The sequence below is a fragment of the Clostridioides sp. ES-S-0048-02 genome, from assembly GCF_020658495.1.
Classification (GTDB): Bacteria; Bacillota; Clostridia; order Peptostreptococcales; family Peptostreptococcaceae; genus Clostridioides.
Genome location: NZ_JACVWH010000003.1, coordinates 115,343 through 230,685, shown reverse-complemented (window position 1 = coordinate 230,685; position 115,343 = coordinate 115,343). Strand labels below are relative to the sequence as shown.

95 protein-coding genes, 1 riboswitch and 1 other annotated feature (2 of these 97 running past the window's edge) are annotated in these 115,343 nt (G+C 27.9%); of the genes, 14 read left to right on the top strand and 81 right to left on the bottom strand.

Annotation, left to right across the window (positions count from 1 at the left end; genetic code table 11):
* The 39 genes from IC173_RS06195 to IC173_RS06005 all read right to left on the bottom strand — a co-directional run.
* Window positions 1–1,353: the 5' portion of an ABC-F family ATP-binding cassette domain-containing protein gene (locus IC173_RS06195; RefSeq protein WP_227434992.1), read on the bottom strand. It extends 273 nt beyond the left edge of the window; the window shows 1,353 of its 1,626 coding nt (coding positions 1–1,353); it begins with the start codon at window positions 1,351–1,353; its stop codon lies beyond the left edge, outside the window.
* 330 nt (window positions 1,354–1,683) lie between these two features.
* Window positions 1,684–2,703, bottom strand: coding sequence for a molybdopterin-binding protein (locus IC173_RS06190; RefSeq protein WP_227482584.1), 1,020 nt, complete (start codon window positions 2,701–2,703; stop codon window positions 1,684–1,686).
* The gene (gene mocA / locus IC173_RS06185; RefSeq protein WP_227482583.1) at window positions 2,700–3,269 is read right to left on the bottom strand and encodes a molybdenum cofactor cytidylyltransferase; all 570 of its coding nucleotides are present in this window, start codon (window positions 3,267–3,269) and stop codon (window positions 2,700–2,702) included. The genes IC173_RS06190 and mocA overlap by 4 nt, the downstream gene beginning before the upstream one ends.
* A 106-nt stretch (window positions 3,270–3,375) precedes the next feature.
* Window positions 3,376–4,104: a selenium cofactor biosynthesis protein YqeC gene (yqeC, locus tag IC173_RS06180; RefSeq protein WP_227482582.1), complete on the bottom strand. Its 729-nt coding sequence runs from the start codon at window positions 4,102–4,104 to the stop codon at window positions 3,376–3,378.
* Between the two features lie 201 nt (window positions 4,105–4,305).
* The gene (locus tag IC173_RS06175; RefSeq protein WP_227482581.1) at window positions 4,306–5,583 is read right to left on the bottom strand and encodes a transposase; all 1,278 of its coding nucleotides are present in this window, start codon (window positions 5,581–5,583) and stop codon (window positions 4,306–4,308) included.
* Window positions 5,584–5,723: 140 nt separating this feature from the next.
* Window positions 5,724–8,024: a molybdopterin cofactor-binding domain-containing protein gene (locus IC173_RS06170; protein ID WP_227855304.1), complete on the bottom strand. Its 2,301-nt coding sequence runs from the start codon at window positions 8,022–8,024 to the stop codon at window positions 5,724–5,726.
* Window positions 8,024–8,812, bottom strand: coding sequence for an FAD binding domain-containing protein (locus IC173_RS06165; protein ID WP_227855303.1), 789 nt, complete (start codon window positions 8,810–8,812; stop codon window positions 8,024–8,026). The genes IC173_RS06170 and IC173_RS06165 overlap by 1 nt, the downstream gene beginning before the upstream one ends.
* A 107-nt stretch (window positions 8,813–8,919) precedes the next feature.
* A complete protein-coding gene (locus IC173_RS06160; protein ID WP_227855302.1) occupies window positions 8,920–10,272 on the bottom strand; it encodes a solute carrier family 23 protein in 1,353 nt (450 codons plus the stop codon).
* 1,358 nt (window positions 10,273–11,630) lie between these two features.
* Window positions 11,631–12,479 carry a hypothetical protein gene (locus IC173_RS06155; protein ID WP_227823989.1) on the bottom strand — a complete coding sequence of 283 codons (849 nt, stop codon included), beginning with the start codon at window positions 12,477–12,479 and terminating at the stop codon, window positions 11,631–11,633.
* Window positions 12,480–12,728: 249 nt separating this feature from the next.
* Window positions 12,729–13,814, bottom strand: coding sequence for a dihydroorotate dehydrogenase (locus tag IC173_RS06150; protein WP_227823990.1), 1,086 nt, complete (start codon window positions 13,812–13,814; stop codon window positions 12,729–12,731).
* 35 nt (window positions 13,815–13,849) lie between these two features.
* On the bottom strand, window positions 13,850–15,163 hold the full coding sequence (locus IC173_RS06145; protein ID WP_227855301.1) for an amidohydrolase family protein: 1,314 nt from the start codon (window positions 15,161–15,163) through the stop codon (window positions 13,850–13,852).
* Entirely contained in the window at window positions 15,164–17,455 is a 2,292-nt protein-coding gene (locus tag IC173_RS06140; protein WP_227855300.1) for a molybdopterin cofactor-binding domain-containing protein, read from the bottom strand.
* Window positions 17,445–18,239 (bottom strand): FAD binding domain-containing protein, encoded by a 795-nt coding sequence (locus IC173_RS06135; protein WP_227434965.1) that lies wholly within the window; start codon window positions 18,237–18,239, stop codon window positions 17,445–17,447. Before IC173_RS06135 ends, IC173_RS06140 begins: the two co-directional genes overlap by 11 nt.
* Window positions 18,240–18,278: 39 nt before the next feature.
* Window positions 18,279–18,725: a (2Fe-2S)-binding protein gene (locus IC173_RS06130; RefSeq protein WP_227434963.1), complete on the bottom strand. Its 447-nt coding sequence runs from the start codon at window positions 18,723–18,725 to the stop codon at window positions 18,279–18,281.
* Window positions 18,726–18,803: 78 nt separating this feature from the next.
* On the bottom strand, window positions 18,804–20,210 hold the full coding sequence (locus tag IC173_RS06125) for an amidohydrolase family protein (RefSeq protein WP_227434961.1): 1,407 nt from the start codon (window positions 20,208–20,210) through the stop codon (window positions 18,804–18,806).
* Between the two features lie 17 nt (window positions 20,211–20,227).
* Complete coding sequence (gene hydA, locus IC173_RS06120) at window positions 20,228–21,598, bottom strand: dihydropyrimidinase (RefSeq protein WP_227855299.1); 1,371 nt, start codon at window positions 21,596–21,598, stop codon at window positions 20,228–20,230.
* 139 nt (window positions 21,599–21,737) lie between these two features.
* Window positions 21,738–22,925: a YgeY family selenium metabolism-linked hydrolase gene (locus IC173_RS06115; RefSeq protein WP_227482575.1), complete on the bottom strand. Its 1,188-nt coding sequence runs from the start codon at window positions 22,923–22,925 to the stop codon at window positions 21,738–21,740.
* A gap of 137 nt (window positions 22,926–23,062) precedes the next feature.
* Window positions 23,063–24,277 carry a diaminopropionate ammonia-lyase gene (dpaL, locus tag IC173_RS06110; RefSeq protein WP_227434734.1) on the bottom strand — a complete coding sequence of 405 codons (1,215 nt, stop codon included), beginning with the start codon at window positions 24,275–24,277 and terminating at the stop codon, window positions 23,063–23,065.
* Window positions 24,278–24,872: 595 nt separating this feature from the next.
* Window positions 24,873–25,544 carry a flavodoxin family protein gene (locus IC173_RS06105; protein WP_227434735.1) on the bottom strand — a complete coding sequence of 224 codons (672 nt, stop codon included), beginning with the start codon at window positions 25,542–25,544 and terminating at the stop codon, window positions 24,873–24,875.
* 81 nt (window positions 25,545–25,625) lie between these two features.
* On the bottom strand, window positions 25,626–27,842 hold the full coding sequence (locus IC173_RS06100) for a xanthine dehydrogenase family protein molybdopterin-binding subunit (RefSeq protein ID WP_227434736.1): 2,217 nt from the start codon (window positions 27,840–27,842) through the stop codon (window positions 25,626–25,628).
* Window positions 27,843–27,844: 2 nt separating this feature from the next.
* Window positions 27,845–28,315 carry a (2Fe-2S)-binding protein gene (locus tag IC173_RS06095; protein ID WP_227434737.1) on the bottom strand — a complete coding sequence of 157 codons (471 nt, stop codon included), beginning with the start codon at window positions 28,313–28,315 and terminating at the stop codon, window positions 27,845–27,847.
* Window positions 28,316–28,376: 61 nt separating this feature from the next.
* Window positions 28,377–29,771, bottom strand: a complete 1,395-nt coding sequence (locus IC173_RS06090; RefSeq protein ID WP_227434738.1) for an amidohydrolase family protein — start codon at window positions 29,769–29,771, stop codon at window positions 28,377–28,379.
* Window positions 29,772–29,843: 72 nt separating this feature from the next.
* On the bottom strand, window positions 29,844–31,205 hold the full coding sequence (locus IC173_RS06085) for a uracil-xanthine permease family protein (RefSeq protein ID WP_227434739.1): 1,362 nt from the start codon (window positions 31,203–31,205) through the stop codon (window positions 29,844–29,846).
* Between the two features lie 295 nt (window positions 31,206–31,500).
* On the bottom strand, window positions 31,501–32,823 hold the full coding sequence (locus IC173_RS06080; RefSeq protein ID WP_227434942.1) for a uracil-xanthine permease family protein: 1,323 nt from the start codon (window positions 32,821–32,823) through the stop codon (window positions 31,501–31,503).
* A gap of 346 nt (window positions 32,824–33,169) precedes the next feature.
* On the bottom strand, window positions 33,170–34,210 hold the full coding sequence (locus IC173_RS06075; protein ID WP_227434740.1) for a sigma-54 interaction domain-containing protein: 1,041 nt from the start codon (window positions 34,208–34,210) through the stop codon (window positions 33,170–33,172).
* A 336-nt stretch (window positions 34,211–34,546) separates the two neighbouring features.
* Complete coding sequence (locus tag IC173_RS06070; protein ID WP_227434741.1) at window positions 34,547–35,815, bottom strand: McrC family protein; 1,269 nt, start codon at window positions 35,813–35,815, stop codon at window positions 34,547–34,549.
* Window positions 35,808–37,742 carry an McrB family protein gene (locus IC173_RS06065; protein ID WP_227823994.1) on the bottom strand — a complete coding sequence of 645 codons (1,935 nt, stop codon included), beginning with the start codon at window positions 37,740–37,742 and terminating at the stop codon, window positions 35,808–35,810. Before IC173_RS06065 ends, IC173_RS06070 begins: the two co-directional genes overlap by 8 nt.
* Window positions 37,743–37,769: 27 nt before the next feature.
* Window positions 37,770–38,492, bottom strand: a complete 723-nt coding sequence (locus IC173_RS06060) for a cell division protein (RefSeq protein WP_227434743.1) — start codon at window positions 38,490–38,492, stop codon at window positions 37,770–37,772.
* A gap of 49 nt (window positions 38,493–38,541) precedes the next feature.
* Complete coding sequence (locus IC173_RS06055; protein ID WP_227482571.1) at window positions 38,542–39,519, bottom strand: helix-turn-helix transcriptional regulator; 978 nt, start codon at window positions 39,517–39,519, stop codon at window positions 38,542–38,544.
* Window positions 39,520–39,592: 73 nt separating this feature from the next.
* Entirely contained in the window at window positions 39,593–40,093 is a 501-nt protein-coding gene (locus IC173_RS06050; protein WP_227434745.1) for a QueT transporter family protein, read from the bottom strand.
* A 282-nt stretch (window positions 40,094–40,375) separates the two neighbouring features.
* Window positions 40,376–40,684: a hypothetical protein gene (locus IC173_RS06045; protein WP_227434746.1), complete on the bottom strand. Its 309-nt coding sequence runs from the start codon at window positions 40,682–40,684 to the stop codon at window positions 40,376–40,378.
* Window positions 40,685–40,826: 142 nt separating this feature from the next.
* Window positions 40,827–43,091 (bottom strand): xanthine dehydrogenase family protein molybdopterin-binding subunit, encoded by a 2,265-nt coding sequence (locus tag IC173_RS06040; protein WP_227434747.1) that lies wholly within the window; start codon window positions 43,089–43,091, stop codon window positions 40,827–40,829.
* 3 nt (window positions 43,092–43,094) lie between these two features.
* A complete protein-coding gene (locus IC173_RS06035) occupies window positions 43,095–43,544 on the bottom strand; it encodes a (2Fe-2S)-binding protein (protein ID WP_227434748.1) in 450 nt (149 codons plus the stop codon).
* Window positions 43,544–44,332 (bottom strand): FAD binding domain-containing protein, encoded by a 789-nt coding sequence (locus IC173_RS06030; protein WP_227434749.1) that lies wholly within the window; start codon window positions 44,330–44,332, stop codon window positions 43,544–43,546. Before IC173_RS06030 ends, IC173_RS06035 begins: the two co-directional genes overlap by 1 nt.
* A 193-nt stretch (window positions 44,333–44,525) precedes the next feature.
* Window positions 44,526–45,794 (bottom strand): cation:proton antiporter, encoded by a 1,269-nt coding sequence (locus tag IC173_RS06025; RefSeq protein WP_227434750.1) that lies wholly within the window; start codon window positions 45,792–45,794, stop codon window positions 44,526–44,528.
* Window positions 45,795–46,138: 344 nt separating this feature from the next.
* A complete protein-coding gene (locus IC173_RS06020; RefSeq protein WP_227434751.1) occupies window positions 46,139–46,300 on the bottom strand; it encodes a DNA polymerase III in 162 nt (53 codons plus the stop codon).
* 205 nt (window positions 46,301–46,505) lie between these two features.
* On the bottom strand, window positions 46,506–47,585 hold the full coding sequence (locus IC173_RS06015) for a lysylphosphatidylglycerol synthase transmembrane domain-containing protein (RefSeq protein WP_227855298.1): 1,080 nt from the start codon (window positions 47,583–47,585) through the stop codon (window positions 46,506–46,508).
* Between the two features lie 103 nt (window positions 47,586–47,688).
* Window positions 47,689–49,284 (bottom strand): putative ABC transporter permease subunit, encoded by a 1,596-nt coding sequence (locus IC173_RS06010; protein ID WP_227855297.1) that lies wholly within the window; start codon window positions 49,282–49,284, stop codon window positions 47,689–47,691.
* A gap of 48 nt (window positions 49,285–49,332) precedes the next feature.
* Entirely contained in the window at window positions 49,333–50,040 is a 708-nt protein-coding gene (locus tag IC173_RS06005; RefSeq protein ID WP_227823996.1) for an ABC transporter ATP-binding protein, read from the bottom strand.
* 277 nt (window positions 50,041–50,317) lie between these two features.
* Between IC173_RS06005 and IC173_RS06000 the strand changes: the two genes are divergently transcribed.
* A complete protein-coding gene (locus tag IC173_RS06000; RefSeq protein WP_227434755.1) occupies window positions 50,318–51,463 on the top strand; it encodes a DEAD/DEAH box helicase in 1,146 nt (381 codons plus the stop codon).
* Window positions 51,464–51,554: 91 nt separating this feature from the next.
* On the opposite strand, the gene IC173_RS05995 is transcribed toward IC173_RS06000, so the two are convergent.
* Window positions 51,555–52,931 (bottom strand): NCS2 family permease, encoded by a 1,377-nt coding sequence (locus tag IC173_RS05995; protein WP_227855296.1) that lies wholly within the window; start codon window positions 52,929–52,931, stop codon window positions 51,555–51,557.
* 93 nt (window positions 52,932–53,024) lie between these two features.
* Window positions 53,025–53,127, bottom strand: a riboswitch (purine riboswitch).
* Window positions 53,128–53,393: 266 nt separating this feature from the next.
* On the opposite strand from IC173_RS05995, the gene IC173_RS05990 reads away from it, so the two are divergent.
* Both IC173_RS05990 and IC173_RS05985 read left to right on the top strand, forming a co-directional pair.
* On the top strand, window positions 53,394–54,740 hold the full coding sequence (locus tag IC173_RS05990) for an MATE family efflux transporter (RefSeq protein WP_227434757.1): 1,347 nt from the start codon (window positions 53,394–53,396) through the stop codon (window positions 54,738–54,740).
* Between the two features lie 63 nt (window positions 54,741–54,803).
* A complete protein-coding gene (locus IC173_RS05985; RefSeq protein ID WP_227855295.1) occupies window positions 54,804–56,198 on the top strand; it encodes an SLC13 family permease in 1,395 nt (464 codons plus the stop codon).
* 129 nt (window positions 56,199–56,327) lie between these two features.
* Here IC173_RS05985 and fsa read toward each other — a convergent pair whose 3' ends face one another.
* Window positions 56,328–57,002, bottom strand: coding sequence for a fructose-6-phosphate aldolase (gene fsa, locus IC173_RS05980; RefSeq protein ID WP_227434759.1), 675 nt, complete (start codon window positions 57,000–57,002; stop codon window positions 56,328–56,330).
* A gap of 286 nt (window positions 57,003–57,288) precedes the next feature.
* Between fsa and IC173_RS05975 the strand changes: the two genes are divergently transcribed.
* On the top strand, window positions 57,289–58,053 hold the full coding sequence (locus tag IC173_RS05975) for a DeoR/GlpR family DNA-binding transcription regulator (protein ID WP_227855294.1): 765 nt from the start codon (window positions 57,289–57,291) through the stop codon (window positions 58,051–58,053).
* Between the two features lie 273 nt (window positions 58,054–58,326).
* Here IC173_RS05975 and IC173_RS05970 read toward each other — a convergent pair whose 3' ends face one another.
* The 9 genes from IC173_RS05970 to IC173_RS05930 form a co-directional block, all read right to left on the bottom strand.
* Window positions 58,327–58,548 (bottom strand): hypothetical protein, encoded by a 222-nt coding sequence (locus IC173_RS05970; RefSeq protein WP_227434761.1) that lies wholly within the window; start codon window positions 58,546–58,548, stop codon window positions 58,327–58,329.
* A gap of 516 nt (window positions 58,549–59,064) precedes the next feature.
* On the bottom strand, window positions 59,065–59,838 hold the full coding sequence (locus tag IC173_RS05965; RefSeq protein ID WP_227855293.1) for an ABC transporter permease: 774 nt from the start codon (window positions 59,836–59,838) through the stop codon (window positions 59,065–59,067).
* Between the two features lie 5 nt (window positions 59,839–59,843).
* Entirely contained in the window at window positions 59,844–60,653 is an 810-nt protein-coding gene (locus IC173_RS05960; RefSeq protein ID WP_227823999.1) for an ABC transporter permease, read from the bottom strand.
* On the bottom strand, window positions 60,646–61,569 hold the full coding sequence (locus IC173_RS05955) for an ABC transporter ATP-binding protein (RefSeq protein ID WP_227855292.1): 924 nt from the start codon (window positions 61,567–61,569) through the stop codon (window positions 60,646–60,648). Before IC173_RS05955 ends, IC173_RS05960 begins: the two co-directional genes overlap by 8 nt.
* Before the next feature lie 554 nt (window positions 61,570–62,123).
* Window positions 62,124–63,401 carry a sensor histidine kinase gene (locus IC173_RS05950; RefSeq protein WP_227434764.1) on the bottom strand — a complete coding sequence of 426 codons (1,278 nt, stop codon included), beginning with the start codon at window positions 63,399–63,401 and terminating at the stop codon, window positions 62,124–62,126.
* Window positions 63,385–64,053, bottom strand: a complete 669-nt coding sequence (locus tag IC173_RS05945; RefSeq protein ID WP_227434765.1) for a response regulator transcription factor — start codon at window positions 64,051–64,053, stop codon at window positions 63,385–63,387. Before IC173_RS05945 ends, IC173_RS05950 begins: the two co-directional genes overlap by 17 nt.
* 155 nt (window positions 64,054–64,208) lie before the next feature.
* Window positions 64,209–66,707 (bottom strand): heavy metal translocating P-type ATPase, encoded by a 2,499-nt coding sequence (locus IC173_RS05940; protein WP_227855291.1) that lies wholly within the window; start codon window positions 66,705–66,707, stop codon window positions 64,209–64,211.
* A gap of 310 nt (window positions 66,708–67,017) precedes the next feature.
* Window positions 67,018–67,209, bottom strand: coding sequence for a DUF1450 domain-containing protein (locus IC173_RS05935; RefSeq protein ID WP_227434767.1), 192 nt, complete (start codon window positions 67,207–67,209; stop codon window positions 67,018–67,020).
* Between the two features lie 117 nt (window positions 67,210–67,326).
* A complete protein-coding gene (locus IC173_RS05930) occupies window positions 67,327–67,569 on the bottom strand; it encodes a hypothetical protein (RefSeq protein ID WP_227482560.1) in 243 nt (80 codons plus the stop codon).
* 214 nt (window positions 67,570–67,783) lie between these two features.
* Here IC173_RS05930 and typA point away from each other — a divergent pair, with 214 nt between their 5' ends.
* Window positions 67,784–69,607: a translational GTPase TypA gene (typA, locus tag IC173_RS05925; RefSeq protein WP_227434769.1), complete on the top strand. Its 1,824-nt coding sequence runs from the start codon at window positions 67,784–67,786 to the stop codon at window positions 69,605–69,607.
* Window positions 69,608–69,699: 92 nt separating this feature from the next.
* Here typA and trxB read toward each other — a convergent pair whose 3' ends face one another.
* Window positions 69,700–70,608 (bottom strand): thioredoxin-disulfide reductase, encoded by a 909-nt coding sequence (gene trxB, locus IC173_RS05920; protein WP_227434770.1) that lies wholly within the window; start codon window positions 70,606–70,608, stop codon window positions 69,700–69,702.
* Window positions 70,609–71,485: 877 nt separating this feature from the next.
* Window positions 71,486–71,715 (top strand) — a binding site (T-box leader).
* Window positions 71,716–71,821: 106 nt separating this feature from the next.
* On the opposite strand from trxB, the gene thrC reads away from it, so the two are divergent.
* From thrC to IC173_RS05905, 3 genes are all read left to right on the top strand, one after another.
* A complete protein-coding gene (gene thrC / locus IC173_RS05915; RefSeq protein WP_227434771.1) occupies window positions 71,822–73,303 on the top strand; it encodes a threonine synthase in 1,482 nt (493 codons plus the stop codon).
* A gap of 9 nt (window positions 73,304–73,312) precedes the next feature.
* Entirely contained in the window at window positions 73,313–74,206 is an 894-nt protein-coding gene (thrB, locus tag IC173_RS05910; RefSeq protein WP_227434772.1) for a homoserine kinase, read from the top strand.
* Window positions 74,207–74,332: 126 nt separating this feature from the next.
* Window positions 74,333–75,391, top strand: coding sequence for an NAD(P)H-dependent flavin oxidoreductase (locus IC173_RS05905; protein ID WP_255606541.1), 1,059 nt, complete (start codon window positions 74,333–74,335; stop codon window positions 75,389–75,391).
* Between the two features lie 314 nt (window positions 75,392–75,705).
* Here the strand turns inward: IC173_RS05905 and IC173_RS05900 are convergent, their stop codons facing one another.
* Window positions 75,706–76,218: a flavin reductase family protein gene (locus IC173_RS05900; protein ID WP_227434773.1), complete on the bottom strand. Its 513-nt coding sequence runs from the start codon at window positions 76,216–76,218 to the stop codon at window positions 75,706–75,708.
* A 518-nt stretch (window positions 76,219–76,736) separates the two neighbouring features.
* Between IC173_RS05900 and IC173_RS05895 the strand changes: the two genes are divergently transcribed.
* On the top strand, window positions 76,737–77,672 hold the full coding sequence (locus IC173_RS05895; protein WP_227434774.1) for a magnesium transporter CorA family protein: 936 nt from the start codon (window positions 76,737–76,739) through the stop codon (window positions 77,670–77,672).
* 93 nt (window positions 77,673–77,765) lie between these two features.
* On the opposite strand, the gene IC173_RS05890 is transcribed toward IC173_RS05895, so the two are convergent.
* The gene (locus IC173_RS05890) at window positions 77,766–79,637 is read right to left on the bottom strand and encodes a tetratricopeptide repeat protein (protein WP_227434775.1); all 1,872 of its coding nucleotides are present in this window, start codon (window positions 79,635–79,637) and stop codon (window positions 77,766–77,768) included.
* Between the two features lie 190 nt (window positions 79,638–79,827).
* Here IC173_RS05890 and IC173_RS05885 point away from each other — a divergent pair, with 190 nt between their 5' ends.
* Together IC173_RS05885 and IC173_RS05880 are read left to right on the top strand one after the other, a co-directional pair.
* Entirely contained in the window at window positions 79,828–80,754 is a 927-nt protein-coding gene (locus IC173_RS05885) for an AEC family transporter (protein WP_227835461.1), read from the top strand.
* A gap of 138 nt (window positions 80,755–80,892) precedes the next feature.
* Window positions 80,893–81,039 (top strand): hypothetical protein, encoded by a 147-nt coding sequence (locus IC173_RS05880; RefSeq protein ID WP_227434777.1) that lies wholly within the window; start codon window positions 80,893–80,895, stop codon window positions 81,037–81,039.
* 115 nt (window positions 81,040–81,154) lie between these two features.
* Here the strand turns inward: IC173_RS05880 and IC173_RS05875 are convergent, their stop codons facing one another.
* Both IC173_RS05875 and IC173_RS05870 read right to left on the bottom strand, forming a co-directional pair.
* On the bottom strand, window positions 81,155–81,679 hold the full coding sequence (locus IC173_RS05875; protein WP_227850988.1) for a GNAT family N-acetyltransferase: 525 nt from the start codon (window positions 81,677–81,679) through the stop codon (window positions 81,155–81,157).
* Between the two features lie 52 nt (window positions 81,680–81,731).
* Window positions 81,732–81,956: a hypothetical protein gene (locus IC173_RS05870; RefSeq protein ID WP_227482555.1), complete on the bottom strand. Its 225-nt coding sequence runs from the start codon at window positions 81,954–81,956 to the stop codon at window positions 81,732–81,734.
* A gap of 195 nt (window positions 81,957–82,151) precedes the next feature.
* On the opposite strand from IC173_RS05870, the gene IC173_RS05865 reads away from it, so the two are divergent.
* Window positions 82,152–83,276 (top strand): DUF3810 domain-containing protein, encoded by a 1,125-nt coding sequence (locus IC173_RS05865; protein WP_227824008.1) that lies wholly within the window; start codon window positions 82,152–82,154, stop codon window positions 83,274–83,276.
* Window positions 83,277–83,759: 483 nt separating this feature from the next.
* On the opposite strand, the gene ispG is transcribed toward IC173_RS05865, so the two are convergent.
* From ispG to IC173_RS05845, 4 genes are all read right to left on the bottom strand, one after another.
* Window positions 83,760–84,815, bottom strand: coding sequence for a flavodoxin-dependent (E)-4-hydroxy-3-methylbut-2-enyl-diphosphate synthase (ispG, locus tag IC173_RS05860; protein ID WP_227855290.1), 1,056 nt, complete (start codon window positions 84,813–84,815; stop codon window positions 83,760–83,762).
* Between the two features lie 185 nt (window positions 84,816–85,000).
* The gene (gene rseP, locus IC173_RS05855) at window positions 85,001–86,005 is read right to left on the bottom strand and encodes an RIP metalloprotease RseP (RefSeq protein WP_227434782.1); all 1,005 of its coding nucleotides are present in this window, start codon (window positions 86,003–86,005) and stop codon (window positions 85,001–85,003) included.
* Between the two features lie 12 nt (window positions 86,006–86,017).
* The gene (locus IC173_RS05850; RefSeq protein ID WP_227855289.1) at window positions 86,018–87,172 is read right to left on the bottom strand and encodes a 1-deoxy-D-xylulose-5-phosphate reductoisomerase; all 1,155 of its coding nucleotides are present in this window, start codon (window positions 87,170–87,172) and stop codon (window positions 86,018–86,020) included.
* Between the two features lie 259 nt (window positions 87,173–87,431).
* Window positions 87,432–87,635, bottom strand: coding sequence for a helix-turn-helix domain-containing protein (locus tag IC173_RS05845; protein WP_227434784.1), 204 nt, complete (start codon window positions 87,633–87,635; stop codon window positions 87,432–87,434).
* 398 nt (window positions 87,636–88,033) lie between these two features.
* Between IC173_RS05845 and IC173_RS05840 the strand changes: the two genes are divergently transcribed.
* The gene (locus IC173_RS05840) at window positions 88,034–88,654 is read left to right on the top strand and encodes a hypothetical protein (RefSeq protein WP_227855288.1); all 621 of its coding nucleotides are present in this window, start codon (window positions 88,034–88,036) and stop codon (window positions 88,652–88,654) included.
* Between the two features lie 690 nt (window positions 88,655–89,344).
* Here the strand turns inward: IC173_RS05840 and IC173_RS05835 are convergent.
* The 11 genes from IC173_RS05835 to IC173_RS05785 form a co-directional block, all read right to left on the bottom strand.
* Window positions 89,345–92,389, bottom strand: coding sequence for a diguanylate cyclase domain-containing protein (locus IC173_RS05835; RefSeq protein WP_227482549.1), 3,045 nt, complete (start codon window positions 92,387–92,389; stop codon window positions 89,345–89,347).
* Between the two features lie 583 nt (window positions 92,390–92,972).
* The gene (locus tag IC173_RS05830) at window positions 92,973–93,752 is read right to left on the bottom strand and encodes a phosphatidate cytidylyltransferase (protein ID WP_227855287.1); all 780 of its coding nucleotides are present in this window, start codon (window positions 93,750–93,752) and stop codon (window positions 92,973–92,975) included.
* A 12-nt stretch (window positions 93,753–93,764) separates the two neighbouring features.
* Entirely contained in the window at window positions 93,765–94,499 is a 735-nt protein-coding gene (locus IC173_RS05825) for an isoprenyl transferase (RefSeq protein ID WP_227434789.1), read from the bottom strand.
* 28 nt (window positions 94,500–94,527) lie between these two features.
* A complete protein-coding gene (locus tag IC173_RS05820) occupies window positions 94,528–94,731 on the bottom strand; it encodes a hypothetical protein (protein WP_227434790.1) in 204 nt (67 codons plus the stop codon).
* 2 nt (window positions 94,732–94,733) lie between these two features.
* Window positions 94,734–95,291: a ribosome recycling factor gene (gene frr, locus IC173_RS05815; protein ID WP_227434791.1), complete on the bottom strand. Its 558-nt coding sequence runs from the start codon at window positions 95,289–95,291 to the stop codon at window positions 94,734–94,736.
* Window positions 95,292–95,316: 25 nt separating this feature from the next.
* Complete coding sequence (pyrH, locus tag IC173_RS05810; RefSeq protein WP_003430597.1) at window positions 95,317–96,021, bottom strand: UMP kinase; 705 nt, start codon at window positions 96,019–96,021, stop codon at window positions 95,317–95,319.
* 83 nt (window positions 96,022–96,104) lie between these two features.
* The gene (gene tsf / locus IC173_RS05805) at window positions 96,105–97,016 is read right to left on the bottom strand and encodes a translation elongation factor Ts (protein ID WP_021384993.1); all 912 of its coding nucleotides are present in this window, start codon (window positions 97,014–97,016) and stop codon (window positions 96,105–96,107) included.
* 78 nt (window positions 97,017–97,094) lie between these two features.
* Window positions 97,095–97,808: a 30S ribosomal protein S2 gene (gene rpsB, locus IC173_RS05800; RefSeq protein ID WP_003424537.1), complete on the bottom strand. Its 714-nt coding sequence runs from the start codon at window positions 97,806–97,808 to the stop codon at window positions 97,095–97,097.
* Between the two features lie 206 nt (window positions 97,809–98,014).
* Window positions 98,015–99,199, bottom strand: coding sequence for a D-alanyl-D-alanine carboxypeptidase family protein (locus IC173_RS05795; protein ID WP_227855286.1), 1,185 nt, complete (start codon window positions 99,197–99,199; stop codon window positions 98,015–98,017).
* A gap of 103 nt (window positions 99,200–99,302) precedes the next feature.
* Window positions 99,303–100,361, bottom strand: coding sequence for a potassium channel family protein (locus tag IC173_RS05790; RefSeq protein WP_227434793.1), 1,059 nt, complete (start codon window positions 100,359–100,361; stop codon window positions 99,303–99,305).
* Window positions 100,362–100,564: 203 nt separating this feature from the next.
* Window positions 100,565–101,212, bottom strand: a complete 648-nt coding sequence (locus IC173_RS05785) for a helix-turn-helix domain-containing protein (protein ID WP_227434794.1) — start codon at window positions 101,210–101,212, stop codon at window positions 100,565–100,567.
* A 183-nt stretch (window positions 101,213–101,395) separates the two neighbouring features.
* Between IC173_RS05785 and IC173_RS05780 the strand changes: the two genes are divergently transcribed.
* Window positions 101,396–102,019 carry a manganese efflux pump gene (locus IC173_RS05780; protein ID WP_227434795.1) on the top strand — a complete coding sequence of 208 codons (624 nt, stop codon included), beginning with the start codon at window positions 101,396–101,398 and terminating at the stop codon, window positions 102,017–102,019.
* A 138-nt stretch (window positions 102,020–102,157) separates the two neighbouring features.
* On the opposite strand, the gene IC173_RS05775 is transcribed toward IC173_RS05780, so the two are convergent.
* From IC173_RS05775 to IC173_RS05725, 11 genes are all read right to left on the bottom strand, one after another.
* Window positions 102,158–102,736, bottom strand: coding sequence for a LuxR C-terminal-related transcriptional regulator (locus tag IC173_RS05775; RefSeq protein WP_413927361.1), 579 nt, complete (start codon window positions 102,734–102,736; stop codon window positions 102,158–102,160).
* A 4-nt stretch (window positions 102,737–102,740) separates the two neighbouring features.
* Window positions 102,741–104,105: an ATP-binding protein gene (locus IC173_RS20935; RefSeq protein ID WP_227855285.1), complete on the bottom strand. Its 1,365-nt coding sequence runs from the start codon at window positions 104,103–104,105 to the stop codon at window positions 102,741–102,743.
* 334 nt (window positions 104,106–104,439) lie between these two features.
* A complete protein-coding gene (locus tag IC173_RS05765) occupies window positions 104,440–106,419 on the bottom strand; it encodes an ABC transporter permease (protein WP_227855284.1) in 1,980 nt (659 codons plus the stop codon).
* 25 nt (window positions 106,420–106,444) lie between these two features.
* Window positions 106,445–107,194 (bottom strand): ABC transporter ATP-binding protein, encoded by a 750-nt coding sequence (locus IC173_RS05760; RefSeq protein WP_227482544.1) that lies wholly within the window; start codon window positions 107,192–107,194, stop codon window positions 106,445–106,447.
* A 151-nt stretch (window positions 107,195–107,345) separates the two neighbouring features.
* Window positions 107,346–109,262: an endonuclease MutS2 gene (locus IC173_RS05755; protein ID WP_227482543.1), complete on the bottom strand. Its 1,917-nt coding sequence runs from the start codon at window positions 109,260–109,262 to the stop codon at window positions 107,346–107,348.
* Window positions 109,263–109,769: 507 nt separating this feature from the next.
* Window positions 109,770–110,837 (bottom strand): RNA ligase RtcB family protein, encoded by a 1,068-nt coding sequence (locus tag IC173_RS05750; protein ID WP_227434800.1) that lies wholly within the window; start codon window positions 110,835–110,837, stop codon window positions 109,770–109,772.
* A 250-nt stretch (window positions 110,838–111,087) separates the two neighbouring features.
* Window positions 111,088–112,065: a protein kinase domain-containing protein gene (locus IC173_RS05745; RefSeq protein ID WP_227855351.1), complete on the bottom strand. Its 978-nt coding sequence runs from the start codon at window positions 112,063–112,065 to the stop codon at window positions 111,088–111,090.
* A gap of 183 nt (window positions 112,066–112,248) precedes the next feature.
* Window positions 112,249–113,508, bottom strand: coding sequence for a VanW family protein (locus IC173_RS05740; protein ID WP_227855283.1), 1,260 nt, complete (start codon window positions 113,506–113,508; stop codon window positions 112,249–112,251).
* 251 nt (window positions 113,509–113,759) lie between these two features.
* Window positions 113,760–114,389, bottom strand: coding sequence for an endonuclease/exonuclease/phosphatase family protein (locus IC173_RS05735; RefSeq protein WP_227434803.1), 630 nt, complete (start codon window positions 114,387–114,389; stop codon window positions 113,760–113,762).
* A 189-nt stretch (window positions 114,390–114,578) separates the two neighbouring features.
* Window positions 114,579–114,740, bottom strand: a complete 162-nt coding sequence (locus tag IC173_RS05730; protein ID WP_227434804.1) for a hypothetical protein — start codon at window positions 114,738–114,740, stop codon at window positions 114,579–114,581.
* 342 nt (window positions 114,741–115,082) lie between these two features.
* Window positions 115,083–115,343 carry the 3' portion of a DUF819 family protein gene (locus IC173_RS05725; RefSeq protein ID WP_227855282.1) on the bottom strand. The gene runs 900 nt beyond the window's last position, so the window shows 261 of its 1,161 coding nt (coding positions 901–1,161); the start codon falls outside the window, past its right edge; its stop codon occupies window positions 115,083–115,085.

Genomic DNA, 115,343 nt, shown 5'->3' with positions numbered 1-115,343 from the left:
CTTACTAAGCATACATCTAACTTTTTCTCCTCCAGATATAACTTGAGCTTCTTTTAAAGCTTCTTCTCCAGAGAATAACATTCTACCTAAAAATCCTCTTATAAAACTCTCACTTTTTTCTTCAGAAAACTGTCTAAGCCAGTCAACTAGAGAATACTCTACTCCATCAAAAAACTTATTATGGTTTTTTGGAAGATAATCTTGAGAAGTAGTTACTCCCCATTTATATTCTCCACTATCTGGTTCAAGTTCTCCCATAACTATATTTAAAAGTGCAGTAGTAGCTATTTCATCACCCATAAATACTACTTTGTCATCTCTATCCAATCTAAATGAAACATTATCAAGTACTTTAACTCCATCTATAGTTTTAGTTAAATTGTGTACTTCTAAAACTTCATTACCAATTTCCCTAGCAGGTGTAAATCCTACATATGGATATCTTCTTCTTGATGGTTGTATATCTTCAATTTCTAATTTGTCTAATTGTTTCTTTCTAGATGTAGCTTGTTTAGCTTTTGAAGCATTAGAACTAAATCTAGCTATGAATTCCTTTAATTGAGCTATCTTTTCCTCAGTCTTTTTGTTTTGGTCTTTAGCAAGTTGTAATGCTAATTGACTTGATTCATACCAGAAGTCGTAGTTTCCAACATACATCTGTATTTTACCAAAGTCAACATCAACTATATTAGTACATATTTGATTTAAGAAATGTCTATCATGTGATACTATTATAACTATAGACTCTTCTAAATCCATTATAAAATTATTTAACCAATTTATTGATTTAAAATCCAAGTGGTTTGTAGGCTCATCCATTAATAGTATTTCAGGTTTTCCAAAAAGTGATTGTGCTAATAACACTTTAACCTTCTCTCCACCAACTAATTCTTTCATTTGTTTGTAATGCATATCTTTAGTTATACCAAGACCCATAAGTATTTTTTCAGCGTTAGTTTCTGCATCCCATCCATCAAGTTCTGCAAACTCACCTTCAAGTTCAGCAGCTTTTATTCCATCTTCTTCGCTAAAATCTTCTTTCATATATAAAGCATCTTTTTCATGCATTATACTCCAAAGTCTTTCATGACCTCTTATAACAACATTTAAAACAGTTTCTTCCTCATATTCGAAGTGGTCCTGTTTTAAAACTGACATTCTTTCTTTATCAGTTATAGACACATTCCCTGTATTTGGTTCTATTTCTCCTGATAATATTTTTAAAAAAGTAGATTTTCCCGCACCATTAGCTCCTATTATTCCATAGCAATTTCCTTTAGTGAATTTTAAGTTAACATCTTTAAATAGTTCCTTATCACCAAATCTAAGTCCAACACCTGTAACTTGTAACATTAATGTATTTTCCTTTCTTTTTGTTCATAATTTATTTTATCATAAAATTTTGATAACATTTTTATTCTCACGTAAACAGCATATTTTTTATACCAAATTCGTGAAATATTTATTAAAATTGTATTAAAGATTGTAAGTTTCATAAAAATTAACAATCTATTATATTATACTTATAAAAAAATCAAATTGCAACTTTATTAATTCTTTTACACACTCTAAATACTTTATTTGAATCTTTAAACTGTTTTAGCTATTAGTAAAAATATATTTTCTGTATAATTAATACTTAAAAAGAGTACCTAAGTTTGTAAGTACTCTATTTTTATGGTTTTATATTTTAGCAAAATTACATGCAGGGTAAGTACATACATCACAGTTCATACAAAGACCACCATGACCATATTTAGCTATATCATATTTGTCAAGTTTTTCATCTATTAAAATCCTAGATAGAACTATATCAAACACTGTAGTTTTATGATACATTGCACACCCTGGTATACCCATAATTGGGACTTCTCCATAGTAAGCAAGTAAAAACATTGCTCCTGGTAATATTGGTGACCCATATGTAACTAAATCAGCTCCAGTCTCTTTTATAGCTGTTGGTGTGACATCATCTGGGTCTACACTCATTCCACCAGTACAACAGATAAGTTCTGCTCCTTGACTTATAAATTCTTTTATTGCATTTTTTATGATATCCTTATCATCTGGACATATAGTTTGACCTATAACTTCACATCCAAACCCCTTTACTTTTTCTTCTATTACTGGTCCAAATTTATCAACAATTCTACTGTAAAACACTTCATTACCAGTGGTAACAATTCCTACTTTTTTAGGTTTAAAAGGTATCACATTGACTATCTTTCTGTTATCAACTACTTTTTTTGCCTCTTCTAGTTTTTTCTCATCTATAACTAAAGGTATGACTCTTGTTCCAGCTACTTTCAACCCTTTATTTACTACAAAATTATTATGAAGAGTTGCCATCATTATTTCGCCAACACAATTTAAATCAAAAAGTGCATCGACATCTATTTTTAAAAGCCCATCACATGCTGCTATAAAATCTATCTTTCCTTCTTTTATTTCACTGAAATCTAAATTTTCTCCAGCAGTTAATTCTTTTAAAAATAAAGCTCCTTCATTTTCATGAATCATTCCCTCTGATTTTTCCCATACATATAAGTTGTCTTTACCAAGAGATAATAAAACTGGAATGTCTTCTTCTTTTACTACATGTCCCTTTTTAAATTTTCTTCCTTTAAATTCTCCTGGTATTATTTGAGTAATGTCATGACATAAAACTTGTCCAACAGCATCTATAGTTTTTATTAATTTCATAATTTGCCCCCTATTCTTTCATAATCCACTTTTGTATCAATATCTAATAACATTTTTTCGGGAACTTCTACATATTTTATTTTTGATGAATTTTTTAAAATAGTTTTCCCTTTTTCATCTTCTTTAAGTGCCAATAATTCCTCTTTTTTACTAAATGGAAATACAACTGGATTTCCACATACATCTTTGCATCTTGGAATTACTATAAAATCTCTATCTAATTTAAAAGTATTTATAATTTTATCTATATATAAATCATCAATAAATGGTTGGTCTCCCACAAAAAACATGTATCCATCACATTCTGAGCTATTTAAAATTCCCAGTTTTATGGATTCACTCTGACCTATATTTGCATCTTTATTATCTACATATTTAAAGCCATATTTATTGCACAATGCTAAAACTTCTTTATATTGACTTACAACTACAACTTGATGAAAATTAATTTTACTAACTGCTTTAAGTACATGTTCTATTATGGAACATCCATCATATTCCAGTAAAAGTTTATTTTCTCCCATTCTTCTGGCAAATCCTGACGCCATTATTACTGCATTTATCATATATATCATTCCTTAACATTTATAATGTATTGATATTGTTATGATTTTATAGTATCTTTATTGATATTATCTATATATATAATATCACATAAATTATTTTAATACTTCAATATCTTATACAAAAATTTCGTTTTATACTTCCATAAAATATGTCTATTTCATTTTCATGCTCTTTAATAATTTTAATTAAATTTATAGCTAAACTTTCATACATTTCATTTTCGACTTTATTAATAAATAATATTTTTTTTCCATGATAATTTTTAAACAATCCTTTTGGATTTAATACTACATTTTTTAAATTATCAAGATTTACTGTAGAATTATCATTTATATTACGCATATTTAAATTAGTTATTTTTTTAAATTCATCTAACCTATGTATATTTTCTTCATTAATATCCATTCCAAATGAAGTTATATCTAATATACCTATAGTTTTTGTAGTTTTACAATATACTACTGGTTCTCCATCATTCCAACCTTTAAGTTTTTTTCTCTTTGAACCATCACCTTCTATCAATACCAAATCAAATTTGTCTATCATTTTTTCTAAATCAGATAACTTGATTCCTACTATTTTATTTTCATTATTTATACAGCTTCCACATACTGTTACTCCATGACAAATAGATGGAATAGAAGTTCCATCTATTGTCATAAATATATTGTCATAGTCTTTTTCATCAGGTAAATATATTTTAGTAGTTGTTGTAAGTAAAACTTTTAGCTTATCTCTATAAAAATTCGCAAAGTATTTTATAAATGAAGTTTTTCCTCCTGCTCCAACTACAGTTATTATTTCATTTGCTCCTATCATATCTGATAATTTCACACTTTCACCTCTCATAAATATTTCTTTTAAATATCCTAAATTTGATTTATTTGAAACTTATAATTTAACTGTTTTAGTAAAAGTGATTTTTGAAATTCTATAAACTAAAAAGTAAATAGATTCTGTTGTAAACAACAAGGCGGATCCAATTCGCCGCTAAGCTGTAAGCTTATACGCTATCAGTTTATCTTTTAATTATTATTAAGATATTCTTATTCTTTGTGGTTGCTTTAACATCTGAGGATTATTCTGCAAGTAAGATAAATCAACTATTTGTGATTTTTTTAATATATTAAGACTTGCATTTACATCCGCATTTATAATCATACCCACACTAGATTTATATTGACCACGTGTTATTCTTTCTCCCTTAAATTTGTGTTTCTGTACATCATCCAAATTAATATCAGGAAGGTAATCATTGGCAAAAAAATCTGATTTACTAGTATAACTTTCTTCTTGTCTAATGAAATTAATATTTTTTATTTTACATAGATACTCTAGTTTTCCTTTTATCTCTCCAAAAGGAATTCTTATAAAATTTCTATATATTTTCTTTTCCATATTATCACTTTTTTCTAACTTAGCATTATATCCTACAATCAAATTGCCAATATTATTTTTTACACAGTAGTCAATTATGTAAAAGCAAGTTTTATTTACATAGTCTTTAACCTGATTATTTCTTTTATTCCATACTTTAAATTGTTTTCTTGTAATTAAACTTATATTCTTTTTTAATTTTAAAGCCTCTATTTTATCATTTTGCTTATTTGCCCATTGGTTCACAGACTTAAGCCTTCTTCCATCTATAATAAAACTATCACCTAAGTTGGTAGTACAAGTACATAAGTTTTCTAAACCTAAATCTATTGCCAGTGCATTTTTTTTATTTGAAACTTCCTCTGATTTCGGTATTTCATAACAATACTGAATTTCAAAGAACCTAGCCTTATGTTTAGGTATTATTCTTATTTCCTTAACTTTTTTGTCTAATATATTATTTGGAACTTTTATACTCACCTTTCCATACATTTTTTTAAATACGGGAGACATAGGCACATTTAAAATTCCATCATCTTTAATTCTTATTTGTCCTATTATTATACTAAAAAATCCTTCTTTATCTAAATACTTAGGTGATTTTATTCCTCTAAAATCATACTTGCCTTCTTTAGCTAATTTAATTAAACCAAAAAATGACCTAAATGAACTATCAACTTCTTTTAGTATTTGTTGTGCTACATTACTATTGAGTAGTTTATAGTTTTCATTTTCTTTACATACGTGATAATTGGCTTCATAATTAAGATGCTCCCCTTGATTAAAGTAGTGTTGTCTGACATTATATGTACCAACATTATACAAGTTCTTTGCTAAAAAGCACATCTCTCGCAAAGCCTGATATTCTTTCTTAGTTAAATTTTTTAATTGTTGTCTCTGAGTCCCATAATGTATGTTTTTTGTTCTATTTGGCATAAACTCACCTCCTTTAACTCCTACTCTATTAGACATTATATATGGTATTTTTATAAAGCACCATATATAATGTCTATTAAATTACTTTATTTTGCAAAATAACTTAAATTTATACTTTTATAGTATATCATTTATTAAATTTATTTGTTGTTGTTTTTCATCCCCATGTACACTTTTTCAAAAGTTATAGGAAGCTCTCTTATACGAACTCCAGTAGCATTAAAAATTGCATTTGCAATTGCTGGTGCTGGCGTATGTATAACTATTTCTCCTAAAGATTTAGCTCCATAAGGCCCTCCTGGGTCAAAATTATCAGCAAAATCTACTAATATATTTCCTACTTCTTTTTTTGTAGGAACCTTATACTGCAAGAAACTGTCTGTCAATAACTTTCCATCTTTATCAAATTTAGGGTCTTCATACATTGCAAACCCTATCCCCATCATTACTCCACATTCTACTTGTATTCTCGCTAATGTTGGATTTATAACCGTACCACAGTCAGGTACACATGCAAAATTTATTACCTTATATTCTCCTGTATTTTTATCTAGTTCTATTTCAGCAAATCCTGCTATAAATGGTTTTATTCTTTTTAACATACCAAATGATTCTGTTGCTTCTAAAACAACTGGTACATCGTCACTTGAAAACCCTATACCTCCAACTGACTCTCTTCCTAATTCCTCTAATAACACAAATTTACTCTCATCATTCTTAACAAAAACTCTATCTTTACTTAACTCTAAATCCTCTTTTTTAGACTCTAGTTTTGATTCTGCTACTGAAAGTATTATTTCTTTTAATTTATTTGCTGTTTTTATTGTTGCATTTCCTGTAACTGTTGTAGTACAAGAAGCAAACGCACCTGTATCATATGGACATAGGTCTGAATCACCTGTATAAACAGATATTCTATCTACAGTCGTATTTAAAGTCTCTGCAGCAATTTGTGCTTGAATTGTATCAGCACCTTGACCTAAATCAGCAAGACCAGATAATAACTTATATGTCCCATCTTCGTCCATTCGTATAGTCACTGTTGCCATATCTACACGTGGTATACCAGAACCATGATTTGCCACTGCCATTCCTACTGCTCTTACCTTGTTATTACCTATATCTTTACATGGGTATTTATCATCCCAATTAATTAATTTTTTCCCTTTTTCTATACACTGTTTTAATTCACAGCTTAGTATTTCTTCTTCTGCTGCTTTTCCATTAGTGTACCTATCTATGATGTTTTTAACTCTAAATTCAAGAGGATCTATACCAATCTTATTAGCTAATTCATCAATAGCACTATCTATTGCAAATATGCCTTGTGTAGCTCCATAACCTCTAAGTGCACCTGCTGGTAATCTATTAGTATATACTGTTCTAGCATCAAATCTAACAGCATCAATATCATTATATATTGGCAATGTATTATGACCTGATTCTGAAGAAACAGAAACTCCATTACCACCATAGGCACCTGTATTATTTAGTGACTTTAATTCTATCGCCTTTAAATTTCCTTCTTTGTCTGCACCTACTCTAACATCAAAAAACATTTCATGCCTACTATTAGAACCTACAAAGGTTTCACTTCTTGTAAAGACAAATTTTGCTGGTCTTCCAGTTTTCATAGTCACAAATGCAGTAAATATATCTGTTGCTGCTATATTCTTTCCTCCAAATCCACCACCTATTCTAGGCTTTATCACCCTTATTTTAGAAGAAGGAATCCCCAATACTTTTCTAAGTATTCTCTTTACATTGTGTGGTGATTGTAATGATGACACAACAACAATCCTATCATTTATATCTTTATATGCATATGACCTATGAGTTTCCATCATACAATGTGATTGACTTTGAGTCTTATATGATGCTTCTACCACAAATTCACTTTCTTTAAGCTTAGCCTCAACATCACCAAACTCGAAAAACTCTTTTGATACTATATTATTTTTTGCATCTAATCCAAAAGGATACGGTTCTACTATATCTTGTTCTGGATGTATAATAACTTCATTTCCTTCTGCTTCTTTTGCATTAAATACAGGCTTTAAAATCTCATACTCTACTTTTATCATTTTTAAAGCTTTAAGTGCAGTTTTTTCATCTTCTGCTGCTACTAATGCTACCTCATCTCCAACAAATCTAACTGTATCCTCAAGTAAAACTCTATCATAAGGAGATGCTTCTGGTTCTGTTTGACCTGGAACACAATATCTAACTTGTGGTACATCTTTATAGGTATAAATTCCTACAACTCCTGGAATTTTTTCAGCTTTTGACGTGTCTATATGCTTTATTTTGGCATGTGCATGTGGACTTCTAAGAAGTTTAAGAGTCAAAACATCTTTATGCATAATAAGGTCTTCAGTATATAGTGGCTTTCCTGTCACAATTGCTGTACTATCTATCTTTCTTATCCCCTTATTAATCATTATTTATTACCTCCCTCAATAGCACTATACATCCTCTTAAGCAGTGCACTTGCCATATCTATTCTATATTCTTTACTTGCCCTCATATTACTTCCATAAATTAATTCTTTACCTACAATAATAGATGCTTTATCTATATCCTTTTCTTTGCTCAATATTTGACTTGCTTCAAGTGCTAATTTAGCTCTTTGGGGTCTTGCTCCAATTGCTATTTTATAAGTATCATTTTCTTTTAACATAGCTGAATTTAATATAGCAAAATCTCCTGTACACTTTCTTATTGAATCAAATACAGCTACTGCATCTTTCTTAGGAAGTATTACCTCAATTAATATATCTTTATTTAATTCACTATCCAAAAACTCATTTAACTCTAATATTCCACTATTGTATAACCTTACCTTAGCACCAACAACTAAAAGTGCTGTAATCAAGTCAGAAAAACCATACTTTGAAAATACACTAGCTCCAATTCTTGCACCTTGTCTAAATTGAACACCAACTATATTAGAAACAGCACTTGAGACTATTCCACTACAATAATTTTTAATAGTTTTGTTTATTTCTAAACTTCTCAAAGATGTATCTGCTCCTATTAGTATATTTTTTTCATCCTCTTTTATATAGTCTAGATTTATATCCTTTAAATCTATGGCTATTCCTATGTTTTTATTGCTTAATTTTATAAATCCGCAACCACCTAAAATAACATTACTTTTTTTAGAAATCAAAATTTTATATGCTTCTTCTAGGCTTTGTGGAACAGAATATTCTTTTATAGTAACCATCTTATCCCCCTTATATTATATTTATTAAAACTTGAAACCTACTAAGTACTTTGCTTTATTTTTATAAATATATAGTAAACTTAATTTAATTCTATTAGTTTTTTACTCTATATATTTTCCTTTTTATTTTTATTGTCCTTACCTTTTGAAAATTTTATCATATATAAACCTTGAACTATTATAGCAACCATAGCTCCTGAAACTACACTTGAATCTGCAAGTAGTGTTTCTATAAATTTTGGAGATTTTTCAAGAACCTGAGGAACTACCATAAATCCTATCCCAGTTGCCATAGAAAGACCTAATATCATACTATTTTCTTGATTAAAACCATCCATACTAACAAGTCTTAATCCAGATGTTGTAAGAGTTGAAAATATTACGAGTGTTGCTCCTCCAACCACACAAGGAGGTATTGTTCTGATTAAATTAGCTAATAAAGGTGATACTCCCGCCAGAAATAATCCAATGCCTCCAATAGCTAATACAAATTTACTTATAATTTTTGTATTAGAAACGATTGCAGAATTCTGACCAAACAGTCCCATTGGAGTAGCAGAAAATAATGCTCCTATTGTAGATAATACTCCATTTCCTAAAACAGCAGAAGAAAGTTCTTCATCTGTAACTTGTCTATTAAGTCCTCCTACTGTAGAAAGTGTACATGCTCCCATAATATCAGCTATTTCAACCAAATATATTATTGAAAACATTACTACAACCTCAAGCTTTATATCCAATCCAAAAGCAAGTGGTTTTGGAAGTGCAACCAAAGTAAACTCTTGAATTGAAGAAAAATTTACTATTCCCAAAATTAGTGATAAAATATATCCAAAAACTATGCTAACTAATATTGATGCATCTTTAAACAATCCTTTTCCATATTTATTTAATCCTAATATCATAAGTGATACAGCTATTCCAACTATAAAATTAATTGGTTGTCCAAATGTCTCATTACCCATACCTCCAGCTAAGTTTTTTATAGCTATTGGAAAAAGTCCAAGACCCATACATGCAACTATAGTACCAGATACGACTGGGGTAAATATAAACCTTATTTTTTTAAGACCAAAACCAATTATGATTATCACTATACCAGCGACTATTTGAGAGCCAAATAAGACAGGTAATCCATACTTGCCTGCAACAGAAACTCCAGCTCCTATAAACATTGCTGTAGCTCCCATTATAACTGGTATTCCTCCTCCCAATTTAAAACCTTTAAATAGTGGTATTGGATATAATTGTAACAAAGTTGATAATCCTGCAAAAATTAAAGCAGCTTGAATTAATAGTGTAGACATTTTATGATTAAGTCCAGCCGCATTTGCAACTAGTATCGCTGGTAAACAGCTACCTATTACCATTGCCATTAAGTGTTGTAACCCCAAAGGTATTGCTTCCTTTAGTGGTGGTATTCCGTCTAATTCAAATTTTGATGTACTTTTTGCTTTCATAATAAAAACTCCCGTTACATAAAACTTATTGAATTATATAAATACTTAAAAATTTAATATATTAAATTAAATGACTTTTATAAATCTTACTATACTCAGTAATACATTTAAGTTTTTATACTTAAAAATCACGTACAACAAATTTAATTATTAACAATTAAATTTATTCTATTATTTTGTATATGTTCTATAGTGCTTTACAAATATAAGAGTATTGTAGCTATGGACTTTAAAATTTTTTACAACAATTCTAATCCAATCTAAATCTTTCAATCTTAATCATTATAAGTTATAAGTTTTCATAAGTATTTATATCTTGTAAGTTTTAAACATTTACCTATAAACGCTACTTTATAGATGCCACTTTAATCTTAAGTGACCTCATACTTTCATATGAGCGTAGACTATTTCTTCATCTTCAGCATTACCTGTTAAGAGCAACCCGTTTCCACTATCAATAGCTTATAGTGTACTCTCTTTCGAGATAGTCGTTTGACCTTCCTATTTCTAGGCTTGGCGACCAAATGTCCATTGTAAAGTACTTAGGCTCTCACCATATACCATCCTTGCTATTATTTCTGGTTTTCACCACATTCATAAAAGTTTCTTTCTATCTTTTATTGTAGTTGCAAGGCTTTAGGATTTACTGGTTTTAAAGTTGTGTCCTACATAAATTTCTTTATGTACGGGGCTAAAAGTACAACTTATTTAATATACTTTTTTATTACCCCCTGTAAATAATATTATTTACTCTTTCACTGTTTTTGTTATTAAATTAATTACATAATAATTAATTTAAGCATAAAATAATTTTCAAATTGAAAATCAAAATATTTATGAATATTTTATAATATAATTATCATAAGACAGAAAAACTTAATAAGCTATGTATCTCAGTTGTACCCATGTACTCTCCTTTACTATATTTGTATCTGCAACATAAAACATACAAGTTTCTATCTAGCATATAGATATAAACCAATATCTATAATTAAAAATAGTAATACTATTGTATAATACAATCTTTATGTACATTACTATTTATTATTTCTATACAGCAATTTTAATGCCAATATTTGCATACATTTGCATAGAATAATTTTTTTATACTTTCCTTGATAAAAATTTACTTATTCCAACTGTTCTGTAATTTTTTATTAAGCAAATTTTAAATTTTATTTTTATGATATTTTTATAATTACATAAAAAAAAAGACCAAAAGTATTTTTCAAATGATCTTTTCTCAAATTTTTATTTTAATTTCTAAAATTTATAATAAATAGTAAGACTATTATAAGCATCTATTTTTATATGAAAGTTTATACTTTTATGGATGATAAGTTAATGTAATTAAAAGATTATCTAGCTGATTTTAATTTTACAATATCGCTCCAATTTTTGCTTGTAGCTAATTCTACTAAATTTAAATCTCTTCTTATTTCTGAAACATCTTCTTTTATGGAGTTTGTATCACCTTTTATATGTGCTATACTATGTTCCATATTATCATGAGTAGCTTTATTTATTTCAGAGTTATGTAATAAACTTCCTAAAATACTATTTTGTTCAATTTGTTGTTCTTTAATTGATTTTCCTTCAGATTCTAAGGCATCTACTTTAACATCTATTTCATATAGTTTTTCATTAACTACAATACTTTCTGCTTTAATTTCACTTATATCTTTACTTGCACTACTTATTTGATTTTGCATAGAGTTCATTTCTAATTTAACTTCATGTAAATTCTCTTTCACTACATTTATTTCTTTCTTCATCATACTTACTTCTTGTTTTACTTCATTCATTTCTTCTTTCATTACACTTATTTTTTGTTTTACTTCGCTCATTTCTTTCTTCATTATACTTACTTCTTGTTTTACTTCATTCATTTCTTCTTTCATTACACTTACTTCTTGTTTTACTTCATTCATTTCTTTTTTCATTACACTTACTTCTTGCTTTACTTCACTCATTTCCTTCTTCATTACACTTACTTCTTGTTTTACTTCATTCATTTCTTTTTTCATCACACTTACTTCTTGTCTTACTTCTGACATGTCATTTTTTATTATGCATATTTCTTGTTTCACTTCGCTTATTTCTTCTTTCATTACACTTATTTCTTGTTTTACTTCTGACATGTCATTTTTCATGCTAACCACATCTTTATTTATAATATGTAATAATTCTAAAATTTTATCTTCCACTTACATCACCATCCCTATTAATTATTATAACATCTTATACAAATGCTATACAATGTTAACATATATATCTAAAATAGTTGTTATAAATTTAATTATTAAAATTATTATGTATAATTACTACAAAAAATAATTAATATAGATATAAATCTAAAAATAATAATTACAAACAAAAGGATACCATTTTAATATGGTATCCTTTATCTGTATATAAATTTTTATCTTTTGAAGTTATATTTTTTATAAAACATCTTATGCATTTAATTCTGGACATGAAATCTTTCTTCCAAGTGCCTTTGGTTTACATACTGATATACAAAGACCACAATATCTACATTCATCTTCATTTAATTCCATCTTGTCATTTAATTTTCTAGCTTGATATGCACACACTCTCTCGCACATCTTACATTTAGTACACTTTTCTTCATCATAAGTAAATTCAAAACTAAGTCTTTCATTTACCTCTCCCATATGCTTATGTACTACCCCACAAGCATTTTCTATAGTTTTATATCCTAGTCTGTCAAGATTAGAATTTAGGTCATTGTGTATTTTAGCTATTACTTGAGCTCCTTTTAATATTACTACTGAACATATACCAACGAAGTCAGCACCTGCCATAATCATCTCTAAAGCATCATCTCCACTTACACATCCACCTAATCCAATTATAGGTATATTTACCTCTTTTTTTATTTCATATATTCTTTGTAGAGTTATTGGTTTAATAGTTTCTCCACTTAAATATCCAATTCCATTTCCACCTAATAAAGGTTGGCCAGTTTCTATATCTATTCTAAGTGCTGGTCCTACAGAATCACAAGCAGTTATTGCATCTGCTCCTGCTTCTTCTAATTTTTTAGCAAAAGCCCCTATTTCATCTATCATAGGAGGAAGTTTAACTATTACTGGTATATTCACTCTTTCTTTCGCATCCTTAAGCATTGGTATTAAATCTCTATAGTCATAAGATACCAGCTCTATAAAATCAGCTCCTGCATTTGCAATCTTTTCTACTAGTTCACTACTTTCTTCTATTGTATGACCTACTGAAGCTATACATACAGTTCCATCTTTTTTCATTTGTGGTATTTCAAAATCTATCCATTGCTCTGGTTCAAAATCTGTCCATTTCTCATTATTTAAAAGAGCATTAGCTGTATTTCTCACCATATGAGGTGCTGGATTTATAGCTCTTTCTTTTCTTATTGTCTTAGTAACAACTGCTCCTGCTCCTGCATCACTTAGTATCTTACATCCAGCTGCACTATATGTCAACGGACCTGAACCTATTATAAAAGGTGATTTTAATTCTTTCCCTAAAAAATTATACATTATTTACTTCCCCTTTTCATATTTATTTACATTTATTAAAACTTCCAGAATTCACAGGCAACATCTTTCATTTCTTTAACAATAGCTTTTTTATCTAAGTTAACCAATTGTTTTTCTTTTAAAATATGTTTACCATCTATGTATACATTTGATATAAATTCTTTTTTACCTTGCACTACTATCTGGTCAAATATATTATCAAGTGTTACAGGAGTTTTAAATTCATCTTCCATAACTATTATATCTGCTTTATTACCAACTGTTATTTTTCCTGATTTTTGAAGTCCCAATGCATAAGCACCATGTTCTGTTGCCATCTTAAATACTAAACTTGCGGGCATTACAGATGCATCTTCTTCGACTGATTTATGCATTAAAAATGCACCTCTCATAACTTCAAAAAAATCATTTATATATCCATCTGTGCCTAATGCTACTTTTATGCCTTTTTTAATCATTCGTGGAACTGGAGAAAAACCGCCACCTACTTCACAATTACTAAGAGGCATGTGAACTACCTTTACACCTTTCTCCTTTAATATGTCTATCTCTTCATCATCTACTTTTACACATTGAGACGCTAATACAGTCTCATCTAATATATCTAAATCATTGTAGTAATCAACTGCTTTTTTATTAAAGTGTTTTTTAGAGTAGTTTGGTTCATATATACTCTCACATAAATGAAATTGCATTGGTGCCTCTAATTTTCTTGCATCTTCTTTAGCTTTTTTGATAAATTTATCTGAACATGTGAAACTAGTATGTGTACACATTATTCCATTTATTAATTTACTGTTTTCTCTACTCCATTTTATTAAATTAGAATTTTCATCTAAACATCTTAACCCATTTTCATAACTTATTCTTTCACAACTTTCTAGAGATAAAACTGCTTTCATTCCTATTTCTTCTAGTATCTTCCCTTGCTCAATTAAAGTTCCTTTTTCTGTATTTGGAGCTTCTAATGTGTCACAAAATGCTACTACACCAGATTCTATAAGTTCTATTGCAGATGCTTTAGTTGTGGCTTTTACTTCCTTTAGCCCTATTCTATTTTCTATAAACGGCCACCAATAGTCATTTAAAAATCCTTCGAAATCAGTAAAATGTACATTTGCTGGTATTCCTCTAGAAAGCACTCCATATTGATGCATATGCCCATTGATAAAGCCTGGCATTACTATTGCATCTGATTTATTTATTATCTCTGAAATATCTTTATATTTTAATTCAACTTCTTCATTTGGCAATATATCTTTTATAATGTCATTTTCTATTACAACGGCATGATTTGTATATATTTCATCAGCAGAAGATATTAAGTATTTACTTTTTATAGCAACCATTTATTTACCTCCCTGATTTAGTTTTTTCATAGCCATATAAACCTTTTCAGAAGTTATAGGAAGTTCTCTTATATTCACACCTACTGCATTAAAAATTGCATTTGCTATTGCTGGTGCTGGCGTATGAATAACTATCTCTCCTAAAGATTTTGCTCCATATGGTCCTGTTGGGTCATAATTATCTACAAAATCTACTAATATATTTCCTATATCCTTTTTTGTTGGAACTTTATACTGTAACAAATTAGAAGTCTGAAGTTTACCATCAGAACCATGTCTAGGATCTTCATACATTGCAAGCCCTATACCTTGAGTTACTCCTCCTTCAACTTGTATTCTTGCAAGTGCAGGATTCATGACTGTACCACAATCAGTTGAACAAGCATAGTTTATCACCTTAAACTCACCTGTTGTTTTATCTAGTTCAATCTCTGCAAAACCTGCTAAAAATGGTTTTGCACTCTCTTTTATCCCATAAGATTCAGATGAGTATAAAACATCTTGATTTCCACCACCAACAGATTCTCTTCCTAATTCACTTAATAAAACAAACTTTTTTACATCCTCACTATAACAAACTCTGTCTTCATATAGCATTAAATCATCGATTGGTAGGTCTAATTTCTTCTGTGCTACTTTTAATATCTTTTGTTTTAAACTTTCAGCTGACTTTATTGTAGCATTTCCAGTTACATAAGTAGTACAAGAAGCATATGCTCCAGTATCATATGGACACATATCTGTATCTCCTGTATAAACAGAAATTCTATCAATAGATGTATTTAGTGTCTTGGCAGCAATTTGTGCAAGTATTGTATCAGAACCAGTTCCTAAATCTGAAGACCCAGAAAATAACTTATAAGTTCCATCCTCATCCATTCTCATATTTACTATTGCCATATCTATGTTAGCTATACCAGAACCATGAGTTCCAACTGACATTCCAACAGCTCTTACTTTATTATTCCCAATATCTATAACAGGATATTTTTCATCCCATCCAATTAGCTTTTTGCCTCTAATTATACATTCATCAAGTGCACAACTTCTTATTGGAAAATTCATTATTCCGCCTTCAGTTTGCTTTTTTATAATGTTTTTTAATTTTATTTCTGTTGGGTCCATATTAAGTTTATGTGCTAATTCGTCTATTGCACAATCAAGTGCAAATGTACCTTGAGTTGCTCCGTACCCTCTCAATGCTCCCCCTGGAACTAAGTTAGTATATACAGTCCTTCCATCAAACTTTATTGCAGGTACATTATTATAGGTTGGAAGCACATTATGCCCTGACTCGGAACAAACTGAAGGTCCATTGTCACCATAAGCACCTGTATTGTTTAATGCTTTCATATCTATAGCTTTTATATTTCCTTCTTTATCTGCTCCAACTTTTATGTCAAAAAACATCTGATGTCTAGTATTAGTCATTGCAAAAGTTTCTTCTCTAGTATATATAAGTTTTGCTGGTCTTTTCGTCATCCAAGTTACAAATGACGCATATATCTCTGTTACAGCTATATTTTTTCCACCAAAACCTCCACCTATCCTTGGCTTTATTACTCTCACCTTTGAAAGAGGTATTCCCAATGCTCTTGAAACCTGTCTTCTCATATGATAAGCTGATTGATTTGCAGAAGTTACTACTAGTCTACCATTAGTATCTATATATGTGTAAGCTCTATGAGTTTCCATCATACAATGTGCTTGTGATTGAGTCATATAAGATTCTTCTACTATCACATCACACTCTTTAAACTCTTTTTCTACATCACCTTTACCCATTTTTTCTCTTGATACTATATTTTTTGTAGCATCTAATCCAAAATCAAACGGACAAAACAAATCATCTTCTTCATGTATTAAAATTTTATTACCTTCTGATTCTCTTGCATCTAATATTGGTGTCATTACTTCATATTCAACTTTTATAAGTTTCATTGCTTTAATAGCTGCTCTTTCATCTTCAGCCGCTATTATAGCAACTTCATCTCCTACATATCTCACTATATCTTCAAGTATTAATTGGTCATGAGGTGATGCTTCTGGATATGATTCTCCAACCATTGAATATCTATAATTTGGTACATCCTTGTAAGTAAATATATCTACTACACCTTTTACTTTTAATGCATTTTTTATATCAATATTTTTTATTTTTGCAAAAGCATGTGGGCTTCTAAGAAGTTTAACAGTCAAAACATCCCTATGAAAAATTAAATCTTCAGTATATATTGGTTTACCAGTAACAATGGCTTCACTATCTATTTTTCTTACTTCTTTATTTACCATTAAACTCACCCCCAATACTATTATACATTCTAACAACTAATGCTTTTGCCATATCTTTTCTATACTCTTTACTTCCTCTTATGTTACTTCCAAATGAAAGTTCTTCACTTGATACCTCTCCAGCTTTGTTTGCATCATTTTCTAAGCTTAGCACTTCACTTGCTTTGTATGCAATCTTTGCTCTTCTTGGTCTAGCTCCTATTGCAATTTTATAAGAATTTCCTTCTTTTAACATTGCCCCATTTAATACCGCAAAATCACCTGTACATTTTCTTATTGAATCAAATACACCTATAGCATCTTTTTTAGGTAATATAATTTCCATTAATATATCTTTTTCAAGCTCACTTTCTAAAAAATCAGCTAAATTCATAACCCCTTTTTTATATAACTTAACCTTTGCATCTACTACTAGTAATGAAGGTATTAAATCTGAAAATCCATACTTAGCAAATACGCTAGCTCCTACTCTAGCTCCACTTCTAAATTGAACTCCTACTATATTAGAAACAGCGTTTGAAATTACTCCACTACAGTAATTTTTAATAACCTTATTTAATTCTAAAGTTCTTAAACTTGTATCTGCTCCAATTAATATACTATTCTCAGTTTCATTTATATAATCTAAACCTAGGTCTTTTAAATCTATTGCTGAACCAATATTTTTGCTACCTAGTTTTAAAAATCCGCAGCCTCCAAGTATTATGTTGTTTTTTCTTGATATTAGCAGTTCATAAGCTTCATCTAAACTTTTTGGAACTACATATTCCTTTATAGTTATCATATTCTCTCCCCATATCAATTTAATTTTCACTTAAAAAATTTAAGTGTTCAAATATTTATGTATTGCTCTTAGTTGACCTTTATATCCTGTACATCTACAAAGATTTCCATTTACATAATCTATAACTTCTTCTTCTGTTGGATTTTGAAGTTCTCTTTTCATTGCTAAAACCATCATTATAAATCCAGGAGCACAAAATCCACATTGGTCAGCGCCTTCATCCGCAAGAAAATCCCCAAATTTCTTAGCTTCATCTACTACGCCTTCAAGTGTTGTAATGTGTTGTCCCTCTACTCTAGCAGTAAGATAATTACAAGACAGCACAGCTTTGTTATTTACCATTACTGTACATAGACCACATGAGCCAGTATCACATCCTTTTTTAACACTTACATATCCATTTTCCCTTAATGTATCTGCTAAAAAATCATCTGGTCTTACATTCAATTCTTTTTCTTTATTATTTATGGTACATTTGATAATCAAATAAATCACCTCAAAACTCATATTTTTAAGCCAAAGTCTATACTATATTTAATTTATTTAAGAATAATATTGTATTTATTAATAAAGACTATTCCACTTATGGCCTTCCATTCTATTCTTTATAGTCCCTCTTACACAAAGTCTCTCAGCTGTATCTTGAGCATCTTTTAATACTTTTTCTTCATCAGTTGTTAATATTTTTGAATCTTCCATTATTATATTTCCATCCACTATAACACTCTCTATATTTTTCATGCTAGAAGAATATACTAATGTAGACACTGGATTATGCATAGGTATTGCTTTTGGTGAAAGCATTGGATTAAATATTAGTAAATCTGCTTTTTTACCAATTTCTAGTGAACCTATCTCATCTTCCATTCCAATAGCTCTTGCTCCATCTATAGTCGCTAGTTCAAGAACTTTTTCTGCTGACATTGCTAATGGGTCACATTTATTAACTTTATGTTGAAGTGCTGTTAATTTCATAAGTTCAAGCATATCTTGAGAGTTATTGCTAGCAGCTCCATCTACGCCTAAACTAACTGTTATTCCTTTTTTAAGCATTTCTGGTACTGGTGCAACTCCTGAAGATAAATACATATTACTTGCTGTGTTATGAGACACCTTCATGTCATATTTTTTAGTAAGTTCCATATCCTCTTCAGTTAAATATACACAATGTACCATAAGTACATTTGGTCCAAGTATTCCCAATTTCTTTAAAACATCTATGTCATATTGCCCATGCAATTCTTTTGCTGCTTCTCTATCAAAAGGAGTTTCTGATATATGTACTGTAAATAAAGCATCATCATATTCTTTTACTACTCTCCAAAGCATCTCAAGCATTTCTTGAGAATTTGACCATATTGCTGCTGGAGCTACTCCTATTTTGATTCTTCCATTCTCTGTATTGTGGTGTTTTTCAAACAATCTTCTTACATCTTTTTCAACCGTTTCTACATCTTGCATTATTCCAGGATGAACTCCAAATTGAGCACCTGTGTTCATACAACCTCTTCCAAGTATTCCTCTTATTCCTAATTCTTTATAAGCATCTATTATTCCATCACAAAGACCTTGTTTACTGTGAGGGTACATATAGTCAACCATTGTTGTTATACCACTTCTAAGACCTTCCACACAGCCAAGCATTGCAGCATCATAAGTGTCCTTTGGCTCTAAATAATTGGCTGCTGGAAATGTCATAGTTTCTAGCCAATCTTTAAGTACCATATCATCTCCTAATCCTTTTAATAAAGTTTGGAATAAATGATTATGTGTATTTATAAAACCTGGGAATAGGACTTTGCCCTTAGCATTTATTACCTTTTTAACATCAGTGTACTTACTTTCTATTTCTTTAGAATTCCCAATATCTGCAATCTTGTTATCTTTTACTACTAATGCCCCATCAAAAATAACTTCTCTCTCTTTGTTTACAGTTACTATTATGGCATTCTTAATAAGTATATCCATCATTCTTATTTCCCCCTGCATTATTTAGTAATTTTTCTTTTAATATATTGACCTGCTGGTTGCTCCATGATATTACAACTTTGTACTACATGCTTTCCTCTTAAAAAAACATCTTCAACTTTACATCTGACTTTAACTCCTTCATATGGAGTATAATCTACATTTTGTTTTTGATTCTTATAACTGATTATTTCTTCTTTATCTGTATTTAAAATCACTATATCTGCATCACTTCCTACAGCTATTTCACCTTTTTTAGGATACATCCCAAATATTTTAGCAGCATTTGTGGAAGTAACTTCTACAAATTTATTTACACTTATTCTATTTTCCAAAACCCCATATGTATATAAAAGAGATAATCTATGTTCAACACCTGGTGCTCCATTTGGCATTTTACTAAAATTATCAATTCCTAAATCTTTTTGACCTTTAAAATTAAATGAACAATGGTCTGTACCTACGGTCTGAATATCGCCCTCAGACAAACCTTTCCAAAGAAAATCTATATCTTCTTTTTTTCTAAGTGGAGGAGACATTACATATTTAGCTGCCTCAAATTCATCCTTATTATATAAACTATCTTCTAATAATAGATATTGCGGACATGTTTCTACTATCATATCTACATTTTTTTGTCTAGCTATCTTTATACTTTCTAGTGACTCTTTACAACTTAGGTGAACTACATATGATTTTGAGTTTGACAATTCAGTTATATCAGCAAGTCTTGAAACAGCCTCTTTCTCAACTATGTTTGGTCTTGTAAGTGGATGATATTTAGGTTCTAAATCTCCATTTTGTAAACGTTCTTCTATTAATGCATCCAATAAATCTCCATTCTCACAATGAAATTCAACTATACAACCTAGGCTTTTAGCTTCCTTTAGTACTTTGTATATTGTTCCATCATCTACTTTCATACCTTCATATGCCATATACATTTTAAAGGATACTATTCCATCTGAAATAAGCTTTTCCATGTGCGTAAATGTATCTTTATCTAAGCATGTGATTGTCATGTGAAATCCATAATCACAATAACAATTTCCACTTGCTTTTTTATGATATGTTTCTACACCTTGTATTAGATTTTCTCCTTCACTTGATTCTGCAAAGTCTAGTATAGTGGTAGTTCCTCCAGCTATAGCCGCTCTTGTTCCTGTTTTAAAATTATCAGCAGTAGTTATAGAGCCTGCATTCATATCAAAGTGAGTATGTGTATCTATACCTCCAGGAATTATAAGTCTCCCTGTAGCATCAATTACTTTATCATTATTTATTTCTAAATCATTTCCTATTTCAGTTATCTTTTCATCTTCTATTCTTAAATCACTTATATAAGTTTTATCAGAGGTAATTATAGTTCCACCTCTTAGTATTGTTCCCATATATACCTCCTAACTTTTAAGCTCTAGTAGATTCTTTTAGAATTTTAATTTTATATTGTTTACATAAATTTATGTTTGCCAAAGGTGCTAAATTTAGCACCTCTAGACTATATTTAAATAATTTATTGTGAACTAAATATTATTTTCCATATACAGATTTTAATATTCCATAGTAACCTTCTGTTCCTATAAATAATTGTTCTTGTTCTATGTACTCATCTATTGTATGAGCAAGATTTTCTTTAGAAGGACCAAATCCTATTGTTTTTATTCCAGCTTCACCTGCATAGTGACTTCCATTTGTACAGAATGAATATTGAGTTATTTCTGAATCTATTCCAGCTTCTTTTAATCCCTTATATGCTGCTTGAACAAATTCATCATCTTCATCATATAACCAACCTGGGAAGAATCTTTCACTTTCTATAGTATTTCCTGTATAACAGTCAGCTTTTTCAGATGCATAAGAAACTTTTGCATTTAATTCTGAGTCTTCTTTCATCATTTCATCTAATAATGCTTGTATTGGAGCTAATACTCCTTCTCTTGTTTCTCCAACTAATAATCTTCTATCAAAAGTAGCTTTACAATAATCTGGCACCACTGATGCACCTGGATATGGAGAAGATTTTATATCTGTTAAAACTAATATTCCATCACCTAAAACTGGATGAGTTGGAGGTACTAATTGTTGTATTCTTTGAATTACATTAGCCATTTTATAAACTGCATTTACACCTTTTTCTGGGTTAGCAGAGTGAGCTGGTTTACCAAAAGTTTCTACAACTATTTCTCCTCTACCTCTTTGACCAATCTTTAAGTTTAGTTCTGAAGATTCTCCGATTACAACATAATCAGGTTTAACAGCTTTACTTATTTCTCTAGCTGAAACTCCTTCAAATATTTCTTCATGAACAACTCCTGCTACATATAATTCACCAGCAAAGTCTTTATTAGTATCTTTAGCAAAATACGCTACAGCAGACATCATTGCAGTATACTGACCTTTCATATCAGAAGTTCCTCTACCATATATCTTTCCATCTACTATTTTTCCTTCAAAAGGAGGAACACTCCATTTACTTGCATCTGGAACTGGAACTGTATCTATATGACCATCAAATAATATTTTTTTACCTGGTCTATTTCCCTTTATGCATCCTACTATATTTCCATATCTATCTCTTGACCAGCTATCAAAGCCCAATTTTTCAAAAGATTCTTCTATTGCTTTTACAACCCCTTCTTCATTTCCAGAAGAACTAGGATTTTGGATTAGTTTTTGACATATCTCAGTTACTTCTTGTTTTCTTTGTTCGTTTAGCATTTCGTTATCCCCCTAGATTTTATAAATGTATATTTTAATTTAAGCCTTTATAATTTATATAATTTCTAAATTTTAGAACTTATAATCTTTTTAATATGTAAATGATTATTTGATAAAGATAATATTTTAATAATTATCTATATGCTTGGATACTCTCCATCCCAAACTATACTTCTGTATTTATCAGGGTCAGTATCTCCTTCTGTACTTATTAAAAGTACTCTTGAATTTTCATCTAACTTTAAATCTCTTCTTAAGTCAGCTAAATCTTCTCTTTCCATAGCTGCTATTAAAAGACCAGTTGTAACCGCTCCAGACTCTCCAGAGATTACTTTTTCATCACCATTTAAAGGATTCCCCAATGTTCTCATACCTTTAGCAGAAACCCAGTCTGGTGCTGAAACGAATGCTGCTGCATGATTTTTTAATACTTCAAATCCTATAGTATTTGGTTCTCCACAAGCAAGACCTGCCATTATAGTTGGCATATCTCCACCTACAAATCTTGGTTTTCCATCTCCTGCTTCTGCTGATTTATAGTAACAATCTGCCTCATCAGCTTCTACTACTACTGTTATTGGGCATTCATCATATATTGAAGCAACATATCCTTGAACTGCACCAGCAAGCGAACCAACTCCTGCTTGCACAAATACATGTGTTGGTCTATCTACTCCATATTCTTTTAATTGTTCTATAGCTTCTTGAGCCATAGTTCCATATCCTTGCATTATCCATGCTGGTATTTCTTCATATCCATCCCATGCTGTATCTTGAACCATTACTCCATGGTCATCAGCTTCTGCATAATCATTAGCTAATCTTACTGCGTCATCATAATTTAAGTCTGTTATACTAGCATCTGCACCTTCTCCCTTGATTTTATTTAATCTAAATTCAGAAGAACCTTTTGGCATTAATACAACAGATTTTTGACCTAATTTATTAGCTGTCCAAGCAACTCCTCTACCATGATTTCCATCTGTAGCTGTAAAGAAAGTTATTTCTCCTAATTTTTCTTTTATTTCATCTGAAGTTAATTTTTCATATCCTAACTCTGATATATCTGTATCTAATCTTTGAGCTAAGTATTTACCCATAGAGTAAGAACCACCCAAAACTTTAAATGCATTTAATCCAAATCTATAAGATTCATCCTTAACATATACTCCTGCAACACCTAATTTTTTTGCTAAACCTTCTAGGTTTGCTAATGGAGTTTCTTTATATTGAGGAAAGCTTTTATGGAAGTTTCTAACCTTAGTTATTTCTTCTTCATTTAAAAATTTGATACAATTTTCTTTATCGCCCTTTGGCAGATTGTTTACTTTCCATTTAATTTCTTTTAGCATCTAAAATACCTCCAAATTATTGTTAAATTTTTATACTCTATATATTAGCAATTAACATGCCAACACTTAATATATATCAAATATTTTTCTGTGGCTATTTAGCATAGAATTTGCAATACTTTCAACTTTTTTTACTTTTATCTATTAGGTTATCTAATGTATATAGAATTTGATAATAAAAAAACCTTTTTCATCTTCTCACTTTTTAATTCTCATTTTTAAAATTTAAAAATTAATACTTAAAACGTATTCCTTATGTATTTTTTGACATATAAATCTATAAAATATTTAATAAAATACATAAAATAGTGATGTAATATTTTATTACATCACTATTTTTTATTGAGCGAATAGTAAAAATTCAACTCGTATGTATATAAGTTTGTAACTGTATCAACTTAGTTTTCAGTTATGGAATTTTGTGATAAAGTGAAACAAACAATACTACTTTTGGCATTCACATAAATAATTGCAGATTTGTAATTATCATCTGTCAGATTAAAGTAAAATGCTATATTTCCTTTTCCCTTAGAGTGTCAACTTTATATCTCACATGTCCATATGTCTTTATTTTTTTTGAAGAAGTAATTGCTTTTTAATGGTCTCTAAGAGGTGATTTTTCATCTTTTTTAACATCTAATTCTTCTTTTACAAGATTCCATTTTTCAAGACCAAACTTAGAAACCATAACTGCTTCTGCAGCACCTTTTCCAAGTCTTTTTACTGTGTCCATACCTGTTTCGTCTTCTTGAGCCCCTTTTGCTTTTCCATCTTTACTCCATATTGTACCGCCTATGTAGCATCCTCCTAATCCTCCAGATACTAACATTTCATGCATTAAGAAGAAATTTATTATAGGAAGTTTTGTTAATTCTTGACCACCATATCTAGTTCCACCAGTAGTTATAGCTGCTCCAACTTTATTTTGAAGTTTTCCTGGATGAACTAAATACATAGGACGAAGTCTATTAAATACTGCTGTAAGTTGAGCAGTTATATTCATATCATACACTGGAGAACCCACTATGATTCCATCTGCTTCTAATATTTTTTGCTCTAATTCTTGTATGTCATCTTTTATGATACACATAGTCTCTTTTCTTATACATGCATCACAATGCACACAAGGACTTATTTTTTTCCCTCTAACTGACCAATACTCAGTCTCTATACCAGGTATAGTTTCAGCTTCTTTCAAAGCTTCTAATACTGCATATTCTGTTGCTCCTTTACGTGGACTTCCACAAATACCTAATATCTTTGCCATAACAATATCTCCTCATCAAATAAATCTATTTTTATTACTTTCTATAACTTTAATAAAGTTTCATTTTAAGTTTAAGTATTATTATTTTAATTTTATTGGCAATGAATGTATCTCTACATTAGTTGCATCATATACTGCATTTGCTACAGCAGGTGCAACTGGTACAACTGCACATTCACCAATACTCTTGCCACCAAAAGGTCCAGCTTTTTCATAACTATTTACAAATGCAACTTGACACTTTGGCATATCGACAGTTCTAAATAATTTATAATTTTTAAAATCAGTAGCTTTAGGTCTTCCTTGCTCATCAAAGGCTAGCTCTTCACTTAACGCATAACCTAACCCCATATGAATTCCGCCTTCTAATTGACCTTCTAAATTTAGAGGATTTATAACTCTACCAACATCATGTACAGCTACAAAATCAACTACTTTTACATCTTTAGTTTCTTTATCTACTAAAACTTCAGCAAAATGTACACCATAAGAAGTAATACCTGCTGGAGAAGAGTAATCTTCAACAACTGTCAATTCTCTCAAAGACTTACTTTGACTATATACTGCAACATCAGATAATGATGCTTTAATATTTTCATCAAGTTTACTGATTACATATCCATTGTCTAGATATAGCTCTTCTTTTGAAATTTCGAGTAACTTTTCTGCTTCTTCCAGTATTAAAGTCTTTAATTTTTCTGCTGTCTTTTTAGCTCCTCCACCTTCTACAAATACACCTCTACTTGCATAATCTCCAAGATTAAATGTACATGCATCAGTATCAGTTTCAAAAGTATCAACTTTATCAGGAGTTATTCCCAAAACTTCAGCTACCATCATTGTTTGCATAGTTACAACACCATTACCCATATCATGTGCTCCCGTAAGTAGTGTTAGTGTACCATCTTCGTTTAATTTAAGAGTCAATGTGACAACATCTCTATGTGCACCAAAAACTCCATTACCATGTGCACCTATTGCCATACCTATACCTCTTAAATAATTTCCTTCTTCTTTTGGAAGAGCTTTCTTCTCATCCCATTTAAACATTTTTTTACCTTGTTCAATACAATCAAGAACTCTAGGATTGCCAAGAGAACCGTGGAAGATTATATCAACATCATCTGGCTCTACAGCATTCTTATTTTGAAAATCTACTAAATCCATACCTATTTTCTTAGCTATTTTTGCAAATTGAGCTTGTTGAGCCATAAATATTTGAGGTGAACCATAACCTCTCATGGCACCTGCTATTGGTGTATTTGTATATACTGGTATTCCAGTAAATTTTATATTTGGTATTTTATAGACTTTAAACACTTTATGGCTAAGTGCTCCTATAACATTTAAAGCACTTGATGCATATGCACCTGTATTTGTGTATATTTTTATCTCCTGTGCTATTACTTCTCCATCTTTATTTACACCAGTTTTTAGTTTTACAAAAGACCCATGACGAGTTCTTGTTGATATCATAGACTCTTTTCTTGTAAGAACCATTTTGACTGGTCTTCTCGTCATTTTTGACAATGCTGCTGCTACTGGCTCAATTGTCATTTCTAATTTCCCACCAAATGAACCTCCAATAGCAGGTCTTATAACTCTTATCTTATTTAATGACATCCCAAAAATTTGAGATAATATTATTCTAAAACCAAATGTATTTTGGCAAGGTGTATGTACAATCAATTTATCATTATAATCATAATGTGCAATTACGCTGTGAGTTTCTATTGCACTATGATGTATAGCAGGAGTAGAGTATTCGTCTTCAAAGATGTAGTCACATTCTTTAAAACCTTTTTCTACATCTCCACCATTTATATTATTTTGAGAAACCATGTTTGAATCTCCGTGTATACATATAGCATCTTCTTTTATTGCATCTTGTATAGTAAATATAGCTGGTAATTCTTCATATTCTACTTTTATAAGTTTTACAGCTTTTTCTGCTATTTCTGGTGTTTCTGCTGCAACTGCTGCTACACGATCACCTACAAATCTAACTGTATCTGAAAAAATAACTTCATTTTCAGGTATATTATGTTCATAAAATCGTAAAGAACCATTATATTTTCTCTGTGATGTATTGAGATGTGTAGCTATGGCTCTAACTCCAACGATTTTCTCGGCTTCACTTGTATCTATACTTTTTATTTTTGCATGTGCTACTGGGCTTAAAAGCATTTTAGCATGAAGTGCATTTTGCGGTTTCATGTCTGCTACATACTTCATTTGACCAGTAACTTTTAAAGCTGCATCTTTTAGAGGGTATGATTTTCCTATGACTTTTTCCATAACTATCTACCTCCTAATCTAGCTGCAGATAATTTTACAGCTTCTATAATTTTTATATATCCTGTGCATCTGCAGAGATTTTCTTTAAAAGCCTCTCTAATCTCATCTTCACTAGGAGATGAATTTCTATTTAAAAGAGCTTGTGTAGTTATAATCATGCCAGGAGTGCAATATCCACATTGTACAGCTCCAACTTCTATAAAAGCTTCTTGTATTGGATGAAGATTTTCTCCATTAGCAAAACTTTCTATAGTGTATATAACTTTATCTTCACAGTTCCTTGCAAGAAGTTTACAAGATTTTATATCTACTCCATCTATCAAAACTTTACATGCTCCACAACTGCCACTATTACAACCTTGTTTCGCTCCAGTTAGATTTAATTTTTCACGAAGTACATGCAAAAGAGTTTCATTCTTTTCAACTTCTACTTCATACATGTAATCATTAATATTTAATTTTATTTTTTCCATTTTCTCCTCCTACAGATAAACTAATGTTGTAATAGAATATTATTACAAGTTTGTTTTTATACTAGTATAAGCTATTCCACTTATGCCCTTCCATTCTATTAGTTACATTAGCTCTCTTACATAATTCTTCTGCTGCATGTTGAGCATTCAATAAGACTTGTTCTTCACTTTCAATTGTAGTAACTCTACCATTTTCAAGTATTATATTTCCATCAACTAAGACACTTTCTACATTGTGCATACTAGCTGAGTATACCAAAGTTGATACAGGATTGTGAAGAGGTATTGATTTTGGAGAAAGCATTGAGTTAAATATTACTAAATCAGCTTTTTTTCCAACCTCTAAAGAACCTATTTCATCTTCCATTCTAAGAGTTCTTGCTCCCTCAATTGTAGCCATTTCAAGGACTTTTTCTGCAGAAATTGCAAGAGGGTCACAATTGTTTACCTTATGTTGTAAAGCTGTTAATTTCATAAGTTCTACCATATCTTGTGCATTGTTACTTGCTGCACCATCAAGACCTAAGCTTACATTTATACCCTTCTTTAACATTTCTGGAACAGGTGCAACACCAGAAGCAAGATACATATTACTTGCAACATTATGAGAAACTTTTATATCATACTTTTTAAGCATTTCCATGTCCTCATCAGTTATACATACACAATGCACTGCTACAACCTCTGGACCTACTATTCCCCATTTTTCAAGTAATTTTATATCTATTTCCCCATGTATATCTTTTGTTGCTGTTCTTGCAAATTCAGTTTCAGAAATATGAACTGTGAAGTATGAATCATACTCTTTGACTATATTCCAAAGCATTTTACCCATTTCTTCAGATATAGCCCACATTGAAGAAGGTGCTACACAAATTTTTATTCTTCCATTTTCTGAATTATGATATTTTTCAAATACTCTTCTCAAATCCTTTTCAACCGTTTCCACGTCTTCTATAAGCTCTTTATGAATACCTAAATCTATACAGCCCCTACCAACTACTCCTCTTATACCTAAATCTTTATATGCTTTTACTATTCCATCTGTAAGTCCTGGTCTATTATGTGTATGCATATAATCAACCATTGTAGTTATACCACTTTTTAAACCTTCCATACATCCAAGCATTGCAGCATCATAGGTATCTTGTTCTGTCAAGAACTTTGCTGATGGAAACATCATTGTGTTTAACCATTCATGAAGTGCCATGTCGTCTCCTAGACCTTTTAATAATACTTGGAATAGATGATTATGAGTGTTTATAAATCCAGGGAATATCACTTTTCCTTTAGCATCTATAACCTTTTTAACATCAGTATACTTCACCTCAACATCATCTGTATTTCCTATATCTAAGATTCTGTCACCTTGAATAGCTATTGCTCCATCAAATATAACTTCTCTATTTTTATTAACTGTAACAACTATTGCATTTTTTATTAGTATATCAATCATCTTAAATCCCCCTTTTAATACTTTCATTACAACATTTTATCACATAGCTTTCTCATATCATATCTAATACATTTATCCAATATTTTCCTCAAGATTTGAAGTAACGTTTTCAGCTTTCTTACTTCCTTTTAGTTTAAATAGTGTTTGAAGTAATATAGCTATTATTGCTCCAGAAACTATACTTGATCCTCCTAGAACAGTTCCAATTGTTGCTGGAAATTGGTCTAAAACTTGTGGAGCAGTTGTAAGACCCATGCTTGTTGCTATAGATACTCCTGCTATAAGATTATTTTCTTCAGTAAAACCATCCATACTCATAATAGAAAAACCAGACATTGCTATTGATGAAAATACTACTAAAGTTGCTCCACCAACAACACAAGATGGTATAGTTGTCATTATTGCTCCTAATGCTGGAGATATTCCTGCTAGCAATAATACAAGTGCTCCTAATGCTATTACAAATCTACTTGTAACTTTATTCATAGATACAATTACTGTGTTTTGGCTGAATACTCCAGTTGGAAGAGCTGCAAATAGTGATGAAATTATAGAAGTTACAGAGTTTCCTAAAACAACTGATGATAACTCTTCATCAGTTACCTCTCTGTCCATTGCACCTATTGTTGCTATTGTACACGCACCCATCATATCAGCTATACCTATTATGTAAATAATAGTAAACATTACTATTAACTCTGGTCTAAATTCCAATCCAAAAGCTGCTGGTGTTGGCAAAGATACTATAGCTGCACCTTTAACTGCAGAAAAATCAACTAATCCTAAAACTAAAGATATAGCATATCCTACTAATATTCCAATTAATATTGAAGAGTTTTTAACTAAGCCTTTACCATACTTATTTATCATTATTATTACAAAAGCAACTATAACTCCTACTATAAAATTTATTGGACTTCCAAATGTTTGTGCACCTTCTCCTCCTGCTAAATTCTTTATAGCTGTTGCAAATAATCCAAGTCCCATACATGCTATTATAGTTCCAGAAACTATAGAAGTGAATATATGTCTAATTTTCTTAACTGCAAATCCTACAAAGAATACGATTACCCCAGCAGCAATTTGTGCTCCAAATAGAGCTGCTAAACCGTCTTTAGCTGCTACAGAAAGACAGGCCCCTAAAAATACATAACTCATTCCCATCATTACAGGTAATCTTGAACCTAATTTAAATCCTTTAAATAAAGGTATTGGATATAATTGTAAAAACGTTGCCAAACCTGCTGCTAACATAGAGCCTTGAATCAACATCGTCGCTTGCCCCTGGTTAAGTCCTACCACGTTTGCTATTAATATTGCAGGCACCATATTTCCTACTATCATTGCTAACAAATGTTGTAAAGCTAAAGGTACCGATTCCTTTAGTGGTGGTATCCCATCCACATCATATTTTGAAGTATTACGTGTTTTCATAAAATAAATCCTCCCATACATAAATATCTTGACTAAATATTTTATAATTATTTTCTATAAATATTTTTATGACCATGAATTTATTGCTCAACCGATAACCACAGCTAAACTGAGCTATTTTTATAAAAATTTAACAAACGTGCAAATATACCCTCCCCGATTTTCTTTTTGACTAAACATTAAATGTCTGATGTATACTCTTTATTAAATTTCTTATTAAAATGAATAGCTATCTGAAGTAATCTAACAATCTCATAATAAAATAATTTAAACAACCCTTTTAAATTATCATTTTTTAATTAGCCTTTTCCATAACAGCTCTTTCTTTAGCTTCATCTTCTAGACTTTTATTTGGTATTATTAGATTTAAAACAAATGCAACCAATGTCGCAATTACTATTGGAGATTCTCCAAATACTAACTTTACAAATGGAGGAAATGCTTCCTGTGCTGCCGGAACTGATGTTATTCCCATACCTAAAGCTATTGCCAAACCTACAATAGTAATATTCCTTGATGACAATTCTTCTGTAATAATTAACTTTATACCTGTCATTGTTATCATACTGAATATAGATATTGTAGCCCCTCCTAAAACAGAATATGGTATAGTTGTCATCAATGCACCAAACTTAGGTACAAACCCCGATAATAACATAAATATACCAGCTATTCCAAGTACAAATCTGCTTATTACTTTGTTCATAGCTACCATACCTACATTTTGACTATATGATGATGGTGGTAAACCTCCAAACAAAGCACCTATCATAGTACAAATTCCACTTCCTATTACTCCACTTGACAGTTCTTTATCTGTTATATTTCTATCCATACCTCCCATTGTAGTAGCTGACAAATCTCCAATTGCTTGAACAGCATTGATTATACTTACAATTACTACAGAGATTACTACTGGTATATCAAATTTAAGTCCAAATTCAAGTGGCTTAGGTATAGCAAACCAAGCTGCCTCTCTAATAGGGTCAAAATTTATTATGCCCAAAACTAAAGATACACAATATCCAACTATAATTCCCAAAAATATTGCTGCCAATTTTGCATAACCTTTTGCAAATTGACTAAGACCTATAACTACCACTAGTGTTATAGCTGCTACTGCCCAATTTTGCATAGAGCCATAAGTAGGGCTATTTACACCACCTGCCATATAATTTATTGCTATAGGATATAAAGATAATCCAATTGTAAAAACTACTGTTCCTGCAACTATATTAGGGAAAAATTTTCTTATCTTTTTTATAAATATTCCTATTAATACTGTAGCCACTCCCCCTATTAATTGTGCTCCCAATATGCTCGCTAGTCCATAACTTCCTCCAACTGCTACGAGTGTTGGCACATAAGTAAAACCGACTCCAAAAATTATAGGCAATCTTGAACCAATATTTACTATTGGATATAGTTGTATAAGTGTCGATATTCCAGCTATTATTAATGCATATTGCACTAAAAGTGTTATTTGTGTGGCACTAGCACCAACAGCTCCTCCCACAACTATAGGTACTGTGACAGTTCCAACTATCATTGCTAGTATATGCTGCATTGATAGTGGTAAACACTTTAAAATTGGTGGCCTTCCATCAATATCAAACATAGATACACTTTTTTGATATTTACTCAAGGTTATCACTCCCAACTATTTTTTAATGACAGTTATTATTCAACATCCTTTCTTTTTTATTTTGTCATCTTGATTTAATATGAAGCAATTATAATGCCAATATTTTAACAAAATTGTTTTACATATATAATTTTTATTATATTTGTTAGTATTTAATAATTTGATAAACCATTTCTTTTTTTAAATTCTTTCAAATTTTTTTTATTTTTGGATAATAAAATCTTATTACAAAAAAAATCACTTAGAAAATAGTTTTTCAAGTGATTTTTATCAATTTTATAATTTCAAATTTTAGAATTGAGAATTAAAAGAATAATTACTATACATCTATCTTTCTATACAATGTTGCTAGCGATATTCCAAGCTTTTTAGCAGCTAACTTTTTAGATTTAGTATCATTTCCATAAAACTTTAATACCTTTTTTATATATGCTCTCTCAAATTCTTCAAGGGTAAGTATATCTTGTTCCATATTTATTTCATAGTCACTTTCCTCAAGTAATTTTATATTTATTTTGTTTAACTTAAAATATTCAATTATCTTTCTATTTATTATACCTTTATGTATTATCCCATCTTCTTCAAGAAGATTTAAAGCCAATTCTATAGTGTTTTCTAATTCTCTTATATTTCCTGGCCACGGATATTTAAGCAGCATATGTTCTACATCTGGCTCTATATGGTATACATTTTTCTTCATCTTCCTTGAATATTTATCTATAAAATTATTTATTAATATTTGTATATCATCTCCTCTATCTCTAAGAGGAGGTACTTCTAGAGGTATTACATTTAATCTATAATATAAGTCTTCTCTAAATTTATTTTCTTTAACCAACTCAAATAAATCTCTATTAGTAGCTGATATAATTCTAACATCTATATCAATTAGTTCATTTGAACCTATTCTTGTAAACTTCTTTTCCTGTAACACTCTCAAAAGCTTTGATTGTAATTGAATTGGCATATCCCCTATCTCATCTAGAAATACAACTCCTCCATTAGCTAATTCAAATTTACCAATTTTGCCTTTTGAATCTGCCCCACTAAAAGCTCCTTTTGTATACCCAAAAAGTTCACTTTCTAGCAAGGGCTCTGGTATAGCAGCACAGTTTATAGCAACGAATGTTTTATTCCCTCTGTTTCCTGCGAGATGAATGGCTCTTGCTATTAACTCTTTTCCAGTGCCACTTTCTCCAGTTATCGCTACAGTAGAATCACTATTTCCAATTTTACAAATTCTATTTTTAAGAGCAAGCATTACATCAGACTCCCCAATTATAGAGTCTACTGTTGTTGTTCCCCAAATATTGTATACTTCCATTCCACCATACATTACTGAATCACTGTGTTTATCCATAAAATATCAACTCCAAATAAGTATTATATATAATCATCATTTAAATTATCTATTTAATTATATCATAACAGAAAAGCTTAGTTATAATTTTACAATAATATTTTAATTTTCAAATGAAGCTTAAGAAAAAATATACCTACTTAAATTTCAATTTAGCAGGTATACTTTCTTTATTTTGCAAGCATTCTATGCTAAATAAGCAATTATAGTGCCATGTTTAACATCTAAAATAGTTTACAAAAATTTTCATTTATTATTTTTTTATAGTTCTTATATGCTATAAAATTGTTTATTGCTTTATACAATGTATTTTTATTATTTTTATAATTCTTATTTTTAAAATTTATAATTAAAAATTATTTTTTTCAAATCAGATATGGTGTTTTTTATATTATCCAATCTTACAGTTTTTGCTTCTATAAATTTACCTTTAAACGACTCCAATAATCTCCAAGAGCTATAATTTTTATCTTTTTTAATACAAGGATATAATAATATACACCTTTTTGCATTTTCATAAGATGTTATATATGCATACATCTGATATATATCACTTGATCTATAGAAGATATTTGAATCCAATTCAATAGCTTTCCATTTTGTATCAATTATGATTTCAGATTCATATTTTGAATCATATAAAACTATATCTGGTCTTAAATTAAAAGTTTTCTTTCCTGTTTGCTCATTTTTTAAAAGAAATTTACTTTTATCTTGTATATACGTTTCTCTAAATTCATTATTCCATATATTTTTTATTAAGTTTCCGATATATTCTTCATATAAAATGTTTATTTCAAATAATATAGAAAATGCATCTTGATTATTTTCGCTGTTATCCATCGATAAATTTAAAAGTATAAGTTTCGCCAATGAGTAACAATCTTTAAATCTATCATTATTTTTATAAAATTTGTAATCCAATAGTTCTTCTCTATTTATATAAACTAAGTCCACATTATAAAAATAACTCAAAATTTTTTTTATCTTATTTTGAATTAAATTGTCATTTACTCTACATAATATAGATACACATGCCTTTTTTAAAACTTGATTCAAAAAATTATTTTCGCTATACTCATCATATTCACATTTTATTTTCATTGGAGATATATTTTTTTCTCTTGCATATTTACTTATTAATATCTTGCCTTTTACAACATTCGAATTATCTATCTTATTTATATATTCAAAATAAATCCCTCTCTTAATTTGCATTTGCATACTTTCAATAAAATACATAACAAAAAAATTCATGAGATTATAATTTTTTAAACTTGATTTTATATTTTCGTTTATTATAATTGGAATCTTATTACATGTAGAAAGCATTTGTAATAGCATTTCTCTATCTTTTACAATATCATTACTTAATGACAGCTTTGGAAGTATCTCCAATATTACATTTTCAAAATATATAACACCTACATAATTTATGAATCTCAGTTTTTTATATCTGATATCTATTATATTACTCTTTAACACATCATTATTATTATCCAGATATTTAAGTAATTTTTCATATTCAGTTTCTGTAAGTTCATTTTCACCATTACCTACTTTTATCCATTCATAAGTTTCCTTTACATATATATTTTTACTCATATATATTTTTTAACTCCTCAATAGATATATTTCGTTTTATACAATAATTAACTTTACTTTCCATTATTGATGAATTATTATTTTTAAATAATTTAGATGCTGTGATTTCTTCCTTATAAACAATATATTTGTCATTTTCATTTTTACCTATACCACCTAAAATAAGTCCTACTTTTTCTGAGTCATAATAGAAATATTCTTGAAGAAGTGGTATTATTTTTTTTCTAAATACGGCCACTATATCATCAATATTTTCTACATTTAGTAAGTAGGCCTGTCCAATAACATGGTCTCTATCATATAAAAACTCTATTCTCTTATTAATTGTATATAGCATATTTTTAACATCTATTCCATCTACAACAGACAATAAATCATAGTCTGGCATAATTTCTTCAAAAGCAAATCTTCTTCTCAAAGCTATATCTAAAAGAGCTATGGATTTATCTGATGTATTCATAGTACCAATTATATATAAATTTGGAGGTAGAGAAAATCTTTCTTTTGAATATGGTAGTTTTACGATAGTTTGATTTGATTTAGTAAGTCTTTTATCATCTTCTAATAATGTTATTAATTCCCCAAATATTTTAGATATATTTCCTCTATTGATTTCATCTATTATTAAAACATAGTTTTCTGATTCTTCAAAATTAAAGTTCTCAACATCTTTTATATTATCAAGTACCAACATCTTTTTTCTTGCCTTTACATCTTCTATAGTTAAAGTATCTTTTTCTAACTCAAGATTTAGCTTCTTTTCAAGTTTCAACCCATCGTAACATGCTTCTATAGATATTTCCTTCAATATACCATCTTCTGGCTTAAAATTACCTTCACCATCGGATTTGAGACCTTCTATAAACTCTTCATATCCATATGATTGATGAAAAGTACAAAATTCTACATTATTTTTATAATCTACATAACTTGTACAATCATTATTTTTTAAACTAGTTTCATTTATTAAATTATAAACTATTTGTTTTGCATTATATGTTTTACCCGTCCCTGGTGGACCATAAAGTATGGTATTTAATGGAATTTTATTAATACATCTTTTTATATATTTTTCAACTAAATTATTATTTTCAAAGATAACCCATGCATTTCCATCAATATTCTCTTTTTCATTTTCTATCCATTCTACAGGTAAAAAACATCCACCTTCTGAAGTAGTTATTTTGTCTTTATCAAAACCCTCTTTAACTTGACAAACACCAAATAAGCTTTTCATTGTATGGTCATTTTCGTAACTTACTTTTTCGCTATTATATACTAGAATATAATCATCTGTATTTATATTTTTCAAGTTTTCTAATTGTTCTAAATTAGTGGGTTGAATAAACAGTTCTTCATTCTCTACACACTTATCTACATCTATATAATAATAGTTTTTTAGGTACCATTTATTATTGTCATTTTCTTCTATTCTTTTTTTTAATGATTTATTATGTTGCAATTTAATAATGTCTAAATATGTATTTATATCTTCATTATTTAATTTATAAAACTCACTCGTATATATTTTACAATTTAAAACTGTATCAAATGTGTACATCCATTTTATAGGTAATGTATGACCCAAGATATGACTTAATTCATAACCATTTTCAAAACTTTCTTCAACAATACCAATAAGAACACTATACTTAATTTTTTCTTCTACATTTTGATATGCCTTATATAGAAAATAATCTCCTTTTTTAACTGAAATAAATTTTTTTATAAAATCTTTGTCATTACAGTTCTCATTAATGTATTTTTCAGATTTTTTTCCCATATTAAGCACTTTTTTTAAATTTATTTTTATATCAAATCCCAATGCAATTATGCTTTCTTCTTTAAAAATTTGTGGTGTATCTGTCTCTTGATAAAAAAATTCTTCCATTAGCCAATACTCTGTAACATTTATATTTTCAGACATATACTTCTCCTTAATATCTAAAATACATTAATTATATAACATTCCCACTTTAATCTTTCCATCTAAATTTTCTTTTAAGTATAAAGAAAATATTATTTCATAGCCTTCTTCTACCTTACTTTGAATATTATTCATCAAATCATTTAATTCAACTAGTGAAAATTTATCATTTCCTTCAACAAAAACTATACCTTTTTTCCCAATAAATTCTTCACCAAAATGTTCCATATTTTCAAATAAAATATCTACTATTTCACTGTGCTGTTTTGAATCTTCAAATTCTTCAAAAGAATACTTAATCCCTTTATCACTTATAATAGCTTCTTTTAAATCACTTATATCTATATTTATCATACAAGAGTCTGAAATAGATTCTATCATAACATTCATCAAATCAACAAATTTTAAAATACTATTTTCATTGACTTTAAATTCTCTATTAATTCCTAAGTCATCTTTATTTTCTTCTTCTGAAGAATTTATACCTATAGATAAAATTCGTCTTTCATTAGACATGTATGAAATAGCTTTTATAACTTCTCGACTTTGTTTATCTTCAGTTGAATATGCTAAAAATAATATGTCAACTCCATCTAAAAGACTTCTAACATATTCTTTTTCAACCTCTTGATTCATAGTAATTTTTTCTATATCCATATTTATTTTTACTTTTTCTTCTATTTCATTTATTATATTAATACCTTTAGCTCCAATACCAATTATCTTAGCATTCTTATTAAAACTTTCCATTATAATATATATCTCCTTAATAATTATTTAATTTTAACATTTTTAAATATTATATCATATTTTCTTCATAAAAATATTTTAACTCTTTAGCCCTATCATAAAGTAATTTATTCATAAATTTTGGTTCTATAACTTTAGCATCTTTTCCTATTGAAAATAATGTAGATATCCACCAATCTATTTCTTCATACTTTATAAATTTACTAATTGTTCCACTTCCATTTTCATTTAATTCTATATCCAAATCTAAAAAACTTCTAGTTATTTTAGAAATACCTTCTTTTGTGAGTAATACATGCAAATGAACAATTTCACTAGTTTTCTTAGTAATTGCCATCTCTTCATTTAACTTGCTATATACTGAATCTAGCCAACTTTTCAAACTTATACATGCTTTTTTAGACTCTCCTACTTTTTCAATTTCCAGTACTTTGTCTATACGTATTAGTATAATATTATCACTTTCATAGTCATACACTGGTGAAAACCAAAATCCTTCATTTAAATATATACCTATTGGGCATATTTTTTTCTCCAGCAACTGATTTCCAGATTTATATTTGATATTTAAAACACAAGAGTTTGATGAAGACCTGAAAAATTCAGTCACAATATTGGCATCAATATTTTTATAATTAGCTATAAACTCAATATATTTTTCAATGTTGTTTATACCTATTTTTGCACTACTTTCACGATTATAATTTATTTTTTTAATTATAGAATCAATTTCTTTTTTTATGTGTGAAAAATTGTAAACTTGTAGTGACTTAAATGCAAAAACTATAGACATAACTTCTTTTTCTGTAAATATAACAGGAGGTATATAGCTATTATTTAATACCCTATAACCTCCATTTCTACCTTTTTCTGCTTTAATTGGAAGCCCCATTTCATTTAATTCTATTAAATATCGTTGAATAGTTTTAGTTGAAAGATTAAACTTCTCTGACAACTCTTTGATTGTAAACTTTTGTCTATCATTAATATATGTCCAAACATCAGTTAATCTCTTTATCTTTGACAAATAAAATCCCCCTTATAATAATACTATTCTTAATTCACACTAATTTTTAATCTACAAAATAACTTTCTGCACTCTAAAACTTAATATCAATGATATTTCTATATTTTTTCATTAAAAAACAAAAGAATGGTACTCCTACCAAGGTTACTACTACAAATTCTCCAAAACCTACTTGTATCATCGATAATATTAGAGGAAGTCCAAAAAATATATTTAACATTAATCCAACTACAATTGCATTTATGATAGTAGGCCATATAGAAGCTATAATTAATGTGCTTTTATTTTGACCGCCTAACTTTCTAGTAATATACACTAAACTTGCACTTACAAATGTGGCAAATGTTCCAAAAATTATATCAGGTACACCATATGGACCTATTACATTGGCTAAAAAACAACCTAATGTAAGACCTACTATATATCCCTTATCTAAAAATGCTAGAAGCATCATAATCTCGGCTATCCTAAATTGTATTGGTCCATAACTTATAAATCCTAATGATAAAGTTAAAACTGCATAAATTGATGTAACAACTGCTGTTACTGCTATATTGGTACTATTTCTTCTCATATATCTCTCCTAGTGAAAATTTTATTGCTAAAAATTAATAATATAATTTTATTTTATACAAAATTTATAAACTTAAACAATAATTTAAAATAAATAAATTATTTTAACGAACTATTTTATTAATCTAATTTATATTATACAATAGAATACATATAAAATTAAATAGTTAGATTTTAAATATATGTTATAATTATCATATATATAAATTAAAATAAGTTTATATCTTAATTAAAAACATTAAAAAAGAGCCTTAAAATTAGGCTCTAATAATTTATTTTAAAATCAATGAACTCTAGCATCTTTTAATTTAGATAATATCATCCAAGTTCCTACACAATCAATTTCCAGCTGTTTCTCTATTTCATCATATAACATTTCTTGATATGATGTATTTAAAACAACATTTTCAACAAGTTTAGAAATTTCTTCTTCTACGAAGTCGATTTCTATTTGATTCTTCATTTCCTTAAAAAATACCCTTGCTTTTCTCTGACTTATTGAACGACCCTCAAAGCTGACTAAACATTCTAAAATGTTATTATCTCCTCTAAAATTATTTACTGCTCTCATATTATTTAGATTTCCAGCCAAAACATCATCCCCTTAGTTAATTTTATATTTTACAAGTAAAGTTTCATAATATTATAATAACTACTTATTAAATATCTTTCAACAGGTATGACATAACTGGTTGTTTAACATGTAAAACTAGTCTAAAATCTGTATAAAATACTTACTTATTCATTTCCATAAAAACTTTTTCAGGTGTAATAGGAAGTGTATTTACTCTAACCCCAACACCATTAAAAACAGCTTCTTGTATTGCTGGTAAAGGTGTATTTATAACAACCTCTCCAACAGATTTAGCTCCAAAAGGTCCTGTTGGCTCATAGTTTTCAACAAAATCAACTTCCACATTTCCAATATCACATCTAGCTGGAATCTTATATTGCATAAATGTGTTTGTATCCATGTTACCTTTTTCTGTATATCTAACTTCTTCAAACATTGCCATTCCAATACCTTGAACAATTCCACCTTCAACCTGTATCTTTGCTAAGTTTTTATTTATAACTGTTCCACAGTCCACTATGGCTACATAATTTAATAAGTCAACTTTTCCAGTTTCTTTATCAATTTCAGTTTCTGCAAAACCAGCTATAAAAGGTGGTGGTGATACTGGACTACCATGAGATGCAAGACCTATTAATTGATTAGTATTTGGTCCAATTGTAGAGTCAACTGCTATGTCAAATAACGAAGTACTGCATTCTTTACTAGTTAATTTTATACCATCAAATTCTAATTCGTCTTTATCTACACCTAGTTTAGTTGCTCCAGCAGATATTATTTTATCCCTTAAATCCTGAGCTGCCTTAACTACTGCCATCCCAGTTACATAAGTGGTACTTGAAGCATATGAACCTGGGTCATATGGGACCAAATCTGTATCTGCTGATATAACTGTTATATTTTCAATACTTGTCTCAAGAATTTCAGCAGCCATTTGAGCTAGAATTGTGTCACTTCCTGTACCCATATCAGTAGAACCTATCATAAGTGTATAGTCTCCACAGTCATTTAGTTTTATTTCAGCTGAAGATTTATCAAGCCCTTGTATACCAGAACCCTGCATAGTAATTGCCATACCCACACTTCTAACTTTTCCATTTTCAAGATGCTTACAAGGATATTTTTCATCCCATCCGATAAGTTCTTTCCCTTTATTTATACATTTTACTAAGTCTACACTATTTAAAGTTTTTCCATATGCAAAGGTAGTTTCACCTTGTGTTACTACATTTTTTAATCTCAAGTCCGTTGGGTCCATTTTTAATTTGTCAGCTAACATGTTTATAGTTGATTCAACAGCGAAACAGCCTTGAGAAGCTCCATACCCTCTAAGTGCACCTGCTGGCATTTTATTAGTATAAACTACATCTGCGATAAATCTTGTTGCCTCAACCTTATTATACATTGGTAAAGTCTTTTCCCCAACTAAGCCAATAGTTGTAGAAGCATGTTCTCCATATGCTCCTGTATCTGAAAGTGCATTTATATCGATAGCCTTTATTATTCCATCATTAGTAGCACCTAGTCGAACTTTTAGTTTCATTGCATGTCTACTAGTCGAACAATTAAAAGTTTCTTTTCTATCATATATTATTTTAGCTGGCTTACCTGTTTTTAAAGTTACAATAGCTGAAAAAATCTCAACACAAGCAGTTTGTTTACCACCAAAGCCACCACCAATTCTAGGTTTTATAACTCTAATTTTACTAGCTGGTAGTTCTAATGCACGGGATAGATGTCTTTTAACATGAAATGGTATTTGAGTTGAACTTACTACAACTAGTCTTCCAGCATGATCTAAATAGTTATATGATCTATACGTCTCCATCATTGCATGGGCTTGAGCTTGAGTATAATATGTTTCTTCAATCACTATGTCACAATTACTTAATACTTCTTCTATATCACCTTTTGTATAGTCATGATGTGACACTATATTCTTTTCTCTCTGCATACCTATTTCAAAATTACAATGTCTATCTTCATCATGTACTATAGTTTTATTTCCGATTGCCTCTTCAAAATTCAAAACAGGTGTTAGTACTTCATAATTTACCTTTATAAGATTCATTGCTTTAACTGCACTTTTTTCATCTATAGCTGCAACTATGGCTACCTCATCACCAACATATCTCACAACATCTTCAAGAATTAGCCTATCATAAGGTGATGGCTCTGGATAGGTTTGACCAGCAAGTGTAAATCTAGATTTTGGTACATCTTTATATGTTAAAATACATTCAACACCATCAACCATTTCTGCCTTTGATGTATCTATATCTTTTATCTTTGCATAAGCATAAGGGCTTCTAAGTATCTTTACTATTAAAGCATCTTTTGCTGCTAAATCATCAGTATATACAGGTTTTCCTGTTGTTATACTCATTCCATCTATTTTTTCAATTCCTTTTCCAACTATATTCATATTCTACTTTACCTCCAGATAAGTTTTGATAGCTCTTAACTGTCCCATATATCCTGTACATCTACATAAATTTCCTGTTAAATAATGTTTTATTTCTTCGTCTGTAGGGTTCTTAAGCTCATCTTTCATTGCAAGTACAGTAAGTATAAAGCCAGGAGAGCAGAAACCACATTGTTCAGCTCCTTCTTTTACCAAAACTTCACTAAATTCTTTAACTTCATTTTCTAAACCTTCAATTGTAGTTATCTCTTTATTTAAAACTCTCAAGGTTAATGTCGCACAAGATAATGTAGGTTTCTTATCTATTAAAACTGTACAGAGACCACAACAACCTGTATCACAACCCCTTTTTACACTTAAATTGCCAACTTTTCTTAAGGTATCAACCAAATATTCTTCTGGCTCTATATCAATATTTTTCATTTTTCCATTTATATTAAGCTTTACTAACATTAAATAACCTCCATTATAGCTCTTTTTAAAAGTACTTTACTCATAGCTTTTCTATAGTCTTTAGATGCTCTCATATTAGAACCAAATGTTAATTCCTCTGAAGCTATTTCTATTGCCCTATCTATATTAGCTTTATTAATTTCATTATTAGATAAAAATTCACTAGCTTTTTTTGCAATCATAGCTTTTTGAGGTCTTGCTCCTACACACAACTTAAACTTCTTACCATCTTTTGAAACAGACACATTCAAAATAGGGTAATCACTTTTTGCATTTCTCAATGACTTATAAGAGGCTTTTTTATTTTCCTTCTTTATATACACCTTAGTCAATAAGTCCTTCCCATAATCTCTATCTAAAAACTCTTCAAGGCTAATTCTCCCACCCTTATATAACTCTACTTCTGTATCTAATGAAAGCAATGCCACTATCAAATCAGAAAACCCATATTTAGAAAATACTGTTGCACCAACTGTTACTACATTTCTAAACTGAATTCCTATTATATCTTTAACTGAATCTTCTATTATTTTGCCAAAATTATCTTTTATTATTGAACTTGTTTCCAATGTTCTAAAAGTAGTCATAGAACCAATTTCAACATACTCTTTATCTTCTTTTATATAATCTAGGTTTAGGTTAGATAACTCTATTCCTGTTCCTATTCTTTTTTTCCCCATTCTTAAAAAAGCACTTCCACCAATTACTTGATTAGTTTTTCTTTTATTTAAAATTGAGTACGCCTCTTCCACTGTATCTGGTTGTACAATATCTATAACCGTAAACATAAATTTCCTCCCTTATTCGCTATTCTTATTTTAAATACAACTAATTATATCACAGCTTCAACAAATTTTGATAATAAATATATGCAATATGTAAATTATGTAAATTCATTTTTACATAAAAAATAGCTACTTCAATAATTATCACTAGATAACCTTAAAATAGCCATTATTATGTATCCTTTAAAGTGAAAAACTAAAAAGTTGATACCTTTTCGCTTATATTTATCACTTCTTCTTCTAATAATCCAAGTTTTTTAGCTACCAATTTTGTAGTGCTTCCTTGTATTACTAATGTAATTAATATAGACATAAATACTACTGATGAAATTACTTCATATCCAGGAACTTTCATTGCTGAAATAATACCACAAAGTGCAGCTGGGATTACACCAGTTTCTCTTACCCACATCATGAACAATATTTCATTTTTACTCCATTTTGCTTCTCTGTCTGCAAGTGCACATACTAAGACACAAATTGGTCTTGCTATAAACATTAATACTAGCACTGCAATTACAGATGGTACAAAATATTTACCTAACTGAGCCAAATTAACTTGACTACCTAATATTATGAATATCGCCATACGACAAATAGTTCCTAAAGTCTCAGCAACATAAAAATCTGCATCATAAGATTTTTGGCTTAACCATATTTTAAAGTTTTTCTTGTTACCAGTTATTATACCTACAATAAAGCAAGACATATATCCACTTCCGCCTAATTTTGTAGATAATTCATATGCAACCACAACTGAAATAACAGATATTATTGGTGCAAAATCTTTAAATATACCATATGGCTTATCATTAACCAATTTCAAAAGCAGTATTCCTGTAATTAGACCAACTACAATTCCTACAACAACCATTGTACCTAATTCATAAATATTGGCACTTAAGGAAAACTTATTTGATAAAATTACAGCTAACACTGCTGATGTTAATATAGCTCCTGTTGCATCATTAAAAGCTGATTCACTTATTACAGTTTGTTTTACTCTATCCTTTATCTTTACTTGATTAAATATAGGTACAAGAGTAGCAGGGTCTGTTGATGCTATTATAGTTCCTGCTAATAAAGCAGTCATTGCACTTACTCCAAAAGTAAATCCTATTACTTGTTGCATTATAAAAGCAGATATCACTACTCCTACAGTAGCTAGTAAAAATACAGATATCTTTACATTTCTCAAAACTTTTAAACTTATTTCTTTTCCACCTAAATATAATATAAATGCAGAACCAAATGTAAGTATCAGTTGATTCTCTATTTGGAATCCACGAATATCTATAAATTTCAAAAATGATGGTCCTATTAAAATACCTACAAGTAAAAATAATACAACATCTGGAACTTTTACGATTTCGCTAAGTTTGCTGCAAATTATTCCAGTTATACTCACAATAGCAAAAATTATCAATAAATTATTGCTGGCAATTGTATGTATAGATGATTCCATGTCAGTCTCTCCTCCTAATATGCATGTATACAACATATTCATTTATTCATTTTACTATACAATTATAGCACAGAAATAAATGTTATCAATCATATTTTTTATCACTTGCAACTTTACCTTCATTTTTGATAATTAAATAACGCTCATATAATTTTATCTTTTTTTTCTTGCCAAGAAAAGGTTGATTTTGTCAAGTTTTATGCATCTATAAAATAACGTTATCCCCCATACAGGTGCATTTTAGACGATTTTCGACTTTTTTTCTCATTAAAATAAGTTTAAATTTAACAATAAAACATCTCATTATATTATTTTTTTAAAACACACCATTTTCAACTACTTCATTAACTTGGACGATTGATTTTTTTCTTATCTATTCTATCTCCAAGCATACTACCTATATTTTTATTTGGATATAGTTCTTCAGCAATTTCGATTTTATTATCACTATTTTTTTTAATATTAGAATTACTCATTTGTTTTTCATTTTCTTTATTTTGTTTCATATTTTCTCCTTTTCTAAATAATATAGAGTTTGTATTTATTACTTATTATTTCAAATTTCTATAATTTTAATCAAAAAAGGGAAATATCTCAATACAATACAGCTTATTTTAGCAGTATATTTATATTTAGAATTTCCCTAATAATAATTTTATCGATTAAATTTTACAAACTAAGTAATTTATATTTCTTTTTATTTTCTAATAATTAAACTTTTTCAATAACTTCTCCTAAACTAGAATTACTTTTGTTATCATGTTTCCAGCTATTCAATGTATAATGTGTTCTGAATGTAAATAATCCTGAAATTATTAATAACATATAATATACAAATCCACTATACAAAAGCACTGAATATCCCAATAATTCTTTTGGAATTATGTTTGAGAACATGGTAAAAAATGTAACTTCATTTGCTCCAACATTTCCTGGTGTTGGAACTGGTGATATTGCCATGTATAAAAATACTTGCAATGTCATTATATGTATATATGATACTCCTTTTAAATTTGAAGCTTTATACACACAATAAACTATACTAAAGTATGCTATAAGTTGTAGTGCAGTAAGCAATATGCTTAAAAATAAAATCCTTACATTTTTGATAAATATTTTTATAGAATAATTGTAGTCATCAATATAATGATTTATTCTATCTCTTTTTAAATCTAAAAACTTAAATGCTTTAAATTTAGATAAAAAATTAATCAAAACCTCTGCTATCATTTTTACTTGCTTAGGACTAAATACTATTAAGAGTCCTCCTAATAGCATGCTTACATTCATGGTCATCCCAGCGGCGATTAAAACTCTAACTGAATGCACTTGTTCCATTAATAATGACTTATTCAATAAAATTAAAATTCCACAAAATATAGTAACTGTACTTTGAAATACAACGGTCTTATTAGTAACTATGGCTACAGATTTACTGAGACTAACATCATACTTTGTAAGTGCATATATTTGCATTGGCTGACTCCCAGATGCAAAGGGAGTAACTAAATTATAATAAAATCCCATTGTAGCCATTTTGATACCTATAAATTTTACTTTTGTTTTTTGAACTGCATTTATTATCAAATGTGTCACAATAGATTCAATTATCATATATATTAACATTATTAGTATGCCAAGAAATATATAGGTTTTATTTACTAGACTTATAATTTTAGGTATTAGTTTTACATCTAAAGTGGTTGATACTAAATAAGTAGTAATACATATCAAAAATATCAGAAATCCATATTGAATAAAATCTTTCTCTTTTTTGGATAATTTTCTCATTTATTTTCTCCTAAATTTTTTCATATCACTATACAATAGTATACTACTTAGCATATTCTTTGCAATACTTTAAAAAATAAGTCTATTTTTAACACAAATATATCTATAAATTTTTAAATATTTTTACTCCTTTAGTGGAAATAATTCTCCATAGCATAAAGTCTAATATAAGTGTAAGCACACTTGCTAAAATCAAATACATATTTAGAAATGAAACTTTCAATAACATATATGTGCCTCCAAATATAACTATATAAATTAATGATGCTAATATTGTAACTATCATACTTGCACTTCTTTTTACTACTGCCACTTCATTTTTCCAATCAAGGTTTGGATAAAGTAAATTTGATAACAATCCCATTAAAGCTACAAACATTGACATAGTTACAATCAAGCAACTTGCTACCATCACGAACTGAATTTCAAAGTTTAGTTTTATAGACACTAATATTAGACATAAAACAGATAATGGTACATTTAATAAAAAATTCATCAATATTTTTGACCAAAATATCTCCCTTTCATCTATTGGAGAAGACTTTAGTATCCATAGATTCTTTCCTTCAAAAGAAATTGAACAATATGTTGTGCAGTTCATTACTATTATAAATAGAAACGCACCTAATAACTGTATTTTTATAATACTAAAATCTATATTCATTTTTAGTAACTCACCTATTTTATCAGCTCCAAATGCCAACACACCGATTGTAGCCACTATTAAAAATAACAGACCAATAGATGAATTCAAAAAGTAAATAAATGAAGAAGTATATCTTCTAAATTCTTTTTTCAATAGAGCCTTTGAGGGTGTTGAAATTTTTTTACTTTTAAATTTATAGTTTTTAGTCTTATAACTTTCACCCATTCTAGCATTTATCTTTGTAAATCCTTTTGCAAACAGAGTCACAAAGATAAAGAATGGTATCAATGATGTTGCCATAAACATTAAAAAAGAAACTATACTTCCAGTTTTAAGAGCATCAACAAAATAGTATATAGGTGGATATATTTTATTAATTGTTTCTGAAATAGATGCACTATTTTTTAATAACTCAACTGATATAGAGTTTAATTTTGACAGAAGTACAGTATAAGCCAAAATTAATATTACATTACCTATGATTAACACTAAATTTTTATATTTTAGCCTTGATGATAGCTGTCCTATAAATAAGAAAATTATTGATGAAACAACTATTGGTAGTAATGGCAGAGCCAAAAATAATAATATTAAGTAAGGAAAATAGGTTATACTTACATTGGCATTAAAAAAATAAACTACTGCTGGTATAATCATACACACTGAAGAAAACAAATAATTAGTTCCAACTAACATTAATATTTTACTAGCCAATATAGTAGATTCTTTTATTGGCAAACTAGTTAATAACTCTAAATCCTTCGCTTGAAATAGATATGATGAAGTTTTATATAATGATGTAACAATTGCCATTACTGTTGATAATCCAAAGCCAAACACAAGCAACATTTCCATTTGATTTATTTGTTTTAAAATATCAACTAGAGAAAGGCTTAAACTTGTTACATAAAATATTAATAGCCCTACTACAACAACTATTGAAAACATCATTCCTATTATTTTTTGTTTTTCTTTGCTGTCTATATTTTTTAAAGCATTCAATTTAAACTCATTTATTATATTAGTTTTTATTAATATACTTAGATTACTCATAATTTATCATACCTCACTTTAGACATTATATTCTGTAAAAATAGCATTTTATTTTTCTATTAATTCCATAAAAATATTTTCAAGAGAATTATTTCCTTTCACTTCTTCAGTAGTTCCATAAGCAATTATATTTCCATCTTTTATTATGGCAATCTTATCACAGATTTTTTCAGCAACTTCTAATACATGCGTTGAGAAAAATATACAACCACCTTTTTTACAAAACTCCTTCATGATTTCCTTTAATATAAAGGAAGCTTTTGGGTCAAGACCTACAAAAGGTTCATCAAGAATTAGAATTTTAGGATTATGGATTAAAGCTGAAATTATAGCTAGTTTTTGTTTCATTCCATGTGAATACGAAGATATTAAATCTCCTAATGCCCTATTAATTTCAAATTTATTTGAATAGTATTTTATTAATTCCTCTCTTTCATTTTTATCTACCTCAAATATATCTGCTATAAAATTAAGGTATTGTATTCCAGTTAGAGCTTCATATAAATCTGGATTATCAGGAATATACGCCATTTCCTTTTTGCACTCAACAGATTGTTTTTTTATAGATTTAGAGTTTATAAGTATTTCTCCTCCCTCAAAATCATGTATCCCAACAATTGCTTTAATAGTAGTAGTTTTTCCTGCACCATTATGACCTATAAAGCCAAAAATCTCTCCATCATTTACCTCAAATGAAATATTATTTACTACCTTTTTATTTTTATATGATTTAGATACATTACTTATCTTTAACATAATTTCCCTCCATGTTATATATTATAGTTTTAATACTTGTTATATATAATATATAACAAGTATTAAGCAATTGCAACTACAATTTGCTAAATTTTTAAATTTAAGTATTAGACAATTGTAAAAATACTGAACTCAATATAAATATACAAAAAACATCTATATTTACTTCTAAATTGCACATAATTATAAAATAATGTATAGTTCGATTTGACTAAACAATGTATAATAAGAAATAGTTAACTACAATAATATAAGTTTTTAATAGAAGGAGCAAAAGATGAACACATTTGAACAATTAAAGATAAGTTCTACTCTAATAAATGGACTTAAAAAACAAGACATAACTTCTCCAACAGAAGTTCAGTCACTTGTTATAGAAAATATAATGCAAAATAAAGATTTATTAATCAACTCACAAACTGGAACAGGAAAAACACTTGCATATGTTTTACCTATATTTGAAAGAATTGATACATCAAAAAGAGAAACTCAGGCTCTTATACTTGCACCAACACATGAATTAGTAATGCAAATTACAAATCAAATTGAATTATTAGCAAAAAACTCAGAAACTCCTTTGACTTCACTATCTTTAATTGGAGAAGTTAATATACAAAAACAAATAAAAAATATAAAGGCTATAAAACCACATATAGTAATAGGAACTTGTGGAAGAGTTTTAGACTTAATAAAGCAGAAGAAGTTAAAATCACACAACATAAAAACTATCGTTTTAGATGAAGTGGACAATTTGTTGAATGGTAAAAACATAACTTGTGTAGAAGACATAATAAAAACTACATTAAGAGATAGACAAATCATAGGTTGTTCTGCAAGTCTTACAGATAGTACTATAAAAATTTGTGATAAATTTATGAAAGAATTTGAATTAATAAAAACAAAAGAAAAGTCACAGATAAATCCTAATATAAATCATACATATATGTTAGGGGAAATAAGAGATAAATTTAATTTTCTTAGAAAAACATTAGCTGCTACAAACCCAAAAAGAGCTATTGTATTTGTAAACAATGAAAAAAACATAGATGTTATAGTATCAAAATTAAACTATCATAATTATAAAGCAATTGGAATATTTGGAAATATGCCAAAAGAGGATAGAAAAAATGCAATAAATAAATTTAAACTTGGAAAAGCAAAAATTTTAGTTACAACAGATTTATCTGCTCGTGGACTTGATATAGTAGATATAAGCCATGTTTTTAATTTAGATTTTCCAAATAGTAAAAATGAATATCTGCATAGATGTGGTAGAACTGCTAGAGGAAACCGAAGTGGAGATACTATTTCAATAATAACAAAAAAAGAATTAGATATTATAAAAGAATTGCAAAAAGAATTTAATATAACAATTGTGCCTAAAACCTTAGAAAAGGGAAAATTAGTAGATATATCTAAGTAATACAAAAAAATAAGAACTGTAACTTCTTCTCAAAATAGATTAGAAATTATAGTTCTTTATTTTATTGAATTAAATTTTTAAACAATATCTATTATAATAGCCAAAGTTTTATTATAAATAATATAGCAAGAACAATCATTACTACTGAAACATGTTTCTTATCTTCAGCCTTTTTAGCTCCAAATATGTTGTAAAATACATTTACAAAAACATAAGTTAATATACCTAGAGTTAAACCATCACCTATACTATAAGTTAATGCCATACAAGCAATAGTAACGAAAGCTGGAACACCTTCAGTTATATTGTCAAACTCAATATCTTTAACTGTACCAAGCATCAAGTACCCAACATAAATTAAAGCTGGTGCTGTAGCACATGATGGAATTGCTATAAATACAGGAGAGAAAAACATTGCAACTAAGAATAAAACACCAACTGTTACTGCTGTCCATCCAGTTCTACCACCTGCAATAACTCCTGTTGAACTCTCAACATAAGTTGTAACTGTAGATACTCCAAGCCCTGCACCTACTGTAGTTGCAACTGCATCTGTAAGCAAAGCTCTACCTACATTAGGAACATTTCCTTTTTCATCTAGCATATTTGCTTTAGAGCAAACCCCTACTAATGTACCTACTGTATCAAAGAAATCAACAAATAAGAATGTACAAACTATTACAAAGAAACCACCTATATTTGTTGGATGTAATACATATCCTAAATCTATTTTACCTGCTATCGGTGCTAAACTTTCAAACTTGAATATTCCACTAGGTAAGTATATACCTAATTTTTGTGCATATTCTGGATTCATAAATGCAAATCCCCAAGCAAGTAATGAACTTACTACTATTCCAAAAAGGATAGAACCTTTAACTCTTTTTTTATCTAATACTGCTACAATTATTAATCCTATGCAAGCTATTATTACTGCTGGAGTAAATTTCCCCATCTTTATAAGAGTAGCTTGATCTCCAATTACGATTCCACAATTAACTAAACCTATAAGTGCAATAAATATACCTATACCACCTGTAACAGCAAGCTTCATATTCTTTGGTATTGCATTTACAACAGCTTCACGAACTCCACTTACTGATAATATTATAAAAATGATACCTTCTACAAATACCGCTGTAAGAGCTACTTCCCAAGGAACCCCCATTTGTAAGACTACTGTGTATGCAAAAAATGCATTAAGACCCATACCTGATGCTAAAGCAAAAGGAAGATTTGCAACCATTCCCATTAAAATACATCCAAATGCTGCTGCTAGACATGTCCCTGTAACAAGAGCACCTGCTGGCATCCCTGTTGCTGATAAAATGTTTGGATTTACAGCTATTATATAAGCCATAGTTAAAAAAGTAGTTATACCAGCAATTACTTCTTTCTTCATGTCGACATTTTTATTAGTCAAAATTGGAAAAAGTTTCTGCATGGTACTACTGTTTGTTGTTTGCATAACAACACCTCCTATTAAATTTTACAAAAAAACGACGCAGTAACTAATAAGCTGAGTCGTATCCTTCATAATTTAGTTAAATAAATATTTATTTAACTAAATAATAGTATACATAGTCAGAATATTTACGGTATTCCGGTAGAAACTTATGACCCGTATTGTCAAAATTATATGTTATACAATATAAAACATGAATTTTTCTTTACGAATATTATTTTAATTTATATAGTTAATTTTGTCAATATATGCGTATATATTAGAATAAATTTGTATTAATATTCGATTATATTAAATGTTAATTTTCTATATCTACGTCATACTTATATTCTTTACATTTTTATAAAATATATGATTATTTAATACAATTTATTTATAGTACAGATATAAAGTTTATGTTAAGATTATATTATATTTATTATAGCAAATTGATAATTAATAATTTTTAAATTTGGAGGAATAAGGGTGAAAGATTTAACTACAGGTCATGAGGGAAAATCTATATTCTTTTTTGCTATGCCTATGCTTATTGGTAGTTTATTTCAACAACTATACAATACTGCTGATAGTATTATAGTTGGTAGATTTATTGGTAAAGAAGCTATGGCAGCAGTCTCAGGTGCTAACCCTATAATGTTTTTGCTTGTAGCAATGCTTATGGGTGTCAGTCTTGGTTTTTCTATTTTAATTTCACAGTTTTATGGTTCAGGAGATTTAAAAAAAGTAAAAGCTACTATTGATACTACATATATACTTTTATTTATTGGCTCTATATTGATAAGTGTTATTGGAATAGTATTTGGAGGTCCTATGCTTAAGCTTATGAATACTCCAGAATCAGTTTTTAATCAATCAAAACTGTATCTTACTATAATATTTGGTGGAATCTTATTTTCTGCTGGATATAATTCAGTAAGTGCAATACTTAGAGGACTTGGAGATTCAGTAACTCCACTTTATTTTTTAATAATAGCCACAATTTTAAATATAGTTTTAGATTTAACTTTTATTGTTGTCTTGAAAATGGGAGTTGAAGGTGTTGCACTTGCCACTATAATGGCTCAAGCAGTATCATTTATAATTAGCATAATATATTTAAATAAAAAACATGAAGTACTTAAATTTAAGATTAAAGGAATTGTATATGACAATAAAATATTTAAAGATGGTCTTAGATTAGGACTTCCAAGTGGAGTTCAACAGATGTTATTTTCAATTGGCAACATGGCTCTTCAATTTTTAGTTAATGGTTATGGTACATCTGCCATGGCAGCTTTTGGAGCTGGTCTTAGAATAGAAAACTTTATAAGCTTACCTATCATGAACCTTGGTTCTGCTGTTTCCACTTTTGTTGCTCAAAATATAGGTGCTGGAGAAAATGAAAGGGTTAGAAAAGGAATTCGTGAATCTATAAAAATGGCTTTAATTCTAGCAATTGTTGTCGTTGCCTTAATCTTATTATTTAGAGAAAACTTAATTTCTCTATTTAATACAGACAAAGATGTCATTAAAATTGGTTCTTCTTACTTATTTATAATAGGACCTTTTTTCTTATTTATTGGTACTTCCTTTGTACTTTCAAGTGCAATGAAAGGTGCTGGTGATTCTATGTTTGCTTTGATGAGTTCAGTCGTATCTTTATGGCTTGGAAGAATTCCTGCTTCTTATTTATTTTCTAGATTATTTGGAACAGATGGAATTTGGATGGGTATACCTTTTGGTTGGACTTTAGGTCTTATTGTTACAGTCATCTATTATAAAAAAGGTTATTGGAAAACTAAAGCTATTGTAAATCATAGAATTAATGAATGATCTTTTAATAAAATGTATTCACCTTCATTATGATATAATAAATTATGGAGGTGGATACAAAAAATGGATATTATTCTTAAACCAAAACAATTTTGCATGACTATTATGGTTACTATAATTCTTTACTTCTTTCTAAATTATAGTTTCAATATAAAATTTTCTATATGCTTATCGTTTTTAACTATCTTAATATGGGCTGTAGACTCTGTTGAAAAAACTGTAGTTGCACTAGTCTTTGTAATATTAGCTTTTATTTTTAATATTGCACCTTTGAAAGTCATTTTACAATTTTTATTTACAGAAAATTTTTATATAATAATCCTTGCTTACATAATTACTAATGCAGTTGCAAAGACAGGTGTTGCAAAAATTATTTCTGAAAAATTAATTTTAAATACTGTAGATACCCCTAAAAAAATGATTTTTTTATCATATATTTTAGGTGTATTATTAATATTTTTCATACCACAGCCATTTCCAAGAGTCATTCTTGTGTCAGCTTTTTATAAAGAATTTTTTAAAGAACAACACTTAGCTGATGATTCAAAATCTATACTTCTCTTTAGTATATTTACAGCATCTACATTTACATCAATGTTTTTTGTAAATGGAGATACTCTTTTAAACTATGTAGTCCTAGAACTTGGAAATTGTAATATAAACTGGGGGCAGTGGGCTTTTTATATGTCTGTTCCAACTATAATCACTTGTTTTATAACTTATTTTTTATTTATAATTGTTTTTAAAAAAGAATTATCTTTAATAAAATTTACTTCTTATGATAATCTTAATTCTAATAAATTTCAATTTTCATATTCTAATCTAAAAAAAGAATTTTGTTTATTAAGTGATGAACAAAAACATGTATTTTTATGTTTAGGAATAATGTTTTTTATGTTCTTAACTCAATTTATTCATAATTTAAATACACTAATTATAATGTCTATTTGTGTACTTCTTTTGTTGTTAAAAGGAATAATTGGTTTTAGTACTTTAAAAGAAATAAATTGGAAAGTTCTCATTTTTTTTGTAGCAGCGTTTTCAATTGGAGGAGTACTAAAGTATTCTGGAGTTGTTGATATAATGGGAAACTATTTAATAAAATTAATTCCAAACTCTTCAAAAACTATTTCAATATTATTTTTAATAACCCTGACAATAATACTGAATATATGCCTTGGAAGTGCTGTCACTACATCCTCTGTGGTGATACCATTACTTGGAAGTTTACATATATTGAAAGAAAATAGTATTGTTCTTTGCCTTTTTGTTTATATTGTAGTAAGTATACAATACATATTGCCTTTTCATCATGCAACAATAATGGTTGGACATGGTGAGAATCTATATAATAGTAAGGTTATTTTTAAGTATGGTTTGACTTTAATTCCTTTAACCTATTTTATAATAATCTGTATAACCTTCCCTTGGTGGAGATTTATAGGTCTAGAAGTTTAACAAAGATGAAAATATGAATTTTCTTTTTAATAATTTAGAACATTATTATCTTAAGTTAATTCATATTTTCATCTTTTTTATAAAAATCTATTTATAAAATTGCATAAAAACTAATTTTTTATTCTAAAATTAAATGTTATTTGTTTTGCTACCTTTTCCAAAAGTATTTTCCCAATCTTCTATAAACTTATCAACACTCCAATCTGTCAATGGATGATTCATCATGGATTTACAAATATCATATGGCACTGTAACACTGTGTACTCCACACTTCATTAATTCTATAACCTGTTGTGCATTTTTAAAACTAGCAGCAAGTACCTTTGTATCCATATTATAAGTATCTATTATTTTTATAAGCTCTGAAACCACAGATACACCATCCCCAGATATATTATCAAGTCTGTTTACATAAGGTGCAACATAATTTGCTCCAGCTTTTGCAGCTAAAAATCCCTGATGAGCAGTAAATATTGCAGTGGCAGTTATTTTTATTCCTTTTTTATGAAGGTCTTTTATAGCTCTTAAACCATCTTGTGTTACAGGTATTTTCACATATATGTTTTCTCTCAAACTACTTATATATAATGCTTCATCTAATATATCTTCATACTTTGTACTTAATACTTGAGCATGTATAGGCATATCTTCACCTATAATTTCACCAATCTCACTTATAAGTTGCTTAAAATTCTTTTTTTCCTTTGAAATAATACTTGGATTTGTTGTTACACCATCAACTGGTAAATAAGTACTTAGCTCTTTAATTTCCTCTATGTTACCTGTATCTAAGATTAGTTGCATTAAAATATCCCCCTTTAAACTTTATTTTTTTATTTTATTTATTCTTATTATATATTGGTTTGGTATTATTTTCAACTTTTTTATTATTGTTTTTTATGTTTTTTTATTGTTTGATTCTGTTGTATATTTTTATAATTTCTTTATTTATTAAGTTTTAAATAAACTATTAAGAATAATATACTTTTTATATTAAATTAATGTTGTATTCCATATTAAAATAGTTGATATTTTATCTTTTATCTTATAATATTTACTATAATACTATATTCAGGAAAAGAGGTAAAAGATGTTTGCGGAAGAAAGGATTCAAGCTATATTAAATATCCTAAAAAAAGAAGGAAGAGTTACTGTAAAAGAACTCAGTTCAAAATTTAATGTTACTGAAGATTGTATAAGAAAAGATTTAAAAAATATAGAAAAAATTTCTTCGATACGAAGAATTTATGGTGGAGCTGTACTAGTCAGAGAAACCCTTGAAAACCAAGATACAAAAGATAGAAAAGAAATTAATATACCAACAAAAAAAATAATAGCAGAAAAAGCATTTAATCTAATTTCAGATAGAGAAACTATATTTTTAGATATATCTACAATCAATATATTGTTGGCTAAACTGTTAGCTGAAAGCAATAAGAAAGTAACATTGGTCACAAATATGCTAGATATACTAAATGTAGTTACTTCAAAGCCCAATAATTTAAATGTAATTTCTACTGGTGGTTTATTAAATCTTAGCTTAGATGGATTTGTTGGTACTCCGACAATAGACTTTATATCAAGATATAAATTTGATAAAACTTTTATGGGCAGTTGTGGTATAGATGCATTTAATTCTTCTCTTACAACATTTGAAATTGAAGATGGACTTACAAAAAAAGCTATAATAAATTCAAGTAAAAAAGTATTTATAGTTATGGAAGATAAAAAATTTAAATTTGATGGAAACTTTAAATTTGCTCATTTAGAAGACATTAGTTCTATAATTACAGAAAAATCACCTACTCCTGACATAGTAAATACTTTATCAGAATTTAATGTGAATGTTTTATAAACTTAATGATATATTTTTCAAATAGATTAAAAAGATAAACCATTATTTTGTAAATATCCTTAAAAGCCTTAATTCTATATGATTACAGCAATAATCAAATTTAATATTTAAAATTTTAAAATTGATATGATTTAAATACAACATACTTGAAATAGACTTTCTAAATATAATACAGTTATTTTTAGAAAGTCTATTTCTTCTGTAAAACCTTTTATAGTATTTCTTATCTAAGAACTATTATTGACAATAGTACCTAAATCTATAGACAAAACTTTATTTCATTTCATCTTTCATTTGCTTTTCTAAATCTTTTGCAAATTTCTTTTGCTCATATCTTTCCATCATTTCATCTTTCTTCATTTCTAGGTTTACCATAGCACCTTGAGCGTCATCTTTTAAGTCTTCAGCAGTATTTTTCATTACATAAGCTGTCTTTTTAGCACCTTCTTTTAAATCTTCTTTCATGTTTTTCATATCTCTTTTAAGTCTATCCATCAAAACTACCTCCTCTGTAAATATAATACTTCCTACAGTTATTTTTCCCAAAATGTATATATTTATTTGCTCTATCAAGTATAATTTTTAAGTTATTAAATGTAATTTAAGACTATCTGAATATATAACTTTTAATAAAGATTACCTATTTTTCGTTTTAAAATAAAAATAACATCAAGCATATATACTCTATGCTCGATGTTATTTCTTAAATTCATTGCATTTAATTGTTGGGAATTACTATAATGATGATTTAATTGGAGGATATTAGGTTATATCATCATTATAGCTTGGTGTTATTTTATGGTTTAAAATTTTTTATTTCTATTTACATAATACATTTTTAGTATGAATTTTTTATGATTTTACAATGAACTATTATTGAAACTTCTACTTTTTAATGTAGAAAATACTATATATGTAAAGATATTGTATTGCACATCAGCATTTAATTTACAAAATTATCCAATATAAACTGATAGAAGAATAATCTTCTGTTGGCTTATTTTTAAATTATTACCATCCCTTTTTTCTTGCTGTTTTTTTCTTTTTAGTAATCGTTAATACACTAGTTTCTTTCTTTTTGCCAGCAAGGATAATTCCAGAAATCAATAAAATGAACAGCAGTACAATTAAAGCAGGAAAAATACGATAAGTATATCCATACTCTGCACTACAATTAGAATCCATTAAAATCATACTTACTTTAATCGGATAATAATTTAATAATGTTCCTTCAAAAGTTCCAAAATATCCATACACAAAAGCAAGTGCAACACCACCCAAAAAGTTATTTACTGAACAACAGAAAAGTAAGATAATGGGTAAAACAGCAATGTATACAAAAATGTTTGCTCCGATAATATGAATAAACATATTAATGATATTGCCAAAACCTACTCCTGGAAATCTAGCAATTATATTGATTACTAACGCTATAACACATCCTATAAAACTGAAATAAATTGTTAAGAGTAGTAGCACAAGTAATTTGCTGGAAAGTAGTTGTTTGTAAGGAATAGGAATTGTTAATAGGTTTTTTATGGTATCGTCTGTATATTCCCGTGTTATGATATATCCAGCAATCAATGTAATAATAATCGGGAAGAAAAGGGTACAATTACTAGTCATAACCTGTTGCATGAAATATTCAAATGTCCATGATTGTCCACCACTAGCTGTTGAATAAAATAATGACAGTAGTGGAGAAAGTGTTGTCATAATAATTCCAGCCTTTATTACAGAATATCGTTTTAATTTCAAAAATTCAACTTTTACTATATTTTCCATATATATTACCTCGTCCATTTTTTGTAGAATCGAACTATCAGCCATAAGAAGATAGTAACAGTAATCACCATGAGTAAAACTGTATGGCTAGTGGTTGGTACAATATCGTATGCTTCTGGTAAAAGATTATCTTTTTGCAGATTATTCATCATGGAACCGCTCGCCCAGTTCATAACACATATAACTGGAAAGAAATTTAAAAAAGTGATTTTAGAAGCACTTATGGAGGTTCCCACAGTCCCCAATATTCCCCAGTTGAAAATAGAATAGAAAAATGCAAGCAAGATGGACAATAAAAATGTTTTGTTAAAATAAATAATCAGAAAAACAATTGGTAAAGAAGCCGCTACAATAAGCACAGCAAAAACTAAACTCATCATTAACTTATAGGACATACCATAAACCATTCCTGCATGAAACAAACTGGAAAACAATGCAACTGATAAGGTATTTATTAGGCAAAAAGCAATTCCAAAAATAAATAACATATAGATTTTTGCCATGATAAGTTGCGTATTTGCAATAGGTATTGTCCTGATATTTTTTGAAGTATTACAGTCTCTTTCTATAAAGAAAAGAATAGCTGCAATAATACCAATTAAACAAGGCAGTAAAAAAACCAATCCATAACCTAACATCATTGTATAGACATAATCAAATCTTGTTTGAAGATAATGTTCTGTCATATCTGTGTTTGTTCTGGATTTTGCCATATATGTTAAAATTAAGGGAAAGAATAATGATAATGACAAAAGTGCGTATAATAACTTTTTGCGTTTTAACTTCCAAAATTCACATTTTATAAGTTTAAGCAATTACCTCACCTCTGGTTACTCGTTTGAAGTAGTCTTCAAGGGTCTCTTCGCAAGTATGTGCTTCAAAAACCTCTAATCCATTCTCTACAAACGAAGTTACAATTTTTCCAACAGATAAATCAAGATTATGCAGTCTTAAATTGTGGTCATCTTGAATTGTAAAGTGCTGCCCATGGAATATGTGTTCCAAAACTCTTCCTGCCTGTGCTGTATCAGAAATCGTAAAATGAATATATTTGTTGCTTTTCTGTTCCAGTTCAGATAGACTTTCTTCTTCCAATAATACTCCATGGTCGATAATTCCTATATCATCAGCCAGCAGAGCTATTTCTGATAAAATATGACTGGAGATTAAAATGGTCTTTCCTCTTTTTTTACATAGGTCATGGATAAATGAGCGTATTTCTGCAATTCCAATAGGGTCAAGACCGTTAATTGGTTCATCCAAAATCAATAATTCTGGCTCGTGCATAATAGCAAGGGCAATCGCTAGTCTTTGTTTCATTCCCAGAGAATATTGAGAAAACAGCTTTTTGTCTTTATAGGGAAGACCTACTAAATCCAAAGCATTTTTGATAGCGTTCCGGTTTTGAATTCCACGTAAAGTAGCAAAAATACACAGATTTTCCGTAGCAGTCAGGTTCGGATAAAAACCAGGCGATTCAATCAGACTTCCTATGTGTGGCAGCAATTTTTTTTCATTGTCTTTTAAGCATTTTCCAAAAATCTTCACTTCACCAGAAGTAGGCTGTGTTAATCCAAGCAACATTTTCATTGTGGTAGTTTTTCCTGCTCCGTTTCTACCAAGCAGACCGTAAATTCTCCCTTTCTGTACATGGATGTTCAGGTCAGCAACACTTTTTTGTGAACCATACTGTTTTGTAAGATTTTTCGTTTCAATTATGTATTTGTTCATATACATTCCCCCTATTCTGATTCCCATTATAACACTCTAATCTTACATTAATCTTGCTAGAACCTTGCATTAACCTTGCAATTTATCCAAAAAATCCCTCTCAAATTTCTTCTTCAGCAGGGAATAACTCATATTCAGTTCCAGTCTGCCTGTATAAATGCTCAATGAGATAACCAAAATCTACCTTATCCAGCGCTAGATTTTGCCCATCCTCTAAGTAAGATGCCTTGTATCTTCGGTATCTAAAAATGACTGTAACACGGCTCTAAAACCCATTTAATCAAAAGCCATCAATGAAGCCCATTCAATGATGTTCTTTACTTCCTGCTGACTTTTCAAGGATAAGCAAAATCCAATAGAAAAAGGACGCAGATTTCAAAAATGCGTCCTTTTTCTATCATAATATTCAGTTTTATATAATCACACTGTCTGTCTGCTGTCTGCAAAGCCTTGATTTTGCTAATTTTCTACTACCATCCTTATCAAAACTCGTAAATACAGGCTATGCTGACATTTTCCAACTTATGAAAAGATACTCTATATATGTTTTAAAGCTAATTTTTAAATTCAACCGTAAATACTACAGAGTTTTCCTTATTTTTTATACTGTATTCAAACCCATGAGTTTTAAAAATTTGACTGACTATATAAAGACCAAGACCACTTCCTCCAGTTTTTCTTGAACGAGATTTTTCTATTCTATAAAATGGATTAAATATCTCTTCTAAGTAACGTTTCTCTATAGTTACACCAGTATTTTCAATTTCTAAAATAACTCTTTGATTAGAAGTTTTTTTGTTTATTCGATTGTTTTTATCATAAAGTCTAATTATAAGGTCTGAGCCTTCAGGAGAATATTTTATAGCATTATTTATTATATTATTAATTGCTTTAGTTATTCTCTCTTGGTCTGCCTTAATTTCTAGGTTTTCTTCTATTTTTAGAATAGTTTTCATATGTTTTTCTTCTATTAAAAATACTTGTCTTTTTACCAGTCTATTTAAAAGTTCACTTATATTTATTGATACTAATTTTAAATCTTTTTCTAGTATTTCTGATTTTGAAACCTCTATCATCTCATTTACTAAATCTTTTAGCTCTTGTGTACATTCATATGATTTTTTCAAGTAAGTATCCCTATCTTTATACTTACCTACACTATAAATCATTCCTTCAATTTGACCACTTATTATGGTTATTGGAGTTTTTAATTCATGTGATATCGTTGCAACAAAATCCTTTCTTCTATATTCCTGTTCTCTTTCACTCTCTATTATATTTATAAGAGGCTTTGTTATTACGATTGAATATATATATGCTCCAATAATTGCTATTAATATCGCTATTGATATAATGTATGGCATTAACTTTCTTATGACTTCATTTGCTTCGTCAATTGGCTGTAATGGCATAACAAGTTCTAAACTATATGGCCCGTCTTTTGAGTCTTTTGTATATATAGGTATAGATGTTCTATACTCATCTTCAATACTATTAATCATATACTTACTATATCTTAAAATAACTACTTCATTTTTACCATATACAATTTTTCCTTGGTTGTCTTTTAGTAAAATAGCAAGGTTTTGGTCTTTAGCCATATAATAGAGTCTTTCTTCTAAAGTATATGTATCAAAGTGAATTGAACTATCTACTAGAGATTTTAAGCTTTCTTGAAGAGACTCAATTTTATACTCATGATAATATGATGGCAATAAAAAATATAAAATTAGGTATATTATTAAAGCTAATGCTATTAATAATGATGTTGTTATGGAAAATAATTTATACTTTATACTTAATTTTTCCCACTTATCAAATATCCTTCTCAAGTGTATACCCTATTCCTTTTACAGTTTTAATATATGGTAATGATATTTTTTTTCTTATATTTTTTATATGTGCATCAACAATTCTAGTATCTCCATAATAATCATAACCCCATATACTATCTAAAAGACCTTCCCTAGTTATAACCTGTGGATATTTTTCTATCAAAGCTTTCAATATATTAAATTCTTTTAATGTAAGTTCTATAGGCTCTCCATCTATTTCAGCAATATATGTGTTTAAATCTAACTTTAATTTTTCAAAAACTATAAACTTATCATTTATCGTTTTGTTGCTTCTTCTCAAGATAGCTTCTACTCTTTTAATGAGAAGATTAAATGAAAATGGTTTTGTTATATAATCATCGCATTCTAAGTCAAATCCCTTAAGTTGATCTCCTTCATCGTTTAAAGCAGTCAAAAATATAATTGGAACACTTGATGATTTTCTTATCATTTTACAAACTCCATAACCATCTAAGTTTGGCATCATTATATCTAATATTACCAAGTCATAACTTCCTTGCTTAAATTTTTGTATACCTTCTAATCCATCATTTGCTGACTCAACCTGATAGCCTTCTGCACTTAAAAACTCTGATATTAATTCTTGTATGTTTGAATCGTCTTCGATTACAAGTATTGACGAGTTCATCCTATCAATCCTTTCTATTTTAAAATTTCTTATATTACTTATATTTTATCTCATTGTTGTGAATTTTACATGAAAAAAGAACTATCTTAATTTGTAAATTAATCCTTTTAATTAAAGATAGCTCTTTTAAATACATTTTTACTTAATTTATTATTCTAATTTTTTTTATATGCTTTGAAATTTTTAAGTCTAAGCGCATTTGAAACTACCGAAACTGAACTTAAACTCATGGCTGCTGCTGCAATCATTGGATTTAAAAGAGGTCCTCCAAATATATACAATAATCCTGCTGCTACAGGTATACCAATTGTATTATATCCAAATGCCCAAAATAAGTTTTGCTTTATGTTTTTTATAGTTTCATTACTAAGTTTAATCGCAGTTGGAACATCCATTAAATCACTCTTCATAAGCACTATATCTGCAGACTCAATTGCTACATCTGTTCCACTTCCTATTGCTATTCCTATATCAGCTTTTGCAAGAGCTGGTGCATCATTTATTCCATCTCCTACCATTGCAACAAACTTACATTGATTTTGTAATTTTTCAACTTCTTTTGATTTATCTTCTGGTAAAACCTCTGCTAATACCATATCTATACCTACTTGACTTGCTATAGCATTTGCAGTCTTAACATTATCTCCAGTTACCATTGCAACTTTTATTCCCATATCATGAAGAATATCTATTGCTTTTTTACTACTTTCTTTAACCACATCTGCAACTGCAATTATTCCTGATAAATTTCCATCTACAGCAATATACATAGGTGTCTTACCTTGACTTGCTAGTATATTAGATTTTTCCTCTAAATCTTTAAGGTTAATATTATTGTCGTTCATAAGCTTTCTATTTCCAAGTAATATATTTTCATTATTTATAGTAACTTGTATACCAGCACCTGGTATAGCTTTAAAGTTATCAACTTTTTCAATCTGTATATTTTTCTCTTCTCCATATCTAACTATTGCTTCTCCTAGAGGATGTTCTGAACCTTTCTCTGCACTTGAAGCAATCTTAATTAGGTATTCTTCTTTCACATTATTTAATACAATATCTGTTACTTTTGGTTTTCCTTCTGTTATTGTACCTGTTTTATCAAATATTACTGTATTTACTTCGTGAGCAGATTCTAGTGCTTCCCCACCTTTTATCAGTATTCCATTTTCTGCACCTTTTCCAGTTCCAACCATTATAGCAGTTGGTGTAGCCAATCCTAATGCACAAGGGCAAGCAATTACAAGTATTGATATGAATATAGTAAGTACAAATACTATATCTTTTCCACCCACTAAAAACCACAATAATGATGATACTATAGCTATTGCAATTACTATTGGTACAAAATATCCAGAAACAGTATCAGCAAGTTTAGCAATGGGTGCTTTTGTACCCTGTGCATCTTCAACTAATTTTATTATTTGAGCAAGAGCTGTATCTCCACCAATTTTTTCAGCTTTAAATTTAATAACACCATTTTTATTTATACTAGCTCCTGTAACTTTACTTCCAATATTTTTTTCTACTGGTATACTTTCACCTGTAAGCATAGATTCATCAACTGATGTATATCCCTCTATTACAACTCCATCTACTGGTATTTTAGTCCCTGGTTTTACTAGTATTATATCTCCTATTCCAACTTCTTCTATAGGAGTCTCTATTTCTTTACCATCAACTATTACTATTGCAGTTTTAGGTTGTAGCCCCATAAGTTTTTTAATTGCTTCTGATGTTTTTCCTTTTGATTTTGATTCTAAATATTTACCAAGTAATATAAGTGCTATTATTATTCCTGCACTTTCATAATACAACTGATGATGGTGCATACCCTGAATTTGTCCATTTGCTATTTGTACTGTTGTATATAGACTATATAAAAATGCTGCCAAGGTACCAATTGCAACCAAAGAATCCATATTAGGACTTAAAGAAAAAAGTGCTTTAAACCCATTTATATAAAATTTATATCCAGCTATCATAACTGGGATTACTAAAATCAATTGAACTAATGCATAATTTAAAGTATTTGTCATAGGATTTAGAATTTCTGGTAAAGGCCATGGTCCTATAGGTTTTATTATCATAGGACCCATTGCTATATAAAACAAAGGTACTGCAAATACTATTGCAACTATGAATTTAATAAATAAAGTATTCATTTCTTTTTCTTTTCTTAATTTATCTTCATCTACATCAACTTTATTTTTTACTTCTTCTATTGGTTTATAACCAGCTTTTTCTATAGCTGCTTTTATCTGAGATAATTTTACTTTTGATGGATTATAGTCTATATTAGCTTTATCAGTTGCAATATTTACACTAATACTTTCTACTCCATCCAATTTTTTTACTACTCTCTCTACAGCTTTTGCACAGGCTGCACATGTCATTCCATCAATTTTCATATCAATTTTTTTATTACTTTCTTCCTTTATAATTCCATATCCAGCTTTTTCTACAACCTGCTTTATGTCATCAAAGCTAACTTTAGAATTGTCATATTCTATCTTAAGTTTTTCAGTAGCTATGTTTACGCTTTGGTCATATACTCCATCTAATTTCTTAGTTACTCTTTCTACTGCCTTTGCACAAGCTGCACATGTCATACCTGTGATTTTATAATTTTCTACTATTTTATTTGAACTCATAATAAACTCTTCCTCTCTTTCAATATATTTTCAATTAATTTGTATATTTTATTTTGATATGTAATATTGATAAATTCTTTATTTGGAAATCTATAGTATTTATTATACCCCCTATAGGTATATTTAATCAATATTTTTTTAATAAATAAATTTAATTTAGTTATATTTATTTGTATTTAATAAAAAAGTATACTCATAATTAAATATGTACATAAAAAGAGAGCAAATAAATTGCTAAATACTTACTCAATTTATATGCTCTCTTTTATATAATTTATTTTCTACTGTAGTTTTTTCTTACATGTATAGTTTATTTCTTACATGCTTCAAAAAATTCTTCCTCTGTTTCTCTTATTTCAAGCTCATTATCTATTATTCCTACAGCTTCTTTTTTAAATGCTCTACATTGACCTATACAACCAGTCTTCACATTTTCTTCTCCAACTAAAGTTTTTAGCTTATTTACATCCACATTTGAACAGTTTGGGCATACTCTTATCATATTTAAGTTCCTCCTAATTAATGTCTAATTAATACAGTTATACCCAAATATAAGCTTTGTAATTTTTTTTTTACAATAAATTATTTCCATGCATTCCATTTTATAGTAATTTTATTATTACATGTATGGGGGTATTTGCTGTTTTTTTACTATCTCCAACTCTTTAACTTCTATAAACTTAACTACATTTACTTTGTAGTTTTCTTTAGATTTTATATATAAAACATCTTCTTCTATTTTTTTACCCTCAATAAACTTTTTAGAACATCTTAAAAGTTCTTCAAAATTATCTACTTCCTCTTTTATGAAAGTATCACTTTCACTTGTAAAATATTTAATGATTATTTTAGTTACTTCCAATATATATCATCCTCTACTTTTAAATTAGTATGTTCATTTATAAATTTATTATTTGTCTAAAAATTTTTTTTAAACAAAATAAATTTATATATTTGAAATCAACATTTTTACCTAATTTAAATTATATTAATGCATTTTAATCTATTTTTCCTTGTACCTAACAATATATTGTGATATAATTAATAAGTTATTTTAATCGAAGGGAGCAACAAAAATGTCACAAAAACATAAAATTATAAATATCGCAGTTATTGCCCACGTTGATGCAGGAAAATCAACACTAGTTGATGCTTTCCTTTCTCAAAGTGGTGTTTTTAGAGAAAATGAAGTAGTTAAAGACTGCGTTATGGACAGTAACGACCTTGAGAAAGAAAGAGGCATAACTATATATTCAAAAAACTGTGCAATAAACTATCAAGACTATAAAATAAATATAGTTGATACACCAGGACATAGCGACTTTTCTTCTGAAGTTGAACGTGTTATGAAAACTGTTGACACAGTTATTTTACTAGTTGATGCAAGCGAAGGCCCAATGCCTCAAACTAGATTTGTTTTACAAAAATCTTTAGAGTTCGGTTTAAAACCAATACTATTTATCAATAAAATTGATAAAAAAGACCAACGAGCGGAAGAAGTAGTTAATGAAGTTTTCGATTTATTTGTAGACTTAAATGCAACAGACGAACAATGTGAGTTCCCTATAATATATGGAATAGCTAAACAAGGTATAGCTAAACTTGAAATGGATGATGACAGTGAAGACCTATCTCCACTATTTAAAACTATTGTAAATCATGTTGAAGCTTATCCTGATTACGACAATGAATCTCTACAATTCCAAATATCAGCTCTTGCATATGATGATTATGTAGGTAGACTTGGTATAGGTAGAATCTATAAAGGAACACTTAAAAGCAATGAACAAGTTGCTATTTGTAGAGAAGGTTCTGTTGTATCTAGAGGAAAAGTATCAAGACTTTCTGTATATGAAGGTTTAAAACAAGTTGAAGTGAATGAAGCTACTAGTGGAGAAATAGTTGTTATATCTGGTATTCCTGATATATCTATAGGAGAAACTCTATGTGATTTAGATAATCCACTTCCTATGGAAATGATAAAAATAGAAGAGCCTACTCTTTCTATGAACTTCTTAGTAAATGATTCTCCATTTGTTGGAAAAAGTGGTAAATTCGTTACAACTAGACATTTAAAAGACAGACTTGAAAAAGAACTTGAAGTAAATGTAGGACTTAAAGTTGAACCTCTTGATACTACTGATGGATATAAAGTTTCTGGACGTGGAGAACTTCATTTATCTATACTTCTTGAAAATATGAGACGTGAAGGTTATGAAGTTGGTGTTTCTAAGCCTGAAGTTTTAATGCATAAAGAAGATGGAAAGTTAATGGAACCAGTAGAAAGAGTTATTGTAAACTGTCCAGAAGTTTATTCAGGTACTATTATAAATGAATTGAACATGAGAAAAGGTATGATGGAGTCTATGTCAATAGAAGGAGACTATGTAAAAATAGAATTCTTAGCTCCTACTCGTGGTCTTTTAGGATATAGAAGTGAGTTTATAAATGCTACTCGTGGAGAAGGTACTCTAGTTCGTTCATTTGAAAAATTTGAAGAATTTAAGGGTGAAATACCTTCAAGAGGAAATGGTGTCTTAATAGCACAAGGGCCTGGTGTTACTATGGGATATTCTCTTAATGCTTTAAGTGATAGAGCTACGATGTTTGTAGACCCTGGTGTAGAAGTTTATGAAGGCATGATAATTGGTATGAATTCTAGAAAAGATGACATGGTAGTTAATCCTTGTAAAAACAAGAAAATGAGTAACGTACGTGCTTCTGGTTCAGATGATGCTATAAAATTATCACCTCCTAGAATATTCACTCTTGAGGAAGCATTAGAATTTATAGAAGATGATGAATTAGTTGAAATCACACCAGATTCTATAAGACTTAGAAAAAGATTATTAAATGAACATGATAGATTAAGATATAATAAGTCTAGACAAGGTAAATAAATTCTAATATCTATTTACTAAATAGCCATATAATACTTAAAGATATATTTTCTTTATAGTGTTATATGGCTATTTTTATTTAAGAGTTATATTTATTCAACATTTATATAATTAGCTGCTTGAACAGCTGCGATAGCACCATCTGAAGCTGCTGTTATTATTTGACGTAAAAACTTCGTTCTATTATCTCCTGCTACATATACACCTTCAACTGATGTTGTGCAAGACTCATCTGAAACTATATACCCACCTTCATCTAACTCAAGTACATTTTCAAACATTTTATTGTTAGGTTTAAGTCCTATAGCAATGAAAATACCACTTACATCTATAGTTCTTTTCTCCTCAGTTTTTAAGTCTTTTACTTCTATTCTTGATACTGTCTTTTCACCTTCTATTTTTTCTACACCATGACTATAAAGTATCTCAATATTTTTTCTTGCCTTTACTGACTTTTCTAATACTTCTTCACCTCTAAAATCATCTCTTCTGTGAATTAAGTACACTTTTGTACAATTATTAGCTAAAAATAAAGCATCTTCTAATGCAGTATTTCCTCCACCAACTATTGCAACTTCTTTATTCTTAAAAAAGGCTCCATCACATGTTGCACAATAAGATACTCCTTTACCTGTAAACTCTTTTTCTCCAACACATCCTAATTTACGTCTTTCGACTCCATTTGCAAGGATAACAGCCTTTGCTTTATGTTCTCCTGATGCTGTTTTAACAATTTTTACTTTACCTTCTAAACTTATCCTTTCTACTTCATCAAACTGAATATCAACACCCTGATCGACTGCTTGATTATATATGTTAGTAGAAAACTCTATACCAGAAATTTTTTGAACTGCTGGATAATTTTCTACCTCAGATGTACTTGCAACTTGACCTCCATAAATACTTTTTTCAAAGACTGTTACACTTAAACCAGCTCTCATAGCATAAATTGCTGAAGTTAAACCTGCTGGTCCAGCACCAATTACAATAATATCTACCATGACAATTTACCTCTCTTTATATTATTATTTCTTATATATTATTCTCATTATTCTTATACTTTACTATTATTATCCATATATACTATAAACAAAACATTATTTTTGTTAGTTTATAGAAAGGATTAATTTAAAAACTGATAGCTATAAATAAAGTATTATTTTTTATATTTTAACTTTATTTATTTATATGTTAACTTTATTTAATAAATATATAAAAAAACTGTAAATAAAAAGTAATTTTTACTTACAGTTCTACTTATTTATATAATTTAAAACCTTATTGGTTATCATTTACAGTGTCTTCTAATATATTGCTTTCTGATATATATGATAGAATTGAAAGTCCATACATAACCAAAACTAATGCTGCTGTTATAAGTACTATTCCCATATTTAATACCTCCTTTTGTTTACAGTATACTCTTATTATGTGAAATACTTGTGAATTTAATTTGAACATATTTGTAATTTTACAATAGTATTTTTTTTCAAATTAAAAATTATATACTTTTATTAATTCAAGTACAATTAATCGTTTAAATATTAACGCTATTTATCTATATTTATATGATATACCATATAATTACATTTTTCAAATTAAAGTTTTGTAAACTTTTTTTGTAATATGGTGTAACATAAAATTTTAATATTACAGATATGTAACTCTTATCTTCTAATTAATTTTTATTAAAATCCACTTCATTTCTATGAAAATTCAAGTTTTTATAGATTTAAAAAGGTTAAAAAAATATTCTGTATATAAGTCAATTTGATTACAGTTTTTTTACATTTCAAAAAATATTTTTTCCAAATTTTTATATTAATACTTGACTTTGTCTGTTTTATATTCTAGAATAATTAATAATATTAAGAATATTGAAAGGCTTTGATTAGGAAGAGTAAATCTGAATCGGTTACCAGAGAAGGAAACTATTAGCTGAAAAGTTTCTTTAACTAGAAAGATTGAAAACTACCTATGAGCTTCTATCTGAAGTTATCTTATGATTTTAGTAAGAATAGACGTTTTACTACTTACGTTAAAGTATCAAGTGGATTTTTTAAAATCAATTTGGGTGGAACCGCGGGAAACAGATTCTCGTCCCTTTTTTAGGGATGAGGGTCTTTTTTTATTACCTAAATTCAGTTTTTAAAATATTCTGTATCTAGTTTAATTAGCTAATTAAAAATTTAAAATATATGGAGGATTATAGAAATGTATTATTCAAGTACAAGAGGCACCAAAGAAAAAGTAACTGCATCACAAGCAATAATAAAAGGAATTTCAAACGATGGTGGTCTTTATGTTCCAAGTGAATTTCCAAATGTAAAAAATGAACTTATAGATTTAGTAAATTTAACGTATTCCCAAATAGCATTTTTTGTACTTAGTAAATTTTTATGCGATTTTACTGAATCTGAGATTAAAGATTGTATAACAAATGCATATGACGAAAAATTTGATTGCACTAGTATAGCTCCATTAAATAAAGTAAATGATGCTTATTTCTTAGAATTATATCATGGTCCAACTTTAGCATTTAAGGATATGGCACTTACTATAATGCCTCACCTTCTTAAAACATCTATTAAAAAAGATAATTTAGAAAAAGATGTTGTAATTCTTACTGCTACATCTGGAGATACAGGAAAAGCAGCACTTGAAGGTTTTAAAGATATAGACAAGATAAAAATAATTGTATTCTTTCCAGAAGATGGTGTAAGTGCAGTGCAAAAACTTCAGATGAAGACTCAAACTGGAAAAAATACATATGTAGTTGGTATAAAAGGAAATTTTGACGATGCACAATCTGGTGTAAAGAAAATTTTCTCTAATAAGGAATTTAATGAAAAACTATTAGATAGTAATTATATCTTATCTTCTGCTAATTCAATTAACATAGGAAGACTTCTTCCTCAAGTTGCATACTATTTTTATTCATATATGAAATTGGTAGATAGTGATGAAATAAAGTTAAATGACAAAATAAATTTTGTAGTCCCAACTGGTAACTTTGGTAATATTTTAGCTGGATATTATGCTAAACAAATGGGACTTCCAATAAATAAATTGATATGTGCATCAAATGACAACAATGTACTTTATGACTTCTTTAAAACTGGTATATATGATAAAAATAGAGCATTGAAATTGACTTCTTCACCTTCTATGGATATATTAATTTCAAGTAATTTAGAAAGATTATTATTTGAAATATCAAATAGAAATACTGAAACTGTAAGCAGACTTCTATCTAATCTTAGTGAAGATGGAGTTTATAAAATAAATGAAGATATGAAAAAGAATCTGGCTTCATTCTATGGTGAATATTCTAATGAGGAAGAAGTTAAAAACACGATAAATAATATTTTTAAAAATTACAATTATTTAATCGATACTCATACTGCTGTTGCATATAATTGTTATGAAAAATACAAAAAAGAAACTTCTGATGATACAAAAACTGTTGTTGTAAGTACTGCAAGCCCATTTAAGTTTTCTGAAGATGTTTTAAAATCTATAGACTCCAATTTTGGAAATCTTGATGATTTTGCCATAATAGATAGATTATCAAATATTGCTAAGGTAGATATACCAAAACCTATTAGAAATCTTCAAAATGCAGAAATACTACATAAAGATATTTATGAAAAGGATGAATTAAAAATAGCTATAGAAAAATTTTTAAAGGTATAGGTGATTATTATGTTAGAAATTATAGTTCCTGCAACAAGTGCAAATATAGGTCCAGGATTTGATTGTCTTGGAATTGCTTTAAATATATATAATAAATTTTATGTTGAAGAAATTGAAAATGGTCTTGAAATAGAAGGTTGCGAAGATGCCTACAAAAATGAAAATAATTTAGTTTATACATCTATGAAATACTTCTTTGATAGAGTTAAGCCAGCTAAAATACCTACTGGTATCAAAATAAAAATCCAAAGTGATGTCCCTATATGTAGAGGTCTTGGTAGTAGTGCCTCTTGTATAGTTGCTGGCGTTATAGCTGCAAATGCTCTATCAAATGCTAATTTAGATAAATGCCAGTTGTTAAATATAGCTTCAGAAATAGAGGGACATCCAGATAATGTTGCTCCTGCTATTTTAGGTAATATGGTTGTTTCTGTTACTGATAATGACAATATACACTACGATATTATAGAAATCCCTAATGAACTCAAATTTTGTGCAATGATACCTAATTTCAAACTGTCAACTGAAAAAGCTAGAGGTGTTTTACCAAAAGAAATACCATATTCTGATGGAGTGTTTAATGTTAGTAGAGTCGCTTTACTTGTGTCTGCACTGTTAAACAAAAACTTTGAGCTTCTTAAAGTAGCTTGTCAAGATAAATTGCATCAAGATTATAGGGGTACTTTAATTGAAAACTACAGTGATATTGTTAAAAAATCTGAACAATTAAATAGTATTGGCGTATTCTTAAGTGGAGCTGGGCCTACTATAATGGCTTTAATAAAAGAAAATGATGATAATTTCGTGCATAATATGAGAGATTATCTATCAAACTTAAAATCTAATTGGGAAATAAAAGAGTTGTGTTGTGATTCTAAAGGAGCAGTTTTAAATATTCTATAATTATTGTCTCACATATAAAATATAACTACTCTTTTATTATAATTTGTAGTATAATAATTAGGACTAGGTAATAATATTAAGTATTATAATCTAGTTCTTTAAACATGTTTACATTGAGGAGGGATTATCATAAAAGAGTTAATAATTGGAGATTTAGTTGCAAAAGTTCCTATAATTCAAGGTGGAATGGGCGTTGGTATATCTAGATCATCACTTGCTGGTGCTGTTGCTAAGCTTGGTGGTGTTGGTGTAGTTTCTGGAGTTCAAATTGGTTATGATGAGGAAGATTTTGAGACTAACACTATAAATGCAAATTTAAGAGCTATAAAAAAACATATTTCCAGAGCAAAAGAAATTTCAAATGGTGGCATTATTGGCATTAATTTCATGGTCGCTATGAAAGAATATGAAACATATGTAAAAGAAGCTGTTAAAGCTGGTGTAGACCTTATAATATCAGGGGCTGGACTTCCTAATAAACTACCATCTTTAGTAAAAGGAAGTAATGTAAAAATAGCACCTATAGTTTCTACTGCAAAAGCTGCTAGTGTAATCTTAAAAATGTGGGATAGAAAAGAGAAAACTACTGCTGACTTAATAGTTGTTGAAGGTCCAAAAGCTGGTGGTCATCTTGGATACTCTAATGAGGAGCTTGATAACATAGATTCTATAGACTATGATAAAGAATTTGTTGAGATATTAAAAGTTGCAAATAATTATGGAGAAAAATTTGGCAAGAACATTCCAGTTGTTGCTGCTGGTGGCATAACTTCTAGTAGTGATGTAAAAAAATATATTGATATGGGAGCAAGTGGTGTACAAGTTGGTACGAGATTTGTTGCTACTTATGAGTGTGATGCACATGAAAACTTTAAAATGGCGTATATAAATGCTACAGAAGAAGATGTACACATAGTTAAAAGTCCTGTAGGTCTTCCTGGACGTGCTATAAGAAATAAATTTATAGAAGATGTTAAAACTAATCGTCCAGAGATAAAAAAATGTTACAACTGTTTGATTCCTTGCAATCCAAAAGAAACACCATACTGTATTTCTCAAGCATTAATTAATGCTGTTAAAGGAGATGTGGAAAATTCACTTTTATTCTGTGGCAATAATGCGTATAAAATTGATAAGTTAAGTTCTGTTGAAGATGTTATCAATGAATTAATTTCTGAATTATAATTTGAAAATTTACAAATTAAATTTTTATTAAGCTAAGGATTTTTAAATATGTTACTAATCAATCTATATTAACATATTTATATCCTTAGCTTATTTATATTCTCATCTTTATTTTTATTAAGATACTATATAAATATAATTTACACCATTATTAATAGTATATTTCAAAATTTCACTTGCTCTTACTTAATTTATTTTCCAATCAATTGTAGAAAATTTCATGTATAAAAACTCAATCACTTATATATCATAATTAAATTTTCTTTGCTTTCTATAATACTGCTTACTGATATAACCCTATCATTGCATATTATTTAATCTTCTTTTACAAGTACATTTGTTATCTCAGCTACATATAGAGTGTGATAATCTTTTTGTGGATACCATCTTCCATCTATCTCTTCATCAATAAAACATTGTGGGTCAATTTTTTGGCAGTGCATTTTTTTACATATAATAGCCAACTTTGCCTCTTTAAAATAAGGTGTATCATTCAAATATTCTATATTAAATCCTATTTTAGATATTTTATCCTCTCCCCTACCAGATACTTTACCACAATAAGAAAGTTCTTCACGAAAATCTTCATCAAAAAAAGTAAGAGAAAATGTATCTGTATTATCTATAAATTCTTTAGTATAACGTTGTGGTCTTATTACTACAAAAGCAACATTTTTTCCCCACATAACTCCAAGTCCACCCCAACTAGCAGTCATTGTATTTACTTTACCTTCTTTTTCAGCTGTTATCAATGTCCAGTCTTTACCTATCAACTTAAATGGATTACTTTTAATTTCTTCTGACATAATCTCTTTAAATTCACTCATACCTCTAATAACCTCTCATTCTATTATATTGATAATACTTTTATTTTCATTATAAATTATTACTAGAATTTACTTTGAAAAATAAAGTATTTTTTATTAAACATATTATAAAGGAGTAAGGATATAGATACCTATTCATTTTCTAATATATTTAATATTTTCACTCAGAGTATATATATACTTTATCTAAGTTAAATATGACTGTTATGTTTTACATGTAAATTATGACAAAAATATCATTTGACTAAATCAAAACTTGATTTATATACCTGGAAAAGGTATTATATTAAAGAGTGCTTAAAATACTTCTTTTGTATATAGGCATGTATAAAATAATAAATAAGGAGAGTGATGAGCAATGGATACTAGTCCGTTGCGGAGAGAATTTTTTACAATTTCATCACTTAATAATATCTAACTTTAAAACTAATACAGATATTCAGTTATATAAATTAGTTAATTAATAGATACTATTAAATGATGAGATTTATATAAAACTGAATAAAGGATGTGTTGCCATGATAAGATATTACAAAACTATAGATTCAAAATTAGAGAAACTTAGTTTTTTTGAAGATGGTTGTTGGATAAATCTTGTTGAACCTAATCATAGTGAAATCAACGAAATTTCTAATTTATTAAATATAGATGTAGAAAGCATAGAATCTGCACTAGATGAAGAAGAGCGCTCAAGAATAGATGTTGAAGACAATCATACTCTTATACTTATAGATATACCAGTAGACGAAAGTGACTCTAATTCTTCTCATTATACTACAATACCCTTAGGTATTATAATAACTCAAGAAGCTATTATAACAGTTTGTAATGCACAAACTAAGATTTTAAATGACTTTATAGTTGGTCATATTAAAGATTTTTTTACATTTAAAAAAACTCGCTTCTTGCTTCAAATTCTTCATAAAAATGCAGCTTATTACTTGCATTACTTAAGAAAAATAAATAAAATGACAATCATAATAGAGCGAGAAATTTACAAATCTATGAAAAATAAAGAACTAGTACAACTATTGGAATTAGAAAAGTCTTTGGTATACTTCTCTACCTCTTTAAAGTCCAATGAATTGGTCTTAAACAAGATGGTTAGAACTGCTGGTATAAAGAAATATCCAGATGATGAAGACCTCTTAGAAGATGTTATAGTCGAAAATAGACAGGCTCTTGATATGGCTAAAATCTATGGAGATATATTGAGTAGAATTATGGATGCTTTCAGTGCAATTATAAGTAATAATCAAAATAATGTTATGCAATTTTTAACAGTAGTTACACTAATTTTCTCAATACCTACAATAATATCAGGATTCTTTGGTATGAATGTTATCAATATGCCATTTTCTGATAACCCAAATGGATTTTGGATAATTATGCTCATTACTTCTATAATATGCATAATAATTACATTTTTTATGTCAAGAAACAAGCTATTATAAAATATTAATAAGAAAAAGCCATTAGAGTTAATTAATTTACATTTACTCCAATGGCTTTTATTTATTTTAAAAATACTCTTTTTATCAGGTTTTTTAATTATCATATTCTTCATCTATACTCATTTCAGTTTCAAGACCCTCCAACATTGAGTCTAAACTTTCTTTTATGTTCAATATATAAATTGGAACATACTCTTCTTCATCAAGTATTTCTTCCTGTAATTTAAATGGTGGAATTAATATTTCATCAAAGTTTATATTTAGTTTAGGGAAATCTTCTACTATTTCTCCACAGTTATCATATTCTTCATCTGCTAGAGAAATATACATATCTAAACTTTTTTTGTAGTAAAGTCCTGCAAGCATATATTCACACTTCTTACTCCCAAATTTAATACCTTCTTTATAATATTTTTCAGCTTCTGCATCATCATTTAATTTTAAATAAATTTGCCCTAAATTATATATTGATTCAACACAGCCTTGTGCTCTAGCCTTCTCATACCAGTATTTGGAATTAACATAATCTTTGTAAAACATATCATAAATAAGTCCTACCATGTGTTGAGCATATATATTATTTTCATTAGCAGGTGTATCAAGCATCATTTTAGATTCTTCTAGTTTTCCTTCTCTAAAATAAATTCTGCCTAAATGTATACGCGCATTCATATGATTTTTACTACTTGCCATCTCAAAATACTTTCTAGCATTTTTTGTATTTCCTAAATTCTCATATATACATCCCAATCTATAGCTAGATTTGGTATCTCCATTTTCAGATGCTTTTTTATACCAACTTATAGCTTCTTCTATGTTATTTAAATCTTCATATATATTCCCTAATTTTATTTGACAAGATACATTATTTGGAATTCTAGAATAATATGAAACTGCTTTTTCTATATCTTGATTTTGATAATATAAGTCTCCAAGATTCTCAAGAGAACTTTTACATCCAACAGCTATAGCATCTTCATAGTACTTTATAGCATTTTCATAATCTTTTTCTTCAAAATATATACCTGCTAGATTGTTTTTAGCTTCTGTTATATCATCTTCTGCTGCCATTTTATAATAAGTCTTTGCTTTTTCTATCTCATTCTCTCTATTATATAAATTTGCAAGTCTATATTTAGAAAGTGTGTGATTTTTTTCTATTGCTTTTTCATAATAATAAATTGCGTCTCCTAATTCTTCTTTTCTATCATATACATATGCAAGTCTATACTCAGATTTTACATCTTCTCTATCTGCACTCTTTTTATAATATCTCTCTGCTTCTTCCAAATTATCATTGATTTCCATAATCATACCCAAGTTAAAACAACCTTTCATATGACCAGACTTATACAATTGCTTATATAGACTTACTGTAGATTTATTGTCCTTCTTCTTTCCATTTAGTATTGCTAGATTATACTTCGCATCATCATCTAAAAGTACAGAACCTTTTTTATAATATTCATATGCCTCATCTTCTTTTTCTAAAAATGTATACAATACTCCTAGATTAAAACAAGCCTTACCGAGATTATTATCTGCTGCTTCTTTTAACCACTTTTCGCATCTTATAAAATCTTTCATTTTAAAATGGCATACACCTAAATTATTTTGTGCTTGTAAATATCCTATAGTAGCTATTTTCTCATACCAGTATATAGCATACTCATATCCATCTAATCTATAATACATATTACCTAAGTCAAATGCAGCATCTTCACTTCCATTCTTATATGCCATTGAATACCATTTTTCTGCTTCTTTAAATTGCTTTTTATTTTCATATATATTTCCCAAAGTATATTGAGATTTTACATAATTATCTAATGCTGCACTTTTATATAATTCTATTGCACTTTCTGTCTTTCCCATTTTTTCAAAAAGAGCTCCCTTAGTATGTATAACTTTGGGGTCACTAGATATATTTTTTATTTTTCTTATAGAAAATTTTGTGTTTTTCATTATTCGCTACCTACCCATTTTATAAAATATATTCTCTCAAACATTATTATACATTATAAACCATAATTAATGCTATAATATTGAATTTTTACCTTTTGTCACTATATTGTAATATTGAATTTTAAATTTTATAATCATTAGATTTTATTATTGAGTTGGTATATAATGTATATATAGGGGGGGACATTTTATGAATTTCAGCAATATTTTTGTTCAAGTTGCAGTTTTATTTATAATTATTTTAGTAGGATACTTTGTCAGAAAATTCAACTTATTAGATGAACACTGTACATCTAAACTTTCAAATTTGACAATGACTATTTTTTTACCATCTATGATAATTAGTTCTATGCAGATTAACTTTGATAATAAAATGATACAAAAAATACTACTATTATTATTTATATCCTTAGTTATGTATATAGTTTCTATTATAATTGCTTTTTTGTTAAAATACATTTTAAAATGTGAAGATACAAAAGACCTGGGGATATATCAGTATATAGTTGTTTTTTCAAATGTAGCTTTCATGGGTTATCCTGTAATTGAAGCAGTTCTAGGCCATGAAGCTATATTCTACACTGCTATTTTTAATCTACCATTTAACTTGTTTTCTTTTACTTTGGGAATTTACTTGTTATCTAAAGGTAGTACCACTAAAGGATTTTCAATGAAATCACTTATAAGCCCTGCTACAATAGCAGTAGTTATTGGTTTATTTTTATTTATAACAGGTCTTAGATTACCTCAGTTTATAAATGATCCACTTAAGATGTTAGGAGATATGACTACACCAATATCTATGATTATTATTGGTAGTTTGCTTGCTAATTCTTCAGCAATAGATTGTTTTGTAAATAAAAGATTATATCTAGTTACTATTGTAAGATTATTAGTACTTCCTGTGATTATATACTTTATTCTAAAAGGGTGGGTTAATGATAAAATGATTTTAGCTATACCAGTAGTAATTTCTTCTATGCCTGCTGCTGCAAATACTGCTATATTTGCTAATCAATATGATTCTAATGTAACACTAGCCTCACAATGTGTATTTTTTACGACATTATTTTCAGTTATATCAATACCTTTTATAAGTATTTTTTTACTATCTTGATTTATTCTTTTATGTATTATATAATAATAGACTCAATAAATTACAAATATAAACAATTTATTATAGTGTATTGATGGAATTTTTTCCTAGATATTTGTCAATAATATCTATATGTATGATAGAATAGGAGGCTTAAATATGGATATAGATTTACTCTTTAAAATAGTATTTGCTATAGTTGCTATAGGCGTTTCTGTAAAAATTATAAAAACTGTTGCTAGTCTAGCTTTTAAGGTAGCTTTGATATTGCTAATAATTCTATTTGTATATAGAATGTTTTTATAAATTTTCGATAATAAAGTTTTTAAAATATAATAGAGAAGTAATATTAAATTATCTTTAATGAAAATTCTTTATTAATAGATAATCTATTCTACTTCTCTATTTTTATTGGAATGAGTTAAATTAAATCTTTATTATATCTTCCCATGATATAAACATCTTCAAATTTTCCATCTCTAATTACAGCATATTTTTTAGTTCCTTCTATTTCAAATCCCAGTTTTTTGTATAAGTTTAATCCCTTTTCATTGTCTACAATTACTTCTAACCCTACTCTCATCAACTTAATCCAATTGTCTGCTATGTCTAAAAGTTGTTCCATAAGCTTTTGACCTACTCCTATACCATGATACTTTTCATCAACGGTTATTCCTAGTTCTGCACTATGTCTTAATCTTGGAGATGGATTCACATGTAAACCAGCAAAACCTATTACATTTTTTTCTCCATCATTATCAATTTCAGCCACAAACATATAATCATTTTCACCTAGAGAATCTAGCATAGCTATAGTTCTATCCAGCCTATCACTCATTAATGCTAGTGTATTTCTCATAACATTATATGCTCTTCTCATTTCATTAATCGATTTCGCGTCTTCCCTTCTTACTGGTCTTATTACTATGTCTAATGCTTTACTCATATTGTATTCCCCCCTAAACATAACCCTCTTTTTAAATTAATACCTACAATCTTTATTTTATACTGTTTAAATCTATGTATGCTTCTATTTGAGGTATATATATCATATTATCCTTTATATGTGTATTTCCAAACTCTTTTAGTTCAGTGCCATCTTTATCTTTAGTTATTTTGTATTTAATTGATTCTTCTCCTTCGTTTACTTCAGCATGAAAAAACATCCCTTCATATTGTTTAAATCTAAAATTAAAATTATCTTTAGTAAGCCTTATTATCATAATATTTTTTACTCCTTATACAATTGTTATTTTTAATTATTATTAGTTATACATAAATTGTTTATTCATATGAATATTATAACTTATCATTTATTTAGTATAAAGTCATAAATATAAATAACTATACCTATTTTACAATCTAACTTTAATTGATATATAATATATTTATATAAATTAAAGTCTGCGAGGTGAAATATGAGTAAAAAAATAAAATATTTTTCTTTAATCCTTTTTCCTATTGCTTTGTTTTTAAATTTCATAGCAAGTAAAATTCCACATATTGTTGAAAAATATTATTCTCAAGCCATAGATAAAAAAGTTATACAGCTATTAAGTAAAGTTTCAGGAATATTTCCATTTTCTATCTACGAAATTACAATGTACATAATAGTTATATCTATTTTTTTATTTTTATGTTCTATTGTATTTACAATTTTCAAAAAGAATAGAAATTTAAAGACATTTTTAAAGAATTCTATTTTAAATATATTATCCATTTTATCAATAGTTTATTTTCTTTTTGTAGTACTTTGGGGTATAAACTACAATAGAGTTCCACTCGAGAATACCCTTATCAACCAATACAATTTAAAAAACAACAGTTCTGTCCAATCAAAGCAACATAGTACTAAAGAACTTTCTGAGTTATATAAATTTTTGGTAGCTAAAGCAAATGAAACTAGAAAACTTACACTACAAGATAAAAATGGTGTCGTAAAATCTAATACAGATTATAAAGGTGTCATAAATAGAGCTCAATTAGGATATGATAAAATTTCATATATTTTACCTAGTGTTAGTGGTAGTTACTCTAAGCCAAAGTATGTTATTTCATCACATCTTATGTGTTATACAGGAATAACTGGTATATACTTTCCCTTTACAGGTGAGGCAAATATTAATATTGCAATCCCTGACTTATATATTCCTTGTACAGTTGGTCATGAAATGGCACATCAGAGAGGATTTGCTAGTGAAGATGAAGCTAACTTTATAGGTTATCTCACTTCAATAAAACATCCTGATATTGATTTTAATTATTCTGGCTATATTTTGGCCTTAAATTATACTGCTTCTGCTTTAAGCAAAGTTGACTATAAGGCATATGCTGATATTTCTGCTGGTATTTCAGAGTCTGTTCGTAGGGATTTAAAAAATGAGAGTGAATTTTGGCAAAGATATGAAGGTAAAATTGATAAAATCTCCAATGAGTTTAATAATTCTTATTTAAAAGCTAATGGAATTGCTGAAGGGACCCAAAGTTATGGTAAAATGGTTGATTTATTGCTAACTTATTATGAATTATATCCATATAATTAAAAGTATTTATAGAGAATGGGAAAATAGATAAAAAATAAAAAATTATTATTTTTATCTACTTTTCTATTATTTAATAGTTTATTTTTTATAAGTTCATTATTAAAAAACAAACTATTTCTAAGTATTTACTACATGTATACTTATGATACAAGGAAGAATTATAGTATATATTCTTAAATAGGTTCTAAAATGCATTACTATTTATATTAACATAATACATCAATAGTTTTAGTAACTAAATACTACAATAATAGTAATTATATTGCAGTACTACTATTGTAATTTTCATTTTAGCAAATATAATTTTATTATAATAAATACAGAATAGATTTTGATACTCACTTATATGATTGAATTAGAATATAGATTTCTTATATCTTTTCAAATTTACTTAATTAAAAATAGCTAGATAATTAAATACCATGAATAAAATTTCTTCCAAATGTATTGAATATCTAGCTATTTTATATTTATTGATTGTTACTATAACCTATCAATTTCCTCCAGTAACTCATCAACCAATTTATCACCATTAATCATTCTTACAATTTCACCCTTTTTAAATAAAAGACCTTCACCCTTACCACCAGCAATGCCTATATCGGCTTCTCTAGCCTCTCCAGGTCCGTTTACAGCACACCCCATAATTGCAACAGTAATATCTTTTTCCATACTACCAATTTTATCCTCAACTTCATTTACAACACTAATTAAATCTATATTACATCTGCCACATGTAGGACATGATATAACTTTAATCTTGTCATTTAAAAGACCCAAACTTCTTAAAATCTGTTTACCAACAACAACCTCTTCAACAGGGTCACCTGTCAAAGATATTCTGACAGTATCTCCAATCCCTTTAATAAGAAGTGCTCCCACACCTATAGAAGACTTTATTGTTCCTTTATGAACACTTCCAGATTCAGTAATTCCAATATGAAGAGGATAATCAACTTTCTGTGATATTAATTCATATGCATCAACAGTTTTATAAATATCAGATGATTTTAGAGAAATAACTATATTATAAAAACCTAAATCTTCAAGAATCTTAATATGTCCCATAGCACTTTCAACTAATGCTTCAGCAGTTGCAGAACCATATTTATTTAAAAGTTCTTTTTCTAAAGAACCCCCATTAACACCAATTCTAATTTTTAGATTTTTTTCCTTGCATTTCTCAACAACCATTCTAACTCTTTCTATGTTTCCAATATTACCAGGATTTATTCTAACACCATCTACACCCTGTTCTATAGCTTCAAGTGCTAACTTATAATCAAAATGTATATCAGCAATAACAGGTATATTTACATTAGACTTTATCTTTCCTATATTTTTAGCTGCTTCCATATCAGGAACAGCAACTCTAACTATATCACAACCAGCTTCTTCTAATCTTTTTATTTGAGATATTGTAGCCTCTGCATCTCTTGTATCAGTATTTGTCATAGATTGTATGCTTATAGGATTTTCTCCTCCTATTTTTACACTCCCAACACTAACTTCTCTTGTCTGTCTTCTCTTGTAACTCATATTTCACCTCTATATATTATTTTATATTAAAATTATTCAATATCTTAAAAAATACTACAAACTACATATATATTATAAATTAAAAAGCTATATAGTTAAACAACTAAGAATAAATTTAACCTTTTAAAATTAATTTATTCTCACTTAAAACTACATAGCTTTTTCAAACTTTATATAAAGTTAAATTATTGAAATAACCTTAATATATCTTTATATGTTATAAAAAGCATAAATAACATTAAGGCTCCAAATCCAACTACATTTATCATACCTTCTTTATTTGGGTCAAGTTTTTTACCGCCTCTAACAGCTTCTAATAATAACATAAGGATTCTCCAACCATCAAGGGCTGGTATTGGTAATAAGTTTACTATACCTAGATTTAAACTTATGACAGCTGCCAAATAGACTACATTTATAAGACCTGTTTGGGCTGCATCTGATACCATACCAATAACACCTACTGGTCCTGCAACAGCATTACCAATTCCTCCTGGTACACGTCCTGTAACCATTTGACCTAAGAATGTTAACATCTGTTTTGTCATATCCACAGTAGTTTTACATGCATTTACTATTGAACCAAAGAAATCTTTTTCTCTTTGTGGCTGAATTCCTATTTCATACTTTCCATTGTTATCTTTAGGAATTACATTTACAACTTTATCATTTCCATCCCTAGTTATGCTAAGCTTCAATTCTCCACCAGAAGAAGTATTTATAATATTTGCAACTTCATCCCAAGTCTTAACAGAATTACCATTTATTTTATTTATCTTATCTCCTACTTGAAGTCCTACTGCTTGTGCAGGAGTATCTTGCATTATTTTTCCAAGTGTAGTAGTTGGAGAACCTATATACAAAAACACTGGTACTAAAAGTACTGCTGCCAGTATTATATTAAATATTGGTCCTGCTACAATAGTACTAAATCTTTGTAGTATAGATTTATTTCCAAAAGAATTTGGACTTATTTGTTCTTCGTCTTCACCCTCCATACTTACATATCCACCAATTGGAAGAGCTCTTATGGAATACTCTGTATCTTTTTTTACACTATATATCTTAGGTCCCATACCTATAGAAAACTCATTTACCTTAATCCCACTTCTTTTTGCAAATATAAAATGTCCTAATTCATGTATTAATACAATTATACTAAATAGTATTAATGCAGCTATTATAGTCATAAATTCACCTTCCTATTTTTTTATCAGATTTTCAACATAAGCTCTACTCCATCTATCTGTTTCTAAAATTTGTTCTAACGTTGGTTTGCTTATGCTTTTATGAACCTCTAAAGTTTTCTCTATGTAATATGGTATGTCATAGAAACCAATTTTATCCTCTAAAAATTCACTTACTAAAACTTCATTTGCAGAATTTAAAACAGAAGAATAAGTTCCACCCATCTTTAGACATTCATAAGCTAATTTTAAACATGGAAAAGTCTCTAAGTCTGGTTCTTCAAAGGTTAAAGTACTAAATTTTGAAAAATTCATTCTTTCAAAATTACTTTCCATTCTATCTGGATATGTAAGAGCATATTGTATGGGCAACCTCATATCTGGACATCCTAATTGTGCAATTATAGAACTATCTGTATACTGTACCATTGAGTGAATTATGCTTTGTGGATGAACTACTACATCTATATTTTCTTGTTTTACTCCAAATAGCCATCTAGCTTCTATTACTTCTAGTCCTTTATTCATAAGCGTTGAAGAGTCAATACTTATTTTTCTTCCCATACTCCAGTTTGGATGCTTTAAAGCTTCATTTTTAGTTATATTTAAAAGTTCTTCTTTTTTCTTTCCTCTAAATGGACCACCAGAAGCTGTAAGTATTATTTTTTCTATATTTTTATTATTCTCTCCATTTAAACACTGAAATATAGCACTATGTTCACTATCAACGGGAAGAATATTTACATTATATTTTTTTGCCTCTGCCATTACAAGCTCTCCAGCAGTTACTAATGTCTCTTTATTCGCTAATGCTATATCTATTCCCTTCTTTATAGCACAAAGTGTTGGGACCAATCCTATCATTCCCACAACAGCAGTTAAAAGTACATCAATTTCATCTAGTGATGAAATTATTTTTAAACCTTCCATTCCTGTTAAAACTTCTATCTCTATATTTTGTGGCAATATTTCTTTTAATTTTAATGCTTTGCTTTCCTCAAAAACTGTTACATATTTAGGTCTAAATTCTACAATTTGTTCAAGTAGTAATTCAATACTGCTATTAGCTGATATTGCAACTATCTCAAACTTGTCTCTATTTTCTCTAACTACATCTAAGGTTTGCTTACCTATAGAGCCTGTAGAACCTAAAATTGATATTTTTTTCATATAATAATCCTTTCTAATAATAAATATACCCTACCAAGACATTATAACACTACTAAAACAATTATTTTTACTATTCACAAAAACTTCATATAATTACTGGAAAAATATATTTAGTTTACATTATAGCATTACTCTTTAATTTTAATTTATTCACATATAGTTACTTTTATTTTTAATCCAATAAAACTCTATCTATTAAATTAAACCTTACCTATTCTTTATATGTTTTTTACAATATTATTAAAATATTTTAGCATCATTAAACATCCTTTTTTATTTCTACAACATCTTCTATTTTACAGTCTAGTGCTAAACATATCTTTTCCATTGTATCCATAGAAACAGACTTATCATTTCCTAATCTACCTAAAACAGAAATACTTATACCTGATATATTTACAAATTCCATCTTTCTTATTTTTCTATCAATTAGCAATTTCCACAATGGAGTGTATGAAATCATTTTATCACCTCTTCTAAAATCTATTTTATCATATTTTATCTATTTTGAAAAATTTTCATCTTTTTCGATAAATAATCACTTATTCAAAATCAGCTAAAAACATGTTCTTTCAATATTGATAAATAAATTCATTTTAATATAACAATAAATAGCAACTATCAAAAACATGTCTTAAAATAATCTGTATCTAATTAAAAAGCTTTACATAAAATTATATTTATTAACTTTAAGTAATTATAGAAGTAATTTCTTCTGATTATAAATTTGTATAATCATCATCCCAAGTTAACATAACATTCCAAAAAATAAAAAACTTCAATGTTACTTTTTATATAAATATGTTAAAATAAAACAAAGTAATGGATTAAAAAACTATACTATTAATAGAGGGTTATTAAATGAAACAGAGTGAAAAAAGAGAAAATGAATTTATAAAAAATAGATGGATTTTAGCTGTCATAGAAAAAGAAAAAAAGGTTACTTGTATTATTCGTTATTTACTAACAATACTTGCTATCATTGCTCTCCTTACTCCTATGAAAATTAAATTTTCCATCTATATATTTATATTACTATTCAGTTGGATGATGTATTTATGGCTATACCCTAAAATGCTACTAGAAATACCTAAAGCAAAAGAATCAAGAAAGTATTATATACCATTTCCTTTAACAGCATGTTCATTATCTATGTTAACTCTACTTTTATCAACAAACACCCTAAATACACCAAATAATGAAAGATTTAGTTTTTCTGCTATTTACATGATAGTGTTGTTAATTTTTTATGCCTTAGTATTAATTATCAAAAAAAGACATGAAACAAAACTTAAAGTATTACTGATTACCTTATCTACATTTATTCTTAGTTTTTCTACAACACCAGCATTAAATTATATAGCAACATTAGATAAACCTGAGTTTGAATTTGTAACAGTTGTTGATAAAGAAATAAATCCTTCTCGCTCTGGGAACGATTACTATCTTAAAATAAATGTAAATAATAAAATAAAAAAATGAAAGTTACTAATAACATGTATGATTCGACAAATAAAAACAACTCAGTTCAACTTTGTAAAAGAAAGAGTATCTTTGGTTATGAATACTGGACATTACACAAATAACATTATTACATTATTAATAAAATCAAATTGAAATCAACTCAATTATTATATGAACATTTTATTCTTATGATTATTAATCTAAATAAAGCCAATAAGAAAAAGCATTAGTTACATTACTAATACTTTTTATCTATTGCTAATTTTAATTACAAATTTTTAATTCTTCTAGCATGTTATGTTCTTATTACACTTTTACAATATTTATATTATTTTTCAGTCACATATTTATTAAAAAATTCTTTTTCTTCTATTGGTCTCGAAAAATAAAATTCTTGTCCCACATCACATTTAATAGTCTTTAAAAAATCTAAGTCTTTCTTAGTTTCAATTCCTTAACATACAACATACATATCTATACGATGTGACATTTTAATAATGTACTAAATGATACTTGTAGACTTTTTCTCAATTAAAGGTTTCTTTAAGTAAGCTTTTCTAAAATTGAATTAACTGGCTCTGATATTTCATTAAAAGCACTTTCAGTTACCTCTATTATAATGTATCTATATAACTTACAAATAACTAATCACTTAGTAAAGGTGATCACAAAAGCTTTGTAGTAACATGTGTTTGATTGATTTTATTTTTAGATGGAAAACATACAATATGTATTTTTACCTTCTTCTTTTGCTCTATACAATGCACTATCTGCACGATGATACAACTCGTAAAACTGTTTCCCATCTTCTGGGTATCTAGAAATACCTATACTTACACTTACTTCAAAACATAATTTATCATATGTAAACGTGGTATCTAATCTTTTTAATATATCATGACCTTTTTTTTGTAGGCTTTCTTTATCTCCATTATACTCCATAAATGCTATAAATTCATCACCTCCAACACGGCCAACAATATCTGTTTTCCTAAAATTACTTTTTAGACATTCCGCTAACTCAATTAAGATTTTATCTCCAAATACATGCCCCATAGTATCATTAACATCCTTAAAATTATCTACATCAATCATAAATAATGCATATTTCTTATTTTCATCAACTGATAGCAACATGTGTCTTATCTTTTCCTCAGTAGTACTTTTATTTAGTAATCCTGTCATTAAATCATTTTGAGATTGCTCAATTAACTTATTATACTCTCTCTTTTCTTCATCAATATTTCTTATTTTACCTAGTATCGATATAGTAGCATCTCCAATCTTATCAGGTTCATTAAATACTATAGAACACCATAAATGTACGTTATCTTTAGAACGTATACGTATCTCTATTGCTTCTGGCTTATTACCAATACGTGCATTTTCTAAAGCGTCAAGTAAAATCTGATGGTCTTCTTCATAAATATTTGATAATTGTTCAGAAATTGTTCCTCTTGGTTCTATCTCAAATATACTATAATAGTTATCAGAAAATGTTATTGTACCATCCTTAAAACTATATTCAAATAATATATCTCCCCATTGTTTTAAGGCTGTTTGATAGCGATTAACAAGTCTATTAGATTTTTTATCACTTTTTTCAGAAGTTACATCTGTTGCCTCTGTTACATCCACAATACTTGAATAAAAGTACTTCTTGCCATCTTTATCATTTTCACATAATCTAGAAATCGTTTCTAAAGAAATCAAACGATTATCTTTACATCTAACATGATAATGAAGTGTAACTATATCTCCAGAATTAACTTGGCTTATCATATCTCCAAGTACAACTCTTCTATCTTCTTCTATAATTAAATTGATATACTTTCCATCAAACTTACTTTTAATTTCTTTTTCTGTATAACCTATCAATGATATAAAGCTAGGAGAAATATAATCTAAAGTAAAATTTTCATCAAAATGGATACATTTTACACAAGCAGGAATATTATCTAAAACTCTTCTGTATTTCCAATAGGATTCTTCCATCTCTAAAGACCTTTTCTTAAGCCTATCATTTTCTATTATGACTACAATTAAACTTTTAGAACCCTGCTTACCTTTTACTACATTGCCTGTTCCAAGTATCCATATAGGAGTTCCATCAGATTTTACTACCCTAAATTCAATTGTAACTATATCGCTAATTCCAAGTTGCCTTCTAATTTCATAATTCACATATTCCATATCATCTGGATGCACAAATCCTAATGCTTGATTTTTAAATTTTTCTTCCATCTCTTTAATGGTATAACCTAACATCCTTCTATAGCCTTCATTACATGTAAGAAAAGTAAATTCAGGGTTCATTCCTACTTGAAATATGCCTGCATAAGCATTATCAACCAATTCTTTTATATTCATTGAATGTGTTGGAGTAAAGGCAGAATATACCATACTTTTTTCTTTTTCTATAGAAAGTTCTTTTGATATAACATCTTCCTGATAATTAATGCTCTCAATATTCTTTTCAAAGTAATGCTCATAAAACTTCTCTGCGTTTATAGGCTCATTATAATAAAATCCTTGCAATATTTCTGGTCTCATCTGTTCAATTATTTTTAAAGTTTCTTTATTTTCAATTCCTTCCACATAAACGGACATATTCATACTATGACATAGATTAATAATTTGAGAGACGATTTTTTGGTCTATTACATCATATGTAATACGGTTTAAAAGAGTATGATTAATTTTTAAAGAATCAGCACTTAGTTCACGAAAAATTTCTAAAGATGAATGTTTTGCTCCAAAGCTGTCGAATGTAATCTTAATACCTTGACTTCGAAGAAAATCAAAAGAACTCCTTATTTCTTCTATTTGTTTTATGTTATTATTTTCTGTTAATTCCAATGTAATCAGAGATGGAGATATACCCTCTTGCTTTATAGTGTCTAAAATAAAAAACTTGAAGCTAGGGTCTTCAAGCTGCTGATATGACACATTTATATTCATATTGAAATTTGGCATATATTTTGTCCATACTTTTAATTGCTTTAAAGCTGTTTTAATTACCCATTGACTAACTGTATCCATAAGCCCAGAAGATTCTAAAAAAGGTATAAATTCAGTTGGACCAAGTTTCATTTCAAAATTAGGATTTCTCCAACGAAGCAATACTTCGCATCCATATAGTTTCTTACTATTGTTAAAAATAAGTGGTTGATAATTTAAATAAAATCCTTTAAAATTATTTAATACACTTTCTCTTAGATACTCTATCAACTGTATAGAATACTGCGAAAAAGTCAACTCATCTTTTGAATAGACAATTAGTGTTTTTTTCCCTTGCTTTTTTGCTTTTTCAAATGTAACACGTGCATTTTGGTATAGTGTATCACAATCTATACCATCTTTTGGATAAAAACAAATACTTCCTGATATAGTAAATGAAATAGCATGTCCATTAATCTGTTTTATACATTGTGCGATATCTTGAAACCTATTAAAGAGTTTTGTTAATTCATAACAATCTCCATTTGGATACAAAATTCCAAAACCATTTCCATCTAATCTATATAAACTTATATCTTCAGGTAAAAAAGGTAAAATAGATTTAGAAAACTTTTTTAAAACCCTATCTCCAAATGAATAAGAATATAAGTTATTAATTTGTTCGAAATCATCAATTCCAATAAACATAATACCATATGGCTTTTTCTGTGTTTCTAGACTTGAAAGCATCATTCTCAAATTGTAATTTCCATTTAAATTCGTTAATTTGTCTATAATATTATTAGTTAACATGCCTATTAATCCATCCCCCCTAAATTGCTTTAACTTCTTGAAATAAACTTTTTTCTATTATTTTTTTAATTCCAATCATATTTTCTAGTTATGAAAATTTATATATATATAATAAATTCTTACCTAATTCAAAAGCTATTTTTATACTGGTATACTTTAAATTTACATCATCAACTTGATGATGTTGAAGATGGAGTACCTAATATATTTCAATAAACAATTAAAATATATTATTTATTGAGAATTTAACTATTTGAATTTATTTTATCATATTTTGGAAATATTTTCCTTTTTTTTGATATATTACTTAAATTATACCCATACTTATCAAATAAAATCAATAATATACTTATGACTTATTAATTATACATAAAAATAAAATTTATAATTGAGAATAAATTAGTTATATTCAGATATATAGCTTATAAAAAGATACTATATTTAAAAATGTCGAAATTATTAAATAAAAAAATGAAAATAGCCATGTAACTAAATACTCACAGAATTCTTCTGCTTTTTAAAAGTTACATAGCTATTTTCATTACTAGCAATTATAGACTGCCTTTTTAAAACCAACCAATCTTTATCTAATAAAAAATTTAATAGTATTATATACAAAAGGTGCTACTAATATAACACTATCGAATCTATCTAATATACCCCCATGACCAGGTATTATCTTTCCATAATCCTTTATCCCTACATATCTCTTTATTGAGGATGCAAATAAATCTCCTAATTGAGCTATTATACTTCCTATGCTTCCTATTATAGCCAATTGAAGCAAATCAATACCAAATAAATACCCAAATAAAATACAACTAAGTGTACTTCCTATTATTCCTCCAATAGCTCCTTCTACAGTCTTTTTAGGACTCACTTTAGGGATTAACTTATGTTTGCCAAGTAAATAGCCACTAAAATATGCAAATATATCTGTCATAAAAGATATTACAAATATAAGCCATACATAGATATTCCCTCTTTCAAAGCTATTTATAGTTATAACTATAAAATCTAAAAATACTCCTATATAAAAAACTCCTAAAAATGTAATCGAAACATCTATAACATTGCTTTTGCCCATCAACATATAAATTATACTTGCTAAAAATAAAATGAAAAGCACTGCATAAGTATATTCCAATGGTAAGTTAAAAATATTTTTTACAGCTAAATAAATAGAAAATATATACCCTATAATAAATATTGGATGTATATCTTTTATTTTAAATGCTTTATAAAATTCATGTAATGCAATATAAACTATTGCCATCTCAGCTATATAAAGAGGAATTCCTCCATATACAACAAATAGAAATAATGGAACCAGAGCTAGTGAAGCAATAATTCTTGTAAGCATAAAATAATCTCCTTACTTAAGTCCTCCAAATCTTCTATCTCTTTTTTGATATAAATATATAGCCTTTTGTAATTCTTCTTTGTTGAAATCAGGCCAATGTATATCAGTAAAGTAAAACTCAGAATAAGCAACTTCCCAAAGTAAAAAGTTACTCAATCTTTGTTCCCCACTTGTTCTTATGACCAAGTCTGGATCTGGTATAGACTTTGTGCTTAAATAGTTTTTTATAATATCTTCATCAATATTGTTTATATCTATTTTACCACTTTCACAATTTTTTACTATATCTATAAGAGCATTTTTTATATCTGCCCTACTTCCATAGTTCAATGCTAAATTTAAGTTAACTCCTGTATTGTCTTTTGTCATTTCCTTAGCTGAATTTAATTCTCTTATACAAGTTTTTGGTAAAGCACTTATCTCTCCTATAGCTGTTACTTTTACATTATTTTGATGCAGTTCAGCTATTTCATTTCTTAAGTATGTAGATAATAAGTTCATAAGTGTATCAACTTCAAGTTTTGGTCTTTTCCAATTTTCTGTTGAAAATGCATATAGTGTCAAGTGCTTAACACCTAAATTTGAACATTCTTTAACTATATCTCTTATAGTTTCTACTCCAGCCTTATGTCCTGCAGTTCTTGGAAGAAATCTGGATTTTGCCCATCTTCCATTCCCATCCATTATAATAGCAATATGAGTAGGTATGTTATTTAAGTCTATGTCATACATGATGTTGTTATTCATATTTTGCCTCCAATATTGTTCTGACTCCTTAAATTAAGGAGTCAGAAAAGTATGTGATTATTAGTTCTACACTATCACCTATCTCAGATATTTTTATAACTCTAGGAACTACAAGTTTATCTTTATCCTTTTTACCTTCAATAGATTTTATGGTATAAGCTACATTTTGTTCATCAAAATATTGTTTTACCTCATCTATATGAAGACCTAAAAGGTTATAATATTTTTTCAATATTATACCTCCATTATATCCTTTTCTTTTTTAGCCAATAATGTATCTATTTCTTTTATAAATTTATCAGTCATTTTTTGAACTTCATCTTGTGCTTTCTTTAATTCATCTTCTGTTATTTCTCCGCCTTTTTCCATTTTCTTAATTTTTTCATTGGCGTCTCTTCTTTCATTTCTTATTCTAACTTTAAATTCTTCTGAAGCTTTACTGGCCTTTTTAGCTAATTCTTTTCTTCTTTCCTCTGTTAAAGCTGGTACAGAAAGTCTTATAACTTCACCATCATTTGATGGATTCAATCCTAAATCTGAGTTAGCTATAGCTTTTTCTATTTCATGCATAGCAGATTTATCCCAAGGAGATATCATTAGTATTCTTGGCTCTGGTACAGATATAGCACCAATTTGATTTATTGGAGTTGGAGTTCCATAATAATCAACTCTTATTTTGTCTAACATTTGTGCATTGGCTCTTCCTGCTCTTATAGTTCCAAATTCGAACTTTAAAGCATCAATTGTCCCATTCATTTTCTCTTCTAACTGCTTATGTATTTCTAGTTTCATAATTTTACTCCTCCTTCATTCTTCATTATTTTACAGTAGTTCCTATATTTTCACCTTTTACTGCTCTTATTATATTCTCCGTTGTAAGCTCAAATACCTTTATTGGAATCTTATTATCCATACATAAAGATGTAGCTGTAGAATCCATAACTTTTAATTCTTTTTGTATAACTTCCATATAGCTTAATTCTGTAAATTTCTTAGCATCTGCATGTACTTTTGGATCTTTGTCATATACTGCATCAACATTTTTAGCTAACAAAATAACTTCTGCTTCCATTTCAGCAGCACGTAAAGCAGCAGTTGTATCTGTTGTAAAGTAAGGGTTTCCAGTTCCTGCACCAAATATAACAACTCTTTCCTTTTCTAAATGTCTAACTGCTCTTCTTCTTATATATGGTTCTGCAATTTGTCTCATATCTATAGCAGTTTGAACTCTTGTAGCAACGTCTATATTTTCTAGTGCATCTTGTAATGCCATTGCATTCATAACTGTAGCTAACATACCTATATAGTCAGCAGTAGTTCTATCCATTCCTTCGCTAGTTCTACCTCTCCAGAAGTTTCCGCCACCTACAACTACAGCCACCTCAACACCTATTTCTTGTATTTTTTTAATAGCAATAGCAATATCATTAACTACATCATTATTTATACCAAAACCTCTTTCTCCCGCTAATGCTTCTCCACTTAATTTTAACAATACCCTTTTGTACATTGGTTTATCCATCAGAAACCTCCTATTTCAATCCTTCATATCCATTTTTTCTATTTTTTAAAAAAGAGAACACCTGCGTGTTCTCTCTTTGGTTATTACTTAAGTTGCTTAGCAACTTCTTCTGCAAAGTTTTCTTCTCTCTTTTGTATACCTTCACCAACTTCGAATCTCACAACTTTAACAACTTTTATATCAGAACCTACTGCTTTAGCAACATCAGCAACTAATTGTTTAACAGTTATATCTGGATTTTTAACGAAAGTTTGCTCTAATAAACAAACCTCTTTTAATTCTTTTTCTAATCTTCCTTTAACCATTTTTTCAACTATATTAGCTGGCTTTCCTTCATTTAATGCTTGTTGAGTTAATACTTCTGTTTCATGTGCTATGTATTCAGCATCTACTTCATCTCTTGAAACGTATTTAGGATTCATAGCAGCAACTTGCATAGCTACATCTTTACCTAATTCTAAAACTTTAGCATCTCTAGCTTCTGTTTCCATTTCAACAAGAACACCTATTTTTCCACCACCGTGGATATATCCAGCAACTTGTCCATTAGTTACAACTTTAGCAAATCTTCTAAAGTCTAATTTTTCACCTATTTTTGCAACTCTATTATTTAAAACTTCTTGTAAAGTTATTCCTTCTCTATGAGTTTCACCTAATAAAGAAGCGATATCTTCTTTATCAGTAGCTAATGCCATACAAGCAGCATCTTTAACGAACACTTTGAAGTCTTCATTTTTAGCAACGAAATCTGTTTCTGAGTTAACTTCTACCATAGAAGCAACTGTATTATCATCGTTCATTTCTATTGCAACTAGACCTTCAGCAGCAACTCTACCAGCTTTTTTAGCAGCTTTTGATAATCCTTTTTCTCTTAATAAATCTACTGCTTTTTCCATATTTCCTTCAGCTTCTTGTAAAGCTTTCTTACAGTCCATCATTCCTGCGCCTGTACTTTCTCTTAACTCTTTTACCATTTGAGCAGTTATATTAGCCATTTTTTAAGTTTCCTCCTACTTATTCTATTCCATATTATAAATGGTAAGGGCGACCCTTACCATTTAATTGTCAAATTATTATTCTTGGTCTTCAGCTACTTCTTCTTCAGCACCTTGTCTACCTTCAATTACAGCTGTTGCCATAGCACCAGTTATTAATTTTACGGCTCTTATTGCATCATCATTTCCTGGTATAGCAAAGTCTAATTGTTCTGGGTCACAGTTTGTATCAACTATACCAACTACTGGTATACCTAATCTGTGAGCTTCTTGAATAGCTATGTTTTCTTTTCTTGGGTCAACTACGAACATTGCACCTGGTAATTCAGGCATGTCTTTTATTCCACCTAAGTACTTTTCTAGTTTTTCTTTTTCAGCTCTTAATTTTATAACTTCTTTTTTAGGAAGAACGTTAAATACGCCTTCTTCTTCCATTTTTTCTAATTCTCTTAATTTATTTATTCTAGTTTTTATAGTTTTGTGGTTTGTTAACATTCCACCTAACCATCTTTCATTAACAAAGTACATTCCACATCTTTCAGCTTCATCTTTTATCGCATCTTGAGCTTGTTTCTTAGTTCCTACGAATAAAATTGGCTTTCCTGTTTCAGCTACTTCTTTAGTGAACTTGTAAGCTTCTTCAACTTTTTTAACTGTTTTTTGTAAGTCGATTATATATATTCCATTTCTTTCTGTGAATATATACTTAGCCATTTTAGGGTTCCATCTTCTTGTTTGGTGACCGAAGTGAACACCTGCTTCTAATAATTGTTTCATTGATATTACTGACATATTTACCTCCTGGTTTTATACCTCCAGCTTGATCTTCTCCCTAAAAAACCATGTAATAGGCACCTTTTAAGGATCCCAATGCTGTGTGTGATTTATTTTATTTTTTCACCTCTAGTAGTATATCATAGAGGTGAAAAAATAACAATATTTTTTCCATATTTTCTATTTTTATATTTTTTTGTATATTTTATACCATTTTTTTGAATTTAATTTGCAAATTTCATTTTTAATTTTGTTTTTAGTGGTACATTATCAACACTATTATTACTGACTATATCTACACTTCCAAGTAAATCACCTGAACTAGTGTAATATTTTATAGTACCCATAGTATCACCTTTTTTAACAGGATACTCCATATTTTTAATTTTTACTTCAGATTTTATATTTTCATCATTTTTTAATATTGTATAAAGTTCATTTTTGGCTTTTAAAGTAACCTCTAGTTCTTTCATTCCTTTTATATATTTCTTACCAATAAAGCTATCTTTATCAATTACTTTTTTCATATTAAAATTCTCTTTTCCATATTTTAACATAGCCAAAGAAGAGGATATTCTTTTATCTTTATGATTAGCACCTAATACAACGCCTATTACTCTACGTTTTTTCTCATTTTTATCATTCTTATTAACAATCATAGAAAATGATAAACAATACCCAGCATTCCCAGTGTACCCTGTTTTTATACCATCAACTTCAGGTATAATTCTCAATAATGCATTTGTATTGCTTTTTTCAAAGCTTCTATCTGAGTTCGTATAGGTTTCCATATCAGTTATAGCTGTTACTTGCTTTTCATAATGGTCAAACATGTATTTTCCAAGAATAGATATATCTCTTGCAGTAGATATATTTTCTTTTGCTGGTTTTTTGGGATTACTTAAATCATATATTGGAAGACCATTTGGATTTAAAAAATGAGTATTAGTCATTCCTATTTCTTTTGCTTTTTTGTTCATCCTATCTACAAATGCCTCTTTAGATTTGCAAATATGTTTTGCTATAGCAATTGCTGCATCATTTCCTGATACAATCATAAGACCTCTCATAAGTTCTATAAGTGGTACTTCTTCACCAACTTTTAGTTTATAGCTTGAACCTTTCACTGAAGCAATAGACTTGTCTATCTTTATTGTGTCAGTTTCTTTTACTTCTTTATTTTCAATAGCCTCTATTGCAAGTAAAAAAGTCATCATCTTACTTAAACTTGCTAAAGGTACCTTCATATCAGGCTCTTTACCATACAAGACTCTACCTGTTTCTTGGTCTATAAGTATAGATGTTTTTGAGTATTTGTCTACGGATTTTTCATCAGCATATGAATAATTTGGTATTATAAATGCTAGAATTAGAGTTAATGTTAAAATTTTTTTTATTCCGTTTTTCAATTTTTTCACCTTCTTGGATTATTAAGTATATTTATATTTAAATTTTCCCTCTTTAGTCCAATTTATATCTAGTAATTAATACCTATCCATATTTACATAGATATTATCTTATCATTCTCTTAATAATCACAGATGCCCAAATTGCTCCTATTGTAACTCCTAAAAATACTTCTATACCTGCTAAAGCTTTACCAATCAAACTTGTAGCAACCATATCTCCGTATCCTACTGTACTAAATGTAGCCATACTAAAATACCATAAATCTATATATGTTTTAAAAATCTCACTTGCTGAATAATTACCTAAGTTATTTATATTTAAAGTTATAAGTGTACTGTTTGAACTTTCTATACCTACGAATAGATATAATAAGGCAAAACTACTTATTATAGCTATAATCACAAATAATATATTCCATGGTTTTTCTCCATAACCTGTAGTATAGTGCGCTATTTGGTCAAAAAACTTTTCAACTAAATAACTGCTGAGAGTTGGATAGTCAGAACGTTTTATCATTTTGCTACTATAAATTCTTTCCTTATAATAGTAAGGACCTATCATCTCATAATCTCCAATTTTTGTAGCTTGATTTCTAGCTATTCTATAATTTATTTTTCCATGCTTGCATTCACTTTTTCCATACTCCACATTTTTAAGTATAAATTTTGTACACATACTAAAAATTATTCCATCCATTCTTGGAAAATTTTCTACTTTATTAACTACTAAATCAGGTCCTTTAAATTTTACTTTTTCAAATATCTTATCATTTATATATACCTTATTGAACTTTGTTTTATTAAAATCACAATTTTCTAAAAATACACAAGCATTAAAAGATACTTGACCCCTGAAATCTGTATAGTTAAAAATAACATTTTTTTTAAAAAGATATTTTCTAAAATTTGCTTCTTTTTTAAATATCGTTTCAGAAAAATTTAATAATTTATAGTCATAAGTTAATATTTCTTCTGCATTAAATTCATTTTCAAATATAAATCCATTAAATTCATTTATTTCTTCCTTATATATATTGTCCATCATCAGTTTTATATCTTCACTAGACTTATTCTCTTTGTGAAAAATACAATATCCAGAAGAATCTGCTTCTCTATGACATTTTTTTCTTTCATCTATTTTAGATATCCATTTGCAATTCATAAATATCCTCCAGTACAAAAAAATTATCACTATTTTGTATTAGTTTGGATATTATTTTATTTTATATACTTAAATACATACAAAATATATATTAAATTGTTTATTTTAAAATTTTCAAGTTATTTCTCCTTAGACAAACATTAAAATTTATCTATACTCAGTATCTTTGCTTGTCATCTCCATAGAGTAGTACAATTACAAAACTACTTATCTTTTCTAAGTAGTTTTGTAATCATATTTAATGCTACTAAGTCATCCATAAATCCTATTGGAAATACAAAGTCTGGAATAACATCCGTTGATATAACAAAGTAAAGCAGCATACTTCCAGTCAATAAATATTTTTTTATTCCTAATTTTCCTGTACAAAATTCAGCATACATGTCCCTCAGTCTATCTGTAAATTGTCCTTGTTTTTCTATAGAATCTATTTTTTTACTAAAACTATCAAAAAGTAATTTTTTCCCTTCATCTGTTTGAACATATAATTCACATTTACTTAACTCTTTCTCAATATTTCCGTTGAAATTTTTATCATTAATTAAATTTGCAAATCCAAGTACATCATCAAAGTTACTAAAATCGCTATCTATATTAAAAATTTGTTTATTATTACTGTTTTTAAACTCATATCCTGATGCTTTTAATAACTCTTCTAAATTTACATTTAAGTGTATTGCAATCTTTTCTAGGTGATTTATATTCGGTTTTTGTTTATTATTTGCTATGCGAGATATAGTAGATTTATCAATTCCGCTTTTTTTACTCAACGCTCCCATTGATATTGATTTTTCTTTTAATAATGCCTTCAATAGATTACCAAAACTCTCAACCTCAATATGTTGCTCCATTATTTTCACCTGCTTTATTATGTTTGGTTTTATATTATATAATATGAATTTTTTGTTTTTTAGGTGTTACAAAATGTTGAAATTCTATCAACACTCTATTGGTTTATCTGTAACAATTTATCTCTTTTTACAATACTATAACTATATAAGTATAAAATTTAAGAGAAAGGATGTTAATCTACTGTGATTGAATCAATTTTATTAGTAACTTCTCTTTGTATAGATGCCTTTGTAACAAGTTTTGGATATGGCGTAAATAAAGTTAAAGTTCCTTTATATTCAAATATGATTATTAGTGTGGTTTCTTCAGCAATTTTGGCAATATCACTTTTTGCAGGTACAATAGCTAGAGACTTCTTACCTCAAAATATAACAATGTTGATATGCTTTTTAATTTTATTTTTATTAGGAAGTTCTCGATTAGTTGAGAGTTTCTTTAAATCTTATTTCAAAAAAAAATCCATACATTCAAAAGATTATAATTTTAATATGCTAGACCTTAAGTTAAATTTTAATGTTAGTGTTGAACCTGACACTTTAGATACAAATAAATCTAAAATTCTTAAATCTGCTGAAGCATTTACACTTGCACTTGCTTTAAGCTTAGATGGATTAGCTATTGGATTTGGAAGTGGTCTTGTAGGTGTAAATTATATACAAGTTATCTTATTTTCTCTAATTTCAAATATATTAGCAGTATCATTTGGTTGTTTACTAGGAAATGTATTTGTTAAAAATATAAATCTAAATTTATCTTGGTTAAGCGGTTTGATTTTACTAATTATTGGATTTATGAAAATATGTTAACAAAAAGGCTATCTTAAAATTTTATTTTAGATAGCCTTTTTATATATATTTTAAATGATAAAAATTTCTACTTAAATTTAATTATTATATTAGATGAAAATTTACAATCAAATACATTTACTAAACTACAAACTTCTCTTATTGCATATTGAGTTTAATATATCCAAGCTGAACTCCCTTTGTGACAGCTTCTAATGAAGAAGATACATTTAGTTTATCAAAAATGTTTTGGATATGATTAGATACTGTTCGCTCACTTAAGTATAATTGAGTTGCTATATCTTTTCTCTTAACTCCATTATATAGAAATTGCAATATTAATTTTTCTCTATGTGTTAGCTCTTCAATATATTTTATTTCATCTGGAAAATAATTATATCCATTTTGAATCTGATTTAATATTTCAATAAATTTATCTGGCTCAATATTTTTATTTATAAAGCCTTTTGCACCCATTTTTTGAGCTTCATACTTATATACAGGCAAATCATAACCCGTTAACATGACTATTTTTACTTTAGGTATTATTCTTATAATGTCTTTTGCTAGAGACAACCCATCATTGTCAATTTTTCCTAAATTAATATCAATAAGAATTATATCTGGTTTTTCATTTTTAATTATTGAAATTACCTGGGAAATATCTTTAATATAAATAAATTTTTCTATTTCAGTATAATCTTCTAATGCAATTTCTAAGCTTTTTGCAAATAACACATGGTCATCTATTAATAAAATATTTATAATAATTCTCTCCTTCCATAGGAATTTTTACAACAATACTAAACCCAGAAGCTGTCTTATCAATATTAAAAACACCATTTAATCTGTGTAATTGTTCTTGAATAGAAGATAGCCCATTATTTTGATATCTTATTAAATCATATTCACTTTCCACTCCCACTCCGTTATCTAATACTGAAAGAATTATATCTTTATTTTTTTGAATTAGTGAAATTTCGATTTTAGAGCAATTTGAATGTTTAAAAGCATTTGTTACTAGCTCTTTTAATATACGGTATATAATAAAATTATATGGTTCAGCCAAAAATATATTATCTTCACATGTAAAACAAATTTCTATATTTTTAGATAAATAATTACCTCTAACCATAACAAACATATTTTCTATATTTTCTTTTAATGTAAGTGTTTTTAACAATATTGGATGATAATCCTGCATTTGATTGCGAATAGATAGATTTAATTTTTCTAATGTACTTACGATTATATATTTTACATCTGGATTTTCAGATTTTTTCATCATATTTTTAATTGACAGTAAATCTTGTAATACTTCATCATGTAGATAATTAGAAAAATCCTTTTTAAGCTCTTCCTCTTTATATATCTGCATTAGATTATTTATTAAGTTACTTTCTTGCACACTAAATTTTTTTACTGAATTTTTATTATATATGATATCATCAATGTTTGTGTAAATTAAAATAAAGTAAAGTAGAGTAAACCAAAATATACAATGTATTATTATAAAATACGTAATTATATTAAGGTCTAATAGTTTTCCAATTCCAACGAAAAATACACTTATTAAAGAAATAAAAATCAATCTTTTCTTACCATTTAGCATAGTATTTTGTTTTATATAACCTTTATCTTTTATAGCAATATTATGGATACTAAATATGGCTAATGATATAATTAAATACATTCCTAGATTCTCAACATATTCCTGTTTTTTAGAAAAAACTATAGCATATACAAGGAATATAAACAATAAAATAGCTGAATATATAAAATTTCTTTTCTCACACTTTAAAACAAGTATCACAGTTTTTTTATATAAGACTATTAAGAATATAAAGCTTATCAAACTTATAATTATTTGTAATAAATAAAGTAGTGCAAACAGATGATTATCAATAAATTTTGAAACGACTGTCAAAGCACACATAAGTTTCAATATAAATTCTAAGCCTTTCTGGTAGTTGTATTTGTAATCTTGAAAGAAAAATACAAATAAAAATCTTACACTTTCAAAAACAATAATTGGACTTAGGAAAAAAATTAATTCAGAAGATGTTTTACTATTATCAAATAAAAATAAAAAATACCAAGAAAGCAAAACAAGCAAGTTTGTAAATTGTACGAGCACTCTATTTTGTTTCAAGTTAATTAATTCAATGTACATTATATCAACAACTATAATAGATACAAGTAAGAGATTGAAAATGGAAATACTTTTAATATTTTTATTATTAAAAAATTCATAAATTAGAAATAATATTATCAATAATTGATTTATTAATATGAAAATCTTTCTTTTATTATAACTGACTTTGAACATATTAACTCCTTTCTGATAATTAATTATATGATAACATTACATAACTTGTAAATTAATTTATATACAAGATGCTTATCTTCTATTTTCCAAATATTTTATAAAATTTTTAATGCTATTTTTTAAGCACTATTTTATAACATGAATACTTTGTTAAAATGTAATATCCTATATATACTAGTGTAAATATGACACTTGCAAATACTATTGGAATTATTATAGGTGTATTATTTCCTAATATGTTATCTATTAAAGCAGATTTGTAAGCAATTAATCCAAATATACTATGTGCCATTCCTAATACATATGGTATCGAAAAAAACACTAAAATCTGATTCTTAATTATTTTCTTTATATTTTTTTGACTATATCCTATTTTACTCAATATATTAAAACTATTTCTATCATAAATGGCATTAGAAATACTGTGAAAATACAGCATACTTCCTGTAGCAATAAAAAATATAACAGAAAGAAAGCTAATCAATAAAAAAGTTGAACTACTCTCATGCACAATTTCAAATTTTCTTTGATAAGCACTTATAAAATATGGATTATTCTTTAATAAATTTTTAAGTTTTTCATAAATTTCTTTATTATCTCTCATATCTTTTCCATCAATACTTATAATAGAATTTCTTGATAGATTATTGTATCTAGATATTTCATTATATAATTTATCCGACACTATTAATGTTCCAATACTATTTGAAAAACTAATTGGATTATCTAATGTAGTATCCTTTATAACCACATCTACCTTTTTATCTGAATATAAATCTAAATTAAGGATTTTCCCTTTATCCACATTCTCTTCACTTGGTCTATATTTTACTAATACACTTTCATTATAATTCAGAGGTTTTAAATCAAATTTTTTCCCTTGTTGTTTAATTAATTCTATATAATCAGACTCTGATATACAGTCAAATCCAGAGATTCTTCCTTTGTCTTTGCCAATAGAATACTCAATCGGTAAATTTTTTGATGAAGAATTTACTTTTATAATATTTGTTTCTCTGTATTTAAGGTTTTCTATTAATTCATAATCTCTTACAGCATTAATAATTTTATCAACATTACTTTTTTCTTCTAACTTAAACTCAATAGCAGAAGGTACTATACGAGAAACTGCTACTACAGGATAATAAATTGATAAAACAGTTGACGCAAATATACATAATGTTCCTGCTGACAACAAAGTTAATAAAATTAATGTTTTTGCATTAGAACGTATGGAGTAAATAAACTTAGGAATTGTAATAATCTGTATTTCTCTATAAAAATGATTTTTTTTAGTTTTTAATATTCTAATAATATAAGGTAAAAATGAATTTATAAAAAAAACAGTTCCAACAACTACGCAAAGTAAGGTCAATATAGCAATTGGAGAAAAACCAATACTATACCAAACAGAATCCTTTCCTCTAGTCATATCAAAAGCTAGTACATATCCTAATACAAGCATAAAAATACCTATAAAAGCTATCAAAGGTCTTATTATAATCTGTTTTTCTTCGTTTCGTTCTATTTTGACTAAATTAAGAAGAGAATTTCTTCGAATCAATTTCCAATTTGAAAAATATAGTACAAGTAATATAACAATTAAAAATAATATACTAGAAATAACAGCATTTACATTGAAAAAAGGTATCTTTGAACTATCTACATTTAAATTTAATGAATGCACAATTACATGTATAATAAACTTATGTAATAATGAACCAGCTAAAATACCTATAATAAAAGCAATCATGCAAATAAATATATTTTCAATCATAACTAATTTTAATATACTTGATTTTCTATATCCCATCAAGGTGTATATGCCAAGCTCTCTCATTCTACGTCTTATAAAAAATCTATTTGAGTAAAGCATATAGAATAATACAAATGAAATTATAAAAATTGAAATAGTTTTTGTCATAGTTTCTACTCTTCCATCTGATGAAATTTTATTCATTATAATATCATTCACAGAAAAAGATACAAAACTAAAAAATATCATGAGTATAAAAGCTACAGAAAACAAATATAATGAATAAAACGAAAAGTTTTTCTTGAGATTCTTTTTAGCAATGTTATATATATTCATTTTTACTATCTCCTTTTAATGTATACTAATATATTTCTTCTAGTTTACTGGTCTTGCTAACTATAGCTTCAAAGAAATCTTTATGATTTTTTTCATTTTTTTGAAGTTCATCTATAATTTGACCATCCCTAAAAATCAAAATTCTACTACAAAAACTAGCTACATAAGCATCATGTGTTACCATCAATATAGTAGTTTTTAATTCTCGATTTACATCACTTAGTGTTTTTAGTAACTCATTTGCTGATACTGAGTCAAGTGCTCCAGTTGGCTCATCTGCAAGTATTATAGATGGTTTTTTTATAATAGCTCTTGCTGCAGCAACCCTTTGACATTGACCACCAGATAACTCATTTGGATACTTATACAAAGTTGAATCTATTCCAAAACGTTTTGTCAATAACTTGATAGAATCTTCGATTTCACTTGCTTGCATATGTTTTAAAGTAAGTGGTACAGCTATATTTTCAAAAACATTCAAACTATCAATCAAAAAGTATTCTTGAAATATAAATCCAATATTATCCTTTATAAAATCCGCAGTAGAGTTATTATTTAATTCTTTTAAATTTACACCATTAATTATTATCTCACCACTATTTACACTATCTATTGTAGATAATACATTTAGTAAAGTTGTTTTTCCAGAACCTGATGCTCCCATAATTCCAACAAATTCACCAGAATTTACCTCGAATGAAACATGATTCAAACTTGGTTTTTTATTTTTACTGTAAGTCTTTGTTACATCTTTTACAGATAATAGAACATCCATATTTATACCTCCTTTAATATTATTTCATCTATGTTTAAAGTATAAATTTTTACACACAAAAAAACATGAGTAAAATACGCAAAAATAATCGCATTTATTACTCATGTTTTGTAAAATAATTATTTACATTTTAAATAGTCATTTATGTTTTTTACATTTGTTTTCTATTTTCTCTAATTTCTCTTTGAATCTGTTTAAGAGCTTTTTTTGAACCTCTATGAATGTCTTTTTCTAATTTTCTATCTTTAAAACTAGTAAACAATGAATTTAAATCATATCCTTCTGGATATAACTCTTCTGCTTTTATACTAAGTTCTAATCTTTTTATATTTACTAAAACAAAATTGTCTTTAAATAATATTTCTACATTATTAAATTTGTCTCTAGGTTTATACACAACTCCAAAGTCATTTTCATCCAATAATTTTACTTTATCACCTGTATTATACTCTGTATAATTGGAAATAAATTCAACATTATCTTTATTTTCAGTATGGGATTTTAATTTACTTCTCTTAACTAAATCTAAATTGTAGTTTCTATCAGTTATATATTCTTTAGCTCTACTTAATACCTTATTTTTTATTCCCATCTTTTTAGAAATAAAAAGAGCATTACTATCTTCAGATTTTCCTATTGTTAATTTATATAATGGTTCTAAAGTTTCTTTATCAAACATCATACCTGCATTTTCAAATTCTGGATGCAAATTAGCAAACTTTTTTATTTCGCCATAATGAGTTGATGCTATTGTTATACATCCCATACTATAAAACTCTTCTAGCAATGATATTGCTAGTCCTGCTCCTTCATTGGGTTCAGTTCCACTACCTATCTCATCAAATAGAACAAGTGTAGAATTATTTGATGAGTCCATAATTTCTGCAATATTTTTTATGTGTGATGAAAAAGTACTTAGAGCATTTTCAATACTTTGATTATCTCCTATATCTACAAACACTTTTTCAAATACACTTAGTTCGCTGTCTTCTTTAGCAGAAATATCAAAACCACATTGAACCATCAAAGTTAATAGACCAACAGTCTTAAGAGTTACAGTTTTTCCACCTGCATTAGGTCCTGTTATTACAAGACTTCTATAACTTTTACCTATTTCAAAATCTAAAGGTACCACATCTCCTGTTAAAAGTGGGTGCTTACCTTTGATTATTTTTATATATCCATTGTTGTTTATTCTTGGAGTAATACCATTTATTTTTTGACTATATTTAGCTTTTGCAAATACCATATCATATTCAGAAAGTATTTCTATATTTAACTTTATCTGAGTTATTTTATCAAATATAAGCTCTGTTAAATAAGATAATATCTTATATTCTTCAATAGTCTCGTCAGCTTTTAACATAGTCAATTCTGTACTTAAATTTGACACACTTATTGGTTCAACGAATACAGTATTTCCTTTTGATGAAGTATCTAATATAGTACCATCAACTTCATTTTTATAAGAAGATTTAATTGGTATTACATATCTATCATTTCTTTTACTTATTATAAACTCTTGTATATACTTTTTGTTTATACTTGATGTTATAAACTTATTTAATCTATCTTTTATTTTTCCTTCTGTAACTTCTATATTTCTTCTTACCTTTTTTAATTCTTTACTGGCATTAGAATCAACTTTATTTGATTTTATGCAGTAGTTTATCTCTTCCTCTATGTTTTTGCATTCTGTTATATTTAAAGCATAAGAACTTAATGTAGGCGAATAAAATTCTTTGTCTAACATAAAAGCTTTCATCTTCCTACAACCTCTTAAAAAATCCTCTATATTTACAAGTTCAATAGGTTCTATTATCATTCCTTTTTCAATTTTATCTATTGTAGAACCTGCATTAAACAACCCTTCAAGTGGTATATGATTACTATTTTCAATTATTTTTCTAGCTTCTTTATTTTCTTTTAATTTCCTTCTTACTACTTCAATATTACCACTAGGAGTTAATTTGTCTATTAAATTTCTTCCAAGTGAACTTACACAATGTATTTTTATTAATTCTTTAACCTCATTTAGTTGTAGTCTTTCAATTGTATTACTATTCATTATTTTACTTTCTCCTTTATTTATAAGTCATGAATTTTAAATAACTATTTCACTTATTTTTATAATAATTATTTGTAATCGACTTAATAAATAAGGAATTATTGTTCATTAAACTCCTTATTTATTAAGAAGTCTAACCCCGGACTCACTAATGTTAGTATTCTTTTTCATAAAACACTGCTCCTTTTCTATTTTTACTTAACTATTTTAGTCACTTTAACATTATTTCATAAATTATATCCTAGTGTCAATATAAATAAATTTATTTATCTTTTAACATAATAAAACACCTATAATACTCACTATTAAAATAAAAATAATGTTTATTCTTTCATTTATACCCAACATTTCTTACAGAATGTAATTTTATAAAAATTACATATTATGAAGTTAAGCTCTTTAAATTATTAACCCTAACAAAAAACAAAAAAATAACTGATAGTATCAAAGCATTCTTAATATGCTTTAATAAAATCAGTTATTTATAATTTAATATAATTTTTAAAATTACCCTTTATAAGTAATTAGTGGTTTCATAGTTGCCACTACTTGAATAAGCTTATATTCTATCAAACTTTCAATAATTTGTTCTATATTTTTATATGCTTCTGAAGCCTCTTGAAATAACAAGTTTATATCATTACATAGAATATGACTTTTAAATTTTGTTTGTTTTATAGTATCTTTATTATACTTATTTTTAAGACGAGATTTACAAATTGAGCGAGACCATTTTCTACCAGCTCCATGTGATAGAGAATATAAAGACAGTTCTGTATTTTCAGTAGGCATAACTATATATGATAGACTTCCTCTTGAACCAGGTATAATTACAGCTCCTCTTTCACTTGAAACAGCACCTTTTCTATGTATGAATTTATCTTCCCTTTTTTCTATAAAATTATGATTTATAGACAATATTTTTTCAATATCTCTAGATATACCTATTGATTGCATGATTTTTTTACTAACAATTTCACGATTACGCTCTGACCAGATTAAAGCTTTATCATGATTTATCATATAATCTCTTTCTTTTTCACTTCCAACTTCAATACCATTTTTATTATAAAATTTTTTAAGTATGGTTTCTCCGTAATTTCTTGACCCACAATGAACTAACATCATTATGTCATCAGATGAAAATCTTAATAGTTCAAATTTTTCTTTATTGTGAATTTTATTTACACATTGAAATTCTATAAAATGATTTCCACTTCCAATAGTCCCCAAATTTGATATTGGGCATTCCTCTTCATATGGATTTATTATTTTTATATCAGATAAATCTTTAATTTCATAAAGACGTTTAATCCATCTATCTTTTTTAAATTTCTTTTTGGAGATTCCAGTTTTAAATAAAGTCATGCCACAACCTATATCATTTCCAATTATATGTGGATAGATAATATCTTTGGTTTCAACTGCTAGGCCCACAGGTATTTTACCTGCATGTAAATCAGGCAATCCTACTATTCTTAAAACTCCATTCAATTTTAAAATATCTTCAAGTTGTTTCTTTGCTATATCTTCAATCCAACACTTGTTACTTGCTATTATTTTTATTTCACTCATACTTTGCTCCTTTTTAATATACTCCTGCCTTTAAAAAGTAGCAAAAAGCTGTGACTTTTAGCCACAGCTTTTTTATTTTAAACTACAAAAGCAGGTGGCTATTTGTTAAAATACTCTTAAACGTTTAACACCTCATTATTTTTTGCTAACATAATAACCACTTCCTCTCATAATTAAAACAATACTAAAATTTTAATCTATATGTATATTATTTGTAGACATTTATTTTAAAATATACAATATATAATTTTTATATTATAGAACCTATAATAATCATTGAAATCATAACTATAGCTAAACCAGCAACAACAATTTTTTTATGTAATTTTCTTCTCACTTTACTTTTATCTTCTTTTTTAACCTGAACAATTTTTTTTGGTTCTTCTTCTAATTTATCTTCAACCTCTATATATGCTTTTTCATACATTACCTTACTAAGGTCAACAATAATATCATTAGCTCTAGTATATTTATTATTTCTACCAAGCAGTCTTTTTATAACATTTATAAGTTCTATGTTCCCATTAATTGCTCTTATACTATTCCAATCTAGCCCTTTATCAATCAATTGTAACATTTTTTCTTCTGAATTTGCTTCTCCAAAAGGTAATTTCTTAAATATAGACTCAAACAAAATAAGACCTGTTGCGAAAAAATCACTCTCTCTATCAGTATAGTTTATACATAGTTGATGTGGACATAAATATCTTCTATTTCCATAGCTTCTTGTATTAACCCCATTATTTGCTTTTGTAATTCCAAAATCACAAATTTTAATATTATATTCTGTATTCACCATTATACTACTTGATTTTAAACTGCCATGATATGAATAATTTCTATGTATCATTTCTAAAGCCTTTAAAACTTGTATCATTATATTTATAATTGCTTCTAGATGAAGATAATTACCTAGAATTAATTCATCTAGGCCAATACCATCAAAGTCTTCACTTACAATATAATATAATGTTGTTTCTTCTGTACAATGAATCCCAACATCAATTATTTTTAGTATATAAGGAGAGTTTATTTCATCTAAAGCAGTACTTTCATCAATTAAATTTGATACAAAATCTTCACAAATATAGTTATTGTGTTTTATAACTTTTATTAACACATTTTTTCTGTAAAAAACATCCCTAGCTTTATAGATTTTGTTAATTTCTAAAACGTCATCAGAATTTACTACCTCATACCTATTGCCTATAAAATTCAACCCTGTCACCTCCTCATACATTTTATATAACTAAATCTATTTATAATTATACCAATATATAGGAATATTTTCTATATATTAATGATTCTAATATCAAAACGACAATTAATAAGTCTACTCTTATACAAAAAACAAGAGAGTTATCAACTCTCTTGTTTTTTGTATCAATTCAATATTAAGCTAAAAAATAATCTATTTTTTCAATTCTTTATAAGAACTATTTGATATATGTTCTCTTTTTATGACTTTTCCATTTGAGTCTTTATACATCCTATATGTAGAATATTTATCTTTTCCAGTGTTTTTTACTTCTATAGATATATTTGGTTTATCACCAGAATTACCATATACTATAGATGATACACTTCCTCCACCTGCATAATTTTTAATATATACAGGATGGTTATATGGATTTTTAAATTTTAAATTTAATCCTCCATCACTTACCGTAGCATCTCTACCTCTTGGTACATAAGTAGATGCAGATGAGTGGTTTGTAACTTGTGTTATTTCCATACCTGAAAGAAGAGCTGCATTATAAACTGTTGAAGATGTTTGACAAACACCTCCACCTGCTGATTGCTCTAATTTTCCATAAACTATAACTGGTGCATCTTTGTAACCATTAGCTTTATTGCTAGGCCCTGTAAGCTTATTATATGAAAATTCTTCACCTGGCATTAGTAAAACATCACTAGTTTTTCTTGCTGACAATGCCACATTATATGCTCTACCTGATACAGATTGAGAATATGTTGTTGAATATTGACCTATAACAGAATTCACAGATTTTACTTGTTCTGTCGTTATATCTGGTTTTTGAAGGTTTACTTTTAGTTCTAAAGGCTTATGCTCTTTATTTTTTATCATGTTGTATATAGATTCTTTATTTGATGCCAAGTCAAATTCTCTACCTATAACAGACTCTGTGTAATTTAATCCACCACTTCCAACACTAACTGAAGCATTTTTCATTTTAACGTTGATGCTATCTGCTACTGAAGATACTTGAGCACTAAGTTTTGCCTCATCATATCCAGATTCTATTTTCAGGGATAGCTTATTTATTCTTATATCAATATACTTCTTTAAGTTTTGAAAGTAAGAACCTTTTTTTGTACTCTCATAAGCATTTTTTACAACTTCTTCTGTGTTATATTTTAAATCAATATCATTTGGAGATATTTTATAATCTTTTCCATCATAAGTAAGATTCAGGTCTTCTGGAGTATACTTATCTGTTACAGCTTTTAATGCTTCTTCTTTGCTCATATCGGATACATTTATATCTTCTATATATACATTTTTAGCTATTTTCCCATTATATAGAAATTTGTTGTTAAAAAAATAAGTAGACACACCAATCGCTACAGCTAAAACTGCTAACACTATTATAAAATTTCGTTTTTTTTCTTTTCCTAATTTTGAAACCCTTGTTGTACTTCTGCTCATAAATTCACCTCATTTTAACACTAACTTAACTTATCTTAATTTTGCTTATTAAAGTTTCCCTTTCAAAACTACTTTAGATTATATTTGAATAGCTTTTTTTAAACAAGACATTTAAGCAAATGTAACTTTATTGTAAATTTATGTCTTATAATTAGATTTCTTTTTGACACTTTTTAATTATATTTTTTTAATTATACCTTAATAAAAAATTTACTCTTTATTTACGAATATTGATTAAGTTACATTAAAAATCAAATATATCCTATTACTGGATAATGGTCTGATAAATAAATCTTCTCTACTATATATCCTTTTAGTTCAGTTTTTCTATCAACAAAAATATAATCTATCCTAGAATTTGACTTTTCAAAGGTTGCAAACTGAGATTTATTTAGACAAACAGCCATATCACTAAACATATCTAAAGAGATATTTTTTTCATTGAAATCACCACATAAAACAACAGCTCCTACTAATCTATTTCTATAGTCTATTATTTCATCCAGTTGCTTTGCTCTCTCTTCTCTATCTAAACCTAAGTGAACATTTATAATATTTATAATTCTTCCATAATCATCTACAGTTATACAAAGTGCTCCTCGCTGTTCTTTTTTACTAGTTAAAAAAAAATGATTATTGTTTAATATTTTTAATTTTGTAAATGTACAAATTCCATATAACATATTTACCTTTTTTACATTTGTGGCAAATACACCATCCATATTTAAAACAGCCTTTAAAGCTAAAAATTGAGGGTATAGTACTTCCTGCAAACAAACTACATCACAATTTAAGTTCTTTAAATATATTCCCATTTTAGATAATGTCAATTTATTATTTGAATCCATACCTTTATGAATATTGTAGGTTACTATTTTCATTAATATCACCTCTTATGCAGTATTATGCCCTTGAGATTTAAACTCATTTATTTTTTAGTTTATAAAACACTGTACTGCTTTCTAAAACTCAAGTAATCACAGATTTTATCACAAAAAACCTAACTTAAGTATTTATATTCTACATAAGTTAGGTTTTACAAAATTTTATAGTATTTATTTTATGCATTTTTAATGATGATTCTCCTTTTTTATTTTTTTCAATTTGCCTTCACTTACAACAAATAAAAATCCCATCTTTTTATATATTTCATCTAATTCAATTAAAGTCACTTCACCATTTTTTAAATTTGTTAATGTTATATCCTGTATTTTTCTTGATGGAATTATCATAAGTTATCAACACTCCTTTAAATTCTTTTTATCTTTATATTTAAATATATTTATGCATTGTGATATATATTCATAAATTATTAAAATAATTTCAAAAAACATTCGTTCTGCAAACATTCGTTCTATATATTTATTATACATCATACAAACGTTCGATTCAATATAAAAATTAAATATATATCGTTATTGGTAATTTTTACAATATTATTCACTAAATATGTCAAAACAACTTTTTAAAACGACTTATTTTGCCAAATAAAAAAAGTTATTTCGATAAAAGCTTATGCTTAAATTGAAATAACTTTTTTGATATGAATTATTTAGCTTTATACTATAGTTTCATTAAGCTAACATATGTAATATTTGAGTAACTATAAGAGCACAATAAGTTCCTATAACATTTCCTAAAAGCCCCATAAGTACACCTACTGGAATTAATACTGGATTATGAACCCCAGCAATCATTGGTGCTGTAGTTACACCACCTATATTAGCTATACTTCCTACCTCACAAGTAAATAAGTCTAATTTAAATAGTTTTGCAAGTCCTATAAATGAAATGGCATGTACAAGAACTACTACTAATCCAAACATTATGTAAAC

Coding starts and splice junctions, on each gene's coding strand:
- IC173_RS06190 (WP_227482584.1), bottom strand. CDS start 2,703: ATGAAATTAATAAAAACTATAGATGCTGTTGGACAAGTTTTATGTCAT.
- mocA (WP_227482583.1), bottom strand. CDS start 3,269: ATGATAAATGCAGTAATAATGGCGTCAGGATTTGCCAGAAGAATGGGA.
- IC173_RS06175 (WP_227482581.1), bottom strand. CDS start 5,583: ATGCCAAATAGAACAAAAAACATACATTATGGGACTCAGAGACAACAA.
- IC173_RS06170 (WP_227855304.1), bottom strand. CDS start 8,024: ATGATTAATAAGGGGATAAGAAAGATAGATAGTACAGCAATTGTGACA.
- IC173_RS06165 (WP_227855303.1), bottom strand. CDS start 8,812: ATGGTTACTATAAAAGAATATTCTGTTCCACAAAGCCTAGAAGAAGCA.
- IC173_RS06160 (WP_227855302.1), bottom strand. CDS start 10,272: ATGAAAGCAAAAAGTACATCAAAATTTGAATTAGACGGAATACCACCA.
- IC173_RS06150 (WP_227823990.1), bottom strand. CDS start 13,814: ATGTATAATTTTTTAGGGAAAGAATTAAAATCACCTTTTATAATAGGT.
- IC173_RS06145 (WP_227855301.1), bottom strand. CDS start 15,163: ATGGTTGCTATAAAAAGTAAATACTTAATATCTTCTGCTGATGAAATA.
- IC173_RS06140 (WP_227855300.1), bottom strand. CDS start 17,455: ATGGTAAATAAAGAAGTAAGAAAAATAGATAGTGAAGCCATTGTTACT.
- IC173_RS06135 (WP_227434965.1), bottom strand. CDS start 18,239: ATGATAACTATAAAGGAATATGTAGTTCCAAAAAGTTTAGATGAAGCT.
- IC173_RS06125 (WP_227434961.1), bottom strand. CDS start 20,210: ATGATGGATATACTTATTAAGAATGCCATAATAGTAACTGTAAACAAA.
- hydA (WP_227855299.1), bottom strand. CDS start 21,598: ATGGGAACAATACTAAGAGGTGGAACTATAATTACCTCTGATAAAACT.
- IC173_RS06115 (WP_227482575.1), bottom strand. CDS start 22,925: ATGCTAAACGAACAAAGAAAACAAGAAGTAACTGAGATATGTCAAAAA.
- dpaL (WP_227434734.1), bottom strand. CDS start 24,277: ATGCTAAAAGAAATTAAATGGAAAGTAAACAATCTGCCAAAGGGCGAT.
- IC173_RS06105 (WP_227434735.1), bottom strand. CDS start 25,544: ATGGCAAAGATATTAGGTATTTGTGGAAGTCCACGTAAAGGAGCAACA.
- IC173_RS06100 (WP_227434736.1), bottom strand. CDS start 27,842: ATGGAAAAAGTCATAGGAAAATCATACCCTCTAAAAGATGCAGCTTTA.
- IC173_RS06095 (WP_227434737.1), bottom strand. CDS start 28,315: ATGGAAAAAATAAAATTAAATATTAATGATTACATGTATGAAGTAGAA.
- IC173_RS06090 (WP_227434738.1), bottom strand. CDS start 29,771: ATGATTGATATACTAATAAAAAATGCAATAGTTGTTACAGTTAATAAA.
- IC173_RS06085 (WP_227434739.1), bottom strand. CDS start 31,205: ATGAAAACACGTAATACTTCAAAATATGATGTGGATGGGATACCACCA.
- IC173_RS06080 (WP_227434942.1), bottom strand. CDS start 32,823: ATGTTTGATATTGATGGAAGGCCACCAATTTTAAAGTGTTTACCACTA.
- IC173_RS06075 (WP_227434740.1), bottom strand. CDS start 34,210: ATGGATAAACACAGTGATTCAGTAATGTATGGTGGAATGGAAGTATAC.
- IC173_RS06070 (WP_227434741.1), bottom strand. CDS start 35,815: ATGAGTAAAAATATATATGTAAAGGAAACTTATGAATGGATAAAAGTA.
- IC173_RS06065 (WP_227823994.1), bottom strand. CDS start 37,742: ATGTCTGAAAATATAAATGTTACAGAGTATTGGCTAATGGAAGAATTT.
- IC173_RS06060 (WP_227434743.1), bottom strand. CDS start 38,492: ATGGAAAGTTTTAATAAGAATGCTAAGATAATTGGTATTGGAGCTAAA.
- IC173_RS06050 (WP_227434745.1), bottom strand. CDS start 40,093: ATGAGAAGAAATAGTACCAATATAGCAGTAACAGCAGTTGTTACATCA.
- IC173_RS06040 (WP_227434747.1), bottom strand. CDS start 43,091: ATGAATATAGTTGGAAAAGGAATTGAAAAAATAGATGGAATGAGTATA.
- IC173_RS06035 (WP_227434748.1), bottom strand. CDS start 43,544: ATGTTAGTAAAGCTTAATATAAATGGAAAAATGAAAAATATTGATATA.
- IC173_RS06030 (WP_227434749.1), bottom strand. CDS start 44,332: ATGTTTACGGTTATAGATATTGTACAACCAGATACAGTGGAAGAGGCG.
- IC173_RS06025 (WP_227434750.1), bottom strand. CDS start 45,794: ATGGAATCATCTATACATACAATTGCCAGCAATAATTTATTGATAATT.
- IC173_RS06020 (WP_227434751.1), bottom strand. CDS start 46,300: ATGAAACAAAATAAAGAAAATGAAAAACAAATGAGTAATTCTAATATT.
- IC173_RS06015 (WP_227855298.1), bottom strand. CDS start 47,585: ATGAGAAAATTATCCAAAAAAGAGAAAGATTTTATTCAATATGGATTT.
- IC173_RS06010 (WP_227855297.1), bottom strand. CDS start 49,284: ATGAGTAATCTAAGTATATTAATAAAAACTAATATAATAAATGAGTTT.
- IC173_RS06005 (WP_227823996.1), bottom strand. CDS start 50,040: ATGTTAAAGATAAGTAATGTATCTAAATCATATAAAAATAAAAAGGTA.
- IC173_RS06000 (WP_227434755.1), top strand. CDS start 50,318: ATGAACACATTTGAACAATTAAAGATAAGTTCTACTCTAATAAATGGA.
- IC173_RS05995 (WP_227855296.1), bottom strand. CDS start 52,931: ATGCAAACAACAAACAGTAGTACCATGCAGAAACTTTTTCCAATTTTG.
- IC173_RS05985 (WP_227855295.1), top strand. CDS start 54,804: ATGGATATTATTCTTAAACCAAAACAATTTTGCATGACTATTATGGTT.
- fsa (WP_227434759.1), bottom strand. CDS start 57,002: ATGCAACTAATCTTAGATACAGGTAACATAGAGGAAATTAAAGAGCTA.
- IC173_RS05975 (WP_227855294.1), top strand. CDS start 57,289: ATGTTTGCGGAAGAAAGGATTCAAGCTATATTAAATATCCTAAAAAAA.
- IC173_RS05970 (WP_227434761.1), bottom strand. CDS start 58,548: ATGGATAGACTTAAAAGAGATATGAAAAACATGAAAGAAGATTTAAAA.
- IC173_RS05965 (WP_227855293.1), bottom strand. CDS start 59,838: ATGGAAAATATAGTAAAAGTTGAATTTTTGAAATTAAAACGATATTCT.
- IC173_RS05955 (WP_227855292.1), bottom strand. CDS start 61,569: ATGAACAAATACATAATTGAAACGAAAAATCTTACAAAACAGTATGGT.
- IC173_RS05945 (WP_227434765.1), bottom strand. CDS start 64,053: ATGAACTCGTCAATACTTGTAATCGAAGACGATTCAAACATACAAGAA.
- IC173_RS05940 (WP_227855291.1), bottom strand. CDS start 66,707: ATGAGTTCAAATAAAATAGTAGAAAATTATAAAATCACAGGTATGACA.
- IC173_RS05935 (WP_227434767.1), bottom strand. CDS start 67,209: ATGATAAGAGTATGCCCAAACTGTTCAAATGTGGATGTAAATAAGCTA.
- typA (WP_227434769.1), top strand. CDS start 67,784: ATGTCACAAAAACATAAAATTATAAATATCGCAGTTATTGCCCACGTT.
- trxB (WP_227434770.1), bottom strand. CDS start 70,608: ATGGTAGATATTATTGTAATTGGTGCTGGACCAGCAGGTTTAACTTCA.
- thrC (WP_227434771.1), top strand. CDS start 71,822: ATGTATTATTCAAGTACAAGAGGCACCAAAGAAAAAGTAACTGCATCA.
- thrB (WP_227434772.1), top strand. CDS start 73,313: ATGTTAGAAATTATAGTTCCTGCAACAAGTGCAAATATAGGTCCAGGA.
- IC173_RS05900 (WP_227434773.1), bottom strand. CDS start 76,218: ATGAGTGAATTTAAAGAGATTATGTCAGAAGAAATTAAAAGTAATCCA.
- IC173_RS05895 (WP_227434774.1), top strand. CDS start 76,737: ATGATAAGATATTACAAAACTATAGATTCAAAATTAGAGAAACTTAGT.
- IC173_RS05890 (WP_227434775.1), bottom strand. CDS start 79,637: ATGAAAAACACAAAATTTTCTATAAGAAAAATAAAAAATATATCTAGT.
- IC173_RS05885 (WP_227835461.1), top strand. CDS start 79,828: ATGAATTTCAGCAATATTTTTGTTCAAGTTGCAGTTTTATTTATAATT.
- IC173_RS05880 (WP_227434777.1), top strand. CDS start 80,893: ATGGATATAGATTTACTCTTTAAAATAGTATTTGCTATAGTTGCTATA.
- IC173_RS05875 (WP_227850988.1), bottom strand. CDS start 81,679: ATGAGTAAAGCATTAGACATAGTAATAAGACCAGTAAGAAGGGAAGAC.
- IC173_RS05870 (WP_227482555.1), bottom strand. CDS start 81,956: ATGATAATAAGGCTTACTAAAGATAATTTTAATTTTAGATTTAAACAA.
- IC173_RS05865 (WP_227824008.1), top strand. CDS start 82,152: ATGAGTAAAAAAATAAAATATTTTTCTTTAATCCTTTTTCCTATTGCT.
- ispG (WP_227855290.1), bottom strand. CDS start 84,815: ATGAGTTACAAGAGAAGACAGACAAGAGAAGTTAGTGTTGGGAGTGTA.
- rseP (WP_227434782.1), bottom strand. CDS start 86,005: ATGACTATAATAGCTGCATTAATACTATTTAGTATAATTGTATTAATA.
- IC173_RS05850 (WP_227855289.1), bottom strand. CDS start 87,172: ATGAAAAAAATATCAATTTTAGGTTCTACAGGCTCTATAGGTAAGCAA.
- IC173_RS05845 (WP_227434784.1), bottom strand. CDS start 87,635: ATGATTTCATACACTCCATTGTGGAAATTGCTAATTGATAGAAAAATA.
- IC173_RS05840 (WP_227855288.1), top strand. CDS start 88,034: ATGAAACAGAGTGAAAAAAGAGAAAATGAATTTATAAAAAATAGATGG.
- IC173_RS05835 (WP_227482549.1), bottom strand. CDS start 92,389: ATGTTAACTAATAATATTATAGACAAATTAACGAATTTAAATGGAAAT.
- IC173_RS05830 (WP_227855287.1), bottom strand. CDS start 93,752: ATGCTTACAAGAATTATTGCTTCACTAGCTCTGGTTCCATTATTTCTA.
- IC173_RS05825 (WP_227434789.1), bottom strand. CDS start 94,499: ATGAATAACAACATCATGTATGACATAGACTTAAATAACATACCTACT.
- frr (WP_227434791.1), bottom strand. CDS start 95,291: ATGAAACTAGAAATACATAAGCAGTTAGAAGAGAAAATGAATGGGACA.
- pyrH (WP_003430597.1), bottom strand. CDS start 96,021: ATGGATAAACCAATGTACAAAAGGGTATTGTTAAAATTAAGTGGAGAA.
- tsf (WP_021384993.1), bottom strand. CDS start 97,016: ATGGCTAATATAACTGCTCAAATGGTAAAAGAGTTAAGAGAAAGTACA.
- rpsB (WP_003424537.1), bottom strand. CDS start 97,808: ATGTCAGTAATATCAATGAAACAATTATTAGAAGCAGGTGTTCACTTC.
- IC173_RS05790 (WP_227434793.1), bottom strand. CDS start 100,361: ATGAATTGCAAATGGATATCTAAAATAGATGAAAGAAAAAAATGTCAT.
- IC173_RS05785 (WP_227434794.1), bottom strand. CDS start 101,212: ATGGAGCAACATATTGAGGTTGAGAGTTTTGGTAATCTATTGAAGGCA.
- IC173_RS05765 (WP_227855284.1), bottom strand. CDS start 106,419: ATGAATATATATAACATTGCTAAAAAGAATCTCAAGAAAAACTTTTCG.
- IC173_RS05760 (WP_227482544.1), bottom strand. CDS start 107,194: ATGGATGTTCTATTATCTGTAAAAGATGTAACAAAGACTTACAGTAAA.
- IC173_RS05755 (WP_227482543.1), bottom strand. CDS start 109,262: ATGAATAGTAATACAATTGAAAGACTACAACTAAATGAGGTTAAAGAA.
- IC173_RS05750 (WP_227434800.1), bottom strand. CDS start 110,837: ATGAGTGAAATAAAAATAATAGCAAGTAACAAGTGTTGGATTGAAGAT.
- IC173_RS05740 (WP_227855283.1), bottom strand. CDS start 113,508: ATGAGCAGAAGTACAACAAGGGTTTCAAAATTAGGAAAAGAAAAAAAA.
- IC173_RS05735 (WP_227434803.1), bottom strand. CDS start 114,389: ATGAAAATAGTAACCTACAATATTCATAAAGGTATGGATTCAAATAAT.
- IC173_RS05730 (WP_227434804.1), bottom strand. CDS start 114,740: ATGATAATTCCATCAAGAAAAATACAGGATATAACATTAACAAATTTA.